Here is a 115,343-nt window from a genome sequence, read left to right as displayed (position 1 = left end):
CCAGCGCTCCGACGGGTCGCCGGGGTACCGGTGGAGCGCGTGCGTCGCACCGATCGTGCGTGCCCGCCCGACCCCGACGTGCGCGGTCGCGACGACGTCGACGGGGAAGCGCTCCGCGACCGTGGCCGTGTCGTCGGTGCAGCCGTCGAGCACGACGGTCACCGAGACCTCGACCGCGGGGTGTGCCTCGGCGAGCCGGGCGCGGGCGGCGAGCAGGGCGTCGAGGCACGCGGCGATCCTTTCCTCCTCGTCGTGTGCGGGCAGGACGACGTCGATGCGCGTGGCTCCGGAGGGCACGGTCACCGGACGAGCCCCTCGGCCCGTGCGACCGACACGACACCGGGGCCGGGCAGCACGCTCAGCACGAAGTCCGGTTCGACGTGGCGGACGAGGGCCGGCCGTGGCCACCGTTCCGCGAGTCGGGCGTCCACCGCGTCACCGCTCGACACCGCCTCGTCGTCGGGGTGCCGCCAGTGGCAGGCGACCAGCACGCCGTCGTCGTCGAGCGACGCCAGTACCCGGTCGATCGTCTCGTCGAGGTCGGCGGGGGACAGGTAGTAGCCCACCTCGGACATCACCACGAGGTCCCACCGGCCCGACGGCCACTCGGCGGGCAGGGAGGCCTGCACGAACCGGGCGCCCGGCGCGCGGACCGCAGCCTGTGCCAGCGGCGCGGCCGAGATGTCGGTGCCGAGGACGGCGTCGGCGCGTTCGGCGAGGGCGGCGGTCAGCACGCCGGTGGCGCACCCGAGCTCGAGCGCCGATCGGTACCGTTCGCGGGGGAGCGCGGCGAGCGTCACCGCTCGCTTGCGGCGTTCGTACCAGGAGCCCTCGAAGTCCCACCCCTCGGGTTTCCGCTCGTAGTGCGCGTCGAAGGACTCCCGCGAGCGGGACGCCGTCGGCTCGGGCTCGAAGAACCACTCGGCGGACCGCAGGTGGTGCGCGGCGTGCCGGTCGTCGACGATCGCCTCGTCCCCGGCGGCCGGGGACAGCGGGCGGATCTGCGAGGCGTAGGCGTCGAGGGCGGCGCGCTTCCGTGCCCGCGCGGTGTCGGGGAGCCGCAGGACCCGAGCGCGGGCCCACGGCTGTGCGGACGCGGACGGGTCGTCCCAGTGCCATGCCCAGATCGGGTAGGTCAGCAGCGACACCCCGGACGCTCCGGCGGTGACCTCCTCGGCGACCTCGCCCGCGATCCGGTGGTCGCGGTGGCCGTCACCGCGCCACGGCGCCACGACGAGCGTCGGTCGCTCCGCGTCGTCGAGCGCTCGCTGCAGGGCGTCGACGACCTCGTCCCGGTGTTCGCGGGTGCCGCCGTCGGGGATGCCGACCGACGACGACGTCGCGCCGGCGTGCAGCGTGGCCAGGGCGCGGGTGAACTCGGCGTCGCGGACGGCTGCGAGTTCCGGCGCGGTCGTGGTGGGGGAGTCCGGGTGGGAGCGCTCGCCGCGGGTGAGGAGCAGGACGTGCACGGGGACCCCGGCGTCCGAAGCGCGCGCGATCAGGCCACCGGCACCCAGGGTCTCGTCGTCGGGGTGCGGCGCGAGGACGACCACCGAACGGATGCCGTCCAGGTCCACCGGTGTGGTCGGCACCGCGTCGAGGAACGTGGTCCACGCCGCGGGTGCGGTGCCCGGCTCGCGGTGGTCGAAGGTCACCATGCGACACCGCCACGTTCCGTGACGATCCGGCCGATCCGGGCGAGGTCCCGCGCGCCGTGGTCCTGCAGCACGTAGAGCTCGAGGTCGGCGACGCGTGCCGCGACGGCGGGGTCCGAGGTCAGGGGCGCCGGGCCGACGGTGGCGACGACCCGCTCGCGCACGGAGTCCACCGTCCGACGGACCCGGGAGCGCACCGTCTGGGCGAGCAGTGGCCAGTCGACGTCCGGAGCGTCGGGGTCGTCGGACCGGTCGATCCGGGCCGCGGCGTCGGCGAGGGCGTCCTCGGCGTCGGCGAGGTCGATCACCGTCGCGCCGAGTGCGGCCTGCAGCAGCTCGGACTCCGGGTGGGCTGCGGCCAGCGAGCGCAGGACCCGTCCGAGTCCGACCGCGCCGCCCCACCAGCACGCCGCGACGCCGATGCCGCCCCACGCGAACCCGGGTCGTCGCAGGTACCAGCCGGGTGCGCCGACGAGCCGTGCCGTGACGCCGTTGAAGTCGACCGGCCCGCTCGGTACGTCGGGCATGCCCCGGGCCACCCAGGCCTCGTCGTGTGCCGTGACGCCGTCCTGCCGCAGGTCGACGGCGACGAGAACGCGGTCGTCCCCGGCGTGTGCGGTGACCAGGGCGTGCGACAGCGTCGAGGCGAGGGAGCACCACGGCTTCGTGCCGGTCAGGAGCGCCGTCCCGTCGTCCTGCACCGTGGCGTCGAGGCGGAGGCCGGGGCCCTCGGCGGCGAAGACGCCCCAGGTCGAACCGGCCGGGGCGGGCATCCCGGCCTGGTCGAGGATGCCGAGCGCGTCGAGGTGCGGTTCGACGGTGCGGGCGGTCGCGACGTCGCCCGCGGCGACGGCGGCGAGCGTGGCGAGGAACCCGCCGGCGGTCCCTGCGGACAGCAGGGGGGTGGTGGACGCGAGCGCACGGGCGACGGTCAGACGATCTGCCGGGCTCGAGTCGGGCCTCCCGGCCGTCTCCTCGATCCCCGTTGTGTCGACGTGCCTGGCGGACGGTGGCCAAGCGGAGGATCGCAGCATCCCTCCAACCTACGAAGGAACGGCCGAGTGCTCTCGGAGCGATCCACAGAGCGCGGAGGGGCGGCCCACAGACCACTCATAGGAATTCCTCGATACTCGAAGACGTGACCATCTCCCAGCCTGCAGCAGCCCCGCGCCTCACGCGTGCCGACGGAACCCCGTTGCGCATCCTGGTCGTCGACGACGAAGCCAGCCTGACCGACCTGTTGTCCATGGCGCTCCGCTACGAGGGCTGGGACGTCAAGAGCGCGAACGGCGGGCAGGACGCCCTGACGACCGCGCGGGAGTTCAAGCCCGACGCGATGGTGCTCGACGTCATGATGCCGGACCTCGACGGCCTGCAGGTGCTCAGCCGGCTGCGGCAGAACAACGACGACACCCCGGTGCTGTTCCTCACCGCGAAGGACTCCGTCGAGGACCGCGTGACCGGGCTGACGGCCGGCGGCGACGACTACGTCACGAAGCCGTTCTCCCTCGAGGAGGTCGTCGCACGGCTGCGTGGCCTCATCCGCCGCTCGCAGATCTCGATCTCCGAGGCGGGCGACTCCCGCATCGTCGTCGGCGACCTGGTGCTCGACGAGGAGTCGTACGAGGTGCACCGTGCCGGTCGGCCGATCGAGCTGACCGCCACCGAGTTCGAGCTCCTCCGGTTCCTGATGCGCAACCCCCGTCGCGTGCTGTCGAAGGCGCAGATCCTGGACCGCGTGTGGTCGTACGACTTCGGCGGCAAGTCCTCGGTCGTCGAGATCTACATCTCCTACCTGCGCAAGAAGATCGACGCCGGCGAGACCCCGATGATCCACACGGTCCGCGGCGTCGGGTACGTCATCAAGCCCACCTCGTGACCCTCCGGCGTCGGCTCGTCCTGAGCATCGTCGCGCTCGTCGTCGCCGTCAGCGCGGTGATCGGGGCGGCGAGCATCATCGCGCTCGCCTCGATCCAGACGGGTGCGATCGACCAGCAGATCACGGGCGCCACCCACCGTGCACAGCGGTACCTGCAGCAGAACCAGTCGGGGCAGCCGAGCATCGACCTGTCGCGACCGTCCGGGCAGGCCGCCGGCACCCTGACGGCGTACTTCGTCGACGGGCAGGTCGTGATCGCGAACGTGCTCGACGACTACGGACGCCCGAGCGGCATCGCGCAGTCGAGCGCCGAGGCGCTGGGGACCGTGCACGTCGACGCCGACCCGGAGACCGTCGACCTCGGCGGAGGGACCGGGCGCTACCGGCTCGCCGCCGTCAACGTCGGCCCGGCCGTCCTGGTCGTGGGGCTGCCCATGGCACCCGTCTACGACAGCGTCTGGAAGCTCTTCTGGGTCGTCATCTCCGTCGTGGCCGCCGCGCTGGTCGCCGGGTCGGTCGTGGCGGCGTTCGTGGTCCGGCGTTCGCTGCGGCCACTCGAACGTGTCGCCGAGACCGCGTCGACCGTTGCCCGGATGCCGCTCGACCGCAGCGACGCCCTGGACGGCGTCCGCGTGCCGGACACGGACCCGCGCACCGAGGTGGGCCGGGTCGGCAGCGCCTTCAACCGGATGCTCGGGCACATCGCAGGCGCCATGCAGGCGCGGGAACGGTCCGAACAGAAGGTCCGGCAGTTCGTCGCGGACGCCTCGCACGAGCTCCGCACCCCGCTCGCCTCGGTGCGTGGATACGCCGAACTCACCCGGCGGATGGGCGGAGACCTGCCGAAGGACGTCGTCTACGCGATGAGCCGCATCGAGTCCGAGTCCATCCGGATGACGTCCATGGTCGAGGACCTGCTGCTCCTCGCCCGCCTCGACGAGGGGCGCGAGATCCAGTTCGCCGAGGTCGACCTGACCGGGCTCGTGCTCGACGCCGTCAACGACGCGCACGCCGCCTCGCCGGACCACGTCATCGAGATCGACGTGCCGTCATCGCCCGTGGTGGTCCTCGGAGACGCCGCGCGCCTGCACCAGGTCATCGTGAACCTCGTCACCAACGCCCGGACCCACACCCCAGAGGGCACGCGCATCACAGTGGGTCTCGCGCCTTCACCATCGGGCGCCGGTGTCGACCTGACCGTGCGGGACACCGGGCAGGGCATCGACCCGGAGTTCCTGCCGAAGCTGTTCGAGCGGTTCGCCCGCGCCGACAGCTCCCGGTCGCGCACCGTGGGGTCGACGGGGCTCGGCCTCGCGATCGTGGACGCGGTCGTGCAGGCGCACGGCGGCAGCGTCGAGGTGGCGAGCGCGCCCGGTGACACGGTGTTCACGGTCCACCTGCCGGTGGATCCCGCAGCCGCCGCGGCGGCTGCGTCCGCGTCGGACGTGTCGGCTGACTGGTCGGGGACGCCCGCTGCGGTGGACGCGACCCACTGACGACCGGGAGGCGCGGTGCGGGCCCGCACCGCGCCTCCAGACCGCCGTTTGGTCTCGTCCACCGCATCTGGTACTGTTCTCGAAGCCAAAGACCGCCGGATGTCGTGCTGCTCGCAAAGTGTTTGTGAACATCATGGCCGAAGGTCCTCACTCATGAGGCATCCCGCGCAGGTGTTCCGAACCACTCCCACCGTCAGGTGAGAGCAGCTCCGAGCCTCTGCGCCGGAGCTTTTTTCATGTGTGGAGACCTGGGGCTAGCCGGCAAGAAACCCCAAGGAGAACCATGGCGAACAAGGAAGCTGCGGTCGCCGAGCTCACGGAGTCCTTCCGTAGCTCGAACGCCGTTCTGCTCACCGAGTACCGCGGTCTCACGGTCGCGCAGCTCAAGGAGCTCCGCAACTCGATCCGTGAGCACGCCACGTACGCCGTGGTGAAGAACACGCTGACCAAGATCGCGGCGAACAACGCCGGCATCTCCTCGTTCGACGAGGAACTCGCCGGTCCGTCCGCTCTCGCCTTCGTCCACGGTGACACCGTCGCCGTCGCGAAGTCGCTGCGTGCATTCGCCAAGGCGAACCCCGAGCTCGTGGTGAAGGGTGGTTACTTCGACGGTAACCCGCTCTCCGCGACCGAGGTGGACAAGCTCGCCGACCTCGAGTCCCGTGAAGTTCTGCTCGGCAAGCTCGCCGGCGCCTTCAAGGCCTCGCTGTTCGGTGCTGCGTACCTGTTCCAGGCCCCGCTCTCGCAGGCCGTCCGCACCGTGGACGCCCTTCGCGAGAAGCAGGAGTCCGCGGCCTGATCAGGCTCGCGTTCCACAACCACACGTATTAGCTAGTAGTAGGAGAAAATCATGGCGAAGCTTTCGCAGGACGAGCTCATCGAGGCCTTCAAGGAGCTCACGCTCATCGAGCTCTCGGACTTCGTGAAGAAGTTCGAAGAGGTCTTCGAGGTCACCGCTGCTGCCCCGGCCGCTGCTGCCGCTCCGGCCGCCGCTGCCCCGGCCGAGGCCGCTGAGGAGAAGACCGAGTTCGACGTCATCCTCAAGTCCGCTGGTGACAAGAAGATCCAGGTCATCAAGGAGGTCCGTGGCCTGACGTCGCTCGGCCTCGGTGAGGCCAAGGCGCTCGTCGAGACCGCCGACGCCAAGATCCTCGAGGGTGCGAACAAGGAGACCGCCGACAAGGCGAAGGCGACCCTCGAGGCCGCTGGCGCCACGATCGAGCTCGCGTAGTCTCGACCGTTCGGTTCACGAAGGCCGCTGCCCCTCGGGGTGGCGGCCTTCGTCGTGCGCGGGTGCGTGTGTGCGGGTATGCGGGGCCCGAGACTCGAGGTGAGCGACACTTCTCGCGACGAAGAAGCCGAGATCGGTCGCTCACGTCGAGACTCGTTGTGCGGTGCCCGAGACTCGGTACGTCACAAGACCACACGGTGCTGGCCGAACAGCGCGCGAAGCCGGTCAGGGTCGACCAGGTGCCACCACGTGGGGCGCACGACGGTCCGGACCCCGGGCACCGATCGGATCCGATCCTCGCGGAGCTTCTCGTGCCAGACGGCGTCACCCGGCGCGCGGCCGCCGAGCATTCCCCGATCGGTGTACTTCTCCTTGCCGTCGAACTCGACGACGACTCCGGTGTCCTCGAACCAGAAGTCGACCCGATCCACGATGCCGGTCGCGTGCCGGAACTCGTGTTGTACCGCCGGACGTGGCAGGCCGAGTTCGACCATACGCACCGCCGCGAACGACTCGCCGACCGATTCGTGCAGCGCGTCGAGGGCCGCTGCGACGGTTCGGCACCTCACCGATCCGCGTCGGGGGCGCATCGGGAGCGCTGCCTCGAAGGCTTCAACGGAGAGCGTTCCTCGGCGAACCGCGTGGTCGATCGCCACCGCCGCCACGGACGGATCGAGGGTCGTGGCGAGGTCGACAGCCGTGCGCAGCGCACTGGTGAGTCGCACGCCCGCGAACGAGGACGGCCTCGTACCGGTCTCCGGAGAACCGGCGTGCCGCACGAGGTGGGCTCGGTGTTCGGTCTTGCGGGTCGCACCGTCGGTCACGTGGACCCGTTGCGGGGGAGGGCCGATGAGTGGCCAGCCGTACGCGATCGCGGCCGTCAGGTGGGAGAAGGCGGCGTCGTCACGGACCTGCGGTGCCAGCGCGCGTGCGATCAGGAGGTGTCGTTCGGTACTGCTGACCTCCCGCCAGACCTGCGCGTCGACGTAGACGCCATCCGTGATCCGCACGAGCTGGCCCGCGCGGTGTCGCCGCTGGAGCAAGCGGGATCCGGTCCGGTCGAGAGTCGTCGCACTGAGCAGTTGGGTTCGTTTGGTCGCCATCGTTGCAGCATCGCTGCCCGGTGAACACCGGATGGGGCGCGGAAGCCGACCTGTGGAGAGTCCGCCGTGGACCGGCGCTGTGGACGAGGCTCGGCTTGGGTGACGGGAGACTCGCGGTGAGCGACAGGTCTCGTGGATCGAGCGGCGAGAAGTGTCGCTCAGGCCGAGTCTCGGGGCGGGGCGGGGTGGGCGGCGGGTCAGCGCAGGGTGCTGTGGCGACGGCCGTAGGCCAGGTAGAGCACGGCGCCGACGACCATCCAGATGCCGAACGCGATCCACGTCGTGGCGCCGAGGAACACCGCGAGGAGCACGCAGCTGAGGGCACCGAGGACCGGCACGACGGGGAACAGCGGGACGCGGTACGAGCGCTCGAGGTCGGGCTGCGAGCGGCGGAGCACGATGACCGACACGTTGACGAGCGCGAACGCCACCAGGGTGCCGATGCTCGTCGCGTCGGCGAGCTCGCCCAGCGGCACGAGGGCGGCGACGATCGTCACCGCGATGCCGATGATCAGCGTGTTCGCGATCGGGGTGCCGGTGCGGCGCGAGACCCGACCGAAGACCTTCGGGACGAGGCCGTCGCGTGCCATGGTGAGCAGGATCCGGGTCTGGCCGTAGAGCACGGTCAGCACGACGCTCGCGATCGCGACGACCGCACCGATCGAGAAGACCAGCGCGACGAGGGGCTGGCCCGTGACGTCGACCACGATGCGGACGAGCGAGGCCTCGGACGACGAGAAGTCCGTCCACGAACGGGCACCGATCGCGGCGATGGCGACGAGGATGTACAGCGCCGTGATGAGCGCGATCGAACCGATGATCGCCCGGGGGAGGTCGCGGCGGGGGTTCTTCGCCTCTTCGCCTGCGGTGGACGCGGCGTCGAAGCCGATGTACGAGAAGAAGAGCCGGGACGCCGCAGCGGTGACCCCGGCGGCACCCATCGGTGCGAGCGGTTCGAAGTTCTGCGCCTGGAAGGCCGTGAAGGCGACGACCACGAAGAACACGAGCAGTGCGATCTTCACGACGACCATGACGGTGTTCACCCAGGCGCTCTCGCGGGCTCCGGGGATCAGGACCACGGTGGCGAGCAGGACCAGGACGGCCGCCGGCAGGTTCACGACGCCGCCGTCCCCCGGGGGCGCGGACAGTGCCGTCGGCAGGTGCAGCCCGAACACGCGCAGGGTCTCGTCCACGTACTCGCTCGCGCCGACCGCGACCGCTGCCACCGAGACGGCGTACTCGAGGACGAGGCACCACCCGCAGACCCATGCGATGCCCTCGCCCATGGTGGCGTAGGTGTACGAGTAGCTCGACCCCGAGGTCGGGACGGCTCCGGCCATCTCGGCGTAGGACAGCGCCGAGAGCAGGGCCGCGATCCCAGCGACCACGAAGGAGATCCACACGGCCGGCCCCGCGAGCGGCACGGCCGTGCCGAGCACGACCAGGATGCCGGTGCCGAGGGTGGCGCCGACGCTGATCATCGTGAGGTGCCAGACGCCGAGGGACCGGCGGAGCGGTTCACCGTTGACGCCGACGGCCGCCTCGGACTGCAGCTGCTCGATCGGCTTGCGGCGGGCGAGCTGCTGGCGGAGGGACGTGGGACGGGACGGCGCGGACGTCATGGGACCTCGGTGGTGCGGGGGCGGGGACGGCACATGCTCGCACGCCCCCTGAACGGGGTCAAATACACCCGCCGGACCGCACGGCGGAACGGTGGCCGACGAGCGTGCGCCGATGTCCGACCGCGGGGATACGGTTGCTCCATGAGCATGGGCGGCGGGATGCGCGGGGGCGGTGGTGGACCGCGCGGTGGTGGCCGGATCTCGAGCGGCGACTTTCGCGCGCAGAAGGCCGCGAACGCCGAGGCGCCGAAGATCCCGCACCTGGTGAAACGGATCGCTGGGCTGTTCGTCCCGCACCGCAGGGCCATCATCCTGACGGTCGTCCTGGTCCTGATCGGCGCCGCCATCTCGGTGATCCCGCCGCTGTTGACGCAGCAGGCGTTCGACCGAGGCCTCTTCCCGCCGTCCGGCAGACCCGACGTCCCGGTGCTGGTCGAGCTCGTGTCGGCGATGGTGCTCCTCTGGATCGCGAGCGCCGGGGTGGGCGTCTGGCAGACATACCTGACGGCGACGGTCGGCAACAAGGTGATGGGCGCCATGCGGATGCGCCTGTTCGGGCACCTGCAGCGGATGGAGCTCGCGTTCTTCACCCGCACGAAGACCGGCGTGATCCAGTCCCGCCTGCAGAACGACGTCGGCGGCGTCGCGAGCGTCCTGAACAACACGATCTCGTCGGTGCTCGGCAACACCGTCACGGTCATCGCCGCCATCGTCGCGATGCTCCTGCTGAGCTGGCAGATGACCCTGGTCGCGGTCGTGCTGCTGCCGCTCCTGGTCATCGCGCAACGTCGGGTCGGTCAGGTCCGTGCCCGCATCGCCGGGCAGACGCAGGAGTCGCTGTCCGACATGACGGCGATCACGCAAGAGGCGCTGAGCGTCTCCGGCATCCTGCTGGCCAAGAGCTTCAACCAGCAGCGCAGTGAGACCCGCCGCTACGGTGACGAGAACCGCAACCAGATCCAGCTGCAGGTCCGCCAGCAGATGTCCGGACAGTGGTTCTTCGCGATCGTGCAGATCTTCCTGTCGATCATCCCCGCGATCATCTACCTCGTCGCCGCCTGGCTGATCATCGGCGACGTCCCGATCACCGCCGGCACCATCGTCGCGTTCACGACGGTGCAGTCGCGCCTGCTGTTCCCGACGGTCGGACTGCTCCGCGTGGTGCTCGACCTGCAGACCTCCGGAGCGCTGTTCGCCCGCATCTTCGAGTACTTCGACCTGCAGCCCGCGATCACGGACTCGCCCACGGCGAAGCCCGTCGACGACACCATGGTCGGTCACGTCGCCTTCGACGACGTGACGTTCACGTACCCGGACGGCGAGCCCGACAAGCCGACGCTCCGCGGGGTCTCGTTCGCGCTCCGGCCCGGCCAGTTCGCCGCCTTCGTCGGTCCGTCGGGCGCGGGCAAGACCACCGTGTCGTACCTGGTGCCGCGGTTGTACGAGGCGACCGAGGGGTCCGTGCGGTTCGCCGGGCAGGACGTCCGCGACCTCGTGCACGAGGACCTCATGCGCCACGTGGGGATCGTCAGCCAGGAGACGTACCTGTTCCACGCGACGATCGGCGACAACCTGCGGTACGCCAAACCGGACGCCACCGACGACGAGGTTGAACGGGCGGCACGGGCGGCGAACATCCACGACACGATCGCCTCGTTCCCGGACGGCTACGACACCGTCGTGGGGGAGCGCGGGTACCGCCTGTCCGGCGGTGAGAAGCAGCGGATCGCCATCGCCCGGGTGCTCCTGAAGGACCCGCCGGTGCTGGTGCTCGACGAGGCCACGAGCGCGCTGGACTCGATCTCGGAACGCGTGGTGCAGACCGCGCTCGACACTGCCGCCGCGGGGCGCACCACCATCTCGATCGCGCACCGGCTGTCGACGATCCGAGACGCCGACGTCATCTTCGTGCTCGACCACGGGCGGATCGTCGAGCAGGGCACGCACGACGAACTCCTCGCGCTCGACGGCACCTACGCGCTCCTGCACCGGCAGCAGAACACGCCGGCCGACGCCGTCGGCCGCTGACCCCACCGATCACGGCCACCGACGCGCAGGCGGGTGCGCCGATCGGACACGCACCCCCAGACTGGACGGGAGGCCCGTGGCGGCCCCGCCACGGGCCTCCCGTCCGGTGCGGCGAACGACCAGGGCGAGGCGCGCGTCACGACCCAGCAGAACGCCGTGTCCGCGTCCTAGACTCGGGCCCGTGCGTTACGCGAACTCCGTGGTCGACCTCGTCGGCGACACCCCGCTCGTCAAGCTCAACCGCGTCACCGAGGGGGTGCGCGCGACCGTCCTGGTGAAGGTCGAGTACCTGAACCCCGGCGGATCGTCGAAGGACCGCATCGCGACGCGGATCATCGACGCGGCCGAGGCCTCCGGCGATCTGCGACCCGGCGGCACGATCGTCGAACCCACCTCGGGCAACACCGGGGTCGGACTGGCGCTCGTCGCCCAGCAGCGCGGCTACCGGTGCGTGTTCGTGCTGCCGGACAAGGTCGGCGAGGACAAGCGCAACGTCCTGACGGCGTACGGCGCCGAGATCGTCGTCACGCCGACGGCGGTTCCGCCGGAGCACCCGGAGTCGTACTACTCGGTGTCCGACCGGCTCGTCCGCGAGATCCCGGGCGCCTACAAGCCGAACCAGTACGCGAACCCGAACGGGCCCCGCAGCCACTACGAGACCACCGGTCCGGAGATCTGGCGCGACACCGAGCAGCAGATCACCCACTTCGTCGCGGGCGTCGGGACGGGCGGCACAATCTCGGGGACCGGGCGCTTCCTGAAGGAGGCGTCCGACGGCCGTGTCCGCATCGTCGGGGCCGACCCCGAGGGCTCGGTCTACTCCGGCGGCACCGGCCGTCCGTACCTGGTCGAGGGCGTCGGCGAGGACTTCTGGCCGACCGCGTACGACCCCGAGGTGCCGGACGAGATCATCGCGGTGTCGGACGCCGACTCGTTCGCGATGACCCGACGCCTCGCGCGGGAAGAGGGCCTGCTCGTGGGCGGGTCCAGCGGCATGGCGGTCGTCGCGGCGTTGCGGGCCGCCCGTGACCTGACCGAGGACGACGTCGTCGTGGTGCTGCTGCCCGACGGTGGCCGCGGCTACCTCGGCAAGATCTTCAACGACCGGTGGATGCGCTCGTACGGCTTCGCCGAGACCGACGAGGCGCGGACCGTCGGTTCGCTCATCGCCGGCAAGGACGGCCGCCTGCCCGACCTGGTGCACGCGCACCCGGCGGACACCGTGCGCGACGTCGTCGACATCATGACCAAGTACGGGGTGTCCCAGATGCCCGTGCTCAGCGCGGAGCCGCCGGTCGTCATCGGCGAGGTCATCGGGGCCGTCGCCGAGAAGGACCTGCTCGAACAGGTCTTCACCGGCGCCGCGAAGATGGCGGACGCCCTGACCGGCTTCGTGGGCGAGCCGCTCCCGCTGATCGGTGTGGGCGAGTCCGTGTCCGCCGCGCGCCGGGCCCTCGAGACGGTGGACGCCCTGCTCGTCGTCGAGGACGGCAAGCCGGTCACGGTCCTGACCCGCCACGACCTCCTGACCTACCTCTCCGAGTAAGGAACGCAGCCAGCATGACCGAGTTCAGCACCCGCGCCATCCACGCCGGCCAGGAGCCCGACGGCCCCACCGGGGCGGTCATCCCGCCGATCCACCTGACGTCCACCTACGTGCAGGACGGCATCGGCGGCATGCGGAACGGCTACGAGTACTCCCGCGCCGGCAACCCGACGCGGGACTCCCTGCAGACGCTGCTCGCCGACCTCGACGGGGGCGTGGCCGCGTACTCGTTCGCCTCCGGCCTCGCCGCCGAGGACGCCCTGCTCCGGGCCGCACTCCGCCCGGGCGCCCGCGTGGTGATGGGGAACGACGTGTACGGCGGCACCCACCGCCTGGTCAGTCGGCTGCACGTGCCGTGGGGCGTCGAGCTCGTGGTCGTCGACATGAGCGACCTCGACCAGGTCCGTGCCGCGCTGCAGGGTGCGCCGGAGGAGACGGTGCTCTGGGTCGAGACGCCGACCAACCCGCTCATGAAGATCGCCGACATCGCCGGACTCGCCACCCTCGGGCACGAGGCGGGTGCGCTCGTCGTCGTGGACAACACCTTCGCCTCGCCGTACCTGCAGCAGCCGCTGTCGCTCGGCGCGGACGTCGTCGTGTACTCGACGACGAAGTACCTGGGCGGCCACTCCGACGTCGTCGGCGGCGCCGTGGTGCTCGTCGACCAGGAGCTCGCGGCGAAGGTGCAGTTCCTGCAGTTCGGCGCCGGTGCGATCTCGTCGCCGTTCGACGCCTTCCTGACCACGCGCGGCATCAAGACCCTCGCGGTCCGGATGGAGCGACACTCCGCGAACGCGCAGGCCGTCGCCGAGGCACTCGTCGCCGCGCCGGGCGTCGAGCGTGTCTACTACCCGGGACTCACCGACCACCCGGGGCACGACGTCGCCGCTCGCCAGATGCGTGGGTTCGGCGGGATGCTCTCCGTCGCCCTGTCCGGCGGACCGGACGCGGCCCGGCGCTTCGCGGAGTCCACGGAGCTGTTCGCGCTGGCCGAGTCCCTCGGGGGTGTGGAGTCGCTCATCGGGTACCCGAGCGAGATGACGCACGCCTCGGTGAAGGGCACGGAGCTCGCGGTGCCGGAGAACGTGGTGCGGTTGTCCGTCGGCATCGAGGACGCCGGCGACCTGGTCGCGGACCTGCAGCAGGCGCTCGCGCGCTGACCCGCTGACGCGCTCCCGCGGGACCGCGGCCTGCGGCGCGCTCGCGGCGGGTCCGCGGTGTCGCCGCCCGCCCCTACGATGAGCGGGTGAGCACCACGGCGACGAGGACGGGCCTGCTGAGCGGGCGCTACGCCCTCGCGACGATCGGGATGGTCGCGATCGTGGGCGTCGCGGCGTTCCAGAACCTCGCGATGACGACGATCATGCCGGTGATCAGTCGCGACCTGGACGGCCAGGCGCTCTACGCCCTGGCGTTCGCCGCGCCGCTCGCCGCCGGGGTGCCCGGCATGGTGCTCGCCGGCAACTGGACCGACCGGGCCGGCGGTCGGGTCGTCGCCTGGGTCTCCGCCCTGCTCTTCGCCGTGGGGACCGCCGTGGTCATGCTCGCGCCGACGATGGAGGTCTTCCTCGTCGGGCGCCTGGTCGAGGGCTTCGGCGCCGGCGCGATCGACGTCGTGCTCTACGTGCTCGTCGCCCGGATCTTCCCCGCCGAACTGCACGGACCGGTGTTCGCCGGGTTCGCCGCCGCCTGGGTGGTGCCGGCGCTCATCGGCCCGGCGATCGCCGGCATCGTCACCGACACGTGGAACTGGCACTGGGTCTTCGCGGGGGCGCTCGTGATCGCCGTCGGCGCGTTCACCGTGCTCGTGCCGACACTCGGACGGCTGCAGGCACCGGCGGTCGAGCTGCGACCGCCGTGGCAGCGGGTGCGCATCGGGTGGTCGGTCGCCGCGGCCGTGTCGATCCTGCTGCTCAACGTGGCGCCGGACCTGACCCCGTGGGGGATGGGGGCCGCGGTCCTGGTCGGCCTGGTCGGCACCTGGTTCGCCCTGCGGCCGCTGCTGCCGGCGGGCACCTTCCGCGCCGCCGCCGGGCTGCCCTCGGTGGTGCTGCTGCGCGGGCTCGTGGCGGCGTCGTTCTTCGGCAGCGAGGCGTACGTGCCGTTCCTGCTGCAGGCGCAGCACGGCCTGTCCGCATCGGCCGCGGGGCTCGCACTGACGGTCGCGGCGCTGAGCTGGGCGGCCTCGAGCTGGGTGCACGGCCGGCTGGGGGAGCAGCGACTGACCGCACGCCGGACCTTCGGCGTCGGACTCGCGCTGGTGCTCGTGAGCCTGCTGGCAGCGCTCGCGGTGGCGACGCTCGACCTGTCGTGGTGGGTGCTCGTCGCCGGGTGGTTCGTGGGCGGCGCGGGCATGGGCGCCATCTACCCGCGCACGTCGATGCTCACCCTGCGGTTCTCGGGCGAGGGCGACGACGGGTTCGCGAGCTCGGCGCTCACCATCGCCGACGCCGCGGCCAGCGTCATCGGCCTGGCGGTCACCGGACTGCTCTTCACCGCGACCGGCGGTGCCGACGGCACGGTGTCGTTCCCACTCGTCTTCGCGGCGATGATCTGCTTCGCCGCACTGGCGGTCGCCGCGGTCCGGCGGCTCGGACCGGTCCCCGCGCCGGTGTCGTCGGCGTCGGCGGACCGCGCAGCCGGGTAGCGTGGCAGACCGGACCGAAGAGGAGACCCCCGTGGTGCGCATCGTCGCTGCAGCCGTCGTCCTGACGGCCGCCCTCGCGCTGGCCGGCTGCCAGGGCACGACCTCCGCTGCGCCCACGCCGGTGCAGAGCACGGACCTCACGAGCTCCGACGGCGGGTTCGACAAACAGGCCGTGATCGGCGTCGTGCTGGTCCACGACGACACGGCCCTGGGCGAAGACCTGCGCACCGGCCTGTCCGACGCCGGCTTCCGTCCCGACGTCCGGGTCGCACCCGCGTCGGGTGCGGCGGCGTCCCAGCGGACCGCGGTCGCCCAGCTCGTCCGCAAGGGTGCCAAGGCACTGCTCGTGCACGCGGCTCGGCCGTCGGCGCTGACCGGGGTGATCCAGACGGCGCACGACGCCGGCGTCGTGGTGGTGTCGCTCGGCGACCCGCTGCCGGCGAGCGGCACGGGGGGCGACGGCGTGTCCGCCGACTACCGGGTGCCAGCAGGTGCTGACGACGCGGACCTGTCGGCCACCGCCGTCGAGGTGGTGCGGTCGTTGCAGCGCGGCGAGAAGCCGGAGACCGAGCCGAGCGACGGCGACACGACCGACGCCGAGTGACCGGAGCCGCTCAGCGCGGCGACACCAGGCCGATCAGCGACGTGCCACCAGGCGGCTCAGTTCAGCTCCACCACGCCGGGAACGACAACGTGATCGTCTCGACCAGCGCCTTCCTCGAACGTCGGGGCCCGGCGAGCCAGGCCTCGATCGCGCCGACGAAGCCCTGCGCGACGTACCCGGCGGCCACGTCGTCGAGCAGTTCCGGCCGGCGTTCCGCGTCGAGCTCGCGGATGTGCAGGGCACTCGACTCGGTGAAGTGGCCGACGAGCAGCCGGTGCAGTGACGCGTCGTTCGGGTCCGGCAGCGCCTTGGCGTAGATGTCGCGGTGCGTGGTCACGTGCTCGACGACCGCGTTGATGCCCCGGCGCGTGATGGCGGCGAGTTCGGCCGCGTCGGCACCGCGCGCTGCGGCTGCCCGGCGGTCGTCGGCGTCGTCCTGACGGATGCGGTCGAGTTCCGGCGTCAGCACGTCCGCGAGCAGCGATCCTGGGGAGACCGCGTGCGAGTAGAACGTCGCGCGGTTGATGCCGGCGGCACGGGTGACGTCGGCGACGGTGATCTCGGAGACGGGGCGGTCCGCCGCCAGCCGCAGGATCGCTTCGCGCAGGGCGGCGGTCGTGTGCAGGATCCGGGCATCCACCATGACGCCCACCCCCTTCTGATCCGGTTCACCCGGAGGCCCCCGAGCAGTCCGACGGTACCGCATGGCGCGGGATCGGTACGCGGACGAGGGACGGCAACACGCGGGCAATTCCGTGCCGAGCGCGTCGGGAGCGTTCGTTCGGCCCGTAGGATGATTCCGCGGACGAATCGATTCGATCGACGCCGCGATCACCTCCTCACCCCTCACCGCCGAAGGACTCCTGCTCGTGACCGCGCCCGCCACCACCGGTTCGCTCCGGGTCGTCCTGCACCCCGGAGACTCGCTCTCCCGCGGGCAGCGACTCGTCTACGTCTTCGTCCTGGGCGCCCTGACAGCGCTCGGGCCGTTCACGATCGACCTGTACCTGCCGGCGTTCCCGGCCATCAAGGAGCAGTTCGGCGTCACCGACGGCGCCGTGCAGCTCACGCTCACGGCGACGACGCTCGGGTTCGCGTTCGGGCAGCTGCTCGTCGGTCCGTGGAGCGACAAGGTCGGGCGCCGACTGCCGCTCATCATCGCGACGACCGTGCACATCGCCGCGTCGATCGGTGCGGCGACCGCCCCCGACATCGAGCTCCTCGCGGTGTTCCGCGTGCTGCAGGGCATGGGTGCGGCGGCCGGTGGAGTCGTCGCGATGGCCACCGTCCGCGACCTGTTCGGCGGCAAGCCGCTGGTCCGGATGCTGTCCCGACTGGCGATGGTGAACGGGCTGGCGCCGATCCTCGCACCGCTCATCGGCTCGCAGATGCTCCAGTTCACCAGCTGGCGCGGCATCTTCGTGTTCCTCGCCTGCTACGGCCTGGCCGTGGTGATCGCGTCGATCCTGCTCATCGTCGAGACCCTGCCCCCGGCCCGTCGCCGCGAAGCCGGGCACTCCACGATCGGCCAGCGGTACAAGGCGCTGTTCTCCGACCGGATCTTCGTCGGCGTCGCGCTCATCGGGGCGATGGTGTTCAGCGGGCTGTTCTCGTACCTCAGCTCGTCGCCGTTCCTGTTCCAGGGTGTCTACGGGCTCGACGCCCAGCAGTACGGCCTGCTCTTCGCCGTGAACTCGGTCGGCGTCGTGCTCGGTGTACAGATCTCCGCGCGGTTGGCGCAGCGCGTCGGTCCGCAGTGGATCCTGGCGTGCTCGACGGCGACCCTGTTCCTGGCGTCGATCGCGATCATCGTGCTCGACCAGGTCGGCGCGGGCCTCGTGGGCGTGCTCGTGCCCCTGTGGTTCTTCATCGCGGCCTGCGGGTTCTCGTTCCCGCTGGTCCAGGTCATCGGGCTCGCCGCCCACGGCAAGGAGGCCGGCACGGCAGCGTCGCTGCTCGGCGCCCTGAACTTCGGCGTCGCCGGCCTGATCTCGCCGATCGTGGGCTGGCTCGGCATCACGACCGCGACCCCGATGGCGATGGTGATGGCTTCGACCTCGGTGATGGCCATCCTGATCCTGTGGTTCGTGGTGCGGCCCCGGACGGTCCCCGAGCTCACGCACTGACGGTTCGCGCGCGACTCGGAACGACGAGATCGACGTCGTGCGACAGCGGTCTCGTCGTTCGGCATCGAGCTTGCGGGACCGGCCGGACAGCGGCCCCCGCGCGTCCATAGGCTGTGCCCATGAGCGACGCGGTGGAGCAGGCACGGGCAGCGGCCGAGGCCGCCAAGCGGGCAGCGGACGAGGCACGTCGGCTGGCCGACGAAGCCGTGCAGCGGGCCGAGGAGCTCGCGGCCGCGCTCGCGGCACGAGCGCCGGTACTCACGCCGGACGCCGAACCGGCGGCCGCCGGGTCCCCGGCACCATCCGGACAGGAGGCCCGGCTCGCCCCCGACGCGGAGCCCGCCTCCGCCGTCCCGTCGTCTCCAGAGCCCGCCCCGGCTGCCGACACCGTGCCTCCCGGCAGCGGCGGTGCGGGCCCGCTGGGACCGGACGCCGTCGCCGCGATCCGCACCGGCTACACCGTCGAGGGGCCGGCGCTCGAACTCGGCGCCCTGGTGAACGGCGAGGCGCAGCCGGATGTCCAGGTCCGCATCCCGCTCGGCATGCTGAACCGGCACGGGCTGGTCGCCGGCGCGACCGGCACCGGCAAGACCCGCACGCTGCAGGTCCTGGCCGAGCAGATCGCGGCGAACGGCGTGCCGGTGTTCGCGGCCGACATCAAGGGCGACCTGTCCGGCCTCGCGGTGGCCGGGCAGGGAAACGAGAAGCTGCTCGCACGCACCGAGGGCATCGGCCAGCAGTGGCAGGGCGTCGCGAGCCAGGCGGAGCTCTTCTCGCTCGGCGGGCAGGGTACCGGTGTGCCGATCCGTGCGACCGTGTCCGGCTTCGGGCCCTTGCTGCTGTCGAAGGTGCTCGGACTGAACGACACCCAGGAGTCCTCGCTCGGGCTCGTCTTCCACTACGCCGTGCAGGCCGGGTTGCCGCTCGTCGACCTGGCCGACCTGCGGAGCGTGCTGACGTTCCTGGTGGGCGACGAGGGCAAGGGCGAACTCGCCGAACTCGGTGGTCTGTCGAAGCAGACCGCCGGGGTGATCCTGCGTGAGCTCATCACGTTCGCCGACAAGGGTGCCGACCAGTTCTTCGGCGAGCCCGAGATCGACACGCAGGTGTTCCTGCGCACGGCGGCGGACGGGCGGGGGATCGTGAGCCTGCTCGAGGTCCCTGGCGTACAGGACCAGCCCGAGGTCTTCTCGACGTTCCTGATGTGGCTGCTCGCCGACCTGTTCAACGAACTGCCGGAGGTCGGCGACCAGGACAAGCCGAAGCTCGTGTTCTTCTTCGACGAGGCGCACCTGCTGTTCAGCGGGGCGTCGAAGGACTTCACGGACCAGATCGTGCGGACCGTGCGGCTGATCCGGTCGAAGGGCATCGGGATCTTCTTCGTGACCCAGACCCCGAAGGACGTGCCGAACGACGTGCTGGCGCAGCTCGGTTCGCGCATCCAGCACCAGCTGCGGGCGCACACCCCCGACGATGCGAAGGCGCTCCGGGCGACGGTGTCGACCTACCCGTCGAGCGACTACGACCTGGGCGAGGTGCTGACCTCGCTGGCGACCGGCGAGGCGATCGTCACCGTCATGAACGAGAAGGGGGCGCCGACGCCGGTCGCGTGGACCCGGTTGCACGCGCCGCAGGGCTCGATGGACCCGATGCCCGCAGCCGAGATGCAGTCGCGGGTGCAGGCATCGCCGTTGCTCGCGACGTACGGCACCCGGGTCGACCCGGACTCGGCGCACGAGATGCTGGCGCGCCGCATGGAGGCAGCTGCTGCCGAGGCTGCGGCGGTCGACGCGCAGAAGGACGCGGCCCTCGCAGCGGCCGAGGCCGAGGAGGAATCTGCGCGGGCTGCTGCGGCCGCGGCCCGGGAAGCCGCGGCGCAGGCCAAGCAGGCGGAACGCGAGCGGGCAGCGGCGCAGAAGGAGTACGAGCGGACGCAGCGCGAGTTCGAGAAGGCCGAGCGGGCTGCGGCGTCGCGGCGTTCGGGTCGGTCGGGACGGAGCACACGGACGACGGCCTCGCGGAAGGCGGACGACCCGCTGTCGGACCTGCTCGGGTCAGGACTCGGGGGCACGATCGCGAAGGAGGTCGTGCACGGGATCTTCTCGACGCTGCGCCGACGTCGGTGAGGTCCAGCGGCTCTGCGCCGACGTCGGTGACGTCCAGCGGCTCTGCGCGTCAGCGACCGAGCAGACCCGTGAACTCGACGACGAGCAGACCCACGACGACGAGTGCCGCCACGCCGCCGACGAGCAGGTAGGCCGGCCGCTGTTCGTACCAGGCGCGGCTCGACGGGTAGCGCTTCGCGAAGACCCGGGCCGAGACCGGACGCGCCTCTTCCGTCAGCTGGACGCCCAGGGCGTCGACGACCTGCGCGAGCCCGTCGTCGCCCCACACGTCGGCGCGGATGCGGAAGAGGTGCGCGCCCGTCGCGTCGAAGGCCACGAGCTCGCGCATGGTGCGGTCGACCGAGCTGCCGTAGGTGGTGGCGAGCACCAGACTGTGCACGCGGTCGCGGGGGATCCGACGGTGCGCGGTGACCACGCCCCGGATCGTCAGACCGTCGGGGTCGATGCCGATGTACGCGGTGCTCAGTCGGACGAACACGATGCCGACGAGGACCGCGAGCGCCACGACCACGGTCGCGACCATCGCCCACGTCCGGAACGGGAACGACACCCAGACCAGGGCGACGGCGAGCGGCACTGCCGAGAACACGATGCTCAGCGCGGTCGAGCGGACCAGGGACCGGCGGGGACGGAGGACGACGTCGTACACGCTGGCGCGCAGGTGTGGCGTCGCTGGCACCGTCATGTCCCCCATGCGCGTCTCCTGAACCCTCGGGCCTCACGGGCACGCCGAATCGGCCGCCCTGCGAGCGACGCCCCTGCCGCTCGATGCACCGCGGTCGGCTCGTCCCGGAGCCGTCCGCTCCCGCAAGCATAAGCGCCCGACGGGGACCGGGGACAGCCCGTTCCACCCCGTATCGGCGTTTGACGGCCAGTCCTTGGCGAACAGGGGACAGCTGGGTCCGCCGCGCGGGGGACCAGCGACGATGCACGCCGCGAACGAAGAAGGCCCCGCACCGGAGTGCGGGGCCTTGCTGGCGGAGAACGGGGGATTCGAACCCCGCAGTTGGGTGCTGCGCGCGCACCCAACTGCTGCTGGCGGAGAATGGGGGATTCGAACCCCCGAGGGCTTGCACCCAACACGCTTTCCAAGCGTGCGCCATAGGCCACTAGGCGAATTCTCCTTGCGCTGTCTCTCGACGGCGACACCCAATGGTACAGGTTCCCGAGGGTGCTCACGACCGTGTGTCGTCGACGCCCGGTGCTCCCAGTTGTCGTGACATGTCCGGCGACTACCCTGGGGCGCGTGTCGACCCGCATCTACATCACGTCAGCAGAAGGGCACACGGGCAAGAGCACCGTCGCCCTCGGTGTCCTCGAGACCCTCGCGCGCTCCGTCGGCCGCGTCGGCGTGTTCCGCCCCGTCGCCCGCTCGGTCGCCGAGCCCGACTACGTGCTCGAGCTGTTGCTGCAGCACACCGCGGTCGGCATCTCGTACGACGACGCCGTCGGGGTGACCTACGACGACGTCCACGCCGATCCCGACGCCGCCCTCGGCACGATCGTGAACCGCTTCGCCCAGGTGGAGCGGCAGTGCGACGCCGTCGTCGTGCTCGGGTCCGACTACACCGACGTCGGCAGCCCCACCGAGCTCTCCTTCAACGCGAAGGTGGCCGCGAACCTCGGCGCGCCGGTGCTGCTCGTGCTCGGTGGTCGCGACGCCGCCGAGCGTGGCGCCCGCACGCCCGAGGGGATGGCGCAGGTCGCGGACGTCACGACGAGCGAACTGCGGGCCGCGCACGCGCAGCTGTTCGGCGTCGTCGTGAACCGCGCCGACCCGGACGCCCTCGCCGCGATCGTGGCGAGCGTCGAGCGAGCCGTGCACGACGACCACCCGGACGTGCCGGTGTGGGCGATCCCCGAGGACCGCGTCCTCGTCGCCCCGACCGTCCGCGCGCTGCTGCAGGCGACCGACGCGACCCTGGTGCGCGGCGACGACGCCCTGCTCGACCGTGAGGCGCTCGGCACCGTCGTCGCCGGGATGAGCATGGAGAACGTCCTGCCCCGCCTGATCGAGGGCGGCATCGTCGTGGTCCCGGGCGACCGCAGCGACGTGCTCATCGCGACCCTGCTGGCGAACCAGTCGGACACGTTCCCGAGCCTGGCCGGCGTCATCCTCAACGGCGGGTTCGAGACCGCTCCGCAGATCTCCCGGCTGCTCGAGGGGCTGTCGAGCTCACTGCCGATCGCCCAGAACGACCTCGGCACCTACGACACCGCGCTCCGCATCACCCAGACCCGCGGGCGCCTGGCAGCGGACTCGCCGCGCAAGGCCGACCTCGCACTCGCCCTGTTCGAGCAGCACGTCGACGCCGAGTCCCTGCGCGACCGTCTGCAGCTCACGCCGTCCGGCGTCGTCACGCCGCTCATGTTCGAGCACGGCCTGCTCGACCGGGCGCGCGGCTACGGCAAGCGCATCGTGCTCCCCGAGGGCGAGGACGACCGCATCCTCCGCGCGGCCTCGACGCTGCTCGCCCGGCAGGTCTGCGAGCTGACCATCCTCGGCGACCCCGCCGCGATCCGCACCCGCGCGACCGAGCTCGGGCTCGACCTCGAGGCCGCGCAGCTCGTGTCGCCGTTCGACCCCGAGCTGCGTGAACGCTTCGCCGAGGAGTACACCCGTCTCCGGGCGCACAAGGGCATGTCGATCGAACTGGCGCGCGACACCGTGACCGACGTCTCGTACTTCGGCACGATGATGGTCCAGCTCGGTCTCGCGGACGGCATGGTCTCCGGCGCGAAGCACACGACGGCGCACACCATCCGGCCGTCCTTCGAGATCATCAAGACCCGTCCGGACACCTCGATCGTGTCGAGCGTCTTCCTGATGGCGCTCGCCGACCGTGTCCTGGTCTACGGCGACTGCGCGGTGATCCCGGACCCGACGAGCGAGCAGCTCGCGGACATCGCGATCTCGTCCGCCGAGACCGCGACCCAGTTCGGCATCGACCCCCGCGTCGCGATGCTCAGCTACTCGACCGGCGACAGCGGCTCCGGGGCCGACGTCGACAAGGTCCGCGCCGGGACCGCCTTCGTCCGCGAACGCCGGCCGGACCTGCTCGTCGAGGGCCCGATCCAGTACGACGCCGCAGCGGACCCGACGGTCGCGAGCACGAAGATGCCGGACTCCCCGGTGGCCGGCAAGGCGACCGTGTTCATCTTCCCGGACCTGAACACCGGCAACAACACCTACAAGGCCGTGCAGCGCTCCGCCGGCGCGGTCGCGATCGGGCCGGTCCTGCAGGGACTGCGCAAGCCGATCAACGACCTCTCGCGCGGTGCCCTCGTCAGCGACATCGTGAACACCGTCGCCATCACCGCGATCCAGGCCGGCACCGCGTCCGACGCGGCCTGACCTGCGCGACCCGCGCCGTGCCTCCCGTCCGACAGAGAAAGTGACCCATCCCGTGACCGCAGCCCTCGTCGTGAACTCCGGATCCAGTTCGTTCAAGTACCAGCTCATCGAACTCGAGGGGGAGCGCACGCTCGCCTCCGGCCTCGTCGAGCGCATCGGCGAGTCGGCCGGCGCGTGGAAGCACACCAACGCGCTGACGGGGGAGTCGTCGTCGAACGACGCCGCCTCCGTGCCCGACCACGCCGCCGGCTTCCAGGCGATGATCGACGCGTTCGCCAAGGTCGGCCCCTCGTTCGACGAACACCCGCCGGCCGTCGTCGGGCACCGGGTCGTGCACGGCGGCACCACCTTCGACCGCGCGACCGTGGTCACCGACGACGTCGAACGGCAGATCGAGGCACTGAACAGCCTCGCGCCGCTGCACAACCCGGCGAACCTCGAGGGGATCCGGGCCGCGAAGCAGGTCTTCTCCGACGTGCCGCACGTCGCCGTCTTCGACACCGCCTTCCACCAGACGATGCCGCCGCACGCGTACACCTACGCGATCCCGGCCGACCTGGCAGCGAAGTACGCCATCCGCCGCTACGGCATGCACGGCACGAGCCACAAGTACGTCTCCGAGCAGGCCGCGGTCTTCCTCGACCGCCCGCTGTCCGAGCTGAAGACCATCGTGCTGCACCTGGGCAACGGCGCGTCTGCCGCGGCGATCGACGGCGGGAAGTCGATCGAGACGTCGATGGGGCTCACGCCGCTCGAGGGCCTCGTCATGGGCACGCGCTCCGGCGACCTCGACCCCGCCGTCCTGCTGCACCTGCACCGCGAGGCCGGGCTGTCCTTCGACGAGCTCGACACCATGCTCAACAAGCAGTCCGGGCTGCTCGGCCTGACCGGCAACGGCGACATGCGCGACGTCCAGGACGCCGCCCTGAACGGCGACGAGGTGGCCGAGGCGGCGCTCGCCGTGTACCGGCACCGCATCCGCCGCTACGTGGGCGCCTACACGGCGCAGCTCGGCGGGCTCGACGCGGTCGTGTTCACCGCGGGCGTCGGCGAGAACAACGCGCTGCTGCGCCGGCGCGTGCTCGCCGGGCTCGAGCACCTCGGCATCGAGATCGACGCGGACCGCAACGAGCTGGGGTCCCGGGAGGCGCGGGTCATCTCGACGGACACGTCCCGTGTCGCGGTGCTCGTGATCCCGACGAACGAGGAACTGGAGATCGCCCGGCAGTCGGCTGCGGTCGCGCTCTGACGGGCGGGCGCGGCGTGCTGCGCTGCGCGCTGTGCCCGCACGGTGCGGCCTGCGTGGGCTGGTGCGGTGTTGGCGGCTGGGTGCGCGCTTGCCGCGCGGCACGGAGCGTGCAAGCCCGCACGGGGTGACGAGGTGCGCACGGTGCGGACGGGAGGCACGGTGCGGGCTGGCGGTGTGCCTCCCGTCCGGCAGTCGGTCGGGGTCACCGCACGGTGCGGCCTGCGTGGGCTGGTGCGGTGTTGGCGGCTGGGTGCGCGCTTGCCGCGCGGCACGGAGCGTGCAAGCTCGCACGGGGTGTGGAGGCCCGCACGGTGCGGACGGGCGCGCGTCAGGACAGGGCGTCGAGGGCCGCGGGGATCGGCGTGTTGCCGCTCGTGACCTCGAACTGGACCCCGACTGCCGCGTCGTCGAGCAGCGCGTGCAGCACCACCGTGGCGACGTCGGCCCGGGGGATCGAGCCGCGCGGCACCGTACGCCCGACGTCGACCGTGCCCTGCGGCGGGGTGTCGAGCAGGGCGCCCGGACGCACGATCGTCCACCGCAGTCGTCGGGCGCGCAGGTTGGCGTCGGCCTCGGCCTTCGCGCGGAGGTAGACCTGGAACACGGCGGCGTCGTCCTTCGCGGGGACCACAGCGGCCTCCGGGTCGTAGGTGTCCGCGGCCATCGCCGACACCATCACGTACCGGTCGATGCCCGCGCGCTCCGCGGCGTCGGCGAGCAGGATCGCGCCGTCCCGGTCGACGGTGAGCTTGCGCTCCGCACCGCTGTTCGGGCCGGCACCCGCGGCGAACACCACGGCGTCGACGCCGCGGAGGCGCAGCGCCAGGTCGTCGTCACCGAGCTGTTCGAGGTCCGCGACGATCGCCGTGGCACCCTGCTGCTCCACGTCGGCGACGTGGGCGGGGTTGCGGACGATCGCGACGGCGTCGTGTCCGGCGTCGGTGATCTGGCGGGCGAGGAGCAGTGCGATCTGGCCGTGTCCTCCGGCGATGGCGATCTTCATGTGTCAATCCTGCCCGGTCGCATCCGGTAGAGTTGTCGGCGGCTCCTCACGTGACGCCATCCAGGTGAACTCCCCCAGGGCGGAAACGCAGCAAGGGTAGCCGGGCTCTGGCGGGTGCGTGAGGAGTCTTCTTCGTCTCCGCAGGGAAATCCGCGACCTCGTGTCGACCGGGAGGCGCGGTGCGGTCCGGACGCTCGGCCCGCCCTGCGCGGGTGGTCCGGTCCAGTGCCCGCGCACCTGTGGAGGGGCACGCGGGTGTCGGTCGTCCCGGCTACCCTGGTCGCGTGGTCACCGCCCTGTATCGCCGTTACCGGCCCGAGAACTTCGCCGAGCTGATCGGGCAGTCGCAGGTCACCGACCCGCTCCGCACGGCGCTCCGCACCAACCGCGTCAACCACGCCTACCTGTTCAGTGGCCCGCGTGGTTGCGGCAAGACGACCTCGGCCCGCATCCTCGCGCGGTGCCTCAACTGCGCCGAGGGACCGACCGACACCCCGTGCGGCGTCTGCCCGAGCTGTGTCGAGCTCGCACGTGACGGCAGCGGTTCGCTCGACGTCATCGAGATCGACGCCGCCAGCCACAACGGCGTCGACGACGCGCGTGACCTCCGTGACCGCGCCGTGTTCGCCCCCGCGCGCGACCGCTACAAGATCTTCATCCTCGACGAAGCGCACATGGTCACCCCGCAGGGGTTCAACGCGCTGCTGAAGCTGGTCGAGGAGCCCCCGGAGCACGTCAAGTTCATCTTCGCGACGACCGAGCCGGAGAAGGTCATCGGCACCATCCGGTCGCGCACCCACCACTACCCGTTCCGGCTCGTGCCGCCCGCGGTCATGCTCGAGCACATCGAGCAGCTCTGCACGCAGGAATCGGTGACGGTCGCACCCGGCGTCCTGCCCCTGGTCGTGCGCGCCGGCGGCGGCTCCGTCCGCGACACCCTGTCCCTGCTCGACCAGCTCATCGCGGGCAGCGAGGACGGCGCGATCGCCTACGAGCGTGCGGTCGCCCTGCTCGGGTACACCGACGCTGCGCTGCTCGACGACGTCGTCGACGCCCTCGCGGTGGCCGACCCGGCATCCGCCTTCGCGGCGATCGACCGTGTCGTGCAGACCGGTCAGGACCCGCGTCGGTTCGTCGAGGATCTGCTCGAGCGGCTGCGCGACCTGATCGTCGTCGCGGCGACGAACGAGAGCGCCGCCGCGGTCCTGCGCGGTGTCTCGCCGGACGAGCTCGACACGATGACGCGACAGGCCGGGGTCTTCGGTGCCACCGGGCTGTCCCGCGGCGCGGACATCGCGAACAAGGCGCTGACCGACATGACCGGAGCGACCTCGCCCCGGCTGCACCTCGAACTCATGACGGCGCGCATGCTCGTGCCCGAAGCGGACGACACCCAGCGCGGTGCCCTGGCCCGGGTGGAGCGGCTCGAGCGTCGCGTCGGTGTCGGGGACGCCGGGGGACACCAGGCATCGGCCGGCGCGTCCGTGGCACCGAGTCAGCCCACCACGACCGCCACGGCGCCCGCACCTGCCCCGTCGCAGGCCGCAGCACCGCGTCGTCAGGAGCCCGCCGCACAGCAGGCCCCGGCGGCGCAGCAGGCTCCGGCCGCGCAGCAGGCCCCCGCCGCAGCGTCGTCGAGCCCGGCTCCGGCAGCGCAGTCCGACGCCGGCAGCGCTGCACGTGACGCAGCAGCGTCGTGGGCCGCGGCCGTCCCGAGCGCACCCGAGCCCGCTGCTCCGGCGGTCCCGACCACGGAACCCGTCAGTGCTTCCTCGACGGGTCAGGGCACGACGATCGGCGACGAGCCGGCGGTCCGGACGGTCGGCGCCGTGGGCTTCCAGCAGATGCGCGACGCCTGGCCCCAGATCGTCGAGCACGTGCAGCACGCCAAGCGGTCGGCCTGGTCGGTCGTCGTCACCGCGCAGGTGACCGCGCTGCGCGACGACGTGCTGACGCTGACCTTCCCGAGCCAGCAGGACGTCGCCTCGTTCAAGGAGATGTCCGACCCCTCGGCGAGCGTGAGCGAACTGCTCCGCGCCGCGATCATGGACGTCATCGGGCTCCGCGTGAAGTTCGTCGCCCGTGGTCCCGGGGGGCCCGGCCAGCAGCGTCCGCCGGCTCCCACGCAGCAGCCGTCCGCCCCTGCCGGCCGTCCGGCGTCCGCGAACCAGCCCGCATCGCAGCCGCAGCCGTCGTCGGCACCGCAGTCCGCCGCGGCCGCTCCGACGTCAGCCCCGGCATCCGCGGCTGCTGCACCCACCGGGGCCGCTCCGGTCGCCCCTGCTGCCGCCGCCGCCTCTGCAGCGCCCGCCACGACGGCGGCACCCGAAGCCGCGGCATCGGCGCCGGAGTCCGTTCCCGCCGCCACCGAGACGGAGCCCCGTCCGGCGCAGGCACCAGCCCCGGCGTCGGCACCCGCTCCCACGCAGGCACCCACACAGGCACCCGCTGCCGAGCAGACACGGGCTCCCGCTCAGGAACCCGCTCGCGCGCAGCCGGCAGCACCGGAACCGTCCGGTGCTCCGGTGACCGACTGGGCCGTCGCGACGATCCCCGCCAGCGACCCGACCGCCGACGCCGTGCCCGAGTCCGTCGAACCCGGCTGGGCCGCCCCGTTCGGCACCGCGCCGGCCGCTGCGCCCGTCGCCCCGGCCGAGTCCGTCGACCCGCAGCAGTCCGGTTCCGGAGCACCCGCGCAACCCGCCGGTGCCACCGCGCCGCACGGGGTGCAGCCGACCGACGGGGGACCGCAGGCGGCGTCGACGACGGTCGCCGCGCCTCCCGGAGGACCCGTCGCGCCGGGCGGTCCCGCCGTCCCGGTCGACGACTACCCGCTGGACGACGAACCGTACGACGACGGCGCGCCGTTCCCGGACCCCGGCCACGGCCGATCGGCCGCGGCCCCCGCGCAGGCACCGACCGCCCCGCGGCAGCCTGCTGCGGTGCAGCCCGCTGCGCCGCAGCCCGCTGCACCGCAGCAGGCAGCAGCGCGCACCGCGCCGCCGGCACGCCGCGCGCCGGTGGCCGGCCGCTACGGCGAGGCCGTCGTGCGTGAGATCCTCAACGCCCAGTTCATCGAGGAGACCGCGCTCCACCAGGACGGTGCCTGATGTACGACGGGATCGTGCAGGACCTCATCGACGAGTTCGGTCGCCTGCCGGGCATCGGCCCGAAGTCGGCGCAGCGCATCGCCTTCCACATCCTGCAGACCGAGTCGTTCGACCCGTCGCGGCTGTCCGAGCTGCTGGCGGACGTCAAGGAGCGCGTGCGCTTCTGCGAGATCTGCGGCAACGTCACCGAGAACGTCCAGTGCAGCATCTGCCGCGACCCGCGACGGTCGCCGGCCACGATCTGCGTGGTGGAAGAGGCCAAGGACGTCGCGGCGATCGAGCGCACCCGTGAGTTCCGCGGGCTGTACCACGTGCTCGGCGGCGCGATCAGCCCGATCGACGGCATCGGTCCGGACGACCTGCGGATCCAGCAGCTCATGACCCGTCTGGCCGACGGCACGGTGGAAGAGGTCATCATCGCGACCGACCCCAACCTCGAGGGCGAGGCGACGGCGACCTACCTGAGCCGGCTGCTCGTCCCGATGGGCATCCGGACGACCCGGCTGGCCTCGGGCCTGCCGGTCGGCGGCGACCTCGAGTACGCCGACGAGGTCACACTCGGTCGTGCGTTCGAGGGCCGTCGCGTCGTCGGCGGCTGAGCTCCACGCAGGATCGTTGCGTGTGGGGCGGCCCGCACGCAACATCCTCGAAACACCGACTACCATTGTGAGACCGCGTGACCTCGCGGTGTCGCCGTCTCCGGGAGTACCAGCCAGTGGCCTTGATCGTGCAGAAGTTCGGTGGATCCTCCGTCGCGGACGCCGAGAGCATCAAGCGCGTGGCGAAGCGGATCGTCGAGACGAAGAAGGCCGGCAACGACGTCGTCGTGGCGGTCTCGGCCATGGGTGACACCACCGACGAACTCGTCGACCTGGCGCACTCGGTCACCCCGATCCCGGCCGGCCGTGAGCTCGACATGCTCCTCACCGCGGGGGAGCGCATCTCGATGGCGCTGCTCGCGATGGCGATCAAGAGCCTCGGCGTCGAAGCCTCGTCGTACACCGGCAGCCAGGCGGGCATGCTCACCGACGCCCAGCACGGCAAGGCGCGCATCGTCGACGTCACCCCGAAGCGGGTCCGCGAAGCGCTCGACTCCGGTCACGTCGCCATCGTGGCGGGGTTCCAGGGCTTCAACCGCACGACCGGTGAGATCACGACGCTCGGCCGCGGCGGTTCGGACACCACCGCAGTCGCCCTCGCCGCCGCCCTCGACGCCGACGTCTGCGAGATCTACACCGACGTCGACGGCATCTTCACCGCCGACCCCCGTGTCGTCCCGAAGGCGCGCAAGGTCGACCGCATCACCAGCGAGGAGATGCTCGAGCTCGCCGCGTCCGGCGCCAAGGTCCTGTACATCCGTGCCGTCGAGTACGCCCGCCGGCACGGCGTCACCCTGCACGTCCGGTCCTCGTTCAACAACACCGAGGGCACCATCGTCTACAACCCTGCCGAGGGGGAAACCGTGGAAGAACCGATCATCACCGGGATCGCCGGAGACCTCTCCGAGGGGAAGATCACCGTCGTGGGCGTCCCGGACCAGCCGGGCAAGGCCGCCGAGATCTTCACCAACGTCGCGCGCGCCGGAGCGAACATCGACATGATCGTCCAGAACGTGTCGGCCGCGTCGACGGGGCGGACGGACATCTCGTTCACGCTGCCGAAGGACCAGGGCCAGACGGTGCTGACGGCGCTCGAGGTCGCGAAGTCCGACATCGGCTACGAGAGCATCCAGTACGACGACCAGATCGGCAAGCTCGCCCTGGTCGGTGCCGGCATGCGCACCAACGCCGGCGTCTCGGCGAAGCTCTTCCGCGCGCTGCACGACGCGTCGATCAACATCGAGATGATCTCCACCTCGGAGATCCGCATCTCGGTCGTCACCCGCGCCGACACCCTCAACGAGGCGATGCGGGTCGTGCACAGCGCGTTCGACCTCGACGCCGACGCCGAAGCCGTCGTCTACGCCGGCACCGGCCGCTGAACCACGCTGACCCGCTGAACACCAGGAGCACCGCATGAGCACCCTCACCGTCGCCGTCGTCGGCGCCACCGGACAGGTCGGCGCCGTGATGCGTCGTCTGCTCGAGGACCGCGCGTTCCCGGCCGACCAGGTCCGGTTCTTCGCGAGCGCCCGGTCCGCCGGCACGACGCTGCCGTTCCGTGGCGAGCAGATCGTGGTCGAGGACTCCGAGCTGGCCGACCCGTCGGGCATCGACATCGCCCTGTTCTCCGCCGGAGCCACGGCCTCGCGGGCCCTCGCGCCGAAGTTCGCCGCCGCCGGGGCAGTCGTCGTCGACAACTCGAGCGCCTGGCGCATGGACCCCGAGGTCCCGCTCGTCGTGAGCGAGGTCAACCCGCACGCGATCGACCAGGCCCCGAAGGGCATCATCGCGAACCCGAACTGCACCACCATGGCGATCATGCCGGTGCTCAAGGTGCTGGACACCGAGGCCGGGCTCCGCCGCCTGGTCGCCACGACCTACCAGGCCGTCTCCGGCTCCGGGCTCGCCGGCGTCGAGGAGCTGCTCGGTCAGGCGCGTGCCGCCCTCGAACAGGACACCGCCGGGCTCACCCACGACGGTTCCGCCGTGACGTTCCCCGAGCCGGTCAAGTACGTCCGCCCGATCGCCTTCGACGTCGTGCCGCTCGCCGGCAGCATCGTCGAGGACGGCCTCGGCGAGACCGACGAGGAGAAGAAGCTCCGCAACGAGAGCCGCAAGATCCTCGAGCTGCCCGACCTGCTCGTCGCCGGTACCTGCGTGCGGGTTCCGGTGTTCACCGGTCACTCCATCTCGGTGCACGCCGAGTTCGAGCGTCCGCTGTCGCCCGAGCGTGCGACCGAGATCCTGTCGAGCGCGCCCGGCGTCGAGCTCTCCGACGTGCCGACGCCGCTGCAGGCCGCCGGCCAGGACCCCGCGTTCGTCGGTCGGATCCGTGCCGACCAGTCCGCGCCCGAGGGCCGTGGGCTCGCGCTGTTCGTCAGCAACGACAACCTGCGCAAGGGTGCCGCGCTGAACGCCGTGCAGATCGCCGAGGCGATCGTCGCGCGCCGCACCGTCGCCGCGTAGCCGAACGGTCGCCGTGCGCGGCTGACCGGCCTGTCGGCGGACGCCGGTAGGATCGACGGGTGGCAGTGAAGCAGGTGGATCCGATCGATGTCGTCCTCGTCGGGGGAGGCATCATGAGCGCCACCCTCGGCGCCATCATCCACCGGCTCGAGCCGTCGTGGAAGATCCGGGTGTACGAGCGCCTCGGCACCGTCGCGCAGGAGTCCTCGAACCCGTGGAACAACGCCGGCACCGGGCACTCCGCACTCTGCGAGCTGAACTACACGCCCGAGCTCGCCGACGGTCGCGTCGACATCGCGAAGGCCGTCACGGTCAACGAGCAGTTCCAGGTCTCGCGGCAGTTCTGGTCGCACCTGGTCGAGACCGGCACGCTGCCCGATCCGTCCAGCTTCATCAACCCGACCCCGCACATCTCGTTCGTGTGGGGCGCCGACAACGTCGAGTACATGCGCAAGCGGTACGAGGCGATGCAGGGGCACCCGCTGTTCGCGGGGATCGAGTTCTCCGACGACCCCGCGCAGATCCGCAAGTGGGCGCCGGCACTCATCCCCGGCCGCAAGAAGGACCAGCCGATCGCGGCGACCTACTCGGCGGCCGGCTCCGACGTCGACTTCGGATCGCTCACCCGACAGCTGTTCGACCAGCTCGAGCTCGACGGGCTCGAGTTCGAACCGAACCACCAGGTCAAGAACATCACGCGGGGCAAGGACTTCGACGGCTGGGCGCTCGACGTCCTGAACGAGGTCGGTCGGTCGACCCAGAAGATCGCCGCGAAGTTCGTCTTCGTCGGTGCCGGTGGCGGGGCCCTGCAGCTGCTGCAGAAGTCGGGCATCCCGGAGATCCGCGGCTACGGCGGCTTCCCGGTCTCCGGTGAGTTCCTGCGCACCGACGACCCCGAGGTCGTGCAGAAGCACGCGGCCAAGGTCTACGGCAAGGCGAGCGTCGGAGCGCCGCCGATGTCGGTGCCGCACCTGGACACCCGCATCGTCGACGGCAGCGCATCGCTCATGTTCGGCCCGTACGCCGGGTTCAGCCCGAAGTTCCTGAAGCAGGGATCGCTGCTCGACCTCTTCAAGTCGATCCGGCCGCACAACCTGCGCCCGATGCTGAGCGTCGCGTTCTCGAACTTCGACCTGGTGCGCTACCTGGTCGGCCAGCTGCTCGCCTCGAAGCAGACCAAGTTCGACGCCCTGCGCGACTTCATGCCGAACGCCGAGCCCGAGAACTGGCACAAGATCATCGCCGGCCAGCGGGTGCAGGTCATCAAGCCGGACAAGGACAAGGGCGGGGTGCTGCAGTTCGGAACCGAGGTCATCACCGCTGCCGACGGTTCGATCGCCGGGCTCCTCGGCGCCTCGCCGGGCGCGTCGACCGCGGTGCCGATCATGCTCGGCCTGCTCCGCACCTGCTTCCCGGAGCGCTGGGACGGCTGGCAGGACGCGGTCCACGAGATGGTCCCGACCTACGGGCAGGACCTCGGCGACGACGCCGCCCTGGCCGACGCCACCCTCGAGCGCACGGCGAAGGTGCTCGGCCTGCACCACTGACCCCCACGCCGCTTGCGACGCGTTCGAACATGTGTTCGAATGGCGGCATGCGGTGGAGTGGACAGGCGATCGATGCCGAGCAGAGCGATGCGCTGCCGGGCATGGAGTCGAACAGCGGCTTCGTCCGGAGTGTGACCACGCCGGAGTTCGCGGGCGTCACGTTCCACGAGGTCCTGGCGAAGAGCGCGTTGAACCGCGTGCCGAGCGCCGACGGCTCCGGCACCTACGGCTGGACCATCAACCCGTACCGCGGGTGCAGCCACGCGTGCGTGTACTGCTTCGCGCGGCCGACGCACACCTACCTCGAGTTCGACGGCGGAGCCGACTTCGACCAGCAGATCGTCGTGAAGACGAACGTCGCCGACGTCCTGCGGCGTGAGCTCGGCAAGCCGACGTGGGACCGGCACCCGATCGCGCTCGGCACGAACACCGACCCGTACCAGCGAGCCGAGGGCCGCTACCGCCTGATGCCCGGGGTGATCCAGGCGCTGGCGGACAGCCGGACGCCGTTCAGCATCCTGACGAAGGGCACACTGCTTCGGCGCGACCTGCCGCTCCTGGCCGAGGCCGCCAAGGTGGTGCCGGTCGACCTGGCGATGTCGATCGCCGTGTACGACGACGACCTGCAGCAGTCGGTGGAGCCCGGTACGCCCACGACGGCGGCGCGGCTCGCCACCGTCCGGGCGATCCGTGACGCGGGCCTCGACTGTGCGGTGTTCCTCATGCCCGTGCTGCCGTACATCACCGACACCCGCGCACAGCTCGACGACTCCGTCGGTCGGGCTGCGGCTGCCGGGGCCACGAGCGTCATGTACTCCGCGCTGCACCTGCGGCCGGGCGTGAAGCCGTGGTGGTTCGAGTGGCTCGGACGGGAACGGCCCGACCTGGTCGCGCGCTACCGGGCGATGTACCTCGACAACACCTACGCGCCGAAGGACTACCGCCGCTGGCTGTCGGAGCGCATCCGGCCGATCCTGGCGGCGCACGGCGTCGGCCTCGGGCGGGTGGACCCGGCGACGGGGTCGATGGGCTTCTCGGATCCCTCGACGGTGCCGCAGGAGCAGTCGATCCCCACGACGTCGCCGCTCAAGCGCGCGGATCCGGGGTTCGACCGACGACTGCTCCGACCGGTCGCGACGCAGACGTTGTTCTGAGCACCAGGCGCTCCGCGTTCGGGGGACAGTGGTACTCGGCGGGGGCCGGTATCATCGAGCGGGTCGCCGAACTGCCCAGGTTTCGGGGTACACGGTCAGCGCCGCGGTGTTGGATCGTGGGCGGCTATCCCGCCACCCGGAAGGACCCACCTCGTGCTCGGCATCCCCACGCACCTCGCACCGCGAGTGAACGCGTGGTCGACGGTGCGGGCGTTCCACGCCGGTGCGATCGGATCGCTGGTGGCGGCGGCGATCGCGTTGCTGCTGTACCGGCTGTCCGAGCCCGACGTCCAGGTGATCGGCGCGGTCCTGGCACTCGTCCCGATGCTCGGCATGATCGGTGTGCACGTGCAGTTCGGCACCTGGCGCTCCGCGGTCGCGTTCCTGGTGGTCGGCGGCGTCTGCGCCTGGTGGTTCGCGACCGTCGTGCAGCAGCAGGTGCCGTTGGGCTGGGTCACCTCGTACCTGCTGTCGCTGGCGGTCATCCCGCTCATCCTGGTCGGTGGCGCCGGCGCGGTGCCGAGCCGCGTCGTGCTGTGGTCCTTCCTCGGGTTCCTGACCGGTCGGGTCGCGACGTGGATCGCGATCGTCCAGGCCGACAGCCCACCGCGTCCGCTCGTGCTCGCCTGGGTGACGCTCGGCTTCGTGGTGGTGCTGGTCCTGTTCACGAGCCGCAGCACGGGTCGCTCCGAGCGGGTGCAGCCGGAGCTGCTGCGGTCGGCGCGCGAGGAGCACGTCTCCGCGTACCGTGCCGGCGTCGAGGCCGAGGCGGCTGCGATCCTGCACGACACCGTCCTGAACCACCTCAACGCGATCGCCCTGGCACCCGACGGTCCGATGGACCCCCACCTGGCCCGGACCGTCGAGGCAGACGTCGCCGTCCTGACCGGCAAGGGCTGGCTCGCACCGGCCGCGCGGCAGCGGCCCGGTGCCGCGGTCGACGCGTTCGCCGTCATGGTCGACGAGCACCGCGCGGCCGGTCTCGACGTCACGGTGTCCGGCGATCCGTCCGCTCTCGACCGGCTCGACCAGCGTGCGGTCACCGCGCTCGTCCGTGCCGTGGGGCAGTGCCTGGCCAACGTCCGCAAGCACGCCGGCACCGACGCGGCCGAGGTCAGCGTCTTCGACGACGGGACGTCGTGCACCGTGATGGTGGTCGACGACGGTCGCGGCTTCGACGAGGACACCACGGGCGCCGACCGCATGGGACTGCGCGGCTCTGTGCGCGACCGCATCGCCCGGGTGGGCGGGGACGTGCAGATCTGGTCGTCGCCCGGCTCGGGCACGAGCGTGATGATGACGGTGCCGTTCGGGCCGGTCACCGACACGGTCGACACCGTCGCCCCCGGCCACGTCGACGCCGTCGTCCCCGGTGAGCTCGGCGGGCGGGGGACCGACCGGTGAGCGCCACGACCGGAGCCCGCCGGACCGCGCAGCAGTACGACCCGCTCGGCGCGATGGGATCACGTCCGCTCGCGATCGGCCTCGGTGCCTTCAGCATCGTCTGGGCGCTCCTGGTGTCCGTGTTCGACCGCGACGTCGTGGGCAGCCCCACCCTCAGCGCGCTCACCGTCATCCTGGTCGCGGCGTCGGCAGCGGTCGTGTTCACCGCCTCGAGTCCGTTCCGCGCACCGTTCCCGCGGTGGGCGTTCGTCGCGCACGTCGGGCTGCTCGGCCTGGCGTCGGTGACGAGCGTCGCCGCGCAGTGGGGCCCGGACCGCAGTGCCCTGAACGACTTCATGTCGCTCATCACGGCGACCGGAATCGTGATGGTCGCGCCCTACCGGCCGTGGACGGACCTGACCATCGGCGGAGCCCTGCTCGCCGTGGTGAACGCCGTGACCTGGGGCGTGGGCGCAGCGACGTTCCCCCACGAGATCCCCGTCGCCGTCGCAGCCTTCCTGGCGGCGGCACCGACCCTGGTGCTGACGGCGGCGTCGGCGGTGTTCGCGTGGACGTTCGCCGGCCTGGCCGAGCGGGTGCAGATCCGGGCCGGTTCCTACTCCGTCGAGCGTGCGGAGCGGGACGGCATCGCGGCGAGCGTGCAGCAGGACCGGTCGACGATCCTGGCCCGCGACGTCGCGCCGTTCTTCGCCGAGCTCCGCACACGCGAGGTCATCACCGACGCCGACCGCGCACGGGCCCGACTGATCGCCGACGGCATCCGCCGGGCGATGGTCGCCGATGCGGATCGCACGTGGTTCGAGCAGGCCGTGCGGATCGAGGGTGGGGACGCTCCGGTGGTCGACGACCCGGACGGACTCGCCGCCGTGCTCGACGCCGACCAGCGCTCCGTGGTGCGGACGTTCCTGCGGGCGGCGTTCCGCGCGTCGACCGTCGACCCCGCCGGGTTCCGGGCGACGGTCCGGCGCGCGGACGAGCAGGACGACGCGGCCACCCGCGCCGATCACGCCCGCACCGGAGCCGCCCGCGTGCTGCTCGAACTCGACCTCGCCGTGGCCGATTCCGACATCGGGATCCACCGCACCTTCGACCCCTACTTCGCCGTCCTCCGTGTGACGTTCCCCGACCTCGACGTCGCGGTGCGTCCGTCCGCCCTCGCACTAAGGTTCTCCTATGACCAGCACTGACCCGAACAGGCTCTCGGAGGGGTCCCCGTCCCTCCCGAACCCGGGGGCACGACGTGTGCGGTTGGCCATCCTCGACGACCACGAGGTGCTGCTGGACAGCCTGTCGAGCTGGATCGCGGTGAACGCGTTCGACTTCGACCTGGCCCTGACCGCGCACACCTGGCTCGAGATGGTCCACAGCGACAGCTTCCCGACCGACCTGGTGTTCCTCGACTTCCAGCTCAAGGAACCCGTGTCGATCGAGGCCCGTGTCCGCACCTGCCGTGCCGCCGGCGCGAAGGTCATCGTGCTCTCCAGCGTCGACAGCCGCGAGTCCCGCGACCGTGCCCTGGCAGCAGGTGCCGCGGCGTTCCTGTCGAAGTCCCTGCCGATGCGCGAGGTCATGGACGTCGCCCGCGAGATCATGGGTGTCGCACGTGAGACCCCGCAGCCACGCGAATGGCGTCCGCTGCCCACCGGGGCGGCCGCGCACCAGCGTCCGAAGCTCAGTGCCGGCGAGGAAGAGGCGTTGCGGTTGTACGTGTCCGGCTACTCGACCAACGAGGTCGCCGCGCAGATGAACGTGCAGTACGAGACGGCGAAGACCTACCTGCGCCGCGTCCGCGAGAAGTACAGCAAGGTCGGTCGTCCCGCCTCGAAGAAGTCCGACCTGATCCGGCGGGCGGCCGAGGACGGGTTCCTCGCGTAGTGGCGAAGCTCTACTTCCGCTACGGCGCGATGAACAGCGGCAAGAGCACGGGGCTCCTGCAGGCTGCCTACAACTACGAGGAGCGCGGGCACCGGGTCCTGCTCGCCAAGCCCGCGGTGGACACCAAGGGCGACCGTGAGATCGTGTCCCGCCTCGGCGTGACCCGGACCGTCGACCTGGTCTTCGCACCCGACGCCGACGTCCGGTCCGCGGTCGCCGCCGCCGGTGCGGTCGACCCCGAGTCGGCCCGCCTCGACGGCATGGTCCGCGCGGTCAGCTGCGTCCTGGTCGACGAGGCGCAGTTCCTCACCCCGCAGCAGGTCGACGACCTGCTGCGCATCGCGGTCCTCGACGAGATCCCGGTGATCACGTACGGCATCCGCACCGACTTCCGCACCGAGGCGTTCCCCGGCAGTGCGCGCCTGCTCGAGGTCGCGCACTCGCTCGAAGAGCTCAAGACGATCTGCCGCTGCGGTCGCAAGGCCGTCTTCAACGCCCGCACCGTCGACGGCCGGTTCGTGTTCGACGGCTCGCAGGTGGCCATCGACGGTGTCGACGTCGCGTACGAGTCCCTCTGCGCCAACTGCTACCTGACGGAGTCCGGCGGCCGCCTCGACGGCGCCTGACACGTCCTGCCGCGTCGCGTCCTGCGGGTGAGCGGAGGACGGCCGGGAGGCGCGGGGCGGCGCCGCCACGGGCCTCCCGTCCGTCCGTCAGATGCGTCCAGAGCACGCGGAATGCGTGCGACGCGGCGCGCGTTGGCAACCACATGAGCGACGACACCCTGCACCTGTCCGTCCTGGACCTGGCGACGCGCGAGTACGGCCAGTCCAACACCGAGGCCCTGCAGGGCTCGATCGACATGGCGGTCCACGCCGAGAAGCTCGGCTACGAGCGGTTCTGGGTCGCCGAGCACCACGGCATGCCCGGCATCACCTCGTCGGCCCCGGCCGTCCTGCTCAGTGCCGTCGGCGCGGCCACCTCGACCATCCGCATCGGGTCCGGCGGCGTCATGCTGCCGAACCACGCGCCACTCGTGATCGCCGAGCAGTTCGGCACGCTCCGTGCGCTGTACGGCGACCGCGTCGACCTCGGGCTCGGCCGTGCGCCGGGCACCGACGGGGCGACCGCGATGGCGCTGCGCCGTACCGACCGGCTCGACGTCGACGACTTCCCGGACCGTCTCGCCGACCTGATCGGGTTCTTCACCGGCATGGACGAGTCGAACCCGCTGTCCCGCATCCGTGCGGTCCCCGGGTACGGCGACGTGCCGGAGTTCTGGCTGCTCGGGTCCTCCGGGTACAGCGCGCAGGTCGCCGGGGCGCTCGGCGTCTCGTTCGCCTTCGCCCACCACTTCGCGTCGGACAACACCGAGGCGGCGCTCGCCCTGTACCGGGACTCGTTCCGGCCCTCGCGGTTCCGCCAGACGCCGAACGCCCTCATCGGCGTGCAGGTCGTCACGGACGAGGACCCGGCCGTCGTCGACGAGCAGAGCGCTCCCGGGATGATCTCGTTCATCCGGATGCGGCAGGGGGCGAAGCCCGAGCCGGTCTCGATGGACGAGGCGCGTGCGTACGAGTTCACCGACCTCGAGCGTCGGTTCATCGCCGCCCGCACCGAGCGCCAGGCGTACGGTACCGCCGACCAGGTGGCGGACAAGATCAACGCGCTCGTGGCGTCCACCGGGGCGAACGGCGTGATCGTCGCTCCGGGTGCTGCGCAGGCGCGGTACCGGCACCAGGCGCTCGACGTCGTGGCGGGGCTGCACGCCGCGGGGCGGCTCGTGCCCGCGGGTGCGGCGGCGTCCGCGTCGGTCTAGCGCGTTCTCGTTCGCTCGTTCGCTCGTTCGCTTGGTGAGCAGAAATGGTCGGGTCGCCCTCGGGCACCCGACCATTTCTGCTCACCAGGTGGGGCGGCACCTCAGCTGAGCAGGCCGAGGCGCGTCGCCGCAGCCACGGCGCCGACGCGCGAACCGACGTCGAGCTTCCGGAACACGTTGTAGACGTGCCGCTTGACCGTGCCGATCGCGAGCTGCAGGTCCGCCGCGATCTCGGCGTTGGTGCGCGCGGCCGCGAGGAGCCGCAGGACCTCGAGTTCGCGGTCGCTGAGCGGTGACCCCGCGCGGGCCTCGGTGACCAGGTCGACCGGGAACGTCACCGGTGCGGCATCGGCGTGCGCGGCGCGGGCGATGCGGTCGACGAGTTCGCGGCTCGGGGTGTCCTTCGTCACGAAGTCGACCGCGCCGGCGTCGAGCAGCGTCCGACGCAGGACGGCGTCGCGGTGCATCGTGAGCACCACCACGCGGATGTCCGGACGGGTGCGGCGGACCGTGGCGATCGTGGTGCGCGCCGGCGGACCGTCGAGCTCGACGTCGAGGAGCAGGACGTCGATGGCGGCCGCCTCGGGGGAGTCGAGCACGTCGGACGGACGCTCGGCGTGTGCGACCACACGGATCGTGGGGACGGCGGCGAGGATCGTGGCCAGTCCTTCGCGGAACAGCTGGTGGTCGTCGACGATGGCGACGTGTGTGACGGTCACAGCGTGCCCCGCGGGATCGTCAGGCGCACGGTGGTGCCGCTGGCGGTGCTCGGGCTGCTCTCGACGTCGAGTCGCGCGCCGATGACCGCGGCCCGCTCGCGCATCGTCTGCTGCCCGAGGCGTCCGTCGGCGTCGGCATCGGGGTCGAAGCCCGGACCGTCGTCGGCGACCGTGACGACGAGGGCGGCCGGCGTCCACGCGAAGTGCACCTCGGCGGTGGAGTCCGGAGCGTGCTTCCGCCGGTTCGTGAGCGCTTCGAGCAGGATCGTCAGTGCTTCCTCGGCCTGCCAGTTCGGCAGCTGCTCGGGCGTGCCCGTGGCACGGAACGACAAGCGGTCGTCGTCGGGGAAGAGGTCCCTGGCGTGCCGGGCGAGCGCATCGTCGAGCAGTGCATCACCGACGCGGGCGTGCAGGCTGACCGCCAGGTCCTGTACGTCGCCGAGTGCTCCGCGCAGCAATCGTGCGGCGTCGTCGAGCTGCGCCGCCCGCTCAGCGGACGGGGGATCGGTCAGCAGCACCAGGTCGAGCCGCTGGAGCCCTGCGAGGATGCCGTGCGCCACGCGGTCGTGCAGGTCTCGCGCGATCTGCGTGCGGGAGTCCAGGTGCGCCGTCGTGACGCGTTGGCGCAGCGCCTCGGTGTAGGCGACGGCCCCGGCGGGGAACCGGCTCCAGATGCCCGCGTGCAGGGCCCTCGTGGCACGCAGGACGTCGGCGGTGGACTCCGCGCCGACCTCGTCCACGAAGAGCGGCAGGTAAGCGTCGAAGAGCATCTCCGCCGCGAGCATCGCGCCGGCGGGGTGCTGCGCGTGCTCGGCGTGCAGGGAGCCGGTGGCCAGGTGCTCCGGATCGAGGTAGGTGTTGCTCACGACGCTGCCCGCGGCGCCGGCGGCGTAGCGCGCGTGTGCCTCGGCGATCATCGACGTCACGTTGTCGACGAGGTTCTGCGTCAGGACCGGGTCGTCGGCGAGCTCGGGGAACTGTGCGGCGATCTGTGCGAAGACGGCGGCGAGTCGATCGGGGATGTCCATGGCGGTCGCGAGCGTATCGCCCGTGTCGCAGCGCGATGGGGCCGCACGCCGCACGATGGGTCACTGGACACATCGGGACACGACGCCTGCCCCGATCAGGGCCGGAGTCGGACCTCGACCCAGGGATCCACGAAGACTGCACGTACGGTGCTGCCGCACTGCACGCCCGTCGCGATGGCGTTGCGACCAGGTCGGGCTGTCAGACGGGCGCACCCGACTGCGTTCACGGACTCGTCGCCGAACCAGCTGGCTCCGGACGAGCCCTGCCCGGTCGTGTACATCTCCACGTCGACGCGCTCGCCGTCACGTCGAACGGCGGTGATCACGGTCGACGGGAACGGCTTCGTCGTCCGGATCTCCTGCGGCGTCGCGTCGAGCAGGAGCAGCGTGTAGCTCTCCCCGTCGAGGATCCGGCGTTCGAGGTCCGCTGCGCTCCGGCTCGCGCGAGCCACGGTCTCGAGACGCTCGCGCACCGAGCGGACGGAGTCGTCCATCACGGGCGTGACCTTGGCCGTACTGCTGCACGCCGTGGCGATCAACATGGTCGCGACAGCGATCGCACCGATGGCTGCTGGGCGTCGGGACCTCGAGTGTTCCATCGCCGTCGAGGCTATCCGTCGAAAAGCAGAAGGCCCCGGTTCCGGAGAACCAGGGCCTTCTTCGTACTGTCTCAACACAGTGTCGGGGTGACAGGATTTGAACCTGCGACCTCCTCGTCCCGAACGAGGCGCGCTACCAAGCTGCGCCACACCCCGCGGTGTGATCACTCCGTACCGGAGCAACCCGACAATACTATCCGATGATCGGGGGTGCTCACGACCATCCGGCGAACTCCCGGGCGCGTCGTCAGGCGGTGCGGGCGGTGAGGGTGACGACGACCGCTTCGGGGCGGCAAGCGAACCGCACCGGGGCGTAGATCGACGTGCCGAGACCGGCCGAGACCTCGAGCCACGACCAGTGGTTCCGGTGCTCCCACTTGTGCAGTCCGCTGACGTACCGGCGGGGGAGGTCGCTGTTCGTGACGAGCGCACCGACTCCGGGCACCTGCACCTGGCCGCCGTGGGTGTGCCCGGCGAAGATGACGTCGGCGCCCTGGGTGACGAAGGCATCGAGCACGCGGCGGTAGGGCGCGTGCGTCACTCCGATCGCGACGGGGGCGGGGCCGTCCTCGTCCTCGGACCAGGGGACCTCGCCGCGCATCTCATCGACGTTCGTGGGGAGCAGGTCGAGGCGGTCCCAGTCGCGATGCGCGTCCGAGGTGCCGAACAGCTCGAAACGTGAGCCGCGGAGCTCGATGGCGTGGGCGTGGTCGTTCAGGTCGAGCCACCCGAGGGACTCGAAGAACGCCGTCTGCCGGTCGATGTCGAGCTCGACGGGCTTCGCCTCGCTGTGCATGCGGCTCGGGCCGGAGAAGTACTTCAGCGGGTTGCGCGGCGACGGTCCGAAGAAGTCGTTCGACCCGTACGCGAACACGCCGGGAACACCCCGGAACGGCTCCAATGCGTACTCCACGGCGGCGTTCGCCGTGGGGTGCCCGAGGTTGTCGCCGGTGTTGACGATGAAGTCCGGCTCGACCAGGGACAGGTCGCGCAGCCACTGCTGCTTGTCGGCCTGCCACGGAGCCATGTGGATGTCGGACAGGTGCAGGACGGTGACGTCACGGGACCCCGGCGGGAGGACCGGGACGGTCTCCCACCGGATGCCGAAGCGTCGACGCTCGACCAGAGAACCCCAGGCGAACGAGGCGGCCCCGACGGCCGCGCCGGCTGCGAGGACCCCGAGCGCGGCGCGACCGCGGGTCACTTGCAGTCCTTGGGCGCCTTGCCGTTCTTGTCGCCGTAGAGCTGGATCGTCACACCGGCGTTCTTGTCCGCTGCCGAACTGATCGCCGGGTCGACGGCCGCGACCTTGCAGGTCTTGTTCCCGCCGCCCTTCGCGAAGTCGTCCGACACGCTGACGTTGCCGAAGCCGGCGTCGTTCAGTGCCGAGCGGGCATCACCGAGCGAGTCCCCGCCGATCTCGGGCACGTTGGCCTGCGACCCGTCCGAGGTGTAGACCGTCACGCTCGAGCCGGAGGACAGGAGTGCACCGGCGGACGGCGAGGTCGACGACACCGAACCGGGGTTGCCGGTGCCGGGGCGGGCGCCACCGTCGACGTAGTTGAAGCCGGCTCCGGAGATCGCTGCGCGGGCTTCGTCAGCGGTCTTCCCCTGCAGGTTCGGCAGCGCCTTGGCGTTGCCACGGATCGCCGTCGGCTGGGGGTCCGTGAAGGCACCGGCGGGGTAGGTGGCGTTGACCGCGGTCATCGCTTGACGCCAGACGTCGGCACGGGATCCGGCGTACGTGCCGTTGACCCCGTTGCTGTAGTGCCGGAGGTTGTTCTTCTTGCCGTCGGTGTTGCCCTGCCAGTAGGCGGTGGCGACGCGTGAGCTCGCGCCCACGAGCCAGATCTGGTCAGCCTCGTCGGTCGTGCCCGTCTTGGCGAACATCTGGGTGCCGTCCGGCGTCTGAGCACCGCGCGCGGTACCACTGGTGATCGTGCCCTTCATGGCGTAGATCGCTGCCTGTGCGAAGGCGGGGTCGACAGCCTGCTGGCAGTCCTTCGTCTGGCCGCCGAGCTGCTTGCCGGACGGCGAGGTGATCTGGTCGATGGCGATCGGCTTGCAGTAGATGCCGTTGTTGGCGACGGCGGCGTAGGCCGCGGCCATCGTCATCGGCGCGATCTCGTTGGTGCCGAGGATGGCCGACGGGTTCTGGTACTGCAGCTCGCCACCGTCAGCGCGGTGCACGCCGAGCGACTGGGCGATGTCCCGGATGTCGCAGAGGTCGAGCTTCTGGGCCATCGACGCGAACGCGCCGTTGATCGACCCAGCGGTGGCCCCGAGCACGCTCCAGTTCCCGCCCTCGCCCGGAGCGTCGTTCGAGACGTCGAACTTCGTGTAGTCGGTCTGACCGCAGATGGTCCACGGCGTGACCACACGTTCAGCACCACTGACGGTCTCGTTGAGCCCGTGGCCGGTCTTGATCCAGTCGAGCAGCGTGAAGAGCTTGTACGTCGAGCCGGTCTGGAACCCGCCGGAGTTGCCGTACTTGTAGTCGACGCTGTAGTTCAACGAGGTCGAGGTCGGTGCCGACTTCAGTGACTCGTCGAAGTCCTTGTTCTGCGCCATGGTGATGATGCGGCCGGAACCGGCCTCGATCGAGTTGAGCGTGGCACCCAGGGCCAGGCTCGTCTCGGCCTTGTTGTCGTACGTGTTGAGGAGCTGCTTCTGCTCGGCGTTGAGGTCGATGTTCAGCGTCGTCTGGATCTTGTAGCCGCCGTTCCGCCACGCGGTGTCGCGCGCCTTCTGCGACGAGCCGAGCTGCGACATCTCGAGCACGACCTTCTTGGCGTAGTCGCAGAAGAACTGCGAGCCGTCGCCGACCGATGCCCGGCAGCCCTGCGAGGGCTGCGTCAGGTGCACGTAGTCCGCCGGCTTCGACAGGCGAGCGGTGCGGTACTCGGCTTCGGTCAGGTTCTTCTGGTCGTACATCGAGCGCAGGATGACGTTGCGCCGGGCGACGTTGGCGTCGTACTTCTTCGGGGTCGACAGGTTGCGTGCCTCGGGGTACTGCACGATGGCCATCAGCGACGCGGCCTCGGCCGGGGTCAGCTTCGTCGCGCTCTTGTTGTAGTAGTGCTGCGCCGCGGCCTGCACGCCGTAGGTCTGGTCACCGAAGTAGGCGATGTTCAGGTAGGCGGTGAGGATCTCCTTCTTGGAGTACTTCTTCGCCAGCCCGATCGCGAGCTTCATCTCCTCGAGCTTGCGGGGGATGGTCTGCTCGACGGCCTCGTTGTAGGCCTTCTCCTGCTCCTTCTTGGTCGGCAGGTTCAGGGCCTCGTTCATCTTGATGTTGCGGACGAGCTGCATGGTCAACGTCGACCCACCGCCCGAGTCGCCGAGCCCGCCGGCGATGCTGCCCACGCCGGCACGGATGAGCGAGGTCATGTCGACGCCGCCGTGGCTGTAGAAGCGCTTGTCCTCGCCGTCGATGGCGGCGTTCTTCAGCTGGTCGCTGATCTGGTCGTACTTCAGTTCCTGCCGGTTCTGGTCGTACAGCGTCGCGAAGTGCACCGACTTGCCACCCGAGTACGCGTACAGCTCGTTGCGCTGCGGCAGGTCACCGATCTCGATGTACTCCGGCAGCGACTCGAACACACCGATCGTCGACGTCGTCGTGACACCGGCGACCGCGATGGCCGGGGTGACCCCGATCGTGACGAGCAGGCCGGCGAGGGCACTGAACCCGACGAATCCGATGAAGGCGCCGACTGCTGAGACGGGCTTGGTCCGCGAGGCAGACGTCTTCTGGGCAGACATAGGATGCAGCCTAAACGACACCCACGACTGAAAGGCTGGCAAGGAACCGCATGACTCGCTGGGAGTACTTCACCACGCCCCTGATGATCCACAACACCACCGCCATCCTCAACAACTACGGGGACGAGGGCTGGGAGCTGGTCCAGATCGTCACCGGCCCCGAGGGTGGGCTCGTCGCGTACCTCAAGCGCCCGAAGGCCGACGCATGAGCGTCGCGGACCGCCTCGCCGAGCTGGGGCTGACGCTCCCGCCGGTCGCCGCACCCGTCGCCGCCTACGTCCCCGCGGTCGTCACCGGCCAGTACGTCTACACGGCCGGCCAGCTGCCGTTCGTCGACGGCGCACTCCCCGTCACCGGCAAGGTCGGGGCGTCCGTCGACGCCGAGACCGCCACCGCACAGGCCCGCGTGGCCGCGCTCAACGCCCTGGCCGCCGTCGAGTCGGTCGCCGGCTCGCTCGACCGCGTCGCCCGGGTCGTCAAGGTCACCGTGTTCGTCGCGTCGGAGCCGTCCTTCACGGGTCAGCCCGGGGTCGCGAACGGCGCCTCCACCCTGGTCGGCGAGGTCTTCGGCGACGCCGGCGTCCACGCGCGCAGCGCGGTGGGCGTGGCGGTGCTGCCGCTGGACGCTCCTGTGGAGGTCGAGCTGGTGGTGGAACTGACGTCCTGACGGACCGTCAGCAGCGAAGCGAACGCAGGTGGGGCCTCCCGTCCGACATGGACTGGAGGCCCCACCTGCGTGACACGGACTACATGAGATCCGCGATGGTCGCCATGATCGTCGGGTCAGCCAGCGTCGTCGTGTCGCCGATGCGGCGGCCCTCGGCCGCGTCGCGCAGCAGGCGCCGCATGATCTTGCCGGAGCGCGTCTTGGGCAGTTCGGGGACGATGACCACCTGGCGGGGCTTCGCGATCGCACCGATGCGCTTGCCCACCCAGTTGCGGAGTTCGGTCGATGCGGATTCGCGGTCGACGTCCGCCGCTGCCTCCGCCGTCAGGATGACGTACGCGACGACCGCCTGTCCGGTGGTCTCGTCGGCGGCTCCGACGACGGCGGCCTCGGCGACGCCCTCGTGCCCGACCAGTGCGGACTCGATCTCGGCCGTCGACAGGCGGTGCCCCGACACGTTCATGACGTCGTCGACGCGGCCCTGGATCCAGATGTCGCCCTGACCGTCGAGCCGTGCGCCGTCGCCGGCGAAGTACCGGCCGGGGAACCGCGACCAGTACGTCTCGACGAAGCGGTCCGGGTCGCCCCAGATGCCGCGCGCCATCGACGGCCACGGCTCGGTGATGGTGAGGTAGCCGCTCTCGCCGGGGTCGGCACGGTTGCCGTCGTCGTCGACGATCTCCGCGACGATGCCGGGCAGCGGCGTCTGCGCGGCGCCGGGCTTGAGCTTCGTGACGCCGGGCAGGGCGGAGATCATGATCGCGCCGGTCTCGGTCTGCCACCACGTGTCGACGATCGGCGTGCGGTCGTGGCCGATCACCTGGCGGTACCAGTTCCATGCCTCGGGGTTGATGGGTTCGCCGACGCTGCCGAGCAGACGGAGGGTCTCGAGGCTGCGCGCCTCGGGGATCTCGCGGCCGGCCTTCATCGCCGCACGCACGGCGGTCGGCGCGGTGTACAGGACGGTGACGCCGTAGGAGTCGACGAGGTCCCACCAGCGGCCGGGCTTCGGCTCGTCGGGCGTCCCCTCGTAGAGCACCTGTGTCACACCGTTCGCCAGGGGGCCGTAGACGACGTACGAGTGCCCGGTGATCCAGCCGATGTCGGCGGTGCACCAGTAGACGTCCCTGTCGGGGTGCATGTCGAACACGTTCTTGTGCGTGTACGCGGCCTGGGTCAGGTACCCGCCGGAGGTGTGCACGATGCCCTTCGGCTTCCCGGTCGTGCCCGAGGTGTACAGGATGAAGAGCGGGGTCTCGGCGGGGAAGGCCTCGGGCGTGTGCTCCGGGGCGGCCTTCGCGACCTCGTCGTGCCACCACAGGTCGCGGTCGTTCCAGGCGATCTCGTTGCCGCCGCGCTTGACGACCAGGACGTGCTCGACGCTGTCGGTGCCCTCGCCCTCGAGCGCCTCGTCGACCGCGGGCTTGAGGGCTGACACCGCGCCACGGCGCCAGCCGCCGTCCGCCGTGACGACGAGCTTCGCGCCGGCGTCCTCGATGCGGGCGCGGAGGCTCTCCGCGCTGAACCCGCCGAAGACGACCGAGTGCACGGCGCCGATGCGGGCGACGGCGAGCATCGTCACGACGGCCTCGGGGATGAGCGGCAGGTAGACGACGACGCGGTCGCCCTGCCCGACGCCGAGGTCGGTGAGCATGTTCGCGGCGCGCTGCACGTCGGCGGTCAGTTCGGCGTAGGTGATCCGGCGGGTGTCGCCGGGTGCGCCCTCGAAGTGGATCGCCACCCGGTCCCCGTTGCCCGCGCGGACGTGCCGGTCGAGGCAGTTCTCGGCCACGTTGAGCGTGCCGTCGGCGAACCACTTCGCGAACGGGGCGCCGGACCAGTCGAGGGTCTGCGTGAACGGGGTGCGCCAGTCGAGCAGGCTGCGGGACTGCTCGGCCCAGAAGGCCTCGCGGTCGGCGGCGGCGGCCTCGTGCAGGTCCTCGTGCGCGACGGCGTCGGCGACGAACTCGGGTGTCGGCGGGAAGGTGGCGCCGTCGTCCTCGCGGTGGTCGGTCTGGGTCGGAGTGGACATCGATGTCCTTTCGCGTCGTTGCGTCCTCAGGGTGCGCCACGGAGACTACCCCTCGGCCCGTGCGCTGCGCGGTTCCGTGACGAGCGGCGGCTCGGGTGCGGGGGCGTGGGGCGGCGACGGCGGGTCCGGGTGTGGGGGCGTGGGGCGGCGACGGCGGGTCCGGGTGTGTCCTGGTCGCGGCGGCACGCCCGGCGGTCGCGTCGGGGGTTGCCCCGAGGGGCGGATCGTGGGGTACAGTAGTTCCTGCTGGACTCGTTTCCGGCGGCATCGAATCGGATTCCCCCCAATCCTTCGATGTCCAGGCGGCACCAGTTCCCCCCAACCGGTGCCGCCTCTTCTTTTGCCCGGAGTCCGACTCGAGCGATCGACGCTCGTCGGCCGCCGGCGATCGGCGGCGATCCGCGCAGGCATGCCGGTCGAGTGGACAGACCGGTACATGCTCACGCATGGAGCGCGCAGCTCCGTCGTAGCAATTGCTACTCCCGTTCGGCAGCCCTGCGTCCGGGGTCCTGTCGCGATCAGCCGCGGTGAGGCACGCCGACCGCCGCACCGTGGAGTGGGGTACGATTTTCTGTTTCGGGGGACAAACCGGTCCGTTGCTCGCTCGCGTCCTTACCGCTCCACAGGCTGCTTGTGGCACCGGATGCCGAAAGCGGCTCGCCTCGTACGCTCTGGCGTCATGCACCGTCACCGCGCCGCGCCCTTCCTGCCCGGGGCCGGGCCTCTGCTTCCCGGGACCGCCACCGTTCTCCGACGCCGAACGCACGGTGTCGTCGAGTTCGAGGAACTCGCCGGACTCGTCTCCGATGCCGGGGTCACCGACGTCCTGGTCGTCGGCGGAGTCGGTACCTGGACCGACCGTGGCGGCGGACTCGAAGCCGCCGCGCCGCGCCTGACCGAGTCGCGCACCCGCGAGCTCGCCACGCGCCTGGTGGCGCTCGGCGGACGCCACGTCGACGAGACCACGCCGTGCGCCGACGTCCGGCACGGCGACGGCATCCGGGTGCACGTCGTACTCGCCCCGGTCTCGGTCGGCGGCACCGCGGTCTCGATCCGACTCCCGCACCCCGAGCGCCCGACCCTCGCCGCGCTCGAACGCGCCGGCACCTTCGAGCAGGTGCCACGGTCCGTCGTCGAGGACGCCGTCGCCGCGCGCCGCAACGTCCTGGTCACCGGTGCGACCGGCAGCGGCAAGACCACCCTGCTCGCCGCGCTGCTCGGCGCCGTCCCTGCCGACGAGCGGATCGTCACGGTCGAGGACGTCGCCGAGCTGCGCATCGCCCACCCGCACGTGGTCGCGCTCGAGGCACGACAGGCGAACGCCGAGGGCGCCGGAGCGCTCGGCCTGGACCGCCTCGTGCGCGAGGCGCTGCGGATGCGACCCGACCGGATCGTCGTGGGGGAGTGCCGGGGCGCCGAGGTCCGCGAGCTCATGTCCGCGCTGAACACCGGCCACGACGGCGGTGCCGGCACCGTGCACGCGAACGGTGTCGCGGACGTCGCCGCTCGACTCGAGGCGCTCGGTGCCCTCGCCGGGCTCGGGGTCGAGGCACTGGCCCGACAGGCGGTCAGTGCCTTCGACCTGGTGCTCCACGTCGAGCGCCGGGCAGGCGGACGACGGCTCGCCGCGGTCGGCGCGTTCCACGTCGGGTCGGACGGGAGGCTCGGGGTCCGCCCGGTGGACGGCGCACCGTGAGCAGGTGGCCGCTCCGCCGGGGGCGCCGCGATCGGCGTCCGGCGCCGTTCGACCCGGCGCGCGTGGCCGGCATCCTGGACCGGGTGGCGACGCTCGTCGCGGCCGGGGTCCCTCCGGCGCGGGCCTGGGAGCTCGTCGGCAGGCTCCCGGCCGGGAACGCCCCGGCCTCCGCGGACATCGCCGTCGTCCTCCGGGTCGCGGAACGGACCGGCGCCCCCGTCGCGGAGACGCTCGGCGCCCTCGCCGGCGCGCTCCGTCGATCGGCGGCATCGGACCGGGCGATCCGGGTCGCCCTCGCCGGCCCGCGCACCAGCGCCCGCGTGGTCCTGGCACTGCCGCTCTTCGGGCTCGGGCTCGGAGCTTCGTGGGGATCCGGAGCCGTGCAGGTCCTCACCGGATCGCCGCTCGGCTGGGGGTGCTCGGCGGTCGCGGCGCTGCTCGTGCTGCTCGGGCGGGCGTGGACCGCGCGGCTCGTCCGGTCGGCGACGCCGGACGGGCGCGTCCCCGGGGTCGTCCTCGACGCCTGGGCGGTCGCCGTGTCCGGTGGCGGTTCGTGGATCGCGGCCGGAGAAGCGGTCCGTCGTGCCACCGGCGGGAACGTCCCTCCGGCCGCAGACGCGGTCCGCCTGCGCGAGGTGCTCGACCTGGCCCAGCGCGCGGGCGTCCCCGCCGCGGGACTGCTGCGTCGTGCCGCGGAGGACGTCCGTGACGACGCCGCTGCCGCCGGACTCGCAGCGGCCGAGCGCCTGGCGGTCCGACTGGTGCTGCCGCTCGGCACCTGCGTCCTGCCCGCGTTCGTGCTCGTCGGGGTGGTGCCCGTCGTGGTCGGCGTCCTCTCCTCCACCGTCGTCGGTGCGCGGTGACCTCTCCACAGATGCCGATCGAGGTCCCGACCGGGCGGTGACCGCGCGCCACGCTGGGAACCACGCAACAGAAGGGACGAAACCCATGAGCACCACACCGAACCGCATCCGTCGCACCCACCGCGTCGTCGACCGGCTCCACGCCGCCGCCCAGGACGACCAGGGGTCCGCGACCGCCGAGTACGCGGTCGTCATCCTCGCCGCCGTGGCGTTCGCCGGCGTGCTCGTCGCCGTCATGCGCTCGGGCGAGGTCCAGACCATCCTCACCGAGCTCGTCCGCGGTGCCCTCGCGCTGTGACCGTGCTGGATCCGGTGACCGGGGCTCGGTCACGGTCGAGTTCGCGGTCGTGCTGCCCGTCGTCGCACTCGTCCTCACGCTGCTCGTCGCGGCCGTCCTCGTCGTCGACGGACAGGGACGCCTGCAGTCGGCCGCGGCGGTGGCTGCGCGGGGTGTCGGACGCGGGGACGACGCCGTCGGACTCGCCGCCGCCGAGCGGATCGCGCCGGGATCCTCCGTCACCGTCCGGCGCACGGCCGACCTGGTGTGCGTCGACGCCACGCGCGGCGGCACCGGTCCGTTCGCAGTGCTGCCGCTCCGGGCGACGGCCTGTGCTGCGGCACGAGGACGCTGACCCCGAGCGCGGATCGGTGACCGTGCTCGTCGCCGCGGTCCTGGGCATCGGGGTGCTCGTCGGGTCGGCGGCGCTCGCCGCGGCCGGACACCGCACGCAGGCGGTCCGGGCCGGGGACGCCGCCGACGCCGCCGCGACCTCGGCCGCCGCGACGTCGATCGGGCTCCTCACCGGACAGCCGTGCGACGTCGCCGAGCGGGTCGCGCGGGCGAACGGCTCGGCGCTCGCGAGCTGCGACCTCGCCGCCACGACGGCCCGGGTGCGCGTGGTCGTCGGCTCCGGACCGTTCGCCGTCGGCGCATCCGCGGTCGCCGGTCCGGCGGACTGCCAGCCCGAGCACTGTGTGTATGGTGTGCCTGTCGGCCACCGGTCACCGATGTCCCGGGCGACCCGGACACGTTCGTGTCCAGGGCCGACCAGCACCACGGATCAAGGAGACACGTGCCAGGCACGAAGAAGCTCGTGATCGTCGAGAGCCCTGCGAAGGCGAAGACGATCGCGCAATACCTCGGTGACGGATACGAAGTCCAGGCCTCGGTCGGACACATCCGCGACCTCGTCGAGCCGAAGAACCTGCCGGCCGAGCTCAAGAAGGGCTCCCTCGGCAAGTTCTCGGTGGACGTCGACAACGGCTTCGAGCCGTACTACGTCGTGTCCGACGCCAAGAAGAAGACGGTCGCCGAGCTCAAGCGTGCGCTCAAGGACGCCGACGAGCTCTACCTCGCAACAGATGAAGACCGCGAAGGTGAAGCGATCGCCTGGCACCTGCTCCAGGTCCTCAAGCCGAAGGTCCCCGTCAAGCGGATGGTCTTCCACGAGATCACGAAGGAGGCGATCCAGCGGGCTCAGGAGGCCACCCGTGAGCTCGACACCGCTCTCGTCGACGCGCAGGAGACCCGCCGCATCCTCGACCGTCTCTACGGGTACGAGGTCTCGCCGGTCCTGTGGCGCAAGGTCGCTCCCGGCCTCTCCGCCGGTCGTGTGCAGTCCGCCGCGACCCGGCTCGTGGTCGACCGTGAGCGCGAGCGCCTCGCCTTCGTCTCCGCGAACTACTGGGACCTCTCCGCGCGCTTCGCGAAGACGGGGGAGTCCTCCTTCTCCGCGCGACTCGCCCGGATCCAGGGCACCCGCGTCGCCTCGGGCCGCGACTTCGACGACCGCGGTGCGCTCAGCGGCGACGTCGTGCGCCTCGACGAGGCCGCAGCCGCCTCGCTGACCACCGTGCTCGAGCGCGCCGGGGACGCCACCGTCCGCAGCGTCGACTCGAAGCCGTACACCCGCCGTCCGGCGGCACCGTTCACCACGTCGACCCTGCAGCAGGAGGCAGCGCGCAAGCTGCGGCTGTCGCCGCGGCAGACGGCGCGTGCAGCCCAGACCCTGTACGAGAACGGCTACATCACCTACATCCGTACCGACTCCGTCTCGCTCTCGAAGCAGGCGATCGACGCCGCACGCAAGCAGGCGGCCGACCTCTACGGCGCCGCGACCGTGCCGGACAAGCCCCGGCTGTACGCGAGCAAGAGCAAGAACGCGCAGGAGGCGCACGAGGCGATCCGTCCGTCGGGTGACTCCTTCCGCACCCCGCAGGAGCTCCAGGGCACGCTGACCGGCGTCGAGTGGCGGCTCTACGACCTCATCTGGAAGCGCACCATCGCGTCCCAGATGGCGGACGCCAAGGGTTCGACCGCGTCGATCGTGCTCGGCATCGCGTCGCCCGAGTCCGTCGAGGGCATCACGTCGACCGCGAACGGCACCGACGCCGAGTTCACCGCGTCCGGCACCGTCATCACGTTCCGCGGCTTCCTCAGCGCCTACGAAGAGGGCCGCGACGAAGACCGTCACGAGTCGAGCGAGCGTGCCGGGCAGGACGTCGCCCTGCCCGACGTCAAGCAGGGCGAGCACCTCGAGGTGCACGACGTGCTGGCGAAGGGCCACGACACCACGCCGCCGCCACGCTTCACCGAGGCCAGCCTCATCAAGACGCTGGAAGAGCTGGGGATCGGGCGTCCGTCGACGTACCCGACGATCAGCCCGACGATCATCGACCGCGGCTACGTGTCGCTGCGCGGTACCCAGCTCGTGCCGAACTGGATCGCGTTCAGCGTGGTCCGGCTGCTGGAGGAGTACTTCGGCGAACTGGTCGAGTACGACTTCACCGCCGAGATGGAAGAGGACCTCGACCGGATCGCCCGCGGCGACGCCGACCGGGTCGACTGGCTCAAGGGCTTCTACTTCGGTGGGGGCGACGACGACCAGCGCGGCCTGCGGACCGTCATCGACAACCTCGGTGAGATCGACGCGCGTGAGATCAACTCGGTCGAGCTCGCACCGGGCCTCACCCTGCGGATCGGTCGGTACGGCCCCTACATCGAGGTGCCGAGCGACGACCCGGAGAAGCCGCGTCGCGTCAACGTCCCCGAGGACCTGGCCCCCGACGAGCTGACCGTCGAGAAGGCGAAGGAACTCGTCGACGCCCCCGTCATCGGCGACCGCGTCGTGGGCATCAACCCGGACACGGGCAAGGAGGTCCTGGCGAAGGACGGCCGCTTCGGTCCCTACGTCACGGAGCGCACCCCGGAGCCCGAGCCCACCGTCGACCCGAAGACCGGTGAGGTCGTCGAGGCCGCGGCTGTGCCCGAGCCCGCAGCGGCCGAGGCCCCCGCCGAGACCACGACCGGCAAGAAGGCACCGGCGAAGAAGGCCCCGGCGAAGAAGACGACGAAGAAGGCCGCGGCGCCCAAGGAACGGACGGCCTCGCTGTTCAAGTCGATGGACCCGGCGACCGTCGACCTCGAGACCGCGCTGAAGCTCCTCGACCTGCCCCGCGTCGTCGGCCAGGACCCGGAGACCGGCAACGACATCACCGCGCAGAACGGTCGCTACGGCCCGTACCTGAAGAAGGGGACGGACACCCGGACCCTGCCCGGCGAGGACGCGATCTTCGACATCGACCTGGCCGGTGCGCTCGAGATCTTCTCGCAGCCGAAGTACGGCGGCAACCGTGCCGCGAGCTCCGCGCTGAAGGAGTTCGAGGCGGACCCCGTGTCCGGCAAGCCGATCAAGATGAAGGACGGCCGCTTCGGCCCCTACGTCACCGACGGTGAGACGAACGCGACGATCCCGAAGGGCGAGGACGTCGAGGCCGTCGATCACGCCCGTGCCGTCCAGCTCATCGCGGACAAGCGTGCCAAGGGCCCGGTCAAGAAGAAGACGCCGGCCCGACGGGCGCCGGCCAAGAAGAAGTGACCGGACGGTTCATCACGCTCGAGGGCGGCGACGGCGTGGGCAAGACGACCCAGGCCGAGCTGCTCTCCGCGTGGCTCGTCGAGCACGGTCGCACCGTCCTGCGGACCCGCGAGCCCGGTGGCACCGAGCTGGGCCTGCGGATCCGCGAGATCGTCCTGCACGAGCGCGGGCACGTGTCGCCCCGAGCCGAGGCGCTGTTGTACGCGGCGGACCGCGCCCACCACGTCGAGACGGTCGTCCGTCCGGCGATCGCCCGCGACGAGGTCGTGCTGCAGGACCGGTACATCGACTCGTCGGTCGCCTACCAGGGGGTCGCGCGCGGTCTCGGCGCCGAGCACATCCGCTCCGTTTCGGCGTGGGCGGCGGACGGCCTGGTGCCGGACCTGACGATCCTGCTCGACCTCGACGTGACGGTCGGCCGCGCGCGGGTCGCAGCGGCCCGCGGGGACACGTTCGACCGCCTGGAGTCCGAGGCCGAGGCGTTCCACGAGTCGGTACGGCAGGCGTTCCTCGACATGGCGGCGGCCGAGCCCGACCGGTTCCTGGTGGTCGACGCCGGCGGCTCCACCGAGGACGTCCAGCGCGCCATCCGCGCCGCGGTCGCCCCGCTCGTCGCGATCGACCCGGCATGACCGTGGCCACCCGGACGACGATGGTCGGCCGCCTGACGGTGGTCGCTGACAGGATGGTCCCGTGAGCGTGTGGGACGGCCTGACCGGGCAGGAAGAGGCAGTCGCCTCCCTCCGGAACGCCGCGGAGTCGACCGACGGCACCGGCGGCATGACGCACTCGTGGCTGATCACGGGCCCTCCCGGATCCGGCCGGTCGAACGTGGCGACGGCGTTCGCGGCGGCCCTCGTGGGCAACGGTCCCGACGACGACCACACCCTGCAGCAGATCACCGCCAAGACGCACCCAGACGTGTCGGTGCTCACGACGCAACGCGTGATCATCACCATCGACGAGATCCGGCAGCTCGTCACGTCGTCGTACTACTCGCCGTCGGTCGGGCGGTACCGCATCGTGATCATCGAGGATGCCGACCGCATGACGGAACGCACCTCGAACCTGCTGCTCAAGGCGCTCGAGGAACCACCGGAGCGCACGGTGTGGATCCTCTGCGCCCCGAGTGAAGCGGACCTGCTGCCCACGATCCGGTCGCGCGTCCGCTCCGTGCGACTCCGGGTCCCCGGCATCGAGTCCGTCGCCGACCTGCTCGTCGCGCGCACCGGCATCGACCGCGCCCTCGCGATGGACGCTGCACGGCAGGCGCAGAGCCACATCGGGATGGCGCAGCGTCTGGCGACGAGCGAGGACGCCCGCGACCGCCGTCGCCGCACCCTGACGACCGTGCTCGGCGTCCGGAGCGTCGGCGACGCGGTGATGGCCGCCGCCGACCTGCTCGCCGTCGCGGACGAGGACGCCAAGGCCATCACGCAGCAGCGCGACTCCGAGGAACGCGACGCGGCGCTGCGGTCGCTCGGCATCGAGCCCGGCGGCACGATCCCGCCAGCCCTCCGCTCGCAGCTCCGCCTGCTGGAAGAGGACCAGAAGCGCCGCGCGACCCGTAGCCTGCGCGACGGCCTCGACCGCATCCTGGTCGACGTGTCCTCGCTCTACCGCGACCTGCTCCTGCTCGGTCTCGGTGCGCCGGCCGAGCCGGTCAACCTGGCGATGCGCGACCACCTCGACCACGCCCTGCAGTCGGTCACGCCGGCCGCGGCGCTCGAGGTGCTCGACGCGATCGCCCTCGCCCGGCAGCGGATCGCCGCGAACGTGGCGGCGTTGCTCGCGCTCGAGGCGCTGCTCGTCACGATCGCCCGCGTCCGGCACTGACCGCCGCCGACGCTCCCCGCGCCGATCGGGGCGTGGGACAATCACGGCATGCCCGACGCTGAACCCGGCCTGCGCGAACGGAAACGCCGCGCCACCCGCCGCGCCATCCAGGCCGCCGCGCTCCGCATCGCGATCGAGGACGGCCTCGGCGCGGTCACCGTGGACGAGATCTCCCGTCGGGCCGACGTCTCACCCCGCACGTTCTTCAACTACTTCCCGAGCAAGGAACAGGCGATCCTCGGGGACGACCCGGAACTGCCCGACGACGCCGCACTGCAGGAGTTCGTCGACGGCGGGCCCGGGGGCGACCTGCTGTCGGACCTCGGCGCGCTGCTCGTCCACTCGACGCAGGAGCTCATCGAGGAGCGTGGACTGATCGAGGAGCGACAACAGGTGCTCCGAGCGAACCCCGAGCTCTTCAGCCGTCGCATGGAGTCGATGAAGGAGTTCCAGGCCGAGATCCAGGCCGCGGTCACCCGGCGGATCGAACGCGAGGACCCCGAGCTCGCTGCAGACCCCGATGCGCTCCGTCGGCGGGCGCGCCTGGCGTCGATCGTCGCCCTCGGCGCACTGCGGCACGCGTGGTGGGAGTGGTCCGGGTCCGAGGGCGGTTCGCACCTGGTCGACGAGCTCCGCCGGTCCTTCGCCGAGCTCGGCGTGCTCGTTTCGCGTTCACTCGTCTGAACCTGTATAGTCATTGCTCGTGCCGCTCCGGAATCGGAGCGAGCGCGCCGCCTTAGCTCAGTCGGTAGAGCGATTCACTCGTAATGAATAGGTCGTCGGTTCGATTCCGACAGGCGGCTCGGAACACGTCCCCGGTCACGGATCTGCATCAGGTCCTGACCGGGGATTTCTGCGTCTGCGGGAAACCGCACCCCTTGGCTCCGGACCAGACAGCGGGGTACGGCGCGGGATAGCCTTTCGGCGTTGCAGGGATCCCCGCGACCACCACCCGCACCGCCCCGCACCCCTCGGCGGCCGACCGACGGAGGCACCGTGTTCAAGCGTGCGACGACCGTCGTCCTGGTGGCTGCTGCGGCTGCCGCGTTGGCCATCACCGCCGCCGCCGTGCCGGAGTCGCGGGCGACGTCCTCGGCGACCGCGGCCGGGGGATCGACCAGCAGCGCGAGCGCGACCCCGCAACCGACCACCGCCGCGACCGACCCGACCATCGGGCGCACACCGACCTTCTCGGTGGACTTCGACACCCCGGCAGCGGCGGACGGTCCCTTCGCGGCGACGTACGCGCAGTCGTGGCAGCCGTACCCGGACGGCACCGGCGGCAAGTACTACTCGAGCAAGATGGTCAGCGCGCACGACGGGTACATGGACATCGCCCTCGACGGCGAGCACGGCTCAGCCGGCACCTTCGGCACCCCGGAGGACGCCTGGTCCCACGTCGGCGGGTCGTTCAGCATCCGTGCTCGGGCGACGGGCGGCGACAAGAACGGTGCCGCGATCATGCTCTGGCCGACGTCGAACGACTGGGCGGACGGGGAACTGAACTACCCAGAGGGGAACTTCGACGGTTCGCCGCGGGTGTTCCACCACTCGATGCTGCCCGGGCTCGAGAAGGCCTCGGACAACTACAACACCCGGGTGTCCTGGCGCGACTGGCACACCTACACGACGGAGTGGATCCCCGGGCGGGCGATCCACTACTACCTCGACGGCAAGCTCGTCTTCACGGTCGCGCGGAACGTCCCGACGACCCCGCACCGCTACATGGTGCAGGTCGGCAACTGGGGCAAGGCCGGCCACCTGCAGATCGACTGGGTCCGCACGTACGACGCGCAGTGACGCCGACGCGCTCCCCGTTCTGGGGCTGCGCGGAAGCGCCGCCGTGCGCGACGATCGAACCGAAGCCGCGTTCTCCGTTCGAAAGGTCGTCATGCTCCTGTCACTCGTCTACATGAGCGCCGCCGACGAACCGTTCGACCAGGATCGCCTCGATGCGCTGCTCGAACACGCCAGGGCCCGGAACGGCGCATCCGGCTTGTCGGGCCTGCTCGTGTACAAGGACGGCCGGTTCATGCAGCTGCTCGAGGGCCCGGAGGCCGCTGTCCTCGAGACGTACCAGCGCATCATCGAGGACCCCCGGCACACCGACGTCGGCCTGCTCGTCGAGGAGCGGATCCACACCCCGCGGTTCGGGGAGTGGACGATGGCGTTCGACCGCGGGCACGAGGCCGCGCTCCCCGACGGCTTCGACACGTTCCTGACCGACGGCGACCGGAGCGCGGACACCAGCAAGGCGCGAGCGCTGCTGCGCTGGTTCCGCACGCACCCGATGGCCGCCCCCGACGCCGCACTCGGCAAGCACCGACGCTGAGCGCACGCGCCGACGCGCACGCGCCGACGCGACCGCGCGGACGCGACCGCGCGGACGCGACCGCGCGGACGCGACCGGCTCAGGGCAGGTAGTACGTCGGGTTCGGCAGCTTGACGCTGCGGTCCGCCGAGCCCCCGAGCAGGTCGCTGTACTGGTCACCGAAGTTCGCGACCACGTCGTACCGGCCACCCGCTCGTGACTCGATGTGCGCCCGGGTCTGCGACTTGTACTCGACGGTGGTGCACTTCGCCGTGGCGCAGGTGATGTACGACGGCTGCTGCGACGCCCCGACCCCGGTCCACTTCGTGTAGTAGGTCTCGGTCCCGCGCTTCGTGGCCGAGAACTGCGGGTACCCGACCCGCTGCAGGTTGTCGATGGTGGCGGTCTCCTGATCGGCGTTCCGGCCGGTCAGCCCGATGATCGTGCAGCCGGAACGCTGGGCGATCGACACGAGCGAGGTCATCGACGGGGTCGCGGGGAACCGTTCGTCCTGCACCCATTCGTCCTGCAGCGCGGGGTCGAAGACGAAGTGCATGTCCGCGACCTCCATGTCGTAGGTCCACAGGGTGGTGTCGTCGGCGTCGAGCACGATCGCGGGGTTGCGGTGCAGCTTCCGACCGACGGCGCACTGGGCGGCGACGACGGGGGCCTGTCGCTGCACGATGGACCGCATCTCGCGGATGTACGGGGAGTCGGTGCGGTTCGCGAGTCCGGTGCCGGGGTCGCCGTAGTACGTGGCGATGGTCTTCTTGACGGAGTCGATGTTCGGGATGCCCTCGCCGGACTGCGTCGCGCCGGAGGAGCCGTCGGCCGCCATCGTGAACTGCGTCCGTGGGGACAGCCGGGGTTCGGAGACGCCGGGCAGGTCGGCCGAGGGCAGGAAGTAGGTGGGGTTCGGCAACTTGAGGGACCGGTCGGCGTACCCGCCCTGCAGGTCGCTCCACTGGTCGCCGATGTTCAGCGTGATGTCGTAGCCGAGGTCCTGCTCGATGTGCTTGCGGGTGAGGGCCTTGTACTCGACGGTGGTGCACTTCGCCGTGGCGCAGGTGATGTACGACGGCTGCTGCGAGGCACCCGTGCCGGTCCACTTCGCGAAGAAGCGGTCCTCGGCGAAGGCCGTGTACCCGACCTTCGACAGGTTCTGCACGGTCGCGGTCTTCTGGTCGTCGTTCCGGCCGGTCAGCCCGAACACGGTGAAGCCCATCGCGGCGGCGCGGTTGACGAAGCCGACCATGGACGGGGTGGCGGCGAAGCGTTCGTCCTGCACCCATTCGTCCTGCCGCGCGGGGTCGAACACGAAGTGCATGTCCGCGACCTCCATGTCGTACGTCCACAGGGTGGTGTCGTCGGCGTCGAGGACGATCGCGGGCTTCTCGCCGTGCCGGACGGCCCGGTCGTGGATGCGCTGCAGCGACGCTCCCTGGCGGGCGACGATGGACCGCATCTCACGGATGTAGGGGGAGTCGGTCCGGTTCGCCAGGCCCGTGCCGGGGTCGCCGTAGTACGTGGCGATCGTCTTCTTGACGGAGTCGATGTTCGGGATGCCCTCGCCGCCCTGCGTCGCACCGGACGTGCCGTCGGCGGCCATCGTGAAGTGCGTCCGCGGCGTCAGGCCGGCGTCGGCGGAGTGCCCTGGCGAGTGCCCCGGTCCGTGTCCTGGTCCTCCCCACCCGTGAGCGCTGGCCGGGCCGCCGACCAGGGTGGACGTGAGGACGATCGCCGCGCTGGTGGCGACGACGGTGAGGACGGAACGGCGCATGGAGGACCTGCACACCTTCGACTCGGGGAGGAGTGACCCCCGGATGGGGGATCTCGCAGCACGTTAGCTGGCAATCACCCGTGGAGTCCATACCAAAGTGCTGCGGCCCGTCCTGGTAGACATGGCCGCATGACGGTTCGCTGGGGAGTCATCGGCACGGGCGGCATCGCCCGGTCCTTCGTGGGTGACTGCGTCGCCGCGGGCATCGAGTTCACGGCGGTCGGCAGTCGCACAAGCGGCGGCGCCGAGGCGTTCGCGTCGGAGTTCGGCATCCCACGGGCGCACGGTTCCTACGAGGACCTCGTCGCCGACGACACGGTCGACGCCGTGTACGTCGCGACCCCGCACGTCCGGCACGCCGAGGACGCCCTGCTCGCGATCCGCGCCGGCAAGCACGTCCTCGTCGAGAAGGCCTTCACGATGACCGCGGCCGAGGCACGCACGGTGGTCGACGCTGCCCGTCGAGCCGGCGTCGCGGTGACCGAGGCGATGTGGACCCGCTTCCTGCCGCAGATGGCGATGATCCGCGAGGTCCTGGCCGAGGGGCGCATCGGTCGGCCGGTGCTCGTCGAGGCGACGCACCACCAGGCCCTGCCCACCGATCCGTCGCACCGGCTGCGCGACCCCGCCCTCGGGGGTGGGGCCCTGCTGGACCTGGGCGTGTACCCGGTGTCCTTCGCCGTCGACGTGCTGGGGGTGCCCACCTCGCTCGTCGCGGCCGGCACACTGAGCGAGCAGGGCGTCGACACGCAGATGGGCGTCGTCCTCACGCACGACGGCGGGACGCAGTCGATGATCCACTTCGGGATGGACCTGCGCAGTCCGAACACCGCGTCGGTCATCGGCGAATCGGGGCGCATCGACCTCGACTCGACCTGGTACACGCCGACGACCTGGCGGATCCGGGACCGCGACGGTGTCGTGGTCGAGGAGTTCGATGCACGCGAGGAACTCGCCGGCTACGGGCACGAGGCCCGTGCGTTCGAGGCGATGATCAGGTCGGGTGTGCACGAAGGCGGTCCGATGGACGCCGAGCAGTCGGTCGCGATCGTGGCCGTCATGGACGAGGCCCGCCGACAGGTCGGCGTGCGCTACCCCGCGGACCACGCCCCCACAGCACCCTGATCCGGGTCGCGTCGTCCACACGGCGACGATGCGGCCTGGAGGCTCCTGCCGCAGTTCCGTAGGATCGGTCGCGATGTCCGAGCAGCAGCCCACCCCGCCTTCCGTACCGGAGCGTCTCCGCGCCGCCGTCGCAGCCGCGCGCGCCTCCGCCGTGCGACGTCCGGTGCCCTGGATCGCCGGTGGGCTCGCCGCCCTGCTCGTGGTCGGTTCGGGCGGGGCCGTCGCGGTCGCCGCGGCGATGACACCGGACACCCACACGTCCGCCGCACCGCCGACGACCTCGAGCGCGACGTCGACGCCGAGTCGCTCGACCGCCGCGACGAAGCGACCGACGAGCACGCCGACACCGACCCCGGACGCCCGCGCGGTGCCGAAGGACCCGGCCGGCCCGTCCGCGCTGCGCACCTGCTCGATCGCGGGCGCGGCGTCGGCGAGCGGTCTCGGCGCGTTCGAGGGCTACGTCATGGACGCGAAGACGGGCGAGGTCCTGTTCTCGAAGAACGGGGACACGGCAGCCCAGACCGGCAGCGTCATGAAGACCCTGACGACGGCGACGGCACTCTCGGTGCTCGGGGGCGACCACCGCATCCCGACCACGGTCACGCAGGAGTCCGGCGGGACCATCGCACTGGTCGGACACGGCGACGCGACCCTGTCGGCGGGCAACGGCACGGTCTACCCGGGCGCCCCGACGCTCGCGCAGCTCGCCCAGCAGGTGAAGGCGAAGGTCGGCGACGCCGCCGTCAGCACGATCGTTACCGACGACACGTACTGGAGCGACGCCGACGCGTGGGACCCCACGTGGCCGGTGTCCGAGCGCACCATCGGGTACCAGCCGAAGGTCACCGCGTTGATGGTCGACGGTGACCGGGCGAACCCGGCCGCGGCGACCTCGCCCCGGTCCGAGGACCCGGTCGGTCGTGCCGGCGCGGCGTTCCGGACGGCACTGGCGAACGCGGGGGTGGCGGGCGCCGCGAATGCGCAGATCGTCAAGCGTGCCACGACCAGCACGAACACCATCGCGACGGTGTCGTCGCAGCCTGTGTCGACGCTCGTCGGGCAGATGATCCCGAACTCGGACAACACCCTCGCCGAGATGCTCGCCCGGGTGTCGTCGAAGGAGTCCGGCTCGAACGGCTCGGCGGCGTCGCTCACCTCGGTGTACCAGTCGGCGCTCGGCTCCTACGGCGTCGACCCGGCCGGGATCGTCATCAAGGACGGGTCGGGCGAGAGCGCTGCGAACGCGGTGTCGCCGAACTTCGTCGCCCACCTCATGGTGCAGGTCGCCGCGGGAGCGAAGGGGCTCGGGACCCTGGCGAACGCACTGCCCGTGTCGGGCCAGTCCGGCACCCTCGCCAGCCGCTTCACCGGCGCGAACGCCGTCGCGCGCGGCAAGGTGCACGCGAAGACCGGGTGGATCGACAGCGCGAACACACTCGGCGGGTACATCGACGCCGCGGACGGATCCCGCCTGACCTTCGCGTTCTACGCCATCGGGTCGTCGCGAGCGGCCGCGCTGCCGGCGCTCGACGCGGTGACCGCGGCGACGTACTCCTGCGGGAGCAAGCTCACCGACTCCTGAGTCACCGGGTGTTGGATGGGTCCATGGCACGGGCACTCCTCATCGTCGACGTCCAGAACGACTTCACCGAGGGCGGCGCGCTCGGGGTGGCCGGCGGTGCGGCCCTCGCCGAACGGATCAGCGCGTTCCTCGGCCGGCACGCCGAGGAGTACGACCTGATCGTGGGCTCCCGCGACTGGCACCACGGGGACGACGACAACGGCGGACACTTCGCCGGACCGGAGGGCCCCGACTTCGTCGACACGTGGCCCGTGCACTGCGTCGCCGGCACACCGGGCGCCGAGTACCACCCGGAGCTCGACACCGATCCGATCGACGTCGACGTCTTCAAGGGCCAGGGCACGCCGGACTACTCGGCCTTCCAGGCGAGGACCGAAGACGGCGTGCCGTTGCCGGAGATCCTGACGGACCACCGGGTGCACTCCGTCGACATCGTCGGCATCGCCACCGACCACTGCGTCCGGGCCTCGGCGCTCGACGCGCGCGCCGCCGGTATCGACGTCGCCGTCTACGAGGACCTGGTGGCCGGCGTCGACCCCGAGCGCAGCGACCGCGCGCTCGACGAGATCCGAGCGGCCGGCGGGCACGTCGACCGCAGCGACATGGACGAGGGGCTCGCGAACCCCGGAGGAGCACAGCTGTGACCGACACCACGAGCACCGACACCGACACCACGACCGGCGACCTCGTCACGACCGTGGGCGACGACCACGTCTCCGTGCGGGGCGTCCCGACCGGCCTGTTCATCGGCGGGTCGTGGCGGTCGTCGACGAGCGGCGCCACGTTCGCCGTCCGCGACCCCTCGACCGGCGACGTCCTGGCCGAGGTCGCCGACGCCACCCCCGAGGACGGCATCACCGCACTCGACGCCGCGGTCGCCGCGCAGCAGGAGTGGGCCGCCACCGCACCGAGGCAGCGCTCCGACGTGCTGCGCCGCGCGTTCGACCTGGTCCGCGCGCACGAGGACGACCTGGCCGCCCTGATGACGCTCGAGATGGGCAAGCCCCTGGCCGAAGCCCGCGGCGAGGTCGTCTACGGCGGCGAGTTCCTCCGCTGGTTCTCGGAAGAGGCCGTCCGCATCGGCGGCGACTACCGCACGAACCCCGAGGGCACCGGACGTGCCATCGTGCTGAAGCGTCCGGTCGGCCCGGTGTACGCGATCACCCCGTGGAACTTCCCGCTCGCGATGGCCACCCGGAAGATCGGTCCCGCGCTGGCGGCCGGCTGCACGGTCGTCGTGAAGCCCGCCGAGCTCACACCCCTGACCACGCTGTTCCTGGTCGAGCTGTTCCGCCGTGCCGGGCTGCCGGACGGCGTCCTCAACGTGGTGCCGTCCCTCGACGCCAAGGGGCTGTCCGAGCCGATCATCGCGGACCGCCGACTCCGCAAGCTCACGTTCACCGGGTCGACGCCGGTGGGGTCCGCGCTCCTCAAGCAGGCGGCGGACAACGTGCTGAAGACGAGCATGGAGCTCGGCGGCAACGCGCCCCTGTTGGTCTTCGACGACGCCGACCTCGACGCCGCGGTGGACGCCGCGATGCTCGCGAAGTTCCGGAACGTCGGCGAAGCCTGCACCGCCGCGAACCGGTTCTTCGTGCAGGAGGGCATCGCCGACGCGTTCGTCGCCGCTCTCACCGCGAAGGTCGACGCGCTCCGCATCGGCCGTGGCACCGAGGACGGCACGACGATGGGTCCGCTCATCGACGACCGCGCGGTCGACAAGGCCGCCGGACTCGTCGACGACGCCGTCGCCCGCGGCGCCCGGCTCATCACCGGTGGACAGCGCGTCGAGCGGCCCGGCAGCTACTTCGCGCCGACCGTGCTCGACGAGGTGCAGCCGGGGTCGGAGATCCTGACGACCGAGATCTTCGGACCGGTCGTGTCGATCACCCGCTTCGCGACCGAGGACGAGGGCATCCGGCTCGCCAACGACACCGAGTTCGGGCTCATCGCCTACGCCTTCACGACGGACTTCCCGCGCGGGCAGCGGCTCGCCGAGCGCCTGGAGACCGGGATGCTCGGGCTGAACACGGGCGTGGTGTCGAACGCGGCGTTCCCCTTCGGCGGGGTGAAGTCGTCCGGCCTCGGCCGAGAGGGCTCGCACGAGGGCATCGAGGAGTACCTCGAGACCGTGTACGTGCTCACCCCGGACCCGTTCGCCGCCTGAACGAGCCCGGCGGCGGGTCTCAGACCAGCAGCTGGTGCTTCGCCAGGTCGCGGTAGAGCGGCGTCGACTCGACGAGCTCGGAGTGCGTGCCGGCACCGACGACCCGGCCGTGCTCGAGCACGACGATGACGTCGGAGTCCACGACGGTGGACAGCCGGTGCGCGATGACGAGCAGGGTGCGGTCCTCGGCGACGGCGTCGATCGCCAGACGCATCTTCTGCTCGTTCACGCCGTCGAGCGACGACGTCGACTCGTCGAGCAGCAGGATCGGGGGAGCGGCGAGCAGCGCGCGGGCGATCGCGAGGCGCTGCCGTTCTCCGCCGGAGAGCATCACCCCGTCCTCGCCGACCTGCGCGTCCAGCCCGCGCGGATCGCGGTGCAGCACCTCGCCGAGGTTGACCGCCTCGAGCACCCGGACGCAGTCGTCCTCGGTGGCGCCGGGCGACCCGAGCAGCAGGTTGGCGCGGATGGTGCCGGCGAGCACCGGAGCGTCCTGCTCGACGTAGCCGATCTGGGCACGGAGCTCCTGGCGGTCCATGCCCCGGACGTCGATGCCACCGAGCCGGATGACGCCCTCGGTGGGGTCGTAGAACCGCTCGATCAGGGCCAGGGTCGTCGACTTGCCGGCACCCGACGGACCCACGAGTGCCACACGCGAGCCGCGGGGAACGCGGAACGACACGTCGTGGAGCACCACGTCGTCGGCCGGACGTTCGTCGGCGAGGCGATCCGGGCCTCCTGGACGGTCCGCGGGGTCGGACGCGACCGCGCCGTCTGCTCCGGACGCATCTGCCGCGGCGGCGTAGCGGAAGGTGACGTGCTCGAACGTGATGGCGTCGTCGGAGGCGACCGCGGCGGCGGGGCGTGCAGCCGCGTCGTCCTGCGCCTCGGTCGGCAGGTGCAGGATCTCCTCGATGCGGCCGAGCGCACCGAGCGCCTGGGCGACCGCGACCGCGGCGCCCATCGCCTGACCGAGCGGCATGATCATCATGAAGAGCAGCAGGATGAACGTGATGAGCGTGGCGATGGTGATGGTGCCCGCAGCGACCTGCGCGCCGCCGACGCCGAGCACGGCGATGAACGCCACCTGCATGACGATGCTCGCGACCGGCACGACGAACGCGGACATCTTCGCGATGTCGAGGCCGCGCTGGTAGGCCTCGGTCGCGTGTCCGTCGACCTCGTGCACCTCGCGCTCGGTCGCGCCCGCGGCGCGGATGGTGCGGACGGCGCCGATGCCGCGCTCGACGGCCGCGGTCAGGTCACCGACCTTCTCCTGCGCCCGCTTCGACGCGACCCGGATGCGACGGCTCAGCCCGCCGACGACGACGATCGCGACCAGGACGATGACGACCACGATCACGAGGAGCAGCGGGTCGATGATCGCCATCGCGATGATCGCGCCGATGAAGGTGAGGGCGCCGCCGATCGACTCGATCAGGCCCTGGGTCAGGACGGCGCGCAGGAGCGTGGTGTCGCTGCCGACGCGGGACACCAGGTCGCCGGTGCGACGGGTGTCGAACTCCGAGATCGGCAGGTTGAGGATGCGCGCGATGAGCTTGCGGCGCGTGGAGAGCACGACGCCCTCACCCGCACGCTGGAGCAGGAAGTGCTGCACACCGTTCAGGATGCCGGCGACCAGGACGAGCCCGACGAGCAGCCACACGAGCGTGCTGAGCGTGTTGCCCTGCTGCACCGCCGTGACGACCTGGTTGACGAGCAGCGGCTGCGCGAGGGACGCCCCGGCGCCGAGGATGCTGAGCACGATGATGACGACCATCGCCGGCTTGTTCTCGAACAGGTAGGACAACAGGCGGCCGAAGGTGGCGCGGGGGCCGTCGGTCTTCTTGGGGCGCGCGAAGGGGAGGCTCATCGTGTTCCTAGTTTCTGCCGTACTTCTTGTGCACTGCCTGTCGGCTGACACCGAGCAGGGTCGCGATCTCCTGCCACGACGCGCCGGCGTTGCGGGCGGCGCGGGCAGCGAGTTCCTCGGTCCGGTCGAGTTCACGGCGGAGCTCGCGCACGCTGGCGAGGGCGGAGAACGGGTCGTCCCCGGAGGCGCCGGCCGCGAGGCTCGTGATGGTCGGTCGGTCCATGGGCGTCAACCTACATTGACGCACCGACATCTGTCAACCTGAGTTGACGGACACGCTGGTGCGTCGGCATCGTGCGCCGGGCGGTCGGGGCGCGCACACGACGGACGGGAGGCCCGGTGCCAGCTGGCACCGGGCCTCCCGTTGGTCAGTGGTGACGTCTCAGGCGTCGGCGAACTCCTTGCTCTTCGTCTCACGGACGAAGAGCAGCGCGACGAGCGTCACGACGGCGGCGATCGTCAGGTACAGCCCGACCAGGAAGATGTTGCCGTCGGGCTGCCAGAGCGCCAGGGCGATGGTCGGGGCGAGCGAGGCGCCGAGGATCGACGCGACGTTGTAGGCGATCGCCGAGCCGGTGTACCGGACGTTCGTCGGGAACAGCTCCGGCAGGAGCGCGCCCATCGGCCCGAAGGTCAGGCCCATCAGGGACAGCCCGACGATCAGGAACGTCACGACCGTGATCGGACCCTGCGACGCCGCGAACCAGAACTGGAACGTCAGACCGAACAGCGCGATGCCGATCGTGGTCGGGATGAGGGTCTTCCGGCGACCGAAGCGGTCGGCCAGCATGCCGGCGATCGGGGTGAAGATGCCGAAGAAGACGACGCCGATCATGAGCAGCGTCAGGAACTCGCCACGGCTGTAGCCGAGGCCGACCTTCGGCACGAGCGGGCTGGCCTCGGCACCGGTGGTGCCGTAGGACAGCGTGAACGTCGTCATGAAGTAGAAGAGGACGTAGGTCGCGACCATGCCGAGCGTGCCGACGATGAGCGCCTTCCACGAGGTGCGGAACACCCGGCCCAGCGGGATCTTCGCGACCGTGCCGGACTCCTGGACGCCGCGGAACACCGGCGACTCGACGAGCTTGAAGCGCACGTAGAGCCCGACGATGACGAGCACCGCCGAGAGCAGGAACGGGATGCGCCAGCCCCACGCCTGGAAGTCGGCGTTCGGCGTGCCGTCGGCCCCGGCGGGCATCGCGGCGTTGATCGCGATGAACAGGCCGTTCGCGAGCAGGAAGCCGATCGGCGCGCCGAGCTGCGGCATCGAACCGAAGACGCCGCGCTTGCCCTTCGGGGCGTTCTCGGTCGCGAGCAGGGCCGCGCCGGACCACTCCCCACCCAGGCCGACACCCTGGGCGAAGCGCATCACGGCGAGCAGGACCGGAGCCCAGACGCCGATGCTGCTGAACGTCGGCAGGCACCCGATCAGGAACGTCGCGGTGCCCATGACGAGGAGCGAGGCCACGAGGGTGGTCTTGCGGCCGACCCGGTCGCCGAAGTGCCCGAAGATGATCGACCCGATCGGCCGCGCGAAGAAGGCGAGGGCGAACGTCACGAACGACGACAGCTGCGATGCCGTGGGGTCCTCGTTCGGGAAGAACAGCGTCGGGAAGACGAGGACCGCCGCCGTCGCGTAGACGTAGAAGTCGTAGAACTCGATCGAGGTGCCGACGAGGCTGGCGATGACGACGCGCGAGCGCGGGTTGCCTGCTGGTGCCGGAGCTGAGGTCGGGGTTGCTGGTGCCGGTGCGGCGGTCATGGGTGTCGTGTGGTCTTCCGTGGTGCGCGCTCCTGGCAGGGAGCACGGATACCCGAAGCGGCGGACACCGATCGGTTCGCGCGGGGTGGCGCGGGCACCGATCGGGTGCGTTCGGTTGGTGGGGGACCGCTTGTGACGGAAGCCCGATCATACGACAGATGTCGTCTGCCTGCGAATCAGCCCAGAGTCAGCTGGCCGCAGCGTCCGCCGCCTGCGCGCGATCAGGCGCCCGCGCCGGCCCCCGCTTCGAGGTGCTCGGGCAGCTGGTGGCCCATCCGGTCGCGCTTGGTGTCGAGGTACCCGGCGTTCTGAACCGAGATGCCGACGACGAGCGGCACCAGGGAGTCGACGGTGATGCCGTGCTCCTCGAGCTGGCGGCGCTTCTCCGGGTTGTTCGACAGCAGCCGCACCCGGGTGATGCCGAGGTCGGCGAGGATGCCCGCGGCCCCGCCGTACGCGCGCGAGTCGGCCGGCAGCCCGAGTGCCAGGTTGGCGTCGAGCGTGTCGAGGCCGTCTTCTTGCAGGCGGTAGGCCTTGAGCTTGTTGATGAGTCCGATGCCGCGCCCTTCCTGCCCGCGCAGGTAGACCACCACCCCGCCCTCGGCGGCGATGGTGTCGAGGGCGGCGTCGAGCTGGGGCCCGCACTCGCACTTCAACGACCCGAACGCCTCGCCGGTCAGGCACTCGGAGTGCACACGGACCAGGGCGCCGTCCGACGGTGCGGACCCGTCGGGCAGCGCACCGATGATCGCGACGTGCTCCGCACCGGTGACGAGGTCGCGGTAGGCGCGCATCTGGAACGTGCCGTGGGTTGTCGGGACGTTCGTCGACACCTCGAACTGGACGGGGCTGCCCGGGGTGGAGGAGGTCAGCGCGTCGGTCATGGGGTACTCCGGTCGTTCGTGGGCCCGTCGTCTCCGAACCCGGGTGCTGCGTCGTGCTGCTGCTGTGTCTGCGGCTGCGTCGTGTCGGTGCGCTGCGGTCGGGCTCGGACCAGCAGATCGGGGCCGAGGCTGGTGGTCGATAGTACGTCCAACCGCCGACGCTCGGACATGCTTCCCACTCCGAGGTCGTCGAGGGCGACCCGGGGTCCGCCGAGCAGGACGGGGGCGACGTACACGAGGTACTCGTCGACGAGTCCGGCGGCGATGAGTGCGGACGCGACGGTGGGGCCGCCCTCGACGAACACCGAGTGCACGCCGTGCCCGCGCAGGGCGGCGAGCGAGGCCGCGAGGTCGTGCCCCGGCAGGGTCACGAGCCCGCGCGGGTGTCGTCGGACCGCGGCGTCGTCGGGCACGGCGCGGTCGCCGAGCACGACCGCGAGCGGCTGGTCGGCGAGCAGTTCGCCGGCGTCGCCCCGAGCGGTGAGGCTCGGGTCGTCCGCCAGCACGGTGCCGGTGCCGACGAGGATCGCGTCGTGCGCGGCACGCTGCTCGTGGACGTGCTGCCGGGCGGCGGCGCCGGTGATCCACTTGCTCGTGCCGTCGGCAGCGGCGGCGCGGCCGTCCAGGCTCGACGCCCACTTCACGGTGACCCAGGGACGTCCGAGGCGGACCGACAGGAGCCACCGTTCGAGGAACGCCTCGGCCTCGTCCGCGAGCACGCCGGACACGACGTCGACCCCGGCGGCCCGGAGCCGGTCGGCACCCCCGTGCACGTCCGCGCCCGGGTCGTCGATCGCGTACACGACGCGGGCGACCCCGGCCTCGATCAGGGCGACCGCGCAGGGGCCGGTCCGTCCGGTGTGGTTGCACGGTTCGAGGGTGATGACGGCCGTGGCGCCGCGCAGCTGTGCCGGGTCGACCTTCGCCATCGCGTCGACCTCGGCGTGCGGGGTGCCGGCACCCTTGTGCCACCCCTCGGCGAGGACGTCGCCGTCGGGGGAGAGGATCACCGCGCCGACCCGTGCGTGGTCGCCCACGACGGGGCCCAGGGCCGCGAGTTCGAGTCCGCGGCGCATCGCCCGGACCTCGGTGGGTCGTGCCGTGTCGCTCACGGATCGAGCCTACCGGCGGGAGGGTCGGTGACGCGTCACCACGAGGAACGGAGCGTCACGGAGCGTCGGGCCACGCGAGTTCGGACGCTGGTGCACCGTCGGCACGACGCATCGCGGTCCAGGCGGTCGTCGGTCCACCGTCGCGTCCGGGGATCCGTGCGGGCCCGGTTCCGGTGAAGGAGAACCCGGCGCTCCGGGCGACCGCGGCCGACGCCGTGTTGCCCTCGTAGCACTCCCAGTAGACGTCCGGGGCCCCGTCGGCGAACGCCCACTCCACGACGAGCTCGACCGCGTCGTGCATCAAGCCGGCACCGCGGGCCGAGGGCGCCAGCCAGAAGCCGAGGTCACGGCCCGCCGTGCGGTAGCCGATGATCCCCTCGAGCCAGGTCGATCCGCGGCGACGGATCGCCCAGGTGTACTCACGGTCCGATGCCCACCCCGGACCGACGAGGGCGTCGACGAACGTCCGTGCGTCCTGCTCGCGGTACGGCGTCGGGATCGTCGTCCAGCGGACGATGTCCGGGTCCTGGCAGGCATCGGTGATGGCCGCGGTGTCCGCCCGGGTCGGGACGTCGAGTCGGACCCGGGCGGATTCCAGCGTGACCGGCAGCACGGTCAGCCGCGCGAGCGCGGGACGAACCCGATCCGGTCGTACACGCGCGCCAGGGTCTCCTGCGCGATGGACTCGGCACGGTCCGCGCCGACGGCCAGCAGACGGTCGAGTTCCGCCGGGTCGTCGAGCAGCTCGAGCGTGCGGGCGCGCACCGGTTCGAGCTCGGCGACGACGGCCTCGGCCACGGCACCCTTGAGGTCCCCGTAGCCCTTGCCCGCGAACGAGGCCTCGAGCTCGGCGACGGGGGTCCGGCTGAACGCCGACAGGATCGCGAGCAGGTTCGTCACGCCCGGCTTGGCCTGGCGGTCGGAGCGGATCTCGCGCTCGTCGTCGGTGACGGCCGACTTGATCTTCTTCGCGGTGCGCTTCGGGTCGTCGAGCAGACGGATCAGGCCGCTGTCGGACGCCGCCGACTTGCTCATCTTGCTCGTCGGGTCCTGCAGGTCGTAGATGCGCGCCGTCTCGGTGCCGATCCGGGCCTCGGGCACGACGAACGTGTCGCCGAACCGCGAGTTGAAGCGCCCGGCCAGGTCGCGGGTCAGCTCGACGTGCTGGCGCTGGTCGTCGCCGACCGGCACGACCTTGGTGTCGTACAGCAGGATGTCGGCCGCCATCAGGACCGGGTACGTGAAGAGCCCGACCGAGGCCGCCTCGGAACCCTGCCGCGCCGACTTGTCCTTGAACTGGGTCATGCGGCTCGCCTCACCGAACCCGGTGAGGGTGTTGAGCACCCAGGCGAGCTCGGCGTGGGCGGGGACGTGGGACTGCACGAACAGCGTCGACTTCGTCGGGTCGATGCCCGACGCGATGTACTGCGCTGCCGTCGCCCGGGTGCTCGCGCGGAGCTCTGCCGGGTCCTGCGGCGAGGTGATCGCGTGCATGTCGACGACGCAGTAGATGGCGTCGAAGTCGTCCTGCAGGTCGCGCCACTGCATGAGCGCCCCGACGTAGTTGCCGAGGTGCAGCGAGCCGGCGGACGGCTGGATGCCCGAGAAGATGCGGGTCTTGGTCATGGTGGTGTTCCTGTGGGTCAGGTGGAGCGCAAGCAGAGGGGTCAGAGTTCGTAGTCGACGACGACGGGGGCGTGGTCGGACCATCGCTGGTCGTACGCCGCAGCCCGGTCGACCGTGTACCCCGTGACCTTCGCCGCGAGGTCGGGCGTGGCCATCTGGTAGTCGATGCGCCAGCCGGTGTCGTTGTCGAACGCCTGTCCGCGCCAGGACCACCACGTGTAGGGCCCCTCGACGTCGCCGGCCTGCGCGCGCCCGACGTCCACCCAACCGAGGCCGGGCCCCGTCGAGCCGTCCGCGCCCTCGACCGGTTCGCCGTCGGCGCCGAAGAAGCGCGAGAAGTAGGCACGCTCGCGCGGCAGGAAGCCCGCACGCTTGACGTTGCCCTTCCAGTTCTTGATGTCGCGCTGGTCGTGCCCGACGTTCAGGTCACCGACGACGACGGCGAGCGGGTTGTGCGCGCGGAGTGCGGGCAGCCGCTCGGTCATGGCGTCGAGGAACTTCCACTTCTCGTCCTGCTTGGGGGTGTCGACCTCGCCCGAGTGGACGTAGGTGGACACGACCGTGACCGTGGTGCCGCCGATCTCGTAGTCGGCCTCGAGCCACCGTCCGGCGGAGTCGAACTCGTCGGGTCCGAGCGCGACTCGGTGGATGTGCGCGGAGTGCCGCGAGGCGATCGCGACCCCCGCCCGGCCCTTCGCGGTGGCCGGGTCGTGCACGATGTCCCACCCGTCGCCGAGCAGACCTTCGAGATCCTCGCTCGAGGCACGGACCTCCTGCAGGGCCAGCACGTCGACGTCGCGGGTGGCGAGCCAGTCGCCCATGCCCTTGCGGAAGGCGGCGCGGACGCCGTTCACGTTGACGGATGCGAGGCGCAGGCGTGTCATGCAGACCACCTTATCGGCGGGCGCCGACAGCCCTGGGCCGCACCGGTTCGAGGTTCCGCGACTCGCCGTGTGCGCGTCGCTGAGGTTCCACGACTCGCCGTGTGCGCGTCGCCGAGGTTCCACAGATCGCCAGGAGGGGCACCGAGGTTCCGAGATTTCGGAACCCCGGAAGCGGGGCTGCGAGCGGGGCTGCGGGCGGGAGCGGGACTGCGGTGGGGACGGCGGGGCGGCCGGACGACGGACGGGAGGCACGGTGCCAGCCGGCACCGTGCCTCCCGTCCGTCGAACCGCGCGATCAGGCCGCGTCGTGGTCCGTCTGCAGGAACTCGACCAGGCTGTCGGCGGTCGCCTCGGCGTCGTCGCCGGTCACGGTGAGGGCGACCTCGTCGCCGTTCTCGATGCCCAGGCCGAGCAGGGCGAGGATGCTGCCGGCGTTGCCGGACTTGTCGCCCTTGGCGATCGTGACCTGGTGGCCGGAGGCCGTCACGGTCTGGACGAAGAGGGACGCGGGGCGCGCGTGCAGTCCGGACGCGCTGGCGACGGTCACGGTGCGGGTGGCTTCGGACATCGATGTACTCCTGTCGATGGGTGGTGCGCTCATGCTAGCGAGCGCCGGATGGGCGGGTCGGGGGAGCGGTCAGGGTCGACCGGGCCAGAACACCTCGGTGCCGGCGGCCTCGACCTCGCGGACCAGGTCGAGGTTGACGGCGGGGTCGGTGATGATCGTGTCGATGGCGGCGAGGGGTGCGACGCGGCCGAACTCCTCGCGACCGAACTTGGTGTGGTCGGCGAGCAGGATGCTCCGTCGGGCGGACTTGATCATCGCCGACTTCACCGCCGCCTCGGCCATGTTGTGGGTCGTCAGGCCGCGCTCCGGGGTGATGCCGTTGATGCTCACGAAGGCGACGTCGACGCTGACCATGCCGATGAGCTGGTGCGTCCACGTGCCGACGCCGGCCAGGGAGTCGCTGCGGATGTTGCCGCCGAGCAGGTGGAGGTCGATGCCCGGACGGTTCGCGACGGCCATCGCCACGGGGAGCGAGTGCGTGACGACGGTGAGCCCGCGATCGGTCGGCAGCATCTCGGCCAGGCAGATGGTGGACGTGCCGGCGTCGATCATGACCGAGCCGTTCTCCGGCAGCTCCTCGAGCGCGGCCTCGGCGATGACCATCTTCTCGGCCTGGTTGATGCCGCCGCGGTCGCCGACGCCGGGGTGGATCGTGATGCGCTCGACGGGGATCGCGCCGCCGTGGGCACGTCGGACCAGCCCGCGGCGTTCGAGGCTCGTCAGGTCGCGACGGATGGTCTCCGGCGTGACCTCGAGCAGTTCGGCGAGGTCCTTGACGTCGACCCGCCCCTGCGCGCGCGCCTGCTCGACGATGCGCTGGTGGCGTTCTGGTGCGTACATCGGACCTCGTCGTCTCCTGGTCGGAACGGAACGGACATGTCCGGGCACGAACCTGACGGAACCGAACCGGAGTGGCTGGCCGCCAGACGCAAACGGGCATCTGTTTCTGCATTTTTATCCCCGGATGTGTTTGTTTGTCAACGCGGATCGGGGTAGTGTGCTGCTCAGCCGCACCGGCGAGGTCCCGTCTCAGCCGTGCGCGCACCGAACGAACACCCCACCGCAAGCGCGTGTGAGATGAAGGAGTCTCGAATGTCCGAACTGCTCGGCACCGGCGTCGGCCGTGGCGTCGCCCACGGCCCCGTGCTCCGCATGGCGGACCCGCTCGGCGAACCGTCGAAGGACGCCCTGACCGGTTCGGCGGACGACGCGAAGCAGGCCGTGCACGACGCACTGGCCGCCGTGGCCGAGGACCTCAACAAGCGCGGACAGCTCGCCGGCGGCGACGCCCAGGCCGTGCTCGAGGCGCAGGCGCTCATGGCGCAGGACCCGACGCTCCTCGACGACGTGCACACGCGCATCGACGGCGGCACCAACGCCGAGCGCGCCGTGTACGAGGCGTTCGCCCAGTTCCGCGACCTGCTCGTCGGCATGGGCGGCTACATGGGGGAGCGCGCGGCCGACCTCGACGACGTCGCCCAGCGCATCATCGCGAAGCTCCGCGGCGTGCACGCCCCCGGTGTGCCCGAGTCGGACACCCCCTTCGTCCTCGTCGCCCGTGACCTCGCCCCGGCCGACACCGCGCTGCTGGACCTCGACAAGGTCCTCGCGCTGGTCACCCGAGACGGCGGCCCGACCTCGCACACCGCGATCCTCGCCCGCGCCAAGGGCATCACCGCGATCGTCGGCGTCACCGGCGCCGACGACCTGGTCGACGGTCAGGCGATCGTGGTCGACGCCGTCGCCGGCACCGTCGTCACCGAGCCGTCCGAGTCGCTCGTGTCCGAGGTCGAGCAGCGCATCGCCGACCGGCTCGCCGCGGCCGCCGCACCGCTCACCGCCGGTGCCCTCGCCGACGGTCACGTCGTGCCCCTGCTCGCGAACCTCGGCAGCCCCGCCGACGCCGCGGGTGCCGTTGCTCTCGGTGCGGAGGGCGTGGGGCTCTTCCGCACCGAGTTCCTCTTCCTCGACTCGCCGAAGGCGCCGACCGTCGACGAGCAGACCGAGTCGTACCGCCAGCTCCTCGCCGCGTTCCCGGGCAAGAAGGTCGTCGTCCGTGCGCTCGACGCCGGCGCCGACAAGCCGCTGCCGTTCCTCACCGACAAGGACGAGGAGAACCCCGCGCTCGGTCGCCGTGGTCTCCGTGCGCTGCGGAACCACCCCGAGGTCCTGCGCGACCAGCTCGTCGCCCTGGCCCAGGCCGACGCCGCGACCGAGGCGGACCTCTGGGTCATGGCCCCGATGGTCGCCGACGCCGAGGAGACCGAGTACTTCGTCACCCTGGCCCGCGAGCTCGGCATCCGCACCGCCGGCGTGATGGCCGAGGTGCCGTCGCTCGCGCTCATGGCCGAACAGGTCTTCCAGAACGCGGACTTCGTGTCGATCGGCACGAACGACCTGACCCAGTACACGATGGCCGCCGACCGCATGCTCGGCACCGTCGCGTCGTACCAGGACCCGTGGCACCCCGCCGTCCTGCGCCTCGTCGCGCAGCTCGGCGCGGCCGGTGCCGACGCGGGCAAGGCCGTCGGCATCTGCGGTGAGGCCGCGGCCGACCCGCTGCTCGCCGTGGTGCTCGTCGGCCTCGGCGCCACCACCCTCTCCATGACTCCCGCGGCCCTGGCCGACGTGCGCGCCGAACTCGGTCAGCACACGCTCGAGCAGGCCCGTGAGATGGCCCAGGCGGCACTCGCCGCGAGCACGGCGGCGGCCGCGAAGTCCGCCGCGGCCGCAGCGCACGCCGCCTGAGCACGCACCACCGGCACCACCCCTCCCCGCACCACGCAGCAGCTCCACCACACAGAAAGTCACCGCACATGACAACGTCGTCCGTTGCAGCGCCCGACGCACCCGCGAAGTCGCGGGGCGGCGCACGCGTCGCCGTTCAGAAGTTCGGCACGTTCCTCTCCGGCATGGTCATGCCCAACATCGCGATCTTCATCGCGTGGGGCATCATCACCGCCTTCTTCATCGAGACCGGCTGGACGCCCGTGGGCATCCTCGGTGGCTTCGGTGAGACGGGCGGCGTCGCCAACGTCGGCTTGGTCGGGCCGATCCTGACCTACCTCATCCCGCTCGCGATCGCGATCCAGGGCGGCCGGATGGTCTACGAGACCCGCGGCGCCGTCGTCGGTTCGATCATGACCATGGGCGTCATCATCGGTGCGAACGGCACCACGATGATCCTCGGCGCGATGATCTGCGGACCGCTCGGTGCGTACCTCATCAAGCAGATCGACAAGATCTGGGACGGCAAGATCAAGCCGGGCTTCGAGATGCTCGTCAACAACTACGCGGCCGGCATCCTCGGCTTCGGTCTGGCGATGGCCGGGTTCTTCTGGCTCGCCCCGCTGTTCAAGCTCATCGCCGAGGGCCTCGGCGACGCGGTGAACTTCCTCGTCCAGCACTCGCTGCTGCCGCTCGCCAGCGTCATCATCGAGCCGGCCAAGGTGTTCTTCCTCAACAACGCGATCAACCACGGTGTGCTCGACCAGCTCGGCGCGCAGCAGGTCCAGGAGTCGGGCAAGTCGATCCTGTTCCTGCTCGAGGCGAACCCCGGCCCCGGCCTCGGTCTGCTCCTCGCCTTCACCTTCTTCGGTGTCGGCATCGCCCGCTCGACCGCTCCCGGCGCGATCATCATCCAGTTCTTCGGTGGCATCCACGAGATCTACTTCCCGTACGTGCTGCAGAAGCCGGTCCTGTTCATCGCCGTCATCCTCGGTGGTGCCACGGGCGTTGCGACGAACGTCGCGTTCCAGTCCGGCCTCGTCGCTCCGGCGTCGCCCGGGTCGATCTTCGCCGTGCTCGGTGCCACGGAGCGCAACAGCTTCCTCGGCGTCATCCTGTCGGTCGTCCTGTCCGCCGCGGTGTCCTTCGCGGTCTCGTCGTTCTTCCTGCTCGCCAGCCGCAAGCGCGACCTGGCCAACGGCGGCGGCGACATGAGTGCCGCGATGGCGAAGCTCCAGGCGAACAAGGGCCGCGACGTCAACTCGGCGACGGCGGGTCTGCTCGGCAACAACGCCCCGGCGAACACCGAAGAGGCCGCCGCGTCGGGCACCACCGCCACCGCGACGAGGGTCCAGAACCTGGTCTTCGCCTGCGACGCGGGCATGGGCTCGAGCGCCATGGGCGCCAGCGTCCTGCGCAACAAGATCAAGAAGGCGGGCATCGAAGGGGTCACGGTCTCCAACAAGGCGATCGCGAACCTGTCCGGTGACGAGGACCTGATCATCACGCAGGAAGAACTGACGGACCGCGCCAAGCAGAAGAACCCGAACGCGCAGCACGTGTCGGTCGGCAACTTCATGAACGCGCCGCAGTACGACCAGGTCGTCGAGCAGCTCAAGAACCAGTAACGCCACAACCAGTAACGAAGTGCAGTATCGGAGGGGACGGGGATGACCCGTCCCCTCCGACACGCCCTCGAACACCAAGGAGAACCACGATGCCCGTCCTGCAGGAGAGCCAGATCCGGATCCACACCGAGGACACCGCGCCGACCAAGTCGGAGGCGATGAAGGAGGCGGCCGAGATCCTCGAGGCTGCGGGCGCGGTCACCTCGGACTACTACCCGGCGATGCTCGAGCGCGAGAAGAGCGTGTCCACCTACATGGGCAACTTCCTCGCGATCCCGCACGGCACCAACGACGCGAAGGACGCCATCAAGTCGTCCGCCCTGTCGTTCATCCGCTACGCCAGCCCGATCGACTGGGACGGCAACCCGGTGCGCTTCGTCGTCGGCATCGCCGGCGTGAACAACGAGCACCTCGACATCCTGTCCAAGATCGCGATCGTGTTCTCCGACGAGGACGAGGTCCAGAAGCTCACCGACGCGGCCGACACCAGCGCGATCCTGTCGATCCTCGGCGAGGTCAACGAGTGAGCACCACCGACCGGGGTACCGCCGTCCACTTCGGCGCCGGCAACATCGGCCGCGGCTTCGTCGGGCTGCTCCTGCACGAAGCGGGCTACGAGGTCGTCTTCGCCGACGTCGCCGCGCCGCTGATCGACGCTCTGGCCGCCGCCGACTCGTACACCGTCCACGAGGTCGGCGCCGGCGCGCAGGACCACGAGGTCACGAACTTCCGTGCGCTGAACAGCGCGCAGGACGAGGACGGTGTCGTCGCCGAGATCGCCGCCGCCGCCGTCGTCACCTGCGCCGTGGGCCCGAACGTCCTGAAGTTCATCGCCCCGGTCATCGCGCGTGCGCTCGTCGCCCGCGACGCCTCGGCCGCTCCGATCGCCGTGATGGCGTGCGAGAACGCGCTGAACGCCACGGACCGCCTGCGCGAGTTCATCGTCGACGCGCTCCCGGCCGAGGGCCGCGACGCGGCGCTGGCGAAGGCCGTCTTCGCGAACACCGCCGTCGACCGCATCGTGCCGGCCCAGCCCGAGGGCGCCGGCCTGGACGTCACCGTCGAGACCTACTTCGAGTGGGCCATCGACCGCACGCCGTTCGGCGGGAACGAGCCGGAGATCCCCGGTGCGCACTACGTCGACGGCCTCGCCGCCTCGATCGAGCGCAAGCTCTTCACGGTCAACACCGGGCACGCCACCGTCGCGTACCACGGCTTCGTCGCCGGTGCGGACAAGATCTCCGACGCCGTCGCGATCCCGGCCGTGCGCTCCGAGCTCGAGTCCGTACTCGCCGAGACGAGCGACCTGCTCGTGCGGCGTCACGAACTCGACCCCGAGGTGCACCGCGCCTACGTCCAGGCGATCATCGCGCGGTTCGAGAACCCGCACCTGCCCGACACGGTGACGCGCGTCGGCCGCCAGCCGCTCCGCAAGCTGTCACGCGACGAGCGGTTCGTCTCGCCGGCCGCGTCGCTGGCCGAGGACGGCACCGAGCCGACCGCGCTGCTCGACGCGATGGGCGCGGCGCTCCGCTTCGACATCGCGGACGACGAGCAGAGCGTCGAGCTGCAGGCGCTCCTGGCCTCGGACTCGTCCGATGCCGACGTGGTGACGCAGATCACCGGCCTGGCCGCGGAGCACCCGCTGCACGCGGCGTTCGCGGACCGGGTGCGTGTCGCGCGCGGCTGACGCTCTCGACGTGGCCCGATGACGACGGGAGGCCCGGTGCCAGCTGGCACCGGGCCTCCCGTCTTCACGTGGTCACCGCGACGGCCCCACCCGGATCGTGAGCCCGCCGTGGTCCACCGTCAGCCGCACCGCGACCACGGTGCCGAACGGGTCACCGTCGAGCTGGATCTGCTCGGGGTGGTCGAGCGCGAGGTCGAGGACCCGCGCGCTCGTGTACCGCAGCGTCCGGGTGGCCGGGATGAGCCACGACAGGAAGCGTCCGAACCCGGTCCGGTGGAAGAACCGGTTCAGGGACAGCCCGTAGCCGACCCCGGCCCACCCGACCGTCCGACCCGGTCGGAACGCGATCGCGTCGAGGACCCCGTCGTCCGGTTCCGCCTCGGGCAGGAGGAGCACGCCGGCGGTCAGCGTGCCGCAGTTGCCGACGATGACCGTGTGTGCCCGCATGGTCCGGGTGTCGCCGTCGTCGAGTGCGTACCGCAGGTCGATCTGCCGGTTGCCGATGACGGACCGCATGATCGGGTCGGAGTAGGCGAGCCACCCGAACCGTCTCTTCAGGCGTGCGTTGGTGTTGGCCGCCATGTTCGCGTCGAGTCCGATGCCGGCCATCACCAGGAACGCGTGGCGTGTCGTCGTGCCCTGCGGGTCGGTGAGGTCGGCGAATGCGAGGTCGACCGGCCGATCGGTCCCGCTGAAGGCGGCTCGGACCGAGCCGGCGACGTCGTTCAGCGGGATGCGCAGGTTCCGGGCGTACAGGTTCCCGGTCCCCACGGGGAGCAGGGCGAGCGGCACGCCGGATCCGTGCAGTGCCTCGGCTGCGACGCGCAGCGTGCCGTCGCCTCCGACGGCCAGGACGACGTCCGGTGCGGTGGCCAGCGCCTCGCGTGCGGCGGCGAGGCCGTCGTCGGACGCCGCCGTCTCGAACCAGGTCGTGGGCGCCCAGCCGTTCCGCTGCTCTTCGGCGGCCACGGTGTTGCGGAGGACCCGCAGGTCGACCTTGACGGGATTGACGACGATCGCGGCGCGCGGCATGAGAGGACGATACCGAACAGCCGTCGTCGACCAGAACGGACGGGTTCTGTCCGGTATCGGCTGATCCGGGCGAATCTGGGAGTCAGGGCCGCGGAACACATTCGATCCGGACACACTCGGGACACGGTGAACGCCGGGTGTCTCCGACGCTCCTTACGCACTTCGCCATCACAGGCAGGGGCCGTCGTGGCCAGAACCCCCATCCTCCGTCCGCTCATCGTCGTCAGCACCGGGATCGGGTTGGCCGCGGCGCTGGCCCTCGGTGCTTCCTCAGCAGCGTCCGCCGCCACCATCATCGACGGCCCCGTGGGCCTCGGGACAGCGGCGAGCTACGGCGTCCTCGGCGCCCAGAGCGTCACCAACACCGGGCCGAGCGTGGTCAACGGCGACCTCGGCGTCTCGCCGGGCACGTCGATCACCGGCTTCGGCGGTCCTGGCAACGGGATCGTGAACGGCACCGTCCACCAGACCGACGCCGCCGCGGCCCAGGCGCAGGCCGACACCACGACCGCGTACGGCGTCGCGGCGTCGTTGACCCCCACGCGCGGCGGACTCGAGGAACTCAACGGGCTGAGCCTGACCCCGGGCGTCTACAACGGCAGCACGTTGCAGCTGGCGAACAACGGCCAACTGACGCTCGCCGGCAGCGCGGACTCCGTCTGGGTGTTCCAGGCCGCATCGACCCTGACCATCGGGTCCGGCACGAGGATCGTCATCACCGGCGGCGCGAGCTCGTGCAACGTGTTCTGGCAGGTCGGCAGTTCCGCGACCATCGGCACCGCCGCCCAGTTCCAGGGCACGGTCCTCGCCGACCAGTCCGTGACCGCCACGACGGGTGCGACGGTCGTGGGCCGACTGCTCGCCCGGAACGCATCGGTGACGCTCGACGACAACACCATCACCCGTCCGACCAACTGCCCGGCTGCCGGCACACCGTCCGAGAGCGTCGCACCGACGATCACCTCGGGCACGCCGACCGACGCCACCGCTGGCACGCCCTACTCGTTCCCCGTCACCGCGACGGGCAACCCGGCACCCACCTACTCCGACGGCGGGACCCTGCCCCCGGGCCTCACGATCAACCCGGACACGGGTGTCATCTCCGGGACGCCCACCACGCCCGGCACCACCACGGTGACGATCACGGTCGACAACGGAACCGCACCGCCGGACACCGAGACCTACGTCGTGACCGTCCGCGCGCCCGCGCCCACCGCGACACCCACACCGACGCCGACCGCCTCGGCCCCCGTGCCCACCGCACCCGCCTCGACGGCTCCCGCCGTGCCGGTCGTGGGTGGGAACGGCAGTGGTGGTGGCGGCACCACCGAGCTCGCCTTCACGGGGAGCGACCCGACGATCCCCCTCACCGCGGCAGGCGCGATGCTGCTCGCCGGCATCGCCGTGACGGTGCTCCGTGGACGGACGCTCCGTGCACGACGCCGGATCCTGTCCGAGGACCACTGACGGGTGACCGAGCCGGCGCCGTCGGCCGTCCCGGCACTGACGGTGTCGGCGGCCCCGGCGTAGCGTCGGCCGCATGACGAAGCACTGGGTGGCACCGCGGTTCGGCGGCAGCGAGGTCCTCGAGTTCGTGGACACCGAGGTCGCTGCACCCGGGCCCGGCGAGGTCACCATCGCGGTCCGAGCCGCCGGCATGAACCCCGCCGACACGAAGCACACGCGGCAGGGCGACCCGGCCGACCTGCCGATCCCCGTCGGCTACGAGGTCGCCGGGGTGCTCACCGCCGTCGGACCCGACACGACCATCGCGTCGGGTGGGGGAGCGGTCGGCGACGAGGTCCTGGCGTTCCGGGTCGCCGGTGGGTGGGCGTCGGAGCTGACCGTCCCGGCGGCCGACGTGTTCGCCAAGCCTGCAGCGCTCGGGTTCCCCGAGGCGGCGAACCTGCTCCTCGCGGGCACGACCGCCGCCGACATGCTGCGCGTCACCCGCGCCGCCGGGCGCGACACCGTGCTCGTGCACGGCGCGTCGGGGGCGGTCGGCGTGAGCCTGCTGCAGCAGCTCCGCCTGCTCGGCGCGCGGGTGATCGGCACGACCTCCGAGCGTGGTGCGGACGTCGTCGGACGCTTCGGCGGCGAGTGGGTCGCGTACGGTGACGGCCTGGAGGCGCGGGTCCGGTCGATCGCGCCCTCCGGCATCGACGTGGCACTGGACTGCGTCGGGACCGACGAGGCCGTCGACGTCTCGCTCGCGGTGATCGCCGACCGCGACCGCATCGTCACGATCGCCGCGCCGGCGCGCGCCGCCGAGGCGGGGTTCGCGGCCGTCGGTGGGGCGCAGCCAGCGAGCAAGGCGTTCCGCGACTCGGTGCGGCAGCGACTGATCGACCTGGCCGGGGCCGGCCAGCTCGAGGTCCCGGTCGCGCGGACCTTCCCGCTCGCCGAGGCGAAGGCGGCCGCGGAGTTGCTGGAGTCCGGACACCCCGGGGGCAAGCTGGCCCTGCTGCCCTGAGCCGCTCGGTGCGCTGTCGCTTCGCTGTCCTCCGCTGGGGGGACGCGTCGGGTCGCCGCCGCTGCCAGACTCGGTCGTGGTCGATGTCCGGCCACCGGAAGGAACGAACCAGTGAGTGACCAGTACCCGCCGCAGAACCCGTACGGGCAGCAGCCCGGACCGTACGGCCAGCAGCCCGGACCGTACGGCCAGCAGCCGACCGGTCCGCGCCAGCCGCCGCTGTGGGCTCCCTGGTACGGGATCCCGTTCGTGCAGGCCTTCCCGCGGTTCTGGAAGAAGTACGTCCGGTTCGACGGCCGCGCGAGCCAGTCGGAGTTCTGGTTCTGGGCCCTCTGGTACGTCATCGGCTCGGCGGCCACCGGCCTCGTCGGGGGGTTCTTCAACGTGCTGCCGTTCGTCGACGACGCGTCGAACGGGCTGAGCGGCCTGTGGGCCCTCGCCTGCGCGCTCGGCTTCATCGCCCTGACGGTGCGCCGACTGCACGACGTGAACCTGAGCGGGTACTTCGCCTTCTTCTTCCTCATCCCGCCGCTCGGCGTCCTGTTCTCGCTGATCGTCGGCCTGATGGGGTCGAACCCGCAAGGCCAGCGGTACGACGAGCCCCACCGCGGGTAGCGAGCGACGGCCCCGCGACGCTTCTGGTTGACTCGGACCCGAGTATCAGCCAACGATCGAGGGGGACACCGTGAGTGACCAGTACCCGCAGAACCCGTCCGGCCAGCAGCCGGGCGGTCAGCCGAACCCGTACAACGGAACGCCGCAGTACGGCCAGCAGCCGGCGACCGGCCCGAACGGCGAGCCGCCGATCTGGGCCCCCTGGTACGGGATCTCCTTCGGCAAGGCCGTCGGACGGTTCTTCAAGAAGTACGCGACGTTCAGCGGCCGCGCGAGCCGCAGCGAGTTCTGGTGGTGGTACCTGGCGAACGTGATCGTCGGGATCGTCCTCAGCATCCTGTACGGCATCGGTTTCGCCACGTCCGAGCGTTCGACGGTTTCCACCTCGACGGCGACCTCGGCGAGCGTGCAGTCGACCATCACCAGCCCGTCGGCGCTCTTCGTGATCGCTGGGATCCTCGCGCTGCTCTGGGGTCTCGCGATCATCATCCCGACGCTCGCCCTCGGTTGGCGCCGCCTGCACGACGCGAACCTCCCCGGTGCCCTGTGGATCATCGCGATCTTCGTCGGCATCGTCGGCATCGTCTTCGGCCTGCTGCCCTCGAACCCGCAGGGCGAGCGCTACGACCGACCCGCTGGCGCTCGATGAGCAACGACACACCGCAGTGGGGCCAGCCCGGCGGCGACCAGCCGTCGGGGCAGCCTGACCACGGACAACAGCAGCCTGACCACGGACAGCAGCAGCCAGGGTACGGGCAGCAGCCTGGGCCGTACGGTCAGCAGCCCGGCTACGGCCAGCAGCCCCGTCCGTACGGCCAGCAGCCCGGATACGGCCAGCAGTACGCCGACCCGTACCCGCAGTACGGACCGCCGATCCCGGTCGGGCCGGACGGTGCTCCGCCGCTGTGGGCGCCCTTCTACGGGGCCGGTTTCCTCGACGCCTTCACCCGGTTCTTCAAGAAGTACGCCCGGTTCGACGGCCGTGCCAGCCGCAGCGAGTTCTGGTACTGGATCCTGGCGAACGCGATCGTCACGATCGTCCTCTACGGCGGTTTCATCGCCGGTCTGATCGCCTGGAGCGTCTCGGCCTCGACCACCGACGAGTACGGCTACACCCAGACCGAGGGCGCACCCCCGGCGTGGATATTCATCCTGCTCGTGCTGTTCGGCCTCTGGACCCTGGCGACCCTCGTCCCGAACATCGCACTGGGATGGCGCCGCGTGCACGACGCGAACCTCGCGGGGCCGTTCTGGCTCATCGCGATGTTCGTCGGCGTCGCCGGGATCGTGTTCGGCTGCCTGCCGCCGAGCCCGGCCGGCGCGCAGTACGACCGTCCCGACCAGGCGTAGCACCACCGAACGGCAATCGGCCCGCACTGCGCGAAAGCGCGGTGCGGGCCGATCTGCGTCGTGCGTGAAGTCAGACCACGCGGAGTCGAGCCAGCGCACCGTCGACGACGAGGTCGCGCACGGTGACCGTGGGATCGGCGATCTGGAAGCGGAGCGCGCCGCCCGGCTGCTCGAACCACGGCTGCACGAAGCGGACGTTCACCATGAACGGACGCTCGACCAGGTAGCGGTGGGTCTCCGGGACGCCGGCGACGTGCGGCGGGAGCGAACGGCTCGGCAGCGGGGTGTCGAGGGGGTGCAGCAGGTAGCCGTCCGGACCACCGATGCGGTCGACGGGCACGCCGGCGGGGATCTGGATGGTCAGCCCCTGCTCGCCGGCCTGCGACACCTGCTGCGCGAGCTGCGGGTACGTCGATGCCGCACGGTCGCGGAGCCCGTCGAGCTCGTGCCGCGCGATGTCGCGCGGAGCCGGGAACGGCCGGTTCAGGAACCGACGGAGCATCTCGACCGCGTCCTCCTCACCGCGCGCGGTGGCGAGGCGACGGGCCGTGCCGTAGTCGACGACCTCGAGCGCGAACTCGTCGGACGCCTCGGCCGGGACCACGCGGAGCGCACCCTCGACCGGCGGCTCGTGCAGGGTCTCTCCGGGGAGCTGCACGTACCGGATCGTGTAGCCGAGCTGGTCGAGGATGGGGCGGGTGGCCGCGAACGTCATGGAGCGGAGCCTATCGGTGGAGTCGATGTCGAGTCTTGGACGACCCCGAGTGTCAGGCGCGGCCCCGCATGACGGCCTGCTTGACCTCGGAGATCGCCTTCGTCACCTGGATGCCACGGGGGCACGCGTCGGTGCAGTTGAAGGTCGTGCGGCAGCGCCAGACGCCTTCCTTGTCGTTGAGGATGTCGAGGCGGACGTTCGCGGCGTCGTCACGGGAGTCGAAGATGAACCGGTGCGCGTTCACGATCGCCGCCGGCCCGAAGTACTGCCCGTCGGTCCAGAACACCGGGCACGACGACGTGCACGCGGCGCACAGGATGCACTTCGTGGTGTCGTCGAACCGGGCACGGTCGGCCACCGACTGGATGCGCTCCTTGCCCGGGGTGGGGGCGGTCGCGGGCTGCAGGAACGGCTGGACCTCGCGGAAGGACTTGAAGAAGGGCTCCATGTCGACGACGAGGTCCTTCTCGAGCGGCAGGCCCTTGATCGCCTCGACGTAGATCGGCTTCGAGACGTCGAGGTCCTTGATCAGGGTCTTGCACGCCAGACGGTTCCGGCCGTTGATGCGCATCGCGTCCGAGCCGCAGACGCCGTGTGCGCAGGACCGACGGAACGTCAGGGAGCCGTCCTGGTCCCACTTGATCTTGTGCAGGGCGTCGAGGATGCGGTCGGTCGGCAGCATCATGACGTCGAAGTCCTGCCAACGCGGCTCGTCGTCGACGTCCGGGTCGAAGCGCCGGATGATGAGCGTGACGGAGAAGGACCCGGGAGGCGCCTCGGTGGTGTCGGTCCGGGGTGCGTCGGAGACCAGGGTGTCGGTCATCTCAGTACTTCCTCTCCATCGGCTGGTACCGCGTCACGACGACCGGCTTCCAGTCCAGCGTGATGTGGTCGTCGGCGAGTGACGAGTGCGGGTCGCCCGTCAGGTACGCCATCGTGTGCTGCATGTAGTTCTCGTCGTCGCGCTTCGGGTAGTCGTCGCGCATGTGGCCGCCGCGGCTCTCCTTGCGGTTGCGGGCGGAGTAGACGACCACCTCGGCGAGGTCCAGCAGGAAGCCGAGTTCGACGGCTTCGAGCAGGTCGGTGTTGAACCGCTTGCCCTTGTCCTGCACGGAGACCTGCATGAAGCGGTTCCGGAGCGTGTGGATCGTCTCGGTGACCCGGGCGAGGGACTCGTCGGTCCGGAACACCTGGGCGTTCTTGTCCATCTCGTCCTGCAGTTCCTTGCGCAGGACGGCGATGCGCTCGGTGCCGGTCGACGCACGCAGCTGGTCGAGCATGGCGCGGACACCGGCGGCGGGGTCTTCCGGCAGCGGGAGGAACTCGGCGGTCTTGACCCACTCGGCGGCGTTGTTGCCCGAGCGCTTGCCGAAGACGTTGATGTCGAGGAGCGAGTTCGTGCCGAGGCGGTTCGAGCCGTGCACGGACACGCAGGCGCACTCGCCGGCGGCGTACAGCCCGGGGACGACGGTGGTGTTGTCGTAGAGCACCTGCGCGTCGGTGTTCGTCGGGATGCCGCCCATCGCGTAGTGCGCGGTCGGCATCACCGGCACCGGCTCGACGACGGGGTCGACGCCGAGGTAGGTGCGGGCGAACTCCGTGATGTCCGGGAGCTTGGTCTCGAGCACCTCGGCGCCGAGGTGCGTGCAGTCGAGCAGGACGTAGTCCTTGTTCGGACCGGCCCCCCGGCCCTCGGCGACCTCCTGCACCATGCACCGGGCGACGATGTCGCGGGGCGCGAGGTCCTTGATGGTGGGGGCGTAGCGCTCCATGAAGCGTTCACCCGAGGCGTTGCGGAGGATCGCGCCCTCACCACGGGCACCCTCGGTCAACAGGATGCCGAGGCCCGCGAGCCCGGTCGGGTGGAACTGGAAGAACTCCATGTCCTCGAGCGGCAGACCCGTGCGCCACACGATGCCGACGCCGTCGCCGGTCAGGGTGTGTGCGTTCGAGGTCGTCTTGTACATCTTGCCGAAGCCGCCGGTGGCGAAGATCATCGCCTTGGCGTGGAAGACGTGCAGCTCACCCGTGGCGAGTTCGAACGCGACGACGCCGGCCGGCTGCTTGCGCGTGACGCCGTCCTCGCCCACGACGTCGACCATGATGAGGTCGAGCGCGTAGAACTCGTTGTAGAACTCGACGCCGAGCTTGACGCAGTTCTGGAACAGCGTCTGCAGGATCATGTGGCCCGTGCGGTCGGCCGCGTAGCAGGCCCGGCGGACGGGCGACTTGCCGTGGTCGCGGGTGTGACCGCCGAAGCGACGCTGGTCGATCTTGCCCTCGGGCGTGCGGTTGAAGGGCAGGCCCATGTTCTCGAGGTCGATGACTGCGTCGATCGCCTCCTTCGCGAGGATCTCGGCGGCGTCCTGGTCGACCAGGTAGTCACCGCCCTTGATCGTGTCGAAGGTGTGCCACTCCCACGAGTCCTCTTCGACGTTCGCGAGGGCCGCGGCCATCCCACCCTGCGCCGCACCGGTGTGCGAGCGGGTCGGGTAGAGCTTCGAGATGACGGCCGTCTTCGCCTTCGGGCCGGCCTCGATCGCGGCACGCATGCCCGCGCCTCCTGCGCCGATGATGACGATGTCGAACTGGTGGTGGTGCACGGTGGTCTCGGTCACAGGGGTCTTTCCGTAGACGGTGGGAAGGCGGTCGGCAGCGGGGATGGTGCTACTGCGCCGGGCAGAAGGAGGGCAGGTCCGCGGCGGCGGCGCCGGCGGGGCACGGGTCGAACGTCCAGCAGACGAGCAGGCCGAGGACGATCAGCACCACGCACGCGACGAGGATCGCGCCGAGGAGCGTCTTGCGGATGCCCGGCTTCGACACGTAGTCGTTGACGATCGTGCGCATGCCGTTCGAGCCGTGGATGAGCGCCAGGACGAGCATGAGGGAGTCCCACACCTGCCAGAACGGGTTGGCCCACTTGCCGGCGACGAAGGCGAAGTCGATCTGCTTGACGCCCTCGCCCGCCACCATGTTGACGAAGAGGTGGCCGAAGATCAGCACGACGAGCAGGACGCCCGAGCCGCGCATGTAGATCCAGCCCCACTTCTCCCAGTTGGTGGAGCGGCGGGCGGCCGAGGCGGAACGGGGAGGTTCGACGATCTGCGTGGTCATCAGGTGCCCCTCTAGTTGAAGTCCGCGAAGAGGTTCATGAGCTGACGGGGCAGGAAGCCCGCGATCGCGATCGCCCACAGGACGATGACGACCCAGAACATGGCCCGCTGGTACTTCGGCCCCTTGGACCAGAAGTCGACGAGGATGATCCGGAGCCCGTTGAACGCGTGGAACACGATGGCCATCACCAGGGCGATCTCGCCGAGGTTCATGATCGGCGTCTTGTACGTGCCGATGACCGCGTTGTACGCCTCGGGGGAGATCCGCACCAGCGCCGTGTCGAGGATGTGCACGAGCAGGAAGAAGTAGATCGCGACACCGGTGATCCGGTGCAGGACCCACGACCACATGCCGGTCGATCCGCGGTACAGCGTGCCCTCGAGCTTCCGAGAGGCGCGAGGCGCCTCGATCGTGACGTCGGGGACGGCGGTCGCCGTACCGCCGCCGGTGGGCTCAGCCATGAGCTCGTCCTTCCGTAGGACGGGCTCGCCCGATCGGCGAGCCCTTGCCGTTCGCGTTCGTGTGGAACACGACCCATCCTATGCTCGGGCGCTGACCTTCTCGTCCCGACCGGCCCGCAGGCCCCGACCGACGGGCGGCGCGCCGATGGTGCGAGCCGTGTCGTGGTGCCCGAGGAGCTGGTCGCCGACGGCCTCCCACGTGGTGCCCTCGACCCGGAGACGGCCCGCGGAACCCATCCGATCCGCGAGTGCGCGGTCGTGGTGCAGCCGCAGGACCGCCTGCCGCAGGGCCTGCGGTGCGTCGGGATCGTAGAGCTCGCCGTCGAGTCCGGGGGCGACGAGGTCGAGCGGACCACCCGACGCCGGCGCGATCACGGGCAGCCCCGAGGCGTGCGCTTCCTGGAGGGTCTGCCCGAAGGTCTCGGCCGGACCCGTGTGCACGAAGAGGTCGAGCGAGGCGTACGCGTCGGCGAGGGCGTCGCCGCGCAACGGTCCGGTGAAGGTGACGTCGAGGTGCCGCAGTCGTCGCTCGAGCAGCGCCCGGGACGGCCCACCGCCGGCCACGACGACGCGGATGCCGGGGATCCCGCCGAGCTCCGCGAGCCGTTCGACCTCCTTCTCCGGGGCCAGCCGCCCGACGTAGCCGACGATCGTCTCGCCGTCCGGCGCGATCCGGCGTCGGAGCGCTCGCACGTGGGCGGACTCCCGCCGGGCCGGGTGGAAGAGCTCGGTGTCGACGCCGCGACCCCAGCGGGCGACGCGGGGCACGCCGTCCTCGGCGAGCATCGCGGCGGTCGCGCTCGACGGCGCGAGCGTCAGCGAGGCACCGGCGTGGATGCGTCCGAGGATCCTCCGCACCAACGGGACGGTCGCGGTCAAGCCGTTGCGGCGGGCGAACCCGGCCACGTCGGTCTGGAAGACGGCGACGGAGGGGATGCCGAGCCTCCCGGCCGCCGTGATCGCGCGCCCACCCAACAGGAACGGACTGGCGGCGTGGAGCACGTCGGCGCCGGAGGCGGCGAGGATCGTGTCGAGCACCGGGTGGGGGAGTGCGACCGGGAACTGCCGGTACGCGACGGCGGGGACCCGGTGGACGTCGAAGGAGCGGTAGCGCTCGACGCTGGTGCGCGAACGGAACTGTGCGAGTCCCGGGGTGTCCGGTGCGATCACGACCGCGCGGTGGCCACGGCGCTCCAGGTGGTCGAGGACCGCGAGGACGCTGGTGGTCACGCCGTTGAGGGTGGGCAGGAAGCTCTCGGTCACGACGGCGACGGTCCGGGGGGACGTGCCGCGCTCCACGCTGCGTGCGCTCATGGTGCCGCCCATGCTCCGGGCGCCACGTGACCCCGCGGGGCCGACGACGTGAACGGGGCGGAGGCGACGGGTGAACAACGCGACGCCGTCGCCGCGCGCACGCTCGACGCTGCCCTGCGGGAGCCCGCATGCGGGAATCGTGCGGAGACCACCCAGGATCCGCGCCGTGGGACCGGTACGGTGAGCGCGTGGCTGACGCTCTCGAAGACTTCTACGCGATCATCCCCGCAGGGGGCATCGGATCGCGCCTGTGGCCGCTGTCGCGCGCGGACGCACCCAAGTTCCTGCACGACCTGACGGGCTCCGGTGCCTCGCTGCTCCGGCAGACCTGGGACCGGCTCGCCCCGCTGGCGGGCGAGCAGCGGATCATGGTCGTGACCGGACGGGCGCACCGCGTCGCCGTCGAGTCGCAGCTGCCCGGGGTCGAGGACCACAACGTGGTGCTCGAGAGCGAGCCGAAGGACTCCACGGCGGCCATCGGCCTCGCCGCGGCGATCCTCGTGCGCCGCGAACCCGACGTCGTCATCGGCTCCTTCGCCGCCGACCACGTCATCGGTGACGCCCGCGGCTTCCGCCGTTCCGTGCGCGAGGCCGTCGCCGTCGCCCGTGCCGGGTACATCACCACCATCGGCATCACGCCGACCGAGCCCGCGATCGGCTTCGGGTACATCCACGCGCACGGCGACACCCTCGACATCGAGGGCGCACCGACCGCGCACGCCGTCCGGTCGTTCGTCGAGAAGCCCGACCTGGACACCGCACGCTCGTACGTCGAACAGGGCACGTACCTGTGGAACGCGGGCATGTTCATCGCCCGCGCCGACGTGCTGCTCGAGGAGATCGGCCGGAACAACCCGACGCTGCTCGCCGGCATCAACGAACTCGCGGACGCCTGGGACACCTCGGCCCGCGGCGCCGTCGTCGACGCGGTGTGGCCCACGCTCGAGAAGATCGCGATCGACTACACCGTCGCCGAGCCCGCTGCCGCTGCCGGTCGCATGGCCGTCGTGCCCGGTGACTTCGACTGGGACGACGTCGGCGACTTCGCCTCGCTCGCCAAGCTGCAGTCCGGTGGTCGACCGAACAACCTCGCCGTCCTCGGCGACGGTGCGCGCATCCTGGCCGACTCGTCGAGCGGCATCGTGATCTCGCACAGCCAGCGGCTCATCTCGCTCATCGGGGTCGAGGACATCGTCGTCGTGGACACCCCCGACGCGCTCCTCGTGACGACCAGCGCGAACGCGCAGCGGGTCAAGGGTGTCGTGGATGCTCTCAAGATCAGCGGCCGCGGCGACGTCCTGTAGCGCTCCACCGACAAACCCCTCGAAATGGGGGTCTGCGGGTGACCCCGCGTTACGGGCGCGTTTCGGCGCGGTCGCGATCCCGTAACCGATCCACCGGACCGGGGCAACGGGTCCTGTACCGGCCGGGCGGTCGTGTACTGTCGCCACGATCGCCCGGAACGCACGTGGTCCGGGCACGCTCCCCGGAGGAACCCACCCGTGACATCTCGTACCCGACGCGTCGTCCTCAGCGGCTTCGCGCTCCTCGGCACCGCCGCCGTCCTCGCCGGTTGTGCCTCGGCGCCGTCCGACACGACGACCGCCAAGAAGACCGACTTCCGCCCCTGCATGGTCTCCGACGCCGGTGGCTTCGACGACAAGTCGTTCAACCAGCTCGGCTACGAGGGCATGAAGGACGCCGCCAAGGAACTCGGTGCCACCTACAAGGAGGCCGAGTCGAAGGACGCCACCGTCTACGACTCGAACATCGAGCAGCTCATCGGCCAGAACTGCAACCTCGTCGTGACCGTCGGCTTCAACCTCGCCGACGCCACGAAGAAGCAGGCCGCCGCGAACCCCGACACCGACTTCGCCATCATCGACGACAGCTCGATCGATGCGAAGAACGTCAAGCCGATCACGTTCGACACCTCGCAGGCCGCGTTCCTCGCCGGCTACGCAGCGGCGTCGTACTCGAAGACCGGCGTCGTCGGCACCTTCGGCGGCATGCAGATCCCGACCGTCACCATCTTCATGGACGGCTTCGCGGACGGCGTGAAGTACTACAACGAGCAGAAGGACAAGGACGTCAAGGTCGTCGGCTGGAACGTCGACTCCGGCAAGGGCTCCTTCACCGGTGGCTTCGAGGCCGGCACGCAGGCCAAGTCGGTCGCGCAGACGCTCCTCGACCAGGACGCCGACGTGATCCTGCCCGTCGGTGGCCCGATCTACCAGTCGGCTGCCGAAGCCATCAAGGACGCCGACAACGGCTCCGTCCTGATCGGTGCGGACAGCGACCTCTACGAGGCCGACCCGCGCTACAAGGACATCGCCTTCACCTCGGTCGAGAAGGGCATGCGCCCGGCCGTGAAGGACGTCGTCGAGCAGGCGGCGGACGACAAGTTCTCGAAGACCCCGTACGTGGGGACGCTCAAGAACGAGGGCGTCGGCATCGCGCCGTTCCACGACTTCGAGTCGAAGGTCGACAAGAGCCTGCAGGGCGAGCTCGACGACGTGAAGGCCGGCATCATCGACGGCTCGATCAAGGTCAAGACCCAGTCCTGACCCGACGGACGCGGGCGAGGGGCTTCCCTCGCCCGCGTTCTCGTGCGCCCGAGTGGTGCACGCGAGACCGTGCGCCCGCGTGGCGCACTCGAGACAGAAATAGACTCCCGAACATGAAGCTCGAACTCCGCGGCATCACCAAGCGGTTCGGCGCCCTGGTCGCCAACGACCACATCTCGCTCACCGTCGAGCCGGGTGAGGTCCACTGCCTCCTGGGTGAGAACGGCGCCGGCAAGTCCACCCTGATGAACGTGCTCTACGGCCTGTACGACGCCGACGAGGGCGAGATCCTGCTCGACGACGTGGTCCAGGACTTCGACGGCCCGGGCGACGCCATGCGCGCCGGCATCGGCATGGTGCACCAGCACTTCATGCTCGTGCCCGTGTTCACCGTCGCCGAGAACGTCATGCTCGGGCAGGAGCAGACCACCTTCGGCGGCCGGCTCGACCTGGCCGGTGCCCGCAAGCGGGTCACGGAGATCTCGGACCGGTTCGGGTTCGACGTCGACCCCGACGCCAAGATCGAGGACCTGCCCGTCGGCGTGCAGCAGCGCGTCGAGATCATCAAGGCACTGTCCCGCGACGCCTCCGTGCTGGTGTTCGACGAGCCGACGGCCGTGCTCACCCCGCAGGAGACCGACGAGCTGATGGGCATCATGCGCCAGCTCCGCGAGGCCGGCACCGCGATCGTCTTCATCACCCACAAGCTCCGCGAGGTCCGCGAGGTCGCCGACCGCATCACGGTGATCCGGCTCGGCAAGGTCGTCGGTGAGGCATCGCCCACCGCGACGAACAACGAGCTCGCTGCCCTGATGGTCGGCCGCGCCGTCTCGCTCGTCGTCGACAAGACGCCGTCGACCGGTGGCGAGGACGCCCTCGTCGTCGAGGGCCTCACCGTCACCGACCCGTCGGGCATCGTGCTCGTCGACGACGTGTCGTTCTCGGTCCGTCGCGGCGAGGTGTTGGCGATCGCCGGGGTGCAGGGCAACGGCCAGACCGAGCTCACCGAGGCGATCCTCGGCCTCGAGCCCGTCCACGCCGGCCGCATCACGCTGGACGGCAAGGAGCTGACCGGCCGCAGCGTCAAGCAGGTGCTCGACGCCGGCGTCGGCTTCGTCCCCGAGGACCGCAAGGAGGACGGCCTGGTCGGCGAGTTCACCATCGCGGAGAACCTCATGCTCGACCGGTCCGACCACGACGCGTTCGTCCGTGCCGGCACCATCCGCGCCGCCGAGCGCGACGCCTTCGCCGACGAGAAGATCGCCGAGTTCGACATCCGCACGCCGGGCCGCGCGACCGCTGCCGGCCGGCTGTCCGGTGGCAACCAGCAGAAGATCGTCCTCGCCCGCGAGCTCAGCCGCGAGCTCCGGCTCTTCGTCGCCGCGCAGCCCACGCGCGGCATCGACGTCGGGTCGATCGAGTTCGTGCACAAGCGCATCGTCGCCACCCGCGACACCGGTGTGCCCGTCATCGTCGTCTCCACCGAGCTCGACGAGGTCGTGGCACTGGCCGACCGCATCGCCGTCATGTACCGCGGCGGCATCGTCGGGATCGTGCCGGCGACCACCCCGCGAGACGTCCTCGGCCTCATGATGGCCGGCGAGATCCCAGAAGGAACGGAGCTGGCCGCATGACCGGTTCGGCCGGCGAGATCCAAGCCACATCCACGACCGGAACGGAACTGGCAGCGTGACCGCGCAGGAACCAGACAACACGCAGCCCACCGCCGGCACCGAGGCCGATGCCCCGCTCACCGACGACCGCCTGCAGGAGGCGCCGGAGACCCCGCACCTGATGACGGACTCGGCCGACGACACCGAACGCCGCAACGGCGCCCCCGGCACCGACCGCTGGCACGCCGCCCTGCAGAGCATCCTGAACGGGTCCGTGCTCGTCACGGTCCTCGCCGTCGTGCTCGCGCTGGTGGCCTGCGGCATCCTCATCGCGCTGACGGACGAGAACGTCCGCGCCACCGCGGGCTACTTCTTCGCCCGCCCGGCCGACATGCTCCAGGCCATCGGCACCGCGGTCGGCGGCGCCTACGCCTCGCTGTTCCAGGGGTCGGTGTTCAACTTCGGCGCCGACAGCTTCCAGCAGGCGATCGGGCCGCTCACCCGCTCGATCGACTACGCGGTGCCGCTCGTCGTCGCCGGGCTCGGGATCGCGCTGTCGTTCCGCGCCGGGCTGTTCAACATCGGCGGCCAGGGTCAGATCCTGATGGGGGCCGCGGTGGCCGGGTGGGTCGGCTTCTCGTTCGACATGCCCGCCGCGATCCACATCCCCCTCACCATCGTCGCCGGCATCGTCGGCGGTGCGGTCTGGGGCGGGATCGTCGGTGTCCTCAAGGCCCGCACGGGCGCGAACGAGGTGGTCGTCACGATCATGCTCAACTACGTCGCGCTCTACCTGGTCAGCTACCTGCTCCGCACTCCGGGCCTGCTGCAGGCCTCGGGCAGCAGCAACCCGATCTCGCCCGCCACGAAGGACAGCGCCCTGCTGCCGCAGCTCTTCGGTGTGCGGTACGGGGTGGACGCCGGGTTCATCGTCGCGATCCTCGCAGTCGTCGTGGTCTGGTGGCTCGTCAACAAGTCCTCGCTCGGCTTCCGGTTCCGCACCATCGGTGAGAACCCTCGGGCCGCCCGCGTCGCCGGCATGAGCGTGCCGGCGCTGACGATCTGGGTCATGGTCATCTCCGGTGCCCTCGTCGGCATCGCCGGCGCCTACCAGGTGCAGGGCGCCGTCACGACGGGCTTCACCTCGGGCATCGACGCCGGCATCGGCTTCGACGCGATCACCGTCGCGCTGCTCGGTCGCTCGAAGCCGTGGGGCGTGTTCTGGGCCGCGATCCTGTTCGGTGTGCTGAAGAACGGTGGCTACGCGATGCAGGCCGCCAACGGCATCCCGATCGACATCGTCGGCGTCATCCAGGCACTCATCGTCCTGTTCATCGCGGCGCCGCCGCTCGTCCGCGCGATCTTCCGGATCCCGCAGCCGGGAGCCCGCCAGCGCACGAAGACGAGCAAGAACAGCAAGAAGGCGGTCGCCGCGTGAGCACCCTCAGCCCCACCGCGGCGCCCGCGTCGCCCCTGTCCGACCGTCCGGTCGAGACGACCCGCAGCTGGAAGCTCCCGATCGGCTACGGCGTGTTCACGCTGCTCGCGGTCGTGTTCTTCGTCCTGCTCAGCCGCGCCGGCACGACGACCTTCCGGCTCGCGAACGCCGGCGACTTCATCGCCCTGCCGAACGTGCCGCTGTCCGCGGCACCGACCGGCTACGTGGTCGTCGTGCTCCTGGCGATCGCCACGGTCTACGCCGTGGTCGAGGTCCGCGCGTACCGGCACGTCCCGCTCTGGGTCACGTCGGTCTTCGCGATCGTCTTCGTCGTCGGGTTCCTGACGTGGGCAGCTGCCGGCGCCACGATCCCGTTGCCGGGCCTGCTGGTCGGTGCGCTCGGCCTGAGCGTCCCGCTCGTGTTCGGTGCCCTCGGCGGCGTCATCTCCGAGCGGGTCGGCGTGGTCAACATCGCCATCGAGGGCCAGTTCCTCGCCGGTGCGTTCACCTCGGCGCTCATCGCGTCGATCACCGGCTCCGCGTGGGTCGGACTCGTCGGTGCGCTCGTCGCCGGTGTGCTCGTGTCGTTCATCCTGGCCGCGTTCAGCATCAAGTACCTCGTCGACCAGGTGATCGTCGGTGTCGTCATCAACGCCCTCATCTCCGGCCTGACCGGCTTCCTGTACTCGCAGGTGCTGTCGCCGAACGAGACCACGCTGAACATCGGCATCCGGTTCCCAAAGTTCGAGATCCCGCTGCTCCACCAGATCCCGGTCATCGGCCCGGTGTTCTTCGAGCAGAGCGTCATCGTCTACCTGGCGTACGTCGCCGTCGCGGTCGTCACCTTCGGCCTGTTCAAGACCCGCTGGGGCCTGCGCCTCCGCGCGGTCGGGGAGCACCCGCAGGCGGCCGACACGGTGGGCATCAACGTCACGAGCACCCGGTTCTGGAACGTGTCGCTCGCCGGCGCGATCGCCGGCCTCGGTGGCGCGTACTTCACGCTCGACGCGGTCGGACCGTTCACGAAGGACATGACCGCGGGCGCCGGCTACATCGCCCTGGCCGCCGTCATCTTCGGCCGCTGGGACCCGATCAAGGCCACGCTCGCCGCCCTGCTGTTCGGCTTCGCGTCGAACCTGCAGAACACGCTCGGGGCGATCGACTCGCCCGTGCCGAGCGAGTTCCTGCTCATGCTGCCGTACGTGGTGACGATCTTCGCCGTGGCCGGCCTGGTCGGCCAGTCACGCGGCCCCGCCGCGTCCGGCAAGCCCTACATCAAGAGCTGACGGCCTGGAGGCACGGCACATGACCGACACGCACGAACCAGGTGACCAGGCGGTCACCGCCACCGCCCCTGCGGACGCAGCCACGGGCCTCCCGGTCGACGACGTGGACTGGACCGCCCTGCGGACGGCAGCGACCGCCGCGATGCGGCGCGCCTACGCGCCGTACTCGTCGTTCCCGGTGGGCGCCGCGGCGCTCACCGACGACGGACGGATCGTCTCCGGCTGCAACGTCGAGAACGCGTCGTACGGGGTGACGCTCTGCGCCGAGTGCTCGCTCGTGTCGCAGCTGCACATGACCGGCGGCGGCAAGCTCGTCGCGTTCACGTGCGTCGACGGCGACGGCGCCACCCTGATGCCGTGCGGCCGCTGCCGCCAGCTGCTGTTCGAGCACTCGACCGAGGGCATGCTCCTCGAGACGGTCTCGGGCATCCGCACCATCGACGAGGTCCTGCCCGATGCGTTCGGGCCGCGCACCCTCGCCACCTACCAGCAGGAGCACTGATCCACATGGCCGTCGAGCCGTTCGACACCGTCGACCTCATCCGCACGAAGCGATCCGGTGGCGCCCTGAGGACCGCCGAGGTGGACTGGCTCGTGGACGCCTACACGCGCGGCTACGTCGAGGACCCGCAGATGGCCGCGATGGCGATGGCCATCTTCCTGAACGGGATGGAGCGGCGCGAGATCAAGGACCTCACGCTCGCGATGATCGCGTCGGGGGAGCGGATGTCGTTCGGCTCGCTCGGCAAGACGACCGTCGACAAGCACTCCACCGGTGGCGTCGGCGACAAGATCACGCTGCCGCTCGCGCCGCTGGTGGCGTCGTTCGGCGTCGCGGTGCCGCAGCTGTCCGGTCGTGGCCTCGGGCACACCGGCGGGACGCTCGACAAGCTCGAGTCAATCCCCGGGTGGCAGGCCGCGCTGTCGAACGACCGGATGATGGAGATCCTGTCCGACGTCGGCGCGGTCATCTGCGCCGCTGGCTCGGGCCTGGCTCCGGCCGACAAGAAGCTCTACGCGCTCCGCGACACCACCGGCACCGTCGAGTGCATCCCGCTCATCGCGTCGAGCATCATGTCGAAGAAGATCGCCGAGGGCACCGGAGCGCTCGTGCTCGACGTGAAGTTCGGGTCCGGGGCGTTCATGCCCACGTACGAGGCATCCCGCGAGCTCGCGCAGACGATGGTGGACCTCGGCAACGACGCCGGGGTGAAGACCTCGGCGCTGCTGACCGACATGGAGGTCCCGCTCGGACTGACCATCGGCAACGCGCTCGAGGTGCGGGAGTCGGTCGAGGTCCTGGAGGGCGGCGGTCCGGCCGACGTCGTGGAGCTGACGGTCGCGCTCGCGACCGAGATGCTCACGCTCGCCGGACTGCCGGACGCCGACCCGGCCGCGGCGCTGGCCGACGGCCGCGCGATGGACACCTGGCGCCGGATGATCCAGGCGCAGGGCGGGGACCCCTCCGCCGCGTTGCCGGTCGCCCGGGAGCAGCACGTCGTGACCGCGCCGTCGTCCGGTGTGCTCGCGCAGCAGGACGCCCTGCCTTTCGGTGTCTCGGCCTGGCGCCTCGGTGCCGGCCGCGCCCGAGCACAGGACCCGGTGCAGGCGGGTGCGGGCATCGAGCTGCACGTCAAGCCCGGTGACGCCGTGACCGAGGGACAGCCGCTCTGGACGCTGCACACCGACGACGCGTCACGGATCCCGCGGGCGCTCGAGTCGCTCGAGGGTGCGTGGTCGATCGGCTCGTCCGACGCTGCCGTCGCTGCCCGCGGGCCGATCGTGCGGGAGCGCATCGGGTCCTGAACCCGGCCACCTGACGGACCGTCAGGATCCCTGCACTGCTGTGGGGAGCCTCCAGTCCGTTCCGGTGTGTGTTGTGCACAGGTGCCTGCGCGCGGTCGGTGACCACCGATAGCCTGGTCGCATGAGCGCCGATGCCCCGACCTACCGCCTGCCCGACGCCGGAGCGGTCATCAACGACCTGCCGAAGGTCTCGCTGCACGACCACCTCGACGGCGGTCTGCGCCCCGCGACGATCGTCGAGCTGGCTGGTGCTTCGGGTGTGGCGCTGCCGACCACCGACCCCGAGGCACTCGGCCAGTGGTTCGCGGACCAGTCCAACTCCGGCTCGCTCGTCGAGTACCTCAAGACGTTCGACGTCACCACGTCGGTGATGCAGACCGCGCCGCAGCTGACGCGCGTCGCCCGCGAGTTCGTCGAGGACCTGGTCGCCGACGGCGTCGTCTACGGCGAGGTCCGGTGGGCCCCGGAACAGCACCTGCAGGGCGGGCTGACGCTCGACGAGACGGTCGAGGCGGTGCAGGCCGGCATCGAGGAAGCGGTCGACGCCGCCGGCGGCCGCATCCGTGTCGGCCAGCTCGTCACCGCGATGCGCCACGCCGACCGCTCGCTCGAGATCGCCGAGCTCGCCGTGCGGCACCGCGACGCCGGTGTCGTCGGCTTCGACATCGCCGGTGCCGAGGCCGGGTTCCCCGCCTCGAACCACCGCGCCGCGTTCGACCACCTCGCGTCCGAGCTCTTCCCCGTCACCGTGCACGCGGGCGAGGCCGACGGGCTCGCCTCCATCCGGTCCGCGCTCGTCGACGGCCGCGCGCTGCGGCTCGGGCACGGCGTCCGGATCTTCGAGGACGTCACGCTCTCCGACGCCGGTGACGGCTCGACGCTGGCCTCCCTCGGCGAGGTCGCGTCGTGGGTCCGCGACCGCGAGATCCCGCTCGAGGTCTCGCCGTCCTCCAACCTGCAGACGGGTGCGATCGCCGCCTGGGGCGACGACCTCGCCGACCACCCCTTCGACGTGCTCTACCAGCTCGGCTTCCGGGTCACGGTGAACACCGACAACCGCCTGATGAGTGGGACGTCGCTGTCGAAGGAGCTGGCACTGCTCGCGGGCACGTTCGGCTACGACCTCGACGACCTGGCAGCGTTCCAGATCAACGCCGCACTGGGCTCGTTCCTGCCGCTCGAGGACCGCGAGGAGATCATCGCCACCATCACCTCCGGGTACTCGGAGGCCTGACGCATGGGACTGCCGCCGCTGCCGGACGCCGCCGTGCTCCTCGGGGCCGCCGCGCCCACCTGGCGTGACGCGATGCGCCTGGCCGGTGGCGCGCTCGTCGCGTCCGGGGCCACGACCGACGAGTACACCGACGCCATGGTCGGCATGGTCGAGGAACACGGGCCGTACATCGTGATCTCCCCGGGACTGGCGTTCGCCCACGCCCGGCCGGGTGGCGCGGTCCTGCGCGACGGGCTCGCCGTCGTGACCCTGGCGTCGCCGGTGGCGTTCGGCCACCCGCACAACGACCCCGTCCGCGTGGTCCTGGGGCTCGCGGTCGCCGGGGTGGGGACGCACCTCGAGTCCATCGGCGAGATCGCGAACCTGTTCAACGACGAGACCGTCACGGGGCGGATCGCCGACGCGACGACGGCGGACGAGGTCCGCACGATCATGGGGGTGTCCGCGTGAAGATCGTGACCATCTGCGGTGCCGGCATCGGGTCGAGCGGCATCCTCAAGGTGAACGCCGAGAAGGCGCTGTCCGCACTCGGCCTGCAGGCATCGGTCGTCGCGGCCGACGTGGCCTCGGTGCGGGACGTGTCCGACGACGCCAACGTGATCCTCACCAGTCAGGAGTTCGTCGAGGCGATCGGTGACACCTACGCCGAGGTCATCGTCATCCGGAACCACTTCGACCAGGGCGAGATCACGGCGGCGGTGGACCGGGCGCTCGGCGAGCACTGAGGCGGGTGCGGCGGCGGCCGCTGCGGCGGTGCGGCGGCGGGCGCTGCGGCGGGCGTCGGCCCTTTAGAGTTGGGGCATGAGCACCGAGAACCCGCTGAACGACCCCGCTGCCGACCCGTTCGAGGTCGCGCGCGACGCCGCTGCCGTCATCGCCGCGAAGTCCGGCATCGAGCGGCACGACATCGCCCTGACCCTCGGCTCGGGCTGGGGCAAGGCCGCCGACATCATCGGTGAGACCGTGTCCGAGATCCCGGCGGACCAGGTCCCCGGCTTCAGCGCCTCGGCCGTGCCCGGACACTCCGGCACGATCCGGTCGATCCGCCTCGCGGACGGCCGCCACGCGCTGGTCATCGGGGCCCGCACGCACTACTACGAGGGCCACGGGGTCCGTCGGGTCGTGCACAGCGTCCGCACCGCTGCGGCGACGGGTGCTTCGATCATGGTGCTGACGAACGGTGCCGGTGGCATCAAGGAGCACTGGACGCCCGGCACCCCCGTGCTCATCAGCGACCACATCAACCTGACCGCCGACAGCCCGCTCGAGGGTGCGACGTTCATCGATCTGACCGACCTGTACTCGGCCCGTCTGCGTGACGTGGCGCGGTCGGTCGACCCGTCCCTGGACGAGGGCGTCTACACGCAGTTCCGCGGCCCGCACTACGAGACCCCGGCCGAGGTGCAGATGGCGAAGACCATCGGCGGGCACATCGTCGGCATGTCCACCGCGCTCGAGGCCATCGCCGCCCGTCAGGCGGGCATGGAGGTCCTCGGGTTCTCGCTCATCACGAACCTGGCGGCGGGCATCCAGAAGACGCCGCTGTCGCACACCGAGGTGCTCGAGGCCGGCAAGCAGGCCGAACCGGTGATCGCGGACCTCCTCGCCCGTGTGGTGACCGCGCTCGGACAGCCGGCCTCGTGAAGCTCGACCTCGACCACGTGCTCGGCACCGCGCGGGCGTGGCTGGCGCAGGACACGGACCCCGAGACCCGCGACGAGCTGGCCGCGGCGATCGACGCGGCGATCGACGCGGCGGCCGACGGTGACGGTCCCGCTGTCCGGGCGCTCGCCGAGCGGTTCGACGGCCGGCTGCAGTTCGGCACCGCCGGACTCCGCGCCGAGCTCGGCTACGGGCCCCTCCGCATGAACCGGGTCGTCGTGACCCAGGCGGCCGCAGGGCTCGCACGCTTCCTGATCGACACCGGCCGGTCGCGCAGTGTCGTCATCGGCTACGACGGCCGCGTGAACTCCGACGTCTTCGCGCGCGACTCGGCCGAGGTGATGCGCGGTCTCGGGCTCGAGGTCACGCTGCTGCCGGGTGCCCTCCCCACACCGGTGCTCGCGTTCGCCGTCCGGCACCTCGACGTCGGCGCCGGGGTGATGGTCACCGCGAGCCACAACCCGCCCCGCGACAACGGCTACAAGGTGTACCTCGGGCAGGACGACGACGGGTCGCAGATCGTGCCGCCCGTCGACGGCGAGATCGCGGACGCCATCGATGCCGTCGCCGCAGGGTCGATCACGGACCTGCCCCGGGGCACCGACTACACCGTCGCCTCGTCCGAGCTGCTCGACGCCTACGTGGCCGCCACGGCCGCGACCGTCGCCCCGCCGGCACTCGCACCCGAAGCGCAGCCGAAGGTCGTCTACACGGCGATGCACGGTGTCGGGTGGGAGACCGCCCGAGCGGTGTTCGCCGCCGCCGGGTTCGCGGAGCCGGCCGTCGTGCCGGAGCAGATCGAGCCGGACGGGGCGTTCCCGACCGTGTCGTTCCCGAACCCCGAGGAACCCGGGGCGATGGACCTGGCGACAGCGCGCGGTGTCGCCGTAGGCGCCGACCTCGTCATCGCGAACGATCCCGACGCCGACCGGCTCGCGCTCGCGATCCCGGACGGGTCCGGTTCCTTCCGGAGGCTCTCGGGCAACGAGGTCGGCTGGTTGCTCGGGTGGCGGGCTGCCGCTCGGGCGTCCGAGGCGGGGACGACCGGCACACTCGCTGCGTCGATCGTCTCGTCGCCGGCGCTGGCCCGTGTCGCCGCCCGCCACGGCCTGGAGTACCGGGACACCCTGACCGGCTTCAAGTGGGTCTCGCGGGTCCCCGGGCTGCTCTTCGGGTACGAGGAAGCGCTCGGTTACCTGGTGGACCCCGAGGTCGTGCGCGACAAGGACGGCATCTCCGCGGCGCTGTCGCTGCTGTCGTTGGCGTCGGACCTCGCCGCTGCCGGGTCGTCGATCTCCGGGCAGCTCGACGCCTTCGCCGCCGAGTTCGGGGCGTTCGCGTCGGGGCAGGTCGCGACCCGTGTGGACGACCTGTCGCGCATCGGGGAGATCATGGCGTCGCTCCGATCCACGCCGCCGACGTCGCTCGGCGGGCTGGAGGTCCTCACCGTGACGGACTACGTCGACGGGGTCGAGGGCTTCCCGCCGTCGGACATCCTGCGCTACGACCTGACCGGCGACGCACGGGTGATCGTCCGGCCGAGCGGGACCGAACCCAAGGTCAAGGTCTACATCGACACGGTCGCGGAGACCCCCGCCGAGGCGCAGCGGCTCGTCGACGCCCTGGCGAGCTCGGTCCGCCCCCTGGTGTCGTAGGGCCCCGCTCCGCCCGAACCAGGTTCCGCTCGTTCGAGCTGCGCCCCGTTGCGGGCATCGCGCCCCGACTCTTCGGGGCGCGATGCCCGCAACGGGGCGCGCTGCTCCATGGCCTGTCCACAGATCGCGCAGACCCCGCTCCTGATGGGCCGTGCGTCGCGATCATCGAAGCGTGGAACACGAACTCATCTCGACCGTCGGCCTCGCGCAGGACCCAGGTCGTGCGTCGGCGATCCGTCGCGCGGCGGATGCCGGCGCCCTCGTCCGGGTACACCGTGGCACGTACGTCGGGTCGGGCGAGTGGGCGTCCATGACGGGACGCGAACGACATCGCACGCTCGTGCGGAGTGTGGTCGCCGGCGGGAGGGGCTCCGTCGTGGTGTCACACCGGTCCGCGGTCGCCATGCTCGGACTTCCGTGGATCGGGGCGTTCGGCGAACGTGTCACGGTGACCGACCCGTCCCGCGATCGGGGCCAGGTCAAACAGAGCATCCAGCGCATCGGCAGCGCCGGCCGGCTACCGTCCTCCGTCGAGGTCGACGGCGTGCCCGTCACGACGTTGACCGAGACCGCGGTCGACGTCGCCCTTCGCGAACACCCGTGGCGTGCCATCGTCGTGCTCGACGCAGTCCTGCGACGCGGCGTCGAGCGGGCGACGCTCCTCGAAGCGCTCGGCAGTCGCCGTGCTCGCGGGCATCGGCGCGCGCGGGAATTGGTCGAGTACGCGGATCCCCTCGCCGAGTCACCGGGGGAGAGCATCACACGGTGGGGTGCGCACGTGCTCGGCGCACCGGACCCGGTCCTGCAGCAGGAGTTCCGGCACGACGGCCTGCTCCGCGACCGGGTGGACCTGTGGTTCGCGGAAGCCGGGGTGATCGTCGAGTTCGACGGCCGGATGAAGTACGACGACCCGCGGCGAGGGCGGACAGCGGCGGACGCCCTGGTCGACGAGAAGCGCCGGGAGGACCGTCTGCGCCGCCGTCGTGAGGTCAACGGCTTCGCACGGGTGATGTGGTCGGACGCGATGCCCGCGGGGCAGCTCCCGCGGATCCTGCACGATGCCGGGGTGCCGCTTGGTCCGAACTGGGGTACGGCTTGGCGTCATGCTGCGATCCGCGCCCTCTGACGGTCATCGCGCCCCGAAGAGTCGGGGCGCGATGACCACAGCGGGGCGCAACCCGACCAAAGCTGGGCGCGAACCGACTTGGCCGACCGCCCGCGGGCTACGCCAGCTCGAGCAGCACGTGGCCGGACGAGACCGTCTGGCCGACCGGGGCGTTCAGGCTCGTGACGATGCCGTCCTTGTGGGCCTGCACGGGCTGCTCCATCTTCATGGCCTCGAGCACGACGAGCAGGTCGCCCTTCACCACGGTGTCGCCCTCGGCGACCGCGAGCTTCACGACGGTGGCCTGCATCGGCGACGCGACGGACCCGCCGGACTTCGCGATGCCGCCCTTGACCGCCGACGAACGACGCTTCGGGGGAGCGGTGGGACCGGCCGGACGACGACCGGCAGCCCCGACGGCGCCACCGCCGACGATCGACGGCATGGTGACCTCGATGCGCTTGCCCTGCACCTCGACGACGACGGAGTCGCGCGACGCCGGCGCCGGGAGCTCTTCGGGGGAGCCGCTCCACGCCGGGATCTCGTTCACGAAGTCGGTCTCGATCCACTGCGTGTACACGGAGAACGGCGAGGAGTCATCCGTGGCGAACGCCGGGTCCGACACGACCGCACGGTGGAAGGGGAGCACGGTCGGCAGGCCGGTCACCTCGAACTCGGCGAGTGCTCGCCGGGAACGCTCGAGCGCCTCGGCACGGGTGGCGCCGGTGACGATGAGCTTCGCGAGCATCGAGTCGAACGAACCGGAGACGACGTCGCCGGACACGACGCCCGAATCGACACGGACACCGGGGCCGGACGGCGCGTTGAACGCGTGCACGGGGCCGGGCGCGGGGAAGAAGTTGCGGCCTGGGTCCTCGCCGTTGATGCGGAACTCGAACGAGTGGCCGCGCGCGACGGGGTCGGAGTAGTCGAGCACGCCGCCCTCGGCGATGCGGAACTGCTCACGCACGAGGTCGATGCCGGTGACCTCTTCGGAGACGCAGTGCTCGACCTGCAGACGAGTGTTGACCTCGAGGAACGACACGGTGCCGTCGGCCCCGATGAGGAACTCGCAGGTGCCGGCGCCGACGTAGCCGACCTCGCGCAGGATCGCCTTCGACGATTCGTACAGCCGTTCTTCCTGCGCGGACGTCAGGTACGGCGCGGGCGCCTCCTCGACGAGCTTCTGGTGGCGACGCTGCAGCGAGCAGTCGCGGGTGGAGACGACGACGACGTTGCCGTGCTCGTCGGCGAGGCACTGGGTCTCGACGTGGCGCGGCTTGTCGAGGTACTTCTCGACGAAGCACTCGCCCCGACCGAACGCCGCGATGGCTTCGCGCGTCGCCGACTCGAACTGCGAGGCGACCTCTTCGCGCGTCCGTGCGACCTTCAGGCCGCGGCCACCGCCACCGAAGGCCGCCTTGATGGCGACCGGCAGGCCGACCTCGTCCGCGAACGCGATGACCTCGGAGGCGTCCTTGACGGGCTCGATGGTGCCGGGGGCGAGCGGCGCTCCGACCTTCTCGGCGACGTGGCGCGCGGAGACCTTGTCGCCGAGGCGCTCGATCGACTCCGGCGACGGGCCGATCCAGGTCAGCCCGGCGTCGATGACGGCGCGGGCGAAGTCGGCGTTCTCGGCCAGGAACCCGTAGCCCGGGTGCACGGCGTCCGCGCCGGAGCGGCGGGCCACCGAGATGATCTTGTCGATGACGAGGTAGGTGTCGGCGCTCGTGGTGCCGTTCAGCGCGTAGGCCTCGTCGGCGAGGCGTGCGTGGAGGGCGTCACGGTCCTGGTCGGCGTAGACCGCGACCGATGCCTTGCCTGCGTCGCGGGCCGCGCGGATGATGCGGACGGCGATCTCGCCGCGGTTCGCGATGAGGACCTTGCTGATACGGGGCATGAGACATCAGCGTATTCGTGCGACGGGGGGACGAATTGACTGGCACCCACAAAGAACCACCCCGAAGAGGTGCGGATGTCTACAGTGACCAGAGGTCGTGCCAGGCGATCCCGAAGCCCCGGAGCAGCATCGAGCGCAGCACCGGCAGGGACATCCCGATCACCGCGGACGGCGCCCCGTCGATCCGCGTGATGTACGCCGCCGCCCGCCCGTCGATGGTGAACGCCCCCGCGACCTCGAGCGGCTCGCCCGTCGCCACGTACGCGTCGATCTCGTCGGCGGACACGTCGTCGGCGAACGTCAGCACCGCGCTGTCCACGGCGACCACGCGGTCCCCGCCGGCGGCCAGGGCCGACCCGCCGGGCGCGACGTCCCCCAGCTCCGGCACGCCGGCAGGAGACGTCACCAGGCTGCGGACGGGAGGCACGGGGCGGGCCGCATCCGGGCCTCCCGTCCGCCCCGTTGCCGGGTCCAGGTCGCGGCGCCGGTCGACGACGCAGTGCCCACTCCACAACGTCCCGCCGCCGGCGGCGAGCATCTGCCGCCAGCGCTCCCGGGCCACGGCCGGGTCGTGTGGCTTGCCGTACAGGCGCCCGTCGACCTCGAAGGCGGAGTCGCCGCCGAACACGAAGCCGTCGACCGGCGAGCCGGCGACGTCGGCGTCCGCGACGGCCGACGCCTTGGCGACGGCGAGCAGCGACACGAGTTCCGGACCGGTCAGGTCGCGGCCGAGCGCGGCGGCCGCTGCCGCTGCTGCGGCGTCCTCGTCGACCCCGGGGGACACGAGCACGGGCTCGATCCCGGACTGGGCGAGGAGTGCTCGGCGGGCGGGGGATGTACTCGCGAGGTACAGACGCATGGGACCATCTCACCATGGGTGAATCGGTCGGAACGCTGCTCGAACTCGACGTCACCGGGATCGCCCACGGCGGCATCTCGGTGGCACGGCACGAAGGCCGGGTGGTCTTCGTCTCGGACGCGATCCCCGGGGAGCGCGTCGTCGCCCGGGTGACCGAGGACCGGAAGAAGTCGTTCTGGCGCGCCGACACGGTCAGCGTCCTCACGCCGAGCGAGCACCGCGTCGACCACGTCTGGGCCGAAGCCGCACTCGACCGCGACCCCGAGACGCGCCCGGGTGGTGCCGAGTTCGGCCACATCGCCCTCGCCCACCAGCGCACGCTGAAGCACGACGTGCTCGTCGACTCGTTCTCGCGGTTCGCGCACACGGACCTGCAGTCGGTGCTCGGCTCGGACGTCGTCGTCGAGGCCGCGCCCGGTGACGACGACGCGAACGGCCTCGGTTGGCGCACCCGGGTCCGGTTGCACGTCGACGAGCACGGCACCGCCGGTCCGTTCGCGGCCCGTTCGCACTCCGTCATCCCCGTCACCAGCCTGCCGCTCGCGAACGACGCCGTGCAGCAGAGCGCACCGCTCGGTCGCGGGGTGATGCCCGGTTCGTCGGTCATCGACGTGCTCGCGCCGAGCGGCTCCGAGGGCGCCCGGCTCGTCATCGACGAGCAGAAGCCCACCGTGGTGACCGAGGTCGTGGGGGAGCGCACCTTCGAGGTGGACGACAACGGCTTCTGGCAGGTGCACCGTGCCGCAGCGTCGGTGCTCACCGAGGCCGTGCAGGACCTGGTCGACCGCGACCGGCTCGACCCCGAGGGCACCCACCTGGACCTGTACGGCGGCGTCGGCCTGCTGGCCGCCGCACTCGGCGACCTCGTCGGACCGAAGGCGCGCATCACGAGCGTCGAGAGCGCCGCGCGCGCGACCGAGCACGCGCAGGAGAACCTCGCCGAGTGGCTCGGCGCCCGTGCCGAGACCGGGCGGGTCGACCGCTGGCTCGCCAACACGGTGGCGAACGCCTCGCGCGCCGAGAAGGACCGGTTCCGCGCCGGCACGATCGTCCTCGACCCGCCGCGCGCCGGAGCCGGTCGGCAGGTCGTCGAGCAGATCGCGGCCCTGCAGCCGTCGCAGGTCGTCTACGTCGCCTGCGACCCCGTCGCGCTCGCCCGCGACGTCGCCACGTTCGCCGACCTGGGGTACAAGCTCGAGGCGCTTCGGGCGTTCGACCTGTTCCCCCACACCCACCACCTGGAGGCCGTGGCGCGCCTGACGCCCGCGCGCTGACGGGGATCCACGCGGTTTCGTCCGCGTGGCGCGCCTCGTTTCCCCGGACCTGAGTCCAGCCTGGGTATCCTGGGCGCTGATGGCGAACCGGTTTCAGGGGCCGGGGACGCGCATCGGAACGAGAGGCCACAGTGGGAGCAGGAACGACAACCGCAGCCGAGACGACGGGCGCGGCCACCAGGCCGGTCCGGGTCGCGATCGTGGACGACCACGAGTCCGTGCGGCTCGGGATCCAGGCGGCGTGCCAGAACGAGGGCTTCGAGGTGGTGCTCACCGCCGCGAGCGTGCCCGAGTACGTCCAGAACCTCGACGGGCGTGAGGTCGACGTCGTCGTCCTCGACCTGTCCCTCGGTGACGGTTCGACCGTGACCGAGAACGTCAAGGGTGTGCAGGGGACCGGCTCCGCCGTGCTCGTGCACTCCATCGCAGACCGCGTCGCCAACGTCCGCGAAGCACTCGCAGCAGGGGCTGCCGGTGTCATCCCGAAGTCGTCCGCCACGAAGACGGTGATGGCCGCGGTCGCCACCGTCGCCCGCGGGGACGTGCTGAACAACCTCGAGTGGGCGAGCGCCATCGACGCCGACCGGGACTTCGCGAAGGCCCAGCTCGGCCGGCGCGAGCGCGAGATCCTGCACCTGTACGCCTCGGGCCTGCCGCTCAAGCTGGCGGCGCAGCAGCTCGGCATCGGGTACTCCACGGCGCGCGAGTACCTCGACCGCATCCGCGTGAAGTACGTCGAGGTCGGTCGCCCGGCCCCGACGAAGGTCGACCTGCTGCGACGGGCGGTCGAGGACGGCATCCTCCCCGGGCTCGACTCGGGCATCGACCCCGACGGCGACGGTCGCTGAACCCGATGGTGAGCGCGGCTGAGCCGGCGTCGCGCCGGGGGACCGGCAGGCGCTCCGGCCGCGGGTCGGGCGGCGCTGGTGCGGCGTCGAGCCAGGCCGGTGGCGACCCGGTCGGCTTCGGTGACGGAGCGCCCTTCGGCGCCGACCCGTCGCGCAGCGTCCGCGCGTCGATCACGCAGGCATCGGTGGAGCGTGCCTTCGCGATCCTGCTGGCGATGACCGCGGTCGGCCTCGGCGTCGTCGACACCCCGGCGGTCCTCGCCCAGTTGCCGTACCTCGACCCGTTCTGGGGTCCGCTCGTCGCGATCGCACTCGGGGCGTCGTTCGTCCTGGTCGGGGTGTCGGCGTTCGTGCCGCGGATCGCCCAGCTCGCGCAGATCCTGTGCGCGCTCCTCTTCCTGGTCGCGCTGACGACGTGGCCGCTCACGGTGCAGGAGTCGATCCCGTCCACGCAGCAGCCGTGGCCGTGGTGGTTCTGCACCGTCGGCTCGACCGCTGCGGCGATGGGCTTCGCCACGTGGCGGGCCACGATCTACACCGCACTCGTGCCGGCGGTCTACGTGGTCCTCCGGCTCACCCCGGTCGGCGGTGACGCCGGGCTCGTCCGCGCACTGCTCGACGGCGTGTACACGGCGCTGCTCAGCGGCGCGGTGCTCGTCATCGCGGTGGTCCTGCGCCGGGCCGCCTCGTCCGTCGACACGGCGCAGTCCACCGCGGTCCGCCGCTACTCGCTCGCGATCCGTGAGCACGCGGTCGAGGTCGAGCGCGTGCAGGTCGACGCGATCGTGCACGACAGCGTGCTGACGACGCTGCTCTCCGCTGCCCGGGCCGACACGCTCGAGGCGAAGACCCTCGCCGCGCGCATGGCGCGGAACGCCATCGACCACCTCGAGGCCGCGGCGGCCGACGGCCCGGACGACGACACCCCGGTCTCGCTCGCCGACCTCCGCGCCCGCATCGGCGAGGCGATCAGTGCCCTCGCGGCGCCCGTCCGGCTCGTGCCCGCCCCGTCCGGCGCGGTCCGGCTGCCGGCCTCGGTCGCCGACGCACTGGCCTCGGCGGCGCTGCAGGCCGCCGTGAACAGCGTCCAGCACGCCGGTGGGCCCGAGGTCACCCGGTGGGTGCGCGTCGAGCAGCACGACGACGGCGTGCACGTCGAGGTCGGTGACGACGGCCGCGGGTTCGACGTCGCGACGATCCCGTCCGAACGACTCGGGGTGCGGCGTTCGATCATCGAGCGGGTCGCGGCCGTCGACGGCCGCGCCGAGGTGCACACCGCCCCGGGCGAGGGCACGCGCATCGAACTGACCTGGTCGCCTCCCACGCCGTCCGCGCCCTCGACGACCGGAGCCGCCGCATGAAGGTCTCCCTCCCCGCGAGCATCGCGATCGGCCTGGCGTCGCTGTTCTCCGTGTACCACCTGGTCCTCGCCGTCGCGTCACTGCAGCGCGTGCACGACGTCGGACCCGTCATCGCCTGCATGGTCCTCTACGCGGCGGCCACCGGCGCCGCGCTCTTCGTGCCCGGCAAGGTCCTGCCGGTCTGGACGGCGTGCTTCTCGCTCGCCACCGCGGTCGTGACGCCGCTCGTCGCGGCCCCGGTCGTCGACCTGGCGAATGGTCCGGGGACCGCCACGTGGTGGATCGCCGCCGTCGGCACGCTGATGGTCGTCCTGGTCGTCCGCGGCCGTGGCCCGTTCGCGTGGGCCGGGGTGCTCTTCCTGGCGGTGTACACCGTGGCGTGGGCCGGTCTCGACGCGCTCGGAGCGCTCGGTGTGCTCGGCAGCGTGGCCTGGGTCGCGATCGCCACGGTGTTCGCCGTGGCGATGAACCGGGCGATCCGGAACACCCGCGAACTCGTCCGTGCGGAGCAGGAGACCGCCGATTGGCAGGCGGCGCAGGACGCCCACGTCTTCGAGCGGCAGTTCCGCCTGAGCCAGACCACACGGATGGCCCTGCCGATGCTGCAGCGGATCATCGACTCGTGCGGCGACCTGGACGACGCCGACCGGGCCGAGTGCCTGCACCTCGAACAGGCCATCCGTGACGAGATCCGCGGCCGTTCCCTGCTGTCCGAGGACGTCCGCGACGAGGTCATGCGCCTGCGTCGTCGGGGTGCGACGGTGCAGCTGCACGACGACGGCGGCCTCGACGAGCTCGAGGTCGACGACGTGCGCCGCATCCACGCCCGCATCGCCGAGGCGCTCCGGCAGGCCCGCGAAGCCGACAACGTCATCGTCCGTACCGTCAGCGAGGGGTCCGACTCCGCGGTGACCGTCGTCGGGCTCAAGCTCGACACGGCGGCGAGCGAGTCCGCCGCCCTCGGAGCCGGCATGGAGGACGACGACGGCGACGAGGACGACTCCGTGGCCCTCTGGCTCGAGATCCCGCGGCACGAGCCCGCCTGAGGCGCGTTGCGCCGACGCACGCGGCGTCGTGCGCGGCGTCGGGCGCGGCGTCGGGCGCGGCGTGGGCGCGGTGGGAGGGAAGCGACAAGGTCGATGTCGTACGACATCGAGGGTGTCGCTCGTGCGCGCGCGCACCTGTTGTGTCCGCGTGCGGACGACGTCCTCGACGTCGTACGACGTCGAGGACGTCGTTCCGGGTCCGTGGGACGCGCGCGCGGCGGTGGACGGGACACGTGCCGGCCGGGAGGCCCGTGGCGGCGCCGTCACGAGCCTCCCGGCCGCACCGTGGTCGCGCCGGGCTGGCGCCGACGGCTGACGCGACAACAGGGACGTCGTACGACGTCGGGGGTGTCGCTCGTGCGCGCGTGCAACTGGTGCAGGCGCCGGGGGACGACACTGTGGACGTCGTACGACGTCGAGGATGTCGTTCCGCATCGACGGCCGACGACCAGACCGACGCGAACGCCCCGGAAACGGGGAACGGGCCGGTCGTATCCGACCGGCCCGTTCACGACCCGAGGCTGAGCGACAACCCGAATGTCGCCCTGCCTCGCAGCGGGCGGTGGCGTCGTACCCTAGTCGGCCACCGACCTGCGATGTTCTTCGTTGAAGGACACCGAACACCAGTAACTATGCCAACCCACAACCCTCGTGTCAGTCGTCATTATGGGGGACAAAATCGGCACTTCCGGTCCACTTGAGCGATTCATGTCCCCCGTGCGAGGGGATACCGACCGGGAAGTGCAGCCTGCAACGGCAACCGACACGGGGACACCAGGGGTACAGCGAGGTCAGCGGAGCGATCGGCCCCAGGCACCGGGGCCGTGGTCGAGCGGACGACGCAGACCGCGGGCCGACGCCTGCCACCCGGTGCGCGGCTCGTCGACGACCTCGGCCCGGCCGGCCGCTGCGGCCTCGTCGGCCTGGCGCTGCAGCACGGCGACGACCGCTGCGAGCTCCTCGGGGGTGGGCTCGCCGGAGACCACCCGGACGTCGGCCACTGATGCCGGCTCGTCCGTGGGTACCGGAGCTGCGTGACGGCCCATCAGAGGGGGATGTTCCCGTGCTTCTTGGGCGGCAGCGTGGCGCGCTTGCCGCGCAGTGCGCGCAGGGCCTTGATGACCGAGACGCGGGTGGCGTGCGGCTGGATGATCCCGTCGAGCTCACCGCGCTCGGCCGCCAGGTACGGCGACGCGACGTTGTAGGTGTACTCGTTCGCGAGCTTCGTGCGGACCGCTGCGACGTCCTCGCCGGACTCCTCGGCGCGCTTGATCTCGGCGCGGTACAGGATGTTGACGGCGCCCTGTCCGCCCATGACGGCGATCTCGGCGGTCGGCCAGGCCAGGTTGATGTCGGCGCCGAGCTGCTTCGACCCCATCACGATGTACGCGCCGCCGTAGGCCTTGCGCGTGATCACGGTGACGAGCGGCACGGTGGCCTCGGCGTAGGCGTACAGGAGCTTCGCGCCGCGGCGGATGACCCCGGTCCACTCCTGGTCGGTTCCCGGCAGGTAGCCGGGGACGTCGACCAGGGTCAGGATCGGGATGCCGAACGCGTCGCAGAACCGCACGAAGCGGGCCGCCTTCTCGCCGGCGTCGATGTTCAGCGTGCCGGCCATGGCCTGCGGCTGGTTCGCGATGATGCCGACGGTCCGGCCCTCGACCCGGCCGAAGCCGATCAGGATGTTCGGCGCGAACAGCGGCTGGACCTCGAGGAACTCGCCGTCGTCGACGATGTGCTCGATGATCGTGGTGACGTCGTACGGCTGGTTCGTCGAGTCGGGGATGACGACGTCGAGCTCGTGGTCGGCGTCGGTGGTCTCGAGCTCCGGGGCGACGTCGTAGGCGGGGGCGTCGGACAGGTTGTTGTCCGGCAGGAACCCGATGAGCGAGCGCGCGTAGTCGAGCGCGTCGGTCTCGTCCTCGGCCAGGTAGTGGGCGACGCCGGAGACCGCGTTGTGGGTCTGCGCGCCACCGAGCTCCTCGAAGCCGACGTCCTCGCCCGTGACGGTCTTGATGACGTCGGGGCCGGTGACGAACATGTGGCTGGTCTTGTCGACCATGATCACGAAGTCGGTGAGCGCGGGGGAGTAGACCGCACCGCCGGCCGCCGGACCCATCACGATGGACAGCTGCGGGATGACGCCCGACGCCTGGGTGTTGAGGCGGA

General features: G+C 71.2%; 102 protein-coding genes, 3 tRNA genes, 1 other RNA gene and 1 pseudogene (2 of these 107 running past the window's edge). 69 read left to right on the top strand and 38 right to left on the bottom strand.

The window, feature by feature from the left end:
• The 3 genes in view from ACGH48_RS13190 to ACGH48_RS13180 are tightly spaced (each overlapping or abutting the next) and all read right to left on the bottom strand, a layout consistent with a single transcriptional unit that may run on beyond the window.
• A protein-coding gene (locus tag ACGH48_RS13190; protein WP_396288914.1) for a glycosyltransferase crosses the window boundary here: on the bottom strand, nt 1–303 show its 5' end (the start). It extends 408 nt beyond the left edge of the window; 303 of the gene's 711 nt are visible here — the first part of the coding sequence; it begins with the start codon at nt 301–303; its stop codon lies off the left edge, out of view.
• Entirely contained in the window at nt 300–1,658 is a 1,359-nt protein-coding gene (locus ACGH48_RS13185) for a PIG-L family deacetylase (RefSeq protein ID WP_396288913.1), read from the bottom strand. The genes ACGH48_RS13190 and ACGH48_RS13185 overlap by 4 nt, the downstream gene beginning before the upstream one ends.
• Entirely contained in the window at nt 1,652–2,689 is a 1,038-nt protein-coding gene (locus ACGH48_RS13180) for an acyl-CoA dehydrogenase (RefSeq protein ID WP_396288912.1), read from the bottom strand. The genes ACGH48_RS13185 and ACGH48_RS13180 overlap by 7 nt, the downstream gene beginning before the upstream one ends.
• 104 nt (nt 2,690–2,793) lie before the next feature.
• On the opposite strand from ACGH48_RS13180, the gene ACGH48_RS13175 reads away from it, so the two are divergent.
• The 4 genes from ACGH48_RS13175 (at nt 2,794) to rplL (ending at nt 6,261) form a co-directional block, all read left to right on the top strand.
• Nucleotides 2,794–3,534: a response regulator transcription factor gene (locus ACGH48_RS13175; RefSeq protein WP_017888661.1), complete on the top strand. Its 741-nt coding sequence runs from the start codon at nt 2,794–2,796 to the stop codon at nt 3,532–3,534.
• On the top strand, nt 3,531–5,030 hold the full coding sequence (locus ACGH48_RS13170; RefSeq protein WP_396288911.1) for a sensor histidine kinase: 1,500 nt from the start codon (nt 3,531–3,533) through the stop codon (nt 5,028–5,030). Before ACGH48_RS13175 ends, ACGH48_RS13170 begins: the two co-directional genes overlap by 4 nt.
• A 283-nt stretch (nt 5,031–5,313) precedes the next feature.
• Entirely contained in the window at nt 5,314–5,829 is a 516-nt protein-coding gene (gene rplJ, locus ACGH48_RS13165) for a 50S ribosomal protein L10 (protein WP_111084245.1), read from the top strand.
• Nucleotides 5,830–5,880: 51 nt separating this feature from the next.
• A complete protein-coding gene (gene rplL / locus ACGH48_RS13160; protein ID WP_017888664.1) occupies nt 5,881–6,261 on the top strand; it encodes a 50S ribosomal protein L7/L12 in 381 nt (126 codons plus the stop codon).
• A 182-nt stretch (nt 6,262–6,443) separates the two neighbouring features.
• Here rplL and ACGH48_RS13155 read toward each other — a convergent pair whose 3' ends face one another.
• Both ACGH48_RS13155 and ACGH48_RS13150 read right to left on the bottom strand, forming a co-directional pair.
• Nucleotides 6,444–7,364, bottom strand: a complete 921-nt coding sequence (locus tag ACGH48_RS13155) for a hypothetical protein (protein WP_396288909.1) — start codon at nt 7,362–7,364, stop codon at nt 6,444–6,446.
• Between the two features lie 197 nt (nt 7,365–7,561).
• Nucleotides 7,562–8,986, bottom strand: a complete 1,425-nt coding sequence (locus ACGH48_RS13150) for an amino acid permease (protein ID WP_396288908.1) — start codon at nt 8,984–8,986, stop codon at nt 7,562–7,564.
• A gap of 147 nt (nt 8,987–9,133) precedes the next feature.
• On the opposite strand from ACGH48_RS13150, the gene ACGH48_RS13145 reads away from it, so the two are divergent.
• From ACGH48_RS13145 to ACGH48_RS13125, 5 genes are all read left to right on the top strand, one after another.
• Nucleotides 9,134–11,014 carry an ABC transporter ATP-binding protein gene (locus ACGH48_RS13145; protein ID WP_396291129.1) on the top strand — a complete coding sequence of 627 codons (1,881 nt, stop codon included), beginning with the start codon at nt 9,134–9,136 and terminating at the stop codon, nt 11,012–11,014.
• Between the two features lie 181 nt (nt 11,015–11,195).
• Nucleotides 11,196–12,560 carry a cystathionine beta-synthase gene (locus ACGH48_RS13140; RefSeq protein WP_123313821.1) on the top strand — a complete coding sequence of 455 codons (1,365 nt, stop codon included), beginning with the start codon at nt 11,196–11,198 and terminating at the stop codon, nt 12,558–12,560.
• Nucleotides 12,561–12,574: 14 nt separating this feature from the next.
• A complete protein-coding gene (locus ACGH48_RS13135) occupies nt 12,575–13,720 on the top strand; it encodes a cystathionine gamma-synthase (RefSeq protein ID WP_396288907.1) in 1,146 nt (381 codons plus the stop codon).
• Between the two features lie 86 nt (nt 13,721–13,806).
• Complete coding sequence (locus ACGH48_RS13130; RefSeq protein WP_396288906.1) at nt 13,807–15,207, top strand: MFS transporter; 1,401 nt, start codon at nt 13,807–13,809, stop codon at nt 15,205–15,207.
• Between the two features lies 1 nt (nt 15,208).
• Nucleotides 15,209–15,811 carry a substrate-binding domain-containing protein gene (locus ACGH48_RS13125; protein WP_396288905.1) on the top strand — a complete coding sequence of 201 codons (603 nt, stop codon included), beginning with the start codon at nt 15,209–15,211 and terminating at the stop codon, nt 15,809–15,811.
• Nucleotides 15,812–15,872: 61 nt separating this feature from the next.
• Here ACGH48_RS13125 and ACGH48_RS13120 read toward each other — a convergent pair whose 3' ends face one another.
• On the bottom strand, nt 15,873–16,454 hold the full coding sequence (locus ACGH48_RS13120) for a TetR/AcrR family transcriptional regulator (protein WP_185021452.1): 582 nt from the start codon (nt 16,452–16,454) through the stop codon (nt 15,873–15,875).
• Between the two features lie 226 nt (nt 16,455–16,680).
• Between ACGH48_RS13120 and ACGH48_RS13115 the strand changes: the two genes are divergently transcribed.
• Both ACGH48_RS13115 and ACGH48_RS13110 read left to right on the top strand, forming a co-directional pair.
• Nucleotides 16,681–17,937 carry a multidrug effflux MFS transporter gene (locus ACGH48_RS13115; protein WP_123313816.1) on the top strand — a complete coding sequence of 419 codons (1,257 nt, stop codon included), beginning with the start codon at nt 16,681–16,683 and terminating at the stop codon, nt 17,935–17,937.
• 119 nt (nt 17,938–18,056) lie between these two features.
• A complete protein-coding gene (locus tag ACGH48_RS13110) occupies nt 18,057–20,063 on the top strand; it encodes a helicase HerA-like domain-containing protein (RefSeq protein ID WP_396288904.1) in 2,007 nt (668 codons plus the stop codon).
• Nucleotides 20,064–20,112: 49 nt separating this feature from the next.
• Here ACGH48_RS13110 and ACGH48_RS13105 read toward each other — a convergent pair whose 3' ends face one another.
• Nucleotides 20,113–20,757: a hypothetical protein gene (locus ACGH48_RS13105; RefSeq protein ID WP_396288903.1), complete on the bottom strand. Its 645-nt coding sequence runs from the start codon at nt 20,755–20,757 to the stop codon at nt 20,113–20,115.
• A gap of 342 nt (nt 20,758–21,099) precedes the next feature.
• Nucleotides 21,100–21,187 (bottom strand) — tRNA-Ser (locus ACGH48_RS13100).
• 122 nt (nt 21,188–21,309) lie between these two features.
• Between ACGH48_RS13100 and pta the strand changes: the two genes are divergently transcribed.
• The gene (gene pta, locus ACGH48_RS13095) at nt 21,310–23,418 is read left to right on the top strand and encodes a phosphate acetyltransferase (protein ID WP_123313813.1); all 2,109 of its coding nucleotides are present in this window, start codon (nt 21,310–21,312) and stop codon (nt 23,416–23,418) included.
• Nucleotides 23,419–23,470: 52 nt separating this feature from the next.
• On the top strand, nt 23,471–24,667 hold the full coding sequence (locus ACGH48_RS13090; RefSeq protein WP_123313812.1) for an acetate/propionate family kinase: 1,197 nt from the start codon (nt 23,471–23,473) through the stop codon (nt 24,665–24,667).
• Between the two features lie 328 nt (nt 24,668–24,995).
• Here the strand turns inward: ACGH48_RS13090 and ACGH48_RS13085 are convergent, their stop codons facing one another.
• Nucleotides 24,996–25,670, bottom strand: a complete 675-nt coding sequence (locus tag ACGH48_RS13085) for an SDR family oxidoreductase (RefSeq protein WP_123313811.1) — start codon at nt 25,668–25,670, stop codon at nt 24,996–24,998.
• A gap of 37 nt (nt 25,671–25,707) precedes the next feature.
• Here ACGH48_RS13085 and ffs point away from each other — a divergent pair.
• The 12 genes from ffs (at nt 25,708) to ACGH48_RS13025 (ending at nt 39,647) form a co-directional block, all read left to right on the top strand.
• Nucleotides 25,708–25,804: signal recognition particle sRNA small type (gene ffs, locus ACGH48_RS13080), an RNA gene on the top strand.
• A gap of 150 nt (nt 25,805–25,954) precedes the next feature.
• Nucleotides 25,955–28,780: a DNA polymerase III subunit gamma and tau gene (locus ACGH48_RS13075; RefSeq protein ID WP_396288902.1), complete on the top strand. Its 2,826-nt coding sequence runs from the start codon at nt 25,955–25,957 to the stop codon at nt 28,778–28,780.
• Nucleotides 28,780–29,379, top strand: a complete 600-nt coding sequence (recR, locus tag ACGH48_RS13070; protein WP_111084231.1) for a recombination mediator RecR — start codon at nt 28,780–28,782, stop codon at nt 29,377–29,379. The genes ACGH48_RS13075 and recR overlap by 1 nt, the downstream gene beginning before the upstream one ends.
• Before the next feature lie 116 nt (nt 29,380–29,495).
• Nucleotides 29,496–30,761: an aspartate kinase gene (locus ACGH48_RS13065; protein ID WP_111084230.1), complete on the top strand. Its 1,266-nt coding sequence runs from the start codon at nt 29,496–29,498 to the stop codon at nt 30,759–30,761.
• A gap of 34 nt (nt 30,762–30,795) precedes the next feature.
• A complete protein-coding gene (locus ACGH48_RS13060; protein WP_396288901.1) occupies nt 30,796–31,848 on the top strand; it encodes an aspartate-semialdehyde dehydrogenase in 1,053 nt (350 codons plus the stop codon).
• 59 nt (nt 31,849–31,907) lie between these two features.
• Entirely contained in the window at nt 31,908–33,395 is a 1,488-nt protein-coding gene (locus ACGH48_RS13055; protein WP_396288900.1) for a malate:quinone oxidoreductase, read from the top strand.
• A 47-nt stretch (nt 33,396–33,442) separates the two neighbouring features.
• A complete protein-coding gene (locus ACGH48_RS13050; protein ID WP_396288899.1) occupies nt 33,443–34,549 on the top strand; it encodes an Rv2578c family radical SAM protein in 1,107 nt (368 codons plus the stop codon).
• 153 nt (nt 34,550–34,702) lie between these two features.
• Entirely contained in the window at nt 34,703–35,953 is a 1,251-nt protein-coding gene (locus tag ACGH48_RS13045; protein WP_340196464.1) for an ATP-binding protein, read from the top strand.
• On the top strand, nt 35,950–37,140 hold the full coding sequence (locus ACGH48_RS13040; RefSeq protein ID WP_396288898.1) for a hypothetical protein: 1,191 nt from the start codon (nt 35,950–35,952) through the stop codon (nt 37,138–37,140). Before ACGH48_RS13045 ends, ACGH48_RS13040 begins: the two co-directional genes overlap by 4 nt.
• Complete coding sequence (locus ACGH48_RS13035; RefSeq protein WP_035808846.1) at nt 37,127–37,828, top strand: response regulator transcription factor; 702 nt, start codon at nt 37,127–37,129, stop codon at nt 37,826–37,828. The genes ACGH48_RS13040 and ACGH48_RS13035 overlap by 14 nt, the downstream gene beginning before the upstream one ends.
• The gene (locus ACGH48_RS13030) at nt 37,828–38,454 is read left to right on the top strand and encodes a thymidine kinase (protein ID WP_123313805.1); all 627 of its coding nucleotides are present in this window, start codon (nt 37,828–37,830) and stop codon (nt 38,452–38,454) included. The genes ACGH48_RS13035 and ACGH48_RS13030 overlap by 1 nt, the downstream gene beginning before the upstream one ends.
• Before the next feature lie 143 nt (nt 38,455–38,597).
• Complete coding sequence (locus tag ACGH48_RS13025; protein WP_396288897.1) at nt 38,598–39,647, top strand: LLM class flavin-dependent oxidoreductase; 1,050 nt, start codon at nt 38,598–38,600, stop codon at nt 39,645–39,647.
• A gap of 101 nt (nt 39,648–39,748) precedes the next feature.
• Here the strand turns inward: ACGH48_RS13025 and ACGH48_RS13020 are convergent, their stop codons facing one another.
• The 6 genes from ACGH48_RS13020 to ACGH48_RS12995 all read right to left on the bottom strand — a co-directional run bounded on the left by ACGH48_RS13020 (nt 39,749) and on the right by ACGH48_RS12995 (nt 45,755).
• Nucleotides 39,749–40,366: a response regulator gene (locus tag ACGH48_RS13020; protein ID WP_148061796.1), complete on the bottom strand. Its 618-nt coding sequence runs from the start codon at nt 40,364–40,366 to the stop codon at nt 39,749–39,751.
• Nucleotides 40,363–41,394 (bottom strand): sensor histidine kinase, encoded by a 1,032-nt coding sequence (locus ACGH48_RS13015; protein WP_396288896.1) that lies wholly within the window; start codon nt 41,392–41,394, stop codon nt 40,363–40,365. Before ACGH48_RS13015 ends, ACGH48_RS13020 begins: the two co-directional genes overlap by 4 nt.
• Before the next feature lie 95 nt (nt 41,395–41,489).
• The gene (locus ACGH48_RS13010) at nt 41,490–41,993 is read right to left on the bottom strand and encodes a hypothetical protein (protein WP_396288895.1); all 504 of its coding nucleotides are present in this window, start codon (nt 41,991–41,993) and stop codon (nt 41,490–41,492) included.
• Nucleotides 41,994–42,075: 82 nt separating this feature from the next.
• Nucleotides 42,076–42,149 (bottom strand) — tRNA-Pro (locus tag ACGH48_RS13005).
• 91 nt (nt 42,150–42,240) lie between these two features.
• Nucleotides 42,241–43,197, bottom strand: a complete 957-nt coding sequence (locus ACGH48_RS13000; protein ID WP_123313800.1) for a metallophosphoesterase — start codon at nt 43,195–43,197, stop codon at nt 42,241–42,243.
• Nucleotides 43,194–45,755, bottom strand: coding sequence for a transglycosylase domain-containing protein (locus ACGH48_RS12995; protein ID WP_123313799.1), 2,562 nt, complete (start codon nt 45,753–45,755; stop codon nt 43,194–43,196). The genes ACGH48_RS13000 and ACGH48_RS12995 overlap by 4 nt, the downstream gene beginning before the upstream one ends.
• A 50-nt stretch (nt 45,756–45,805) precedes the next feature.
• On the opposite strand from ACGH48_RS12995, the gene ACGH48_RS12990 reads away from it, so the two are divergent.
• Both ACGH48_RS12990 and ACGH48_RS12985 read left to right on the top strand, forming a co-directional pair.
• Entirely contained in the window at nt 45,806–45,964 is a 159-nt protein-coding gene (locus tag ACGH48_RS12990; RefSeq protein ID WP_017888699.1) for a DUF4177 domain-containing protein, read from the top strand.
• On the top strand, nt 45,961–46,422 hold the full coding sequence (locus ACGH48_RS12985; RefSeq protein ID WP_131879225.1) for a RidA family protein: 462 nt from the start codon (nt 45,961–45,963) through the stop codon (nt 46,420–46,422). The genes ACGH48_RS12990 and ACGH48_RS12985 overlap by 4 nt, the downstream gene beginning before the upstream one ends.
• Nucleotides 46,423–46,501: 79 nt before the next feature.
• Here ACGH48_RS12985 and acs read toward each other — a convergent pair whose 3' ends face one another.
• A complete protein-coding gene (gene acs, locus ACGH48_RS12980) occupies nt 46,502–48,454 on the bottom strand; it encodes an acetate--CoA ligase (protein WP_396288894.1) in 1,953 nt (650 codons plus the stop codon).
• Nucleotides 48,455–49,133: 679 nt separating this feature from the next.
• Here acs and ACGH48_RS12975 point away from each other — a divergent pair.
• The 12 genes from ACGH48_RS12975 to ACGH48_RS12920 all read left to right on the top strand — a co-directional run bounded on the left by ACGH48_RS12975 (nt 49,134) and on the right by ACGH48_RS12920 (nt 59,059).
• Complete coding sequence (locus ACGH48_RS12975) at nt 49,134–50,150, top strand: TadA family conjugal transfer-associated ATPase (RefSeq protein WP_396288893.1); 1,017 nt, start codon at nt 49,134–49,136, stop codon at nt 50,148–50,150.
• 62 nt (nt 50,151–50,212) lie between these two features.
• Complete coding sequence (locus ACGH48_RS12970; RefSeq protein WP_340196300.1) at nt 50,213–51,013, top strand: type II secretion system F family protein; 801 nt, start codon at nt 50,213–50,215, stop codon at nt 51,011–51,013.
• 85 nt (nt 51,014–51,098) lie between these two features.
• Entirely contained in the window at nt 51,099–51,311 is a 213-nt protein-coding gene (locus ACGH48_RS12965; RefSeq protein WP_340196299.1) for a DUF4244 domain-containing protein, read from the top strand.
• Nucleotides 51,295–51,645 carry a TadE family type IV pilus minor pilin gene (locus ACGH48_RS12960; RefSeq protein ID WP_222658086.1) on the top strand — a complete coding sequence of 117 codons (351 nt, stop codon included), beginning with the start codon at nt 51,295–51,297 and terminating at the stop codon, nt 51,643–51,645. Before ACGH48_RS12965 ends, ACGH48_RS12960 begins: the two co-directional genes overlap by 17 nt.
• A gap of 16 nt (nt 51,646–51,661) precedes the next feature.
• Entirely contained in the window at nt 51,662–52,111 is a 450-nt protein-coding gene (locus ACGH48_RS12955; RefSeq protein ID WP_185021450.1) for a hypothetical protein, read from the top strand.
• Nucleotides 52,087–54,891 carry a type I DNA topoisomerase gene (gene topA / locus ACGH48_RS12950; protein ID WP_396288892.1) on the top strand — a complete coding sequence of 935 codons (2,805 nt, stop codon included), beginning with the start codon at nt 52,087–52,089 and terminating at the stop codon, nt 54,889–54,891. The genes ACGH48_RS12955 and topA overlap by 25 nt, the downstream gene beginning before the upstream one ends.
• Nucleotides 54,888–55,523: a dTMP kinase gene (tmk, locus tag ACGH48_RS12945; RefSeq protein ID WP_396288891.1), complete on the top strand. Its 636-nt coding sequence runs from the start codon at nt 54,888–54,890 to the stop codon at nt 55,521–55,523. Before topA ends, tmk begins: the two co-directional genes overlap by 4 nt.
• A 61-nt stretch (nt 55,524–55,584) precedes the next feature.
• A complete protein-coding gene (locus ACGH48_RS12940; RefSeq protein ID WP_340196295.1) occupies nt 55,585–56,727 on the top strand; it encodes a DNA polymerase III subunit delta' in 1,143 nt (380 codons plus the stop codon).
• Between the two features lie 48 nt (nt 56,728–56,775).
• Nucleotides 56,776–57,411, top strand: a complete 636-nt coding sequence (locus ACGH48_RS12935; RefSeq protein ID WP_340196294.1) for a helix-turn-helix domain-containing protein — start codon at nt 56,776–56,778, stop codon at nt 57,409–57,411.
• A gap of 46 nt (nt 57,412–57,457) precedes the next feature.
• A tRNA-Thr gene (locus ACGH48_RS12930) sits at nt 57,458–57,530 on the top strand.
• A gap of 193 nt (nt 57,531–57,723) precedes the next feature.
• A complete protein-coding gene (locus ACGH48_RS12925; protein WP_123313788.1) occupies nt 57,724–58,527 on the top strand; it encodes a glycoside hydrolase family 16 protein in 804 nt (267 codons plus the stop codon).
• Between the two features lie 43 nt (nt 58,528–58,570).
• Nucleotides 58,571–59,059 (top strand): BLUF domain-containing protein, encoded by a 489-nt coding sequence (locus ACGH48_RS12920; RefSeq protein WP_340196293.1) that lies wholly within the window; start codon nt 58,571–58,573, stop codon nt 59,057–59,059.
• A gap of 79 nt (nt 59,060–59,138) precedes the next feature.
• On the opposite strand, the gene ACGH48_RS12915 is transcribed toward ACGH48_RS12920, so the two are convergent.
• The gene (locus tag ACGH48_RS12915) at nt 59,139–60,818 is read right to left on the bottom strand and encodes an HAD family acid phosphatase (protein ID WP_396288888.1); all 1,680 of its coding nucleotides are present in this window, start codon (nt 60,816–60,818) and stop codon (nt 59,139–59,141) included.
• Nucleotides 60,819–60,947: 129 nt separating this feature from the next.
• Here ACGH48_RS12915 and ACGH48_RS12910 point away from each other — a divergent pair, with 129 nt between their 5' ends.
• The 4 genes from ACGH48_RS12910 (at nt 60,948) to ACGH48_RS12895 (ending at nt 65,692) form a co-directional block, all read left to right on the top strand.
• Complete coding sequence (locus ACGH48_RS12910) at nt 60,948–61,943, top strand: Gfo/Idh/MocA family protein (RefSeq protein WP_396288887.1); 996 nt, start codon at nt 60,948–60,950, stop codon at nt 61,941–61,943.
• Nucleotides 61,944–62,016: 73 nt separating this feature from the next.
• Nucleotides 62,017–63,525, top strand: a complete 1,509-nt coding sequence (gene dacB / locus ACGH48_RS12905; RefSeq protein WP_396288886.1) for a D-alanyl-D-alanine carboxypeptidase/D-alanyl-D-alanine-endopeptidase — start codon at nt 62,017–62,019, stop codon at nt 63,523–63,525.
• A gap of 23 nt (nt 63,526–63,548) precedes the next feature.
• Nucleotides 63,549–64,169 (top strand): isochorismatase family protein, encoded by a 621-nt coding sequence (locus tag ACGH48_RS12900; protein WP_396288885.1) that lies wholly within the window; start codon nt 63,549–63,551, stop codon nt 64,167–64,169.
• Nucleotides 64,170–64,222: 53 nt separating this feature from the next.
• The gene (locus tag ACGH48_RS12895) at nt 64,223–65,692 is read left to right on the top strand and encodes an NAD-dependent succinate-semialdehyde dehydrogenase (RefSeq protein ID WP_340196319.1); all 1,470 of its coding nucleotides are present in this window, start codon (nt 64,223–64,225) and stop codon (nt 65,690–65,692) included.
• A 19-nt stretch (nt 65,693–65,711) separates the two neighbouring features.
• On the opposite strand, the gene ACGH48_RS12890 is transcribed toward ACGH48_RS12895, so the two are convergent.
• The 10 genes and pseudogenes from ACGH48_RS12890 to ACGH48_RS12845 form a co-directional block, all read right to left on the bottom strand.
• Entirely contained in the window at nt 65,712–67,565 is a 1,854-nt protein-coding gene (locus ACGH48_RS12890; RefSeq protein WP_123313782.1) for an ABC transporter ATP-binding protein, read from the bottom strand.
• A gap of 7 nt (nt 67,566–67,572) precedes the next feature.
• Complete coding sequence (locus tag ACGH48_RS12885; RefSeq protein WP_111084200.1) at nt 67,573–67,788, bottom strand: hypothetical protein; 216 nt, start codon at nt 67,786–67,788, stop codon at nt 67,573–67,575.
• Between the two features lie 159 nt (nt 67,789–67,947).
• Entirely contained in the window at nt 67,948–69,327 is a 1,380-nt protein-coding gene (locus tag ACGH48_RS12880) for an MFS transporter (RefSeq protein WP_222658073.1), read from the bottom strand.
• Between the two features lie 221 nt (nt 69,328–69,548).
• A pseudogene (ribA, locus tag ACGH48_RS12875) lies at nt 69,549–70,178 on the bottom strand (GTP cyclohydrolase II); the annotation flags it as partial.
• 29 nt (nt 70,179–70,207) lie between these two features.
• Nucleotides 70,208–71,287: a bifunctional diaminohydroxyphosphoribosylaminopyrimidine deaminase/5-amino-6-(5-phosphoribosylamino)uracil reductase RibD gene (gene ribD / locus ACGH48_RS12870; protein WP_396291128.1), complete on the bottom strand. Its 1,080-nt coding sequence runs from the start codon at nt 71,285–71,287 to the stop codon at nt 70,208–70,210.
• Between the two features lie 91 nt (nt 71,288–71,378).
• Nucleotides 71,379–71,936: a GNAT family N-acetyltransferase gene (locus ACGH48_RS12865; RefSeq protein WP_396288884.1), complete on the bottom strand. Its 558-nt coding sequence runs from the start codon at nt 71,934–71,936 to the stop codon at nt 71,379–71,381.
• Nucleotides 71,937–71,938: 2 nt separating this feature from the next.
• Nucleotides 71,939–72,949 (bottom strand): tryptophan--tRNA ligase, encoded by a 1,011-nt coding sequence (gene trpS / locus ACGH48_RS12860; RefSeq protein WP_123313778.1) that lies wholly within the window; start codon nt 72,947–72,949, stop codon nt 71,939–71,941.
• Nucleotides 72,950–72,990: 41 nt separating this feature from the next.
• Entirely contained in the window at nt 72,991–73,833 is an 843-nt protein-coding gene (locus ACGH48_RS12855) for an exodeoxyribonuclease III (protein WP_123313777.1), read from the bottom strand.
• 295 nt (nt 73,834–74,128) lie between these two features.
• Nucleotides 74,129–74,401 (bottom strand): HPr family phosphocarrier protein, encoded by a 273-nt coding sequence (locus tag ACGH48_RS12850; RefSeq protein WP_396288883.1) that lies wholly within the window; start codon nt 74,399–74,401, stop codon nt 74,129–74,131.
• Nucleotides 74,402–74,470: 69 nt separating this feature from the next.
• Nucleotides 74,471–75,241: a DeoR/GlpR family DNA-binding transcription regulator gene (locus ACGH48_RS12845; RefSeq protein WP_222658067.1), complete on the bottom strand. Its 771-nt coding sequence runs from the start codon at nt 75,239–75,241 to the stop codon at nt 74,471–74,473.
• Between the two features lie 252 nt (nt 75,242–75,493).
• On the opposite strand from ACGH48_RS12845, the gene ptsP reads away from it, so the two are divergent.
• From ptsP to ACGH48_RS12825, 4 genes are all read left to right on the top strand, one after another.
• On the top strand, nt 75,494–77,149 hold the full coding sequence (ptsP, locus tag ACGH48_RS12840; RefSeq protein WP_123313774.1) for a phosphoenolpyruvate--protein phosphotransferase: 1,656 nt from the start codon (nt 75,494–75,496) through the stop codon (nt 77,147–77,149).
• Between the two features lie 68 nt (nt 77,150–77,217).
• Complete coding sequence (locus ACGH48_RS12835; RefSeq protein ID WP_396288882.1) at nt 77,218–78,756, top strand: PTS mannitol transporter subunit IICB; 1,539 nt, start codon at nt 77,218–77,220, stop codon at nt 78,754–78,756.
• Between the two features lie 89 nt (nt 78,757–78,845).
• Nucleotides 78,846–79,283, top strand: coding sequence for a PTS sugar transporter subunit IIA (locus tag ACGH48_RS12830; RefSeq protein WP_123313772.1), 438 nt, complete (start codon nt 78,846–78,848; stop codon nt 79,281–79,283).
• A complete protein-coding gene (locus ACGH48_RS12825; protein ID WP_396288881.1) occupies nt 79,280–80,446 on the top strand; it encodes a mannitol-1-phosphate 5-dehydrogenase in 1,167 nt (388 codons plus the stop codon). Before ACGH48_RS12830 ends, ACGH48_RS12825 begins: the two co-directional genes overlap by 4 nt.
• A gap of 72 nt (nt 80,447–80,518) precedes the next feature.
• On the opposite strand, the gene ACGH48_RS12820 is transcribed toward ACGH48_RS12825, so the two are convergent.
• Complete coding sequence (locus ACGH48_RS12820) at nt 80,519–81,478, bottom strand: diacylglycerol/lipid kinase family protein (RefSeq protein WP_396288880.1); 960 nt, start codon at nt 81,476–81,478, stop codon at nt 80,519–80,521.
• Between the two features lie 186 nt (nt 81,479–81,664).
• Between ACGH48_RS12820 and ACGH48_RS12815 the strand changes: the two genes are divergently transcribed.
• From ACGH48_RS12815 to ACGH48_RS12795, 5 genes are all read left to right on the top strand, one after another.
• Nucleotides 81,665–82,945 carry an ice-binding family protein gene (locus ACGH48_RS12815; protein ID WP_396288878.1) on the top strand — a complete coding sequence of 427 codons (1,281 nt, stop codon included), beginning with the start codon at nt 81,665–81,667 and terminating at the stop codon, nt 82,943–82,945.
• 73 nt (nt 82,946–83,018) lie between these two features.
• A complete protein-coding gene (locus ACGH48_RS12810) occupies nt 83,019–83,951 on the top strand; it encodes an NADP-dependent oxidoreductase (protein ID WP_396288877.1) in 933 nt (310 codons plus the stop codon).
• A 111-nt stretch (nt 83,952–84,062) separates the two neighbouring features.
• Nucleotides 84,063–84,566, top strand: a complete 504-nt coding sequence (locus ACGH48_RS12805) for a DUF805 domain-containing protein (protein ID WP_396288876.1) — start codon at nt 84,063–84,065, stop codon at nt 84,564–84,566.
• 70 nt (nt 84,567–84,636) lie between these two features.
• On the top strand, nt 84,637–85,215 hold the full coding sequence (locus ACGH48_RS12800; protein ID WP_396288875.1) for a DUF805 domain-containing protein: 579 nt from the start codon (nt 84,637–84,639) through the stop codon (nt 85,213–85,215).
• Nucleotides 85,212–85,916 (top strand): DUF805 domain-containing protein, encoded by a 705-nt coding sequence (locus tag ACGH48_RS12795; protein ID WP_396288873.1) that lies wholly within the window; start codon nt 85,212–85,214, stop codon nt 85,914–85,916. Before ACGH48_RS12800 ends, ACGH48_RS12795 begins: the two co-directional genes overlap by 4 nt.
• A 70-nt stretch (nt 85,917–85,986) precedes the next feature.
• Here ACGH48_RS12795 and ACGH48_RS12790 read toward each other — a convergent pair whose 3' ends face one another.
• The 6 genes from ACGH48_RS12790 to ACGH48_RS12765 form a co-directional block, all read right to left on the bottom strand.
• Complete coding sequence (locus ACGH48_RS12790; protein ID WP_111086631.1) at nt 85,987–86,631, bottom strand: TNT domain-containing protein; 645 nt, start codon at nt 86,629–86,631, stop codon at nt 85,987–85,989.
• A gap of 52 nt (nt 86,632–86,683) precedes the next feature.
• A complete protein-coding gene (locus tag ACGH48_RS12785; RefSeq protein ID WP_123313764.1) occupies nt 86,684–87,454 on the bottom strand; it encodes a succinate dehydrogenase iron-sulfur subunit in 771 nt (256 codons plus the stop codon).
• 1 nt (nt 87,455) lies between these two features.
• A complete protein-coding gene (sdhA, locus tag ACGH48_RS12780; protein ID WP_111086629.1) occupies nt 87,456–89,249 on the bottom strand; it encodes a succinate dehydrogenase flavoprotein subunit in 1,794 nt (597 codons plus the stop codon).
• A 49-nt stretch (nt 89,250–89,298) separates the two neighbouring features.
• Nucleotides 89,299–89,745, bottom strand: a complete 447-nt coding sequence (sdhD, locus tag ACGH48_RS12775) for a succinate dehydrogenase, hydrophobic membrane anchor protein (RefSeq protein ID WP_340195686.1) — start codon at nt 89,743–89,745, stop codon at nt 89,299–89,301.
• Between the two features lie 11 nt (nt 89,746–89,756).
• On the bottom strand, nt 89,757–90,206 hold the full coding sequence (sdhC, locus tag ACGH48_RS12770) for a succinate dehydrogenase, cytochrome b556 subunit (protein ID WP_396288872.1): 450 nt from the start codon (nt 90,204–90,206) through the stop codon (nt 89,757–89,759).
• A gap of 78 nt (nt 90,207–90,284) precedes the next feature.
• Nucleotides 90,285–91,520 carry a glycosyltransferase family 1 protein gene (locus tag ACGH48_RS12765; protein ID WP_260233126.1) on the bottom strand — a complete coding sequence of 412 codons (1,236 nt, stop codon included), beginning with the start codon at nt 91,518–91,520 and terminating at the stop codon, nt 90,285–90,287.
• Between the two features lie 188 nt (nt 91,521–91,708).
• Here ACGH48_RS12765 and ACGH48_RS12760 point away from each other — a divergent pair, with 188 nt between their 5' ends.
• From ACGH48_RS12760 to ACGH48_RS12700, 13 genes are all read left to right on the top strand, one after another.
• Nucleotides 91,709–92,824, top strand: coding sequence for a mannose-1-phosphate guanylyltransferase (locus ACGH48_RS12760; RefSeq protein WP_396288870.1), 1,116 nt, complete (start codon nt 91,709–91,711; stop codon nt 92,822–92,824).
• A 198-nt stretch (nt 92,825–93,022) separates the two neighbouring features.
• Complete coding sequence (locus ACGH48_RS12755; protein ID WP_396288869.1) at nt 93,023–94,087, top strand: BMP family protein; 1,065 nt, start codon at nt 93,023–93,025, stop codon at nt 94,085–94,087.
• Nucleotides 94,088–94,200: 113 nt separating this feature from the next.
• A complete protein-coding gene (locus tag ACGH48_RS12750) occupies nt 94,201–95,721 on the top strand; it encodes an ABC transporter ATP-binding protein (RefSeq protein ID WP_396288868.1) in 1,521 nt (506 codons plus the stop codon).
• A gap of 55 nt (nt 95,722–95,776) precedes the next feature.
• Nucleotides 95,777–97,138, top strand: a complete 1,362-nt coding sequence (locus ACGH48_RS12745; protein WP_396288867.1) for an ABC transporter permease — start codon at nt 95,777–95,779, stop codon at nt 97,136–97,138.
• Complete coding sequence (locus tag ACGH48_RS12740) at nt 97,135–98,424, top strand: ABC transporter permease (protein ID WP_340195685.1); 1,290 nt, start codon at nt 97,135–97,137, stop codon at nt 98,422–98,424. The genes ACGH48_RS12745 and ACGH48_RS12740 overlap by 4 nt, the downstream gene beginning before the upstream one ends.
• Nucleotides 98,425–98,443: 19 nt before the next feature.
• Nucleotides 98,444–98,926, top strand: coding sequence for a cytidine deaminase (locus tag ACGH48_RS12735; RefSeq protein WP_222658050.1), 483 nt, complete (start codon nt 98,444–98,446; stop codon nt 98,924–98,926).
• A 5-nt stretch (nt 98,927–98,931) separates the two neighbouring features.
• On the top strand, nt 98,932–100,230 hold the full coding sequence (locus tag ACGH48_RS12730; protein WP_396288866.1) for a thymidine phosphorylase: 1,299 nt from the start codon (nt 98,932–98,934) through the stop codon (nt 100,228–100,230).
• A gap of 121 nt (nt 100,231–100,351) precedes the next feature.
• Nucleotides 100,352–101,464 carry an adenosine deaminase gene (locus tag ACGH48_RS12725; protein ID WP_340195683.1) on the top strand — a complete coding sequence of 371 codons (1,113 nt, stop codon included), beginning with the start codon at nt 100,352–100,354 and terminating at the stop codon, nt 101,462–101,464.
• A 3-nt stretch (nt 101,465–101,467) separates the two neighbouring features.
• Complete coding sequence (locus ACGH48_RS12720; RefSeq protein WP_396288865.1) at nt 101,468–101,914, top strand: PTS sugar transporter subunit IIA; 447 nt, start codon at nt 101,468–101,470, stop codon at nt 101,912–101,914.
• On the top strand, nt 101,911–102,189 hold the full coding sequence (locus ACGH48_RS12715; RefSeq protein WP_123292189.1) for a PTS sugar transporter subunit IIB: 279 nt from the start codon (nt 101,911–101,913) through the stop codon (nt 102,187–102,189). The genes ACGH48_RS12720 and ACGH48_RS12715 overlap by 4 nt, the downstream gene beginning before the upstream one ends.
• Before the next feature lie 76 nt (nt 102,190–102,265).
• A complete protein-coding gene (locus tag ACGH48_RS12710; protein WP_123313754.1) occupies nt 102,266–103,108 on the top strand; it encodes a purine-nucleoside phosphorylase in 843 nt (280 codons plus the stop codon).
• On the top strand, nt 103,105–104,781 hold the full coding sequence (locus ACGH48_RS12705) for a phospho-sugar mutase (RefSeq protein ID WP_396288864.1): 1,677 nt from the start codon (nt 103,105–103,107) through the stop codon (nt 104,779–104,781). The genes ACGH48_RS12710 and ACGH48_RS12705 overlap by 4 nt, the downstream gene beginning before the upstream one ends.
• A 172-nt stretch (nt 104,782–104,953) precedes the next feature.
• Nucleotides 104,954–105,907 carry a hypothetical protein gene (locus ACGH48_RS12700; protein WP_396288863.1) on the top strand — a complete coding sequence of 318 codons (954 nt, stop codon included), beginning with the start codon at nt 104,954–104,956 and terminating at the stop codon, nt 105,905–105,907.
• A gap of 97 nt (nt 105,908–106,004) precedes the next feature.
• Here the strand turns inward: ACGH48_RS12700 and ACGH48_RS12695 are convergent, their stop codons facing one another.
• Together ACGH48_RS12695 and ACGH48_RS12690 are read right to left on the bottom strand one after the other, a co-directional pair.
• Nucleotides 106,005–107,786 (bottom strand): acetyl/propionyl/methylcrotonyl-CoA carboxylase subunit alpha, encoded by a 1,782-nt coding sequence (locus ACGH48_RS12695; protein WP_396288862.1) that lies wholly within the window; start codon nt 107,784–107,786, stop codon nt 106,005–106,007.
• Between the two features lie 79 nt (nt 107,787–107,865).
• On the bottom strand, nt 107,866–108,645 hold the full coding sequence (locus ACGH48_RS12690; RefSeq protein ID WP_222658042.1) for a nucleoside triphosphate pyrophosphatase: 780 nt from the start codon (nt 108,643–108,645) through the stop codon (nt 107,866–107,868).
• Between the two features lie 14 nt (nt 108,646–108,659).
• Between ACGH48_RS12690 and ACGH48_RS12685 the strand changes: the two genes are divergently transcribed.
• From ACGH48_RS12685 to ACGH48_RS12670, 4 genes are all read left to right on the top strand, one after another.
• On the top strand, nt 108,660–109,919 hold the full coding sequence (locus ACGH48_RS12685) for a class I SAM-dependent RNA methyltransferase (RefSeq protein WP_396288861.1): 1,260 nt from the start codon (nt 108,660–108,662) through the stop codon (nt 109,917–109,919).
• Nucleotides 109,920–110,050: 131 nt separating this feature from the next.
• Entirely contained in the window at nt 110,051–110,767 is a 717-nt protein-coding gene (locus ACGH48_RS12680) for a response regulator transcription factor (RefSeq protein WP_123313748.1), read from the top strand.
• A gap of 5 nt (nt 110,768–110,772) precedes the next feature.
• Nucleotides 110,773–112,128, top strand: coding sequence for a sensor histidine kinase (locus ACGH48_RS12675; protein WP_396288859.1), 1,356 nt, complete (start codon nt 110,773–110,775; stop codon nt 112,126–112,128).
• Nucleotides 112,125–113,174 carry a hypothetical protein gene (locus ACGH48_RS12670; RefSeq protein ID WP_123313746.1) on the top strand — a complete coding sequence of 350 codons (1,050 nt, stop codon included), beginning with the start codon at nt 112,125–112,127 and terminating at the stop codon, nt 113,172–113,174. Before ACGH48_RS12675 ends, ACGH48_RS12670 begins: the two co-directional genes overlap by 4 nt.
• A gap of 791 nt (nt 113,175–113,965) precedes the next feature.
• Here ACGH48_RS12670 and ACGH48_RS12665 read toward each other — a convergent pair.
• Both ACGH48_RS12665 and ACGH48_RS12660 read right to left on the bottom strand, forming a co-directional pair.
• Nucleotides 113,966–114,220: an acyl-CoA carboxylase subunit epsilon gene (locus tag ACGH48_RS12665; protein WP_396288858.1), complete on the bottom strand. Its 255-nt coding sequence runs from the start codon at nt 114,218–114,220 to the stop codon at nt 113,966–113,968.
• Nucleotides 114,220–115,343, bottom strand: the 3' portion of a protein-coding gene (locus ACGH48_RS12660; protein ID WP_396288857.1) for an acyl-CoA carboxylase subunit beta. 472 nt of this gene lie beyond the right edge of the window; only the last 1,124 of its 1,596 coding nucleotides appear in the window; its start codon lies beyond the right edge, outside the window — the gene reads right to left on this strand; the stop codon is at nt 114,220–114,222. The genes ACGH48_RS12665 and ACGH48_RS12660 overlap by 1 nt, the downstream gene beginning before the upstream one ends.

The organism is Curtobacterium pomorum, from assembly GCF_044497295.1.
GTDB lineage: Bacteria > Actinomycetota > Actinomycetes > Actinomycetales > Microbacteriaceae > Curtobacterium.
This window is presented reverse-complemented; position numbering and strand designations above follow the sequence as displayed.

Bases quoted from the DNA above. Each gene is read 5' to 3' on its own strand.
- ACGH48_RS13185 (WP_396288913.1), bottom strand. From the start codon at position 1,658: ATGGTGACCTTCGACCACCGCGAGCCGGGCACCGCACCCGCGGCGTGG.
- ACGH48_RS13180 (WP_396288912.1), bottom strand. From the start codon at position 2,689: ATGCTGCGATCCTCCGCTTGGCCACCGTCCGCCAGGCACGTCGACACA.
- rplJ (WP_111084245.1), top strand. From the start codon at position 5,314: ATGGCGAACAAGGAAGCTGCGGTCGCCGAGCTCACGGAGTCCTTCCGT.
- rplL (WP_017888664.1), top strand. From the start codon at position 5,881: ATGGCGAAGCTTTCGCAGGACGAGCTCATCGAGGCCTTCAAGGAGCTC.
- ACGH48_RS13155 (WP_396288909.1), bottom strand. From the start codon at position 7,364: ATGGCGACCAAACGAACCCAACTGCTCAGTGCGACGACTCTCGACCGG.
- ACGH48_RS13150 (WP_396288908.1), bottom strand. From the start codon at position 8,986: ATGACGTCCGCGCCGTCCCGTCCCACGTCCCTCCGCCAGCAGCTCGCC.
- ACGH48_RS13145 (WP_396291129.1), top strand. From the start codon at position 9,134: ATGGGCGGCGGGATGCGCGGGGGCGGTGGTGGACCGCGCGGTGGTGGC.
- ACGH48_RS13135 (WP_396288907.1), top strand. From the start codon at position 12,575: ATGACCGAGTTCAGCACCCGCGCCATCCACGCCGGCCAGGAGCCCGAC.
- ACGH48_RS13120 (WP_185021452.1), bottom strand. From the start codon at position 16,454: ATGGTGGATGCCCGGATCCTGCACACGACCGCCGCCCTGCGCGAAGCG.
- ACGH48_RS13110 (WP_396288904.1), top strand. From the start codon at position 18,057: ATGAGCGACGCGGTGGAGCAGGCACGGGCAGCGGCCGAGGCCGCCAAG.
- ACGH48_RS13105 (WP_396288903.1), bottom strand. From the start codon at position 20,757: ATGGGGGACATGACGGTGCCAGCGACGCCACACCTGCGCGCCAGCGTG.
- ACGH48_RS13085 (WP_123313811.1), bottom strand. From the start codon at position 25,670: ATGAAGATCGCCATCGCCGGAGGACACGGCCAGATCGCACTGCTCCTC.
- recR (WP_111084231.1), top strand. From the start codon at position 28,780: ATGTACGACGGGATCGTGCAGGACCTCATCGACGAGTTCGGTCGCCTG.
- ACGH48_RS13060 (WP_396288901.1), top strand. From the start codon at position 30,796: ATGAGCACCCTCACCGTCGCCGTCGTCGGCGCCACCGGACAGGTCGGC.
- ACGH48_RS13050 (WP_396288899.1), top strand. From the start codon at position 33,443: ATGCGGTGGAGTGGACAGGCGATCGATGCCGAGCAGAGCGATGCGCTG.
- ACGH48_RS13035 (WP_035808846.1), top strand. From the start codon at position 37,127: ATGACCAGCACTGACCCGAACAGGCTCTCGGAGGGGTCCCCGTCCCTC.
- ACGH48_RS13025 (WP_396288897.1), top strand. From the start codon at position 38,598: ATGAGCGACGACACCCTGCACCTGTCCGTCCTGGACCTGGCGACGCGC.
- ACGH48_RS13015 (WP_396288896.1), bottom strand. From the start codon at position 41,394: ATGGACATCCCCGATCGACTCGCCGCCGTCTTCGCACAGATCGCCGCA.
- ACGH48_RS13010 (WP_396288895.1), bottom strand. From the start codon at position 41,993: ATGGAACACTCGAGGTCCCGACGCCCAGCAGCCATCGGTGCGATCGCT.
- ACGH48_RS12995 (WP_123313799.1), bottom strand. From the start codon at position 45,755: ATGTCTGCCCAGAAGACGTCTGCCTCGCGGACCAAGCCCGTCTCAGCA.
- ACGH48_RS12990 (WP_017888699.1), top strand. From the start codon at position 45,806: ATGACTCGCTGGGAGTACTTCACCACGCCCCTGATGATCCACAACACC.
- ACGH48_RS12985 (WP_131879225.1), top strand. From the start codon at position 45,961: ATGAGCGTCGCGGACCGCCTCGCCGAGCTGGGGCTGACGCTCCCGCCG.
- acs (WP_396288894.1), bottom strand. From the start codon at position 48,454: ATGTCCACTCCGACCCAGACCGACCACCGCGAGGACGACGGCGCCACC.
- ACGH48_RS12975 (WP_396288893.1), top strand. From the start codon at position 49,134: ATGCACCGTCACCGCGCCGCGCCCTTCCTGCCCGGGGCCGGGCCTCTG.
- ACGH48_RS12965 (WP_340196299.1), top strand. From the start codon at position 51,099: ATGAGCACCACACCGAACCGCATCCGTCGCACCCACCGCGTCGTCGAC.
- ACGH48_RS12935 (WP_340196294.1), top strand. From the start codon at position 56,776: ATGCCCGACGCTGAACCCGGCCTGCGCGAACGGAAACGCCGCGCCACC.
- ACGH48_RS12915 (WP_396288888.1), bottom strand. From the start codon at position 60,818: ATGCGCCGTTCCGTCCTCACCGTCGTCGCCACCAGCGCGGCGATCGTC.
- ACGH48_RS12910 (WP_396288887.1), top strand. From the start codon at position 60,948: ATGACGGTTCGCTGGGGAGTCATCGGCACGGGCGGCATCGCCCGGTCC.
- dacB (WP_396288886.1), top strand. From the start codon at position 62,017: ATGTCCGAGCAGCAGCCCACCCCGCCTTCCGTACCGGAGCGTCTCCGC.
- ACGH48_RS12900 (WP_396288885.1), top strand. From the start codon at position 63,549: ATGGCACGGGCACTCCTCATCGTCGACGTCCAGAACGACTTCACCGAG.
- ACGH48_RS12890 (WP_123313782.1), bottom strand. From the start codon at position 67,565: ATGAGCCTCCCCTTCGCGCGCCCCAAGAAGACCGACGGCCCCCGCGCC.
- ACGH48_RS12885 (WP_111084200.1), bottom strand. From the start codon at position 67,788: ATGGACCGACCGACCATCACGAGCCTCGCGGCCGGCGCCTCCGGGGAC.
- ACGH48_RS12880 (WP_222658073.1), bottom strand. From the start codon at position 69,327: ATGACCGCCGCACCGGCACCAGCAACCCCGACCTCAGCTCCGGCACCA.
- ribD (WP_396291128.1), bottom strand. From the start codon at position 71,287: ATGCGCCGCGGACTCGAACTCGCGGCCCTGGGCCCCGTCGTGGGCGAC.
- trpS (WP_123313778.1), bottom strand. From the start codon at position 72,949: ATGACCAAGACCCGCATCTTCTCGGGCATCCAGCCGTCCGCCGGCTCG.
- ACGH48_RS12855 (WP_123313777.1), bottom strand. From the start codon at position 73,833: ATGACACGCCTGCGCCTCGCATCCGTCAACGTGAACGGCGTCCGCGCC.
- ACGH48_RS12850 (WP_396288883.1), bottom strand. From the start codon at position 74,401: ATGTCCGAAGCCACCCGCACCGTGACCGTCGCCAGCGCGTCCGGACTG.
- ACGH48_RS12845 (WP_222658067.1), bottom strand. From the start codon at position 75,241: ATGTACGCACCAGAACGCCACCAGCGCATCGTCGAGCAGGCGCGCGCG.
- ptsP (WP_123313774.1), top strand. From the start codon at position 75,494: ATGTCCGAACTGCTCGGCACCGGCGTCGGCCGTGGCGTCGCCCACGGC.
- ACGH48_RS12835 (WP_396288882.1), top strand. From the start codon at position 77,218: ATGACAACGTCGTCCGTTGCAGCGCCCGACGCACCCGCGAAGTCGCGG.
- ACGH48_RS12830 (WP_123313772.1), top strand. From the start codon at position 78,846: ATGCCCGTCCTGCAGGAGAGCCAGATCCGGATCCACACCGAGGACACC.
- ACGH48_RS12820 (WP_396288880.1), bottom strand. From the start codon at position 81,478: ATGCCGCGCGCCGCGATCGTCGTCAATCCCGTCAAGGTCGACCTGCGG.
- ACGH48_RS12810 (WP_396288877.1), top strand. From the start codon at position 83,019: ATGACGAAGCACTGGGTGGCACCGCGGTTCGGCGGCAGCGAGGTCCTC.
- ACGH48_RS12795 (WP_396288873.1), top strand. From the start codon at position 85,212: ATGAGCAACGACACACCGCAGTGGGGCCAGCCCGGCGGCGACCAGCCG.
- ACGH48_RS12790 (WP_111086631.1), bottom strand. From the start codon at position 86,631: ATGACGTTCGCGGCCACCCGCCCCATCCTCGACCAGCTCGGCTACACG.
- ACGH48_RS12785 (WP_123313764.1), bottom strand. From the start codon at position 87,454: ATGACCGACACCCTGGTCTCCGACGCACCCCGGACCGACACCACCGAG.
- sdhD (WP_340195686.1), bottom strand. From the start codon at position 89,745: ATGACCACGCAGATCGTCGAACCTCCCCGTTCCGCCTCGGCCGCCCGC.
- sdhC (WP_396288872.1), bottom strand. From the start codon at position 90,206: ATGGCTGAGCCCACCGGCGGCGGTACGGCGACCGCCGTCCCCGACGTC.
- ACGH48_RS12765 (WP_260233126.1), bottom strand. From the start codon at position 91,520: ATGAGCGCACGCAGCGTGGAGCGCGGCACGTCCCCCCGGACCGTCGCC.
- ACGH48_RS12750 (WP_396288868.1), top strand. From the start codon at position 94,201: ATGAAGCTCGAACTCCGCGGCATCACCAAGCGGTTCGGCGCCCTGGTC.
- ACGH48_RS12735 (WP_222658050.1), top strand. From the start codon at position 98,444: ATGACCGACACGCACGAACCAGGTGACCAGGCGGTCACCGCCACCGCC.
- ACGH48_RS12730 (WP_396288866.1), top strand. From the start codon at position 98,932: ATGGCCGTCGAGCCGTTCGACACCGTCGACCTCATCCGCACGAAGCGA.
- ACGH48_RS12725 (WP_340195683.1), top strand. From the start codon at position 100,352: ATGAGCGCCGATGCCCCGACCTACCGCCTGCCCGACGCCGGAGCGGTC.
- ACGH48_RS12720 (WP_396288865.1), top strand. From the start codon at position 101,468: ATGGGACTGCCGCCGCTGCCGGACGCCGCCGTGCTCCTCGGGGCCGCC.
- ACGH48_RS12710 (WP_123313754.1), top strand. From the start codon at position 102,266: ATGAGCACCGAGAACCCGCTGAACGACCCCGCTGCCGACCCGTTCGAG.
- ACGH48_RS12695 (WP_396288862.1), bottom strand. From the start codon at position 107,786: ATGCCCCGTATCAGCAAGGTCCTCATCGCGAACCGCGGCGAGATCGCC.
- ACGH48_RS12690 (WP_222658042.1), bottom strand. From the start codon at position 108,645: ATGCGTCTGTACCTCGCGAGTACATCCCCCGCCCGCCGAGCACTCCTC.
- ACGH48_RS12685 (WP_396288861.1), top strand. From the start codon at position 108,660: ATGGGTGAATCGGTCGGAACGCTGCTCGAACTCGACGTCACCGGGATC.
- ACGH48_RS12675 (WP_396288859.1), top strand. From the start codon at position 110,773: ATGGTGAGCGCGGCTGAGCCGGCGTCGCGCCGGGGGACCGGCAGGCGC.
- ACGH48_RS12670 (WP_123313746.1), top strand. From the start codon at position 112,125: ATGAAGGTCTCCCTCCCCGCGAGCATCGCGATCGGCCTGGCGTCGCTG.
- ACGH48_RS12665 (WP_396288858.1), bottom strand. From the start codon at position 114,220: ATGGGCCGTCACGCAGCTCCGGTACCCACGGACGAGCCGGCATCAGTG.